At 66.7% G+C, this 86,970-nt stretch carries 71 protein-coding genes, 2 pseudogenes and 2 riboswitches; of the genes and pseudogenes, 43 read left to right on the top strand and 30 right to left on the bottom strand.

Translation table 11 applies throughout. From position 1 onward, the window contains the following. The first annotated feature begins 104 nt into the window (after positions 1–104). The gene (locus HWX22_RS24845) at positions 105–551 is read left to right on the top strand and encodes a DoxX family protein (protein ID WP_059701045.1); all 447 of its coding nucleotides are present in this window, start codon (positions 105–107) and stop codon (positions 549–551) included. A 132-nt stretch (positions 552–683) separates the two neighbouring features. On the opposite strand, the gene HWX22_RS24840 is transcribed toward HWX22_RS24845, so the two are convergent. The 3 genes from HWX22_RS24840 to HWX22_RS24830 all read right to left on the bottom strand — a co-directional run bounded on the left by HWX22_RS24840 (position 684) and on the right by HWX22_RS24830 (position 2,221). Continuing rightward, on the bottom strand, positions 684–1,088 hold the full coding sequence (locus HWX22_RS24840; protein WP_175910300.1) for a cupin domain-containing protein: 405 nt from the start codon (positions 1,086–1,088) through the stop codon (positions 684–686). 4 nt (positions 1,089–1,092) lie between these two features. Next, positions 1,093–1,572 carry a carboxymuconolactone decarboxylase family protein gene (locus HWX22_RS24835; protein ID WP_175910298.1) on the bottom strand — a complete coding sequence of 160 codons (480 nt, stop codon included), beginning with the start codon at positions 1,570–1,572 and terminating at the stop codon, positions 1,093–1,095. 148 nt (positions 1,573–1,720) lie between these two features. Continuing rightward, positions 1,721–2,221, bottom strand: a complete 501-nt coding sequence (locus HWX22_RS24830) for an Ohr family peroxiredoxin (protein ID WP_175910296.1) — start codon at positions 2,219–2,221, stop codon at positions 1,721–1,723. 454 nt (positions 2,222–2,675) lie between these two features. Here HWX22_RS24830 and HWX22_RS24825 point away from each other — a divergent pair, with 454 nt between their 5' ends. The 3 genes from HWX22_RS24825 (at position 2,676) to HWX22_RS24815 (ending at position 7,654) form a co-directional block, all read left to right on the top strand. Continuing rightward, the gene (locus tag HWX22_RS24825) at positions 2,676–4,643 is read left to right on the top strand and encodes an efflux transporter outer membrane subunit (protein WP_175910294.1); all 1,968 of its coding nucleotides are present in this window, start codon (positions 2,676–2,678) and stop codon (positions 4,641–4,643) included. 34 nt (positions 4,644–4,677) lie between these two features. Then, positions 4,678–5,994: an HlyD family efflux transporter periplasmic adaptor subunit gene (locus HWX22_RS24820; RefSeq protein WP_175910292.1), complete on the top strand. Its 1,317-nt coding sequence runs from the start codon at positions 4,678–4,680 to the stop codon at positions 5,992–5,994. 103 nt (positions 5,995–6,097) lie between these two features. Beyond that, a complete protein-coding gene (locus HWX22_RS24815) occupies positions 6,098–7,654 on the top strand; it encodes a DHA2 family efflux MFS transporter permease subunit (protein WP_175910290.1) in 1,557 nt (518 codons plus the stop codon). A gap of 621 nt (positions 7,655–8,275) precedes the next feature. Here HWX22_RS24815 and HWX22_RS24805 read toward each other — a convergent pair. The 5 genes from HWX22_RS24805 to HWX22_RS24785 all read right to left on the bottom strand — a co-directional run bounded on the left by HWX22_RS24805 (position 8,276) and on the right by HWX22_RS24785 (position 13,611). Beyond that, on the bottom strand, positions 8,276–9,280 hold the full coding sequence (locus HWX22_RS24805; protein ID WP_175910286.1) for a VTT domain-containing protein: 1,005 nt from the start codon (positions 9,278–9,280) through the stop codon (positions 8,276–8,278). Between the two features lie 175 nt (positions 9,281–9,455). Next, complete coding sequence (locus tag HWX22_RS24800; RefSeq protein ID WP_244135281.1) at positions 9,456–10,727, bottom strand: patatin-like phospholipase family protein; 1,272 nt, start codon at positions 10,725–10,727, stop codon at positions 9,456–9,458. Between the two features lie 10 nt (positions 10,728–10,737). Next, complete coding sequence (locus tag HWX22_RS24795) at positions 10,738–11,520, bottom strand: 3-hydroxybutyrate dehydrogenase (RefSeq protein ID WP_175916580.1); 783 nt, start codon at positions 11,518–11,520, stop codon at positions 10,738–10,740. Positions 11,521–11,535: 15 nt separating this feature from the next. Continuing rightward, positions 11,536–12,315 (bottom strand): acetoacetate decarboxylase, encoded by a 780-nt coding sequence (locus HWX22_RS24790; RefSeq protein WP_175916579.1) that lies wholly within the window; start codon positions 12,313–12,315, stop codon positions 11,536–11,538. A gap of 294 nt (positions 12,316–12,609) precedes the next feature. After that, positions 12,610–13,611, bottom strand: a complete 1,002-nt coding sequence (locus HWX22_RS24785) for a bestrophin family ion channel (protein WP_175910280.1) — start codon at positions 13,609–13,611, stop codon at positions 12,610–12,612. Between the two features lie 229 nt (positions 13,612–13,840). Between HWX22_RS24785 and HWX22_RS24780 the strand changes: the two genes are divergently transcribed. After that, positions 13,841–15,049 (top strand): NAD(P)/FAD-dependent oxidoreductase, encoded by a 1,209-nt coding sequence (locus HWX22_RS24780; RefSeq protein ID WP_175916578.1) that lies wholly within the window; start codon positions 13,841–13,843, stop codon positions 15,047–15,049. 96 nt (positions 15,050–15,145) lie between these two features. Here the strand turns inward: HWX22_RS24780 and HWX22_RS24775 are convergent, their stop codons facing one another. Next, complete coding sequence (locus HWX22_RS24775; RefSeq protein WP_175916577.1) at positions 15,146–15,646, bottom strand: Ohr family peroxiredoxin; 501 nt, start codon at positions 15,644–15,646, stop codon at positions 15,146–15,148. Between the two features lie 337 nt (positions 15,647–15,983). Continuing rightward, on the bottom strand, positions 15,984–17,504 hold the full coding sequence (locus HWX22_RS24770; protein ID WP_175910276.1) for a PLP-dependent aminotransferase family protein: 1,521 nt from the start codon (positions 17,502–17,504) through the stop codon (positions 15,984–15,986). A gap of 194 nt (positions 17,505–17,698) precedes the next feature. On the opposite strand from HWX22_RS24770, the gene HWX22_RS24765 reads away from it, so the two are divergent. Both HWX22_RS24765 and HWX22_RS24760 read left to right on the top strand, forming a co-directional pair. After that, positions 17,699–18,442: an SDR family oxidoreductase gene (locus tag HWX22_RS24765; protein WP_175910275.1), complete on the top strand. Its 744-nt coding sequence runs from the start codon at positions 17,699–17,701 to the stop codon at positions 18,440–18,442. Positions 18,443–18,526: 84 nt separating this feature from the next. Next, on the top strand, positions 18,527–19,573 hold the full coding sequence (locus HWX22_RS24760; RefSeq protein ID WP_175916576.1) for a LysR family transcriptional regulator: 1,047 nt from the start codon (positions 18,527–18,529) through the stop codon (positions 19,571–19,573). On the opposite strand, the gene HWX22_RS24755 is transcribed toward HWX22_RS24760, so the two are convergent. From HWX22_RS24755 to HWX22_RS24700, 12 genes are all read right to left on the bottom strand, one after another. After that, on the bottom strand, positions 19,518–20,453 hold the full coding sequence (locus tag HWX22_RS24755; RefSeq protein ID WP_244135280.1) for a LysR substrate-binding domain-containing protein: 936 nt from the start codon (positions 20,451–20,453) through the stop codon (positions 19,518–19,520). The genes HWX22_RS24760 and HWX22_RS24755 overlap by 56 nt on opposite strands. A 40-nt stretch (positions 20,454–20,493) precedes the next feature. After that, on the bottom strand, positions 20,494–21,219 hold the full coding sequence (locus HWX22_RS24750) for an amino acid ABC transporter ATP-binding protein (protein WP_175910273.1): 726 nt from the start codon (positions 21,217–21,219) through the stop codon (positions 20,494–20,496). Positions 21,220–21,259: 40 nt separating this feature from the next. Next, positions 21,260–21,916, bottom strand: coding sequence for an amino acid ABC transporter permease (locus HWX22_RS24745; protein WP_175910272.1), 657 nt, complete (start codon positions 21,914–21,916; stop codon positions 21,260–21,262). Beyond that, positions 21,913–22,677, bottom strand: coding sequence for an amino acid ABC transporter permease (locus tag HWX22_RS24740; protein ID WP_175910271.1), 765 nt, complete (start codon positions 22,675–22,677; stop codon positions 21,913–21,915). Before HWX22_RS24740 ends, HWX22_RS24745 begins: the two co-directional genes overlap by 4 nt. Positions 22,678–22,720: 43 nt before the next feature. Beyond that, positions 22,721–23,539 (bottom strand): transporter substrate-binding domain-containing protein, encoded by an 819-nt coding sequence (locus tag HWX22_RS24735; protein WP_175910270.1) that lies wholly within the window; start codon positions 23,537–23,539, stop codon positions 22,721–22,723. Between the two features lie 40 nt (positions 23,540–23,579). After that, positions 23,580–24,653, bottom strand: coding sequence for an ABC transporter ATP-binding protein (locus tag HWX22_RS24730; RefSeq protein ID WP_175910269.1), 1,074 nt, complete (start codon positions 24,651–24,653; stop codon positions 23,580–23,582). A 40-nt stretch (positions 24,654–24,693) separates the two neighbouring features. After that, positions 24,694–25,536 carry an ABC transporter permease gene (locus tag HWX22_RS24725; RefSeq protein WP_175910267.1) on the bottom strand — a complete coding sequence of 281 codons (843 nt, stop codon included), beginning with the start codon at positions 25,534–25,536 and terminating at the stop codon, positions 24,694–24,696. After that, positions 25,533–26,456 carry an ABC transporter permease gene (locus HWX22_RS24720; protein ID WP_175916575.1) on the bottom strand — a complete coding sequence of 308 codons (924 nt, stop codon included), beginning with the start codon at positions 26,454–26,456 and terminating at the stop codon, positions 25,533–25,535. Before HWX22_RS24720 ends, HWX22_RS24725 begins: the two co-directional genes overlap by 4 nt. Positions 26,457–26,460: 4 nt before the next feature. Next, positions 26,461–27,558, bottom strand: coding sequence for an extracellular solute-binding protein (locus tag HWX22_RS24715; protein ID WP_175916574.1), 1,098 nt, complete (start codon positions 27,556–27,558; stop codon positions 26,461–26,463). 149 nt (positions 27,559–27,707) lie between these two features. Further along, entirely contained in the window at positions 27,708–29,180 is a 1,473-nt protein-coding gene (locus tag HWX22_RS24710) for an aldehyde dehydrogenase family protein (protein WP_175910261.1), read from the bottom strand. Next, positions 29,177–30,871 carry a 5-guanidino-2-oxopentanoate decarboxylase gene (locus HWX22_RS24705; RefSeq protein ID WP_208456481.1) on the bottom strand — a complete coding sequence of 565 codons (1,695 nt, stop codon included), beginning with the start codon at positions 30,869–30,871 and terminating at the stop codon, positions 29,177–29,179. Before HWX22_RS24705 ends, HWX22_RS24710 begins: the two co-directional genes overlap by 4 nt. Positions 30,872–31,337: 466 nt before the next feature. Continuing rightward, entirely contained in the window at positions 31,338–32,369 is a 1,032-nt protein-coding gene (locus HWX22_RS24700; RefSeq protein ID WP_059817276.1) for an ABC transporter substrate-binding protein, read from the bottom strand. A gap of 136 nt (positions 32,370–32,505) precedes the next feature. After that, positions 32,506–32,627, bottom strand: a riboswitch (guanidine-I (ykkC/yxkD leader). Positions 32,628–33,059: 432 nt separating this feature from the next. Continuing rightward, a riboswitch (guanidine-I (ykkC/yxkD leader) is annotated at positions 33,060–33,193 on the top strand. Between the two features lie 57 nt (positions 33,194–33,250). Here HWX22_RS24700 and HWX22_RS24695 point away from each other — a divergent pair. The 8 genes from HWX22_RS24695 to HWX22_RS24660 all read left to right on the top strand — a co-directional run bounded on the left by HWX22_RS24695 (position 33,251) and on the right by HWX22_RS24660 (position 43,867). Next, positions 33,251–34,012 carry an urea amidolyase associated protein UAAP1 gene (locus HWX22_RS24695; protein WP_175910259.1) on the top strand — a complete coding sequence of 254 codons (762 nt, stop codon included), beginning with the start codon at positions 33,251–33,253 and terminating at the stop codon, positions 34,010–34,012. A gap of 10 nt (positions 34,013–34,022) precedes the next feature. Then, positions 34,023–34,679, top strand: coding sequence for an urea amidolyase associated protein UAAP2 (locus HWX22_RS24690; protein ID WP_059525762.1), 657 nt, complete (start codon positions 34,023–34,025; stop codon positions 34,677–34,679). Between the two features lie 37 nt (positions 34,680–34,716). Beyond that, positions 34,717–38,313 (top strand): urea carboxylase, encoded by a 3,597-nt coding sequence (uca, locus tag HWX22_RS24685; RefSeq protein ID WP_175916573.1) that lies wholly within the window; start codon positions 34,717–34,719, stop codon positions 38,311–38,313. After that, the gene (gene atzF / locus HWX22_RS24680; RefSeq protein WP_175910255.1) at positions 38,310–40,181 is read left to right on the top strand and encodes an allophanate hydrolase; all 1,872 of its coding nucleotides are present in this window, start codon (positions 38,310–38,312) and stop codon (positions 40,179–40,181) included. Before uca ends, atzF begins: the two co-directional genes overlap by 4 nt. A gap of 64 nt (positions 40,182–40,245) precedes the next feature. Next, positions 40,246–41,220 (top strand): ABC transporter permease, encoded by a 975-nt coding sequence (locus tag HWX22_RS24675; protein WP_175910253.1) that lies wholly within the window; start codon positions 40,246–40,248, stop codon positions 41,218–41,220. Positions 41,221–41,265: 45 nt separating this feature from the next. Next, positions 41,266–42,174, top strand: coding sequence for an ABC transporter ATP-binding protein (locus tag HWX22_RS24670; protein ID WP_175910251.1), 909 nt, complete (start codon positions 41,266–41,268; stop codon positions 42,172–42,174). Between the two features lie 606 nt (positions 42,175–42,780). After that, a complete protein-coding gene (locus HWX22_RS24665; RefSeq protein WP_059525772.1) occupies positions 42,781–43,284 on the top strand; it encodes an inclusion body family protein in 504 nt (167 codons plus the stop codon). Positions 43,285–43,348: 64 nt separating this feature from the next. Next, a complete protein-coding gene (locus HWX22_RS24660; RefSeq protein WP_175910249.1) occupies positions 43,349–43,867 on the top strand; it encodes an AidA/PixA family protein in 519 nt (172 codons plus the stop codon). 159 nt (positions 43,868–44,026) lie between these two features. Here HWX22_RS24660 and HWX22_RS24655 read toward each other — a convergent pair whose 3' ends face one another. Then, a complete protein-coding gene (locus HWX22_RS24655; protein WP_175910247.1) occupies positions 44,027–44,728 on the bottom strand; it encodes a FadR/GntR family transcriptional regulator in 702 nt (233 codons plus the stop codon). A gap of 378 nt (positions 44,729–45,106) precedes the next feature. Here HWX22_RS24655 and HWX22_RS24650 point away from each other — a divergent pair, with 378 nt between their 5' ends. The 16 genes from HWX22_RS24650 to HWX22_RS24575 all read left to right on the top strand — a co-directional run bounded on the left by HWX22_RS24650 (position 45,107) and on the right by HWX22_RS24575 (position 65,396). After that, the gene (locus HWX22_RS24650) at positions 45,107–46,129 is read left to right on the top strand and encodes a zinc-binding alcohol dehydrogenase family protein (RefSeq protein WP_175910245.1); all 1,023 of its coding nucleotides are present in this window, start codon (positions 45,107–45,109) and stop codon (positions 46,127–46,129) included. A 17-nt stretch (positions 46,130–46,146) separates the two neighbouring features. Continuing rightward, on the top strand, positions 46,147–47,259 hold the full coding sequence (locus HWX22_RS24645; protein WP_175910243.1) for a mannitol dehydrogenase family protein: 1,113 nt from the start codon (positions 46,147–46,149) through the stop codon (positions 47,257–47,259). A gap of 64 nt (positions 47,260–47,323) precedes the next feature. Further along, a complete protein-coding gene (locus HWX22_RS24640; protein WP_175916572.1) occupies positions 47,324–48,631 on the top strand; it encodes an enolase C-terminal domain-like protein in 1,308 nt (435 codons plus the stop codon). A 40-nt stretch (positions 48,632–48,671) separates the two neighbouring features. Then, complete coding sequence (locus HWX22_RS24635; protein WP_175916571.1) at positions 48,672–50,009, top strand: MFS transporter; 1,338 nt, start codon at positions 48,672–48,674, stop codon at positions 50,007–50,009. A gap of 71 nt (positions 50,010–50,080) precedes the next feature. Beyond that, a complete protein-coding gene (locus HWX22_RS24630; protein WP_175910237.1) occupies positions 50,081–51,622 on the top strand; it encodes an altronate dehydratase family protein in 1,542 nt (513 codons plus the stop codon). A gap of 295 nt (positions 51,623–51,917) precedes the next feature. After that, positions 51,918–52,778 (top strand): transporter substrate-binding domain-containing protein, encoded by an 861-nt coding sequence (locus HWX22_RS24625; RefSeq protein WP_175910316.1) that lies wholly within the window; start codon positions 51,918–51,920, stop codon positions 52,776–52,778. 92 nt (positions 52,779–52,870) lie between these two features. Further along, on the top strand, positions 52,871–53,593 hold the full coding sequence (locus HWX22_RS24620; protein ID WP_175910235.1) for an ABC transporter permease subunit: 723 nt from the start codon (positions 52,871–52,873) through the stop codon (positions 53,591–53,593). Positions 53,594–53,605: 12 nt separating this feature from the next. Then, a complete protein-coding gene (locus tag HWX22_RS24615) occupies positions 53,606–54,352 on the top strand; it encodes an ABC transporter permease subunit (RefSeq protein WP_175910233.1) in 747 nt (248 codons plus the stop codon). Positions 54,353–54,380: 28 nt separating this feature from the next. Continuing rightward, positions 54,381–55,172, top strand: a complete 792-nt coding sequence (locus HWX22_RS24610; protein WP_175910231.1) for an ATP-binding cassette domain-containing protein — start codon at positions 54,381–54,383, stop codon at positions 55,170–55,172. Positions 55,173–55,179: 7 nt separating this feature from the next. Further along, a complete protein-coding gene (gene hutH, locus HWX22_RS24605) occupies positions 55,180–56,673 on the top strand; it encodes a histidine ammonia-lyase (RefSeq protein WP_175910229.1) in 1,494 nt (497 codons plus the stop codon). A 50-nt stretch (positions 56,674–56,723) separates the two neighbouring features. Then, positions 56,724–57,479: a histidine utilization repressor gene (gene hutC, locus HWX22_RS24600; protein ID WP_059525795.1), complete on the top strand. Its 756-nt coding sequence runs from the start codon at positions 56,724–56,726 to the stop codon at positions 57,477–57,479. 128 nt (positions 57,480–57,607) lie between these two features. Beyond that, positions 57,608–61,063 (top strand): adenylate/guanylate cyclase domain-containing protein, encoded by a 3,456-nt coding sequence (locus tag HWX22_RS24595; protein WP_175910226.1) that lies wholly within the window; start codon positions 57,608–57,610, stop codon positions 61,061–61,063. A gap of 92 nt (positions 61,064–61,155) precedes the next feature. Continuing rightward, positions 61,156–62,205 (top strand): patatin-like phospholipase family protein, encoded by a 1,050-nt coding sequence (locus tag HWX22_RS24590; protein WP_059817219.1) that lies wholly within the window; start codon positions 61,156–61,158, stop codon positions 62,203–62,205. Between the two features lie 63 nt (positions 62,206–62,268). Beyond that, on the top strand, positions 62,269–62,889 hold the full coding sequence (locus tag HWX22_RS24585) for a hypothetical protein (RefSeq protein WP_244135279.1): 621 nt from the start codon (positions 62,269–62,271) through the stop codon (positions 62,887–62,889). 294 nt (positions 62,890–63,183) lie between these two features. After that, positions 63,184–63,903: a response regulator transcription factor gene (locus HWX22_RS24580; RefSeq protein WP_059525868.1), complete on the top strand. Its 720-nt coding sequence runs from the start codon at positions 63,184–63,186 to the stop codon at positions 63,901–63,903. Continuing rightward, entirely contained in the window at positions 63,903–65,396 is a 1,494-nt protein-coding gene (locus HWX22_RS24575; RefSeq protein WP_175910225.1) for a HAMP domain-containing sensor histidine kinase, read from the top strand. Before HWX22_RS24580 ends, HWX22_RS24575 begins: the two co-directional genes overlap by 1 nt. A gap of 120 nt (positions 65,397–65,516) precedes the next feature. Here the strand turns inward: HWX22_RS24575 and HWX22_RS24570 are convergent, their stop codons facing one another. Then, positions 65,517–66,431, bottom strand: a complete 915-nt coding sequence (locus tag HWX22_RS24570) for a LysR family transcriptional regulator (protein ID WP_175910223.1) — start codon at positions 66,429–66,431, stop codon at positions 65,517–65,519. Positions 66,432–66,558: 127 nt separating this feature from the next. On the opposite strand from HWX22_RS24570, the gene HWX22_RS24565 reads away from it, so the two are divergent. The 7 genes and pseudogenes from HWX22_RS24565 to HWX22_RS24535 all read left to right on the top strand — a co-directional run bounded on the left by HWX22_RS24565 (position 66,559) and on the right by HWX22_RS24535 (position 74,175). Continuing rightward, positions 66,559–67,545, top strand: coding sequence for a zinc-binding dehydrogenase (locus HWX22_RS24565; RefSeq protein ID WP_175910221.1), 987 nt, complete (start codon positions 66,559–66,561; stop codon positions 67,543–67,545). Positions 67,546–67,607: 62 nt separating this feature from the next. Then, positions 67,608–67,901: pseudogene (locus HWX22_RS32055) on the top strand (DoxX family protein); the annotation flags it as partial. Between the two features lie 210 nt (positions 67,902–68,111). Beyond that, complete coding sequence (locus HWX22_RS24555) at positions 68,112–68,726, top strand: nitroreductase family protein (protein ID WP_175910312.1); 615 nt, start codon at positions 68,112–68,114, stop codon at positions 68,724–68,726. 100 nt (positions 68,727–68,826) lie between these two features. Further along, positions 68,827–69,840 (top strand): alpha/beta hydrolase, encoded by a 1,014-nt coding sequence (locus HWX22_RS24550; RefSeq protein WP_244135278.1) that lies wholly within the window; start codon positions 68,827–68,829, stop codon positions 69,838–69,840. A gap of 102 nt (positions 69,841–69,942) precedes the next feature. Next, positions 69,943–70,884: a LysR family transcriptional regulator gene (locus tag HWX22_RS24545; RefSeq protein WP_175910219.1), complete on the top strand. Its 942-nt coding sequence runs from the start codon at positions 69,943–69,945 to the stop codon at positions 70,882–70,884. Between the two features lie 152 nt (positions 70,885–71,036). Further along, positions 71,037–72,698, top strand: coding sequence for a GMC oxidoreductase (locus HWX22_RS24540; RefSeq protein WP_175910217.1), 1,662 nt, complete (start codon positions 71,037–71,039; stop codon positions 72,696–72,698). 19 nt (positions 72,699–72,717) lie between these two features. Then, the gene (locus HWX22_RS24535) at positions 72,718–74,175 is read left to right on the top strand and encodes an aldehyde dehydrogenase family protein (protein ID WP_208456482.1); all 1,458 of its coding nucleotides are present in this window, start codon (positions 72,718–72,720) and stop codon (positions 74,173–74,175) included. Between the two features lie 197 nt (positions 74,176–74,372). On the opposite strand, the gene HWX22_RS24530 is transcribed toward HWX22_RS24535, so the two are convergent. Further along, complete coding sequence (locus HWX22_RS24530) at positions 74,373–75,473, bottom strand: AraC family transcriptional regulator (RefSeq protein WP_175910215.1); 1,101 nt, start codon at positions 75,471–75,473, stop codon at positions 74,373–74,375. Between the two features lie 320 nt (positions 75,474–75,793). On the opposite strand from HWX22_RS24530, the gene HWX22_RS24525 reads away from it, so the two are divergent. Together HWX22_RS24525 and HWX22_RS24520 are read left to right on the top strand one after the other, a co-directional pair. Further along, the gene (locus tag HWX22_RS24525) at positions 75,794–77,428 is read left to right on the top strand and encodes an AMP-binding protein (protein ID WP_175910213.1); all 1,635 of its coding nucleotides are present in this window, start codon (positions 75,794–75,796) and stop codon (positions 77,426–77,428) included. Beyond that, positions 77,428–78,588 carry an AraC family transcriptional regulator gene (locus tag HWX22_RS24520; protein WP_175910211.1) on the top strand — a complete coding sequence of 387 codons (1,161 nt, stop codon included), beginning with the start codon at positions 77,428–77,430 and terminating at the stop codon, positions 78,586–78,588. The genes HWX22_RS24525 and HWX22_RS24520 overlap by 1 nt, the downstream gene beginning before the upstream one ends. A 157-nt stretch (positions 78,589–78,745) precedes the next feature. On the opposite strand, the pseudogene HWX22_RS24515 reads toward HWX22_RS24520, so the two are convergent. The 5 genes and pseudogenes from HWX22_RS24515 to HWX22_RS24495 form a co-directional block, all read right to left on the bottom strand. Then, positions 78,746–79,006 (bottom strand): annotated as a pseudogene (locus HWX22_RS24515) (helix-turn-helix transcriptional regulator); the annotation flags it as partial. Positions 79,007–79,151: 145 nt separating this feature from the next. Next, positions 79,152–80,213 carry an NAD-dependent epimerase/dehydratase family protein gene (locus HWX22_RS24510; protein WP_175910209.1) on the bottom strand — a complete coding sequence of 354 codons (1,062 nt, stop codon included), beginning with the start codon at positions 80,211–80,213 and terminating at the stop codon, positions 79,152–79,154. A 270-nt stretch (positions 80,214–80,483) separates the two neighbouring features. Continuing rightward, the gene (gene pntB, locus HWX22_RS24505; RefSeq protein ID WP_175916570.1) at positions 80,484–81,899 is read right to left on the bottom strand and encodes a Re/Si-specific NAD(P)(+) transhydrogenase subunit beta; all 1,416 of its coding nucleotides are present in this window, start codon (positions 81,897–81,899) and stop codon (positions 80,484–80,486) included. A 13-nt stretch (positions 81,900–81,912) separates the two neighbouring features. Further along, positions 81,913–83,514 carry a Re/Si-specific NAD(P)(+) transhydrogenase subunit alpha gene (locus tag HWX22_RS24500; RefSeq protein WP_175910205.1) on the bottom strand — a complete coding sequence of 534 codons (1,602 nt, stop codon included), beginning with the start codon at positions 83,512–83,514 and terminating at the stop codon, positions 81,913–81,915. Positions 83,515–83,873: 359 nt separating this feature from the next. Then, on the bottom strand, positions 83,874–84,464 hold the full coding sequence (locus tag HWX22_RS24495) for a dimethylsulfonioproprionate lyase family protein (protein ID WP_175910203.1): 591 nt from the start codon (positions 84,462–84,464) through the stop codon (positions 83,874–83,876). A 54-nt stretch (positions 84,465–84,518) separates the two neighbouring features. Between HWX22_RS24495 and HWX22_RS24490 the strand changes: the two genes are divergently transcribed. From HWX22_RS24490 to HWX22_RS24480, 3 genes are all read left to right on the top strand, one after another. Continuing rightward, positions 84,519–84,917, top strand: a complete 399-nt coding sequence (locus tag HWX22_RS24490) for a hypothetical protein (protein WP_175910201.1) — start codon at positions 84,519–84,521, stop codon at positions 84,915–84,917. Then, positions 84,907–86,697: an acyl-CoA dehydrogenase gene (locus HWX22_RS24485; RefSeq protein ID WP_175910199.1), complete on the top strand. Its 1,791-nt coding sequence runs from the start codon at positions 84,907–84,909 to the stop codon at positions 86,695–86,697. Before HWX22_RS24490 ends, HWX22_RS24485 begins: the two co-directional genes overlap by 11 nt. Before the next feature lie 34 nt (positions 86,698–86,731). Continuing rightward, a partial coding sequence (locus HWX22_RS24480; protein WP_124469217.1) for an FAD-dependent oxidoreductase occupies positions 86,732–86,970 on the top strand: 239 nt, incomplete at its 3' end.

Below are 86,970 nucleotides of genomic sequence, written 5' to 3'. Positions count from 1 at the left end.
CGTGCACCAGCATGCGCATGCGAGCGCGTGGGGCAGCGCATTGCCGACGTCGGACGCGAAGGGCTTCTGGGGCGCGTTCGGCTGTTCGTGCTGGGCGGTCTGACATGTCGACGACAACCGGTCGGTACAGCCCCGGGTGGATCCGGGTTCTGCTTGCGCAGCCGTGGGTCGGTCCATTGGTACGACTTGCACTCGTCTCCGCGTTTCTGATCGGCGGGATCAACAAGGCGATGCATTTCGACGAAGCGGTGGCCGAGCAGGCGCATTTCGGCCTGCAGCCGGCCGCGCTGTGGGCTGCGCTGGCGGTTGTGGTCGAGATCGGCGGTTCGCTCTGCGTGGTGTTTCGCCGCTTCACGTGGCTCGGCGCCGGCAGCCTCGGCATGCTGACGCTCGTCGCGATGGTCGTGGCGAACGATTTCTGGAACCACACGGGCGCGGCGCATTTCATGGCGCTCAACAGCTTCTTCGAGCACCTTGGGCTGATTGCCGCGCTGGTTCTCGTCACGATGCTCGGCGACGCCCGACGTGCGGAAGGAGACGGTCGCGCCTGAACGCCAGCGCGGCATGACGCATCAGGAAGGTCGTTCGATCATGGCGCCCGTTCGCGGCGCCATGACTTTCACTGAAGATCGCGCTCGGTTTCGTCGTCGCCCGACCCGGTGACCGGCGCGACGACGGTCCTGCTATTTCACCGGCGTGAGGACGGGGGCGCCCTTGTTCTTGATCAGGAACACGACGAATTTTGCCGGCTTCGTGTTGCTGGCGTTTCGTCCGACCGTATGCACGTCTTCCGGGCCTTCGTGGAACGTGTCGCCGGCATGAAGCGTGACCGTCTTGCCGCCGTTCAGGCCCATCACGATGCTGCCGTCGAGCACATAGACGAATGCGTGTGCGTCGTGGCGATGGATGGGGTCGACGCTGCCGGGTGGATAATCCACGACGATCATCTCGACTTCCTTGCCCGGATACTCGGGCAACGATTCCGTCGTCAGTTGCGTGACCTTGGCTTGCGGTGCCGCGACGACCGGCTGAACGGGCGTCAGTAGCGACAGCGCAAGCGGTGCAAGTGCAAGCACGATGCGTTTCATGGCGTTACTCCAGGTTGGCCTTGTCGAGCCCGAACATCTTGTCGAACGAACCGGGCACGATGTGGAACGCGACGTTCAGCCGGTTCCAGCAGTTGATCGCGCCCACGAGGACGGTGAGATCCGACAGTTCCTGCTCGGAATAATGGGCCCGCACGCGCTCGTAGAGATCGTCCGGCACGCCATGCGACGAGAGATGCGTCAGCGCCTCGGTCCATTCGAGCGCGGCGCGCTCGCGCGGCGAAAACAGCGGCGACTCGCGCCAGATCGCGACGTGATGCACGCGCAGTTCGCGCTCGCCGTGGATCTTCGCCATCTTGATGTGCATGTCGACGCAAAACGCGCAGCCGTTGAGCTGCGACGCGCGAATCTCGACGAGCTCGCGGACCGGAACCTCGATCGCCGTCTTCTGAAGCAGCCCGTCGAGTTCGACGAGTTTCCTGGTCAGTTCCGGCGATTGCTGAAAATAATTGATACGTTGCGTCATGATCCGTTCTCCTGATTGGTGGAAGCTGCACGAGTGGTCGTGAGCATGGCGATGCATCGCACGACCTGCCTGGCAACCATCGTAATCGCGGGTCCCGCGGGCCGGTAGAACCAGGAACGTGCGCACTCTGTTGCCGCTTCGGCACCAATCACGCCGACACGGCGACGACACTGCACATTCCCTGCCGTGCCATCTTCGAATAAGGACACAGGCGCTCCGTGTCGCGGACGAGTCGCTCCGCGACCTGCCGGTCCACGCCCGGCATGCGGATGGTGACGGTGGCGGTCAGCGCATAGCCGCCATCGACCGGATCGCGACCGAACGCCACTTCGACGGCGACGGTCGCTTCCCGGATGTCGATCCGATCGCGTTGAGCGATCAGGCTCAACGCGCCGTGAAAGCACGCGGCGTAGCCGGCGGCGAGAAGCTGTTCGGGGTTGGTTCCGCCGCCCGGCCCGCCGAGTTCGGTCGGCAATCGCAGATCGAGGGCGAGACAGCCGTCATCGGATCGTGCGACGCCCGATGCGCGGCCATGACCGGACTGGCCCCCGGAAACGGTGACCGTGGTCGTGTAGAGCGCGGCGAATTCTTGTCCGCGGTATTTGTCGAGCAGTGTCAACGGCGGAGGTTGCAACCTCTCGTTCTCCATATGCCTCCCGGTTGCTTGTATTGATCGACGCGAGTGTTTCGAGCCCTGCGTATCGGGGCGGCGCGTCGTTTCCCGAAGCGAATCGGCGCAATGGTGCAGCGCTTGCCTGCAGGCCGTTCCCCACGACCGCCATCCGAACGATGGCCCCAGCGCTCTTGCATGCTAGGCAAAGACGGGTCGTTGGACCAGATCGGTCAGGGATGCATGGTGTTGCCCGCTTCGCACCAATGCGGCGAGAGCGGCGGGTGTCGCTCGCGTCGAGCGTTGCACGACCGCGGGTGCAGCCGATTGGTGCCGATGAGGAACGGGTCAGTGTTCCGATGCGGGTCTACCTGCGCATGAGTGCGGATCCTAGTATGACGGCACGGCAATGCGGGCCGATGTTCGGCTTGCGCATGCAGGCAACCCATCGGTGACGCGACATGCGGCACACCTACGCAATCGGAGGCTTGCGATGGACACTTTGGATATCGATTGGCCGACGCTTTCGCACGGACCGATTCGTACGGAACCCGGCATCGACGCAGGCGCGCATCTCGTCAGCGAGCGCGATGGCTACGTGCATCACGGCATCTACGTCGGAGACGGACTGGTTGTTCACTATGGCGGCTTCGATCGTTCCGCGAGGCGGTGTCCGGTGGAATGCATCCCGTTGCGTCGCTTCGCGGCGAACCACGGCATCCATGTTCAGGCGGAACCGGACGCCGTCTATACCGGAGTCGCTGTCGTCGAGCGGGCCTGGTCGCGCGTCGGCGAGGACCGCTATCGGCTTCTGACGAACAACTGCGAGCACTTCTGCAGCTGGTGCGTGTGCGGTGTCGGTCACAGCGAGCAGGTGCGCCGCGGTTTGCTGAATCCATGGATCGGCATCCGGACATTGATCGCGCTCGTGAAGGCACGCGCGACGACCATGCTTTCGATCGCGTGGCGGAATGCATCGCGCGCGTTCAGGGCCGGCGTGCCGGTGATCGTCGCATCGGCGTTGTCGGCGTGCGCGAACTACGCCGGCATTCACGGCGATGCGGCGATCACCGATCCGCAGCATTACGCGACGCAACAGAGCCTGCCGTCCGAGCAAGGACATTGGCCGACCGCCGACTGGGCCGATCAGTTCGGTGACGGGCAACTGAAGTCTCTGATCGACGAGGCGCTCGAGAGCAGCCCGACACTCGATCAGGCGCGTGCACGCGTGGCAGCCGCGCAGGCTTACAGCGAATCCGCGCGGGCGGGGACGATGCCGCGCGTCGACGCCAGCTACGCGCTCACGCGTCAGCAGTTTTCTGGAACAGCGCTCGTGCCGCCGCCGTATGGTGGGTCATGGCAGACGGAGAACCGCGGCATCCTGGGCGCTTCGTACGAGCTCGACCTCTGGGGCAAGAAACGCGAGGCACTGCGCGCGTCGGTGTCCGGCCTGCAGGCGAGCCGCGCCGACGCGGAAGCGGTCAGGTTGACGCTTACGACGGCGATCGCACGCACCTATAACGAACTTGCACGCCTGTTCCTGTTGCATGACATCGCGCAACGGGAGATCGCCCAACGCGAGCAGATCGATCGCATCGCCGCGGGCCGAATCGCGACCGGGCTCGATACGCAGGTCGAGCGGGAGACCGCGCGCGCGAATCTCGCGACGAGCCGTGCGTTGCTGAAATCGCTCGACGGCCGGATCCTCGCGGCGCGCTACCAGATTGCCGCGCTGCTCGGCGCGGGTCCCGATCGCGGCCTGGGGATCGGGCGCCCGACGCTCGGCACTGGAAACGAGGTACGCGTGCCCGACAATCTGCCTGCGGATCTCGTGAGCCGGCGCCCCGACATCGTGGCTGCCCGGTGGCGTGTCGATGCGCTCGTGCACGGCGTGAAGGAAGCGAAGGCCGAGTTCTATCCGGACATCAACCTGAGCGCCGCGATCGGACTCGATGCGTTCGGCTTCGGCCGTTTCCTGACGGCGGCGAGCCGTACCGCGTCGGTCGGACCGGCCATTCACCTGCCGATCTTCGACGCCGGTGCACTTCGTGCGCAACTGAAGGGGCGCTACGCGGACTTCGATCTCGCCGTCGCGACCTATAACCAGGCGCTCGTCACCGCGCTGAGCGAAGTCGCGACGCAAGTCGCCGACGTGCGTTCGACGGACGCAGAGCTGATCGATGCGCAGACGGCGCAGCAGGCCGCGCTGAAGGCGGCCGCGCTGGCGCTCGCGCAGTACAAGGCCGGTCTCACGAATCAACTGACGGTGTTGAACGCCGACATCAACGCACTTTCCGCCGATCAGAGCGTCGCGAATCTGCGCATGGATCGCCGCGATCGTCAGATTGCGCTCGCGTCCGCTTTGGGCGGCGGCTTCGTCGACACGTCATTCGCGGGCGCAGGCACATCGGCACATGCCGATGTGCGCGTAGCGGCCGTGCCTGCTGTCGCCGCGCGCTGAGCGGCGATCCATCGAATCTGCCTGGAGAATTGAAATGAGCGAAATCGATCCGCCGGTACGCAAGCCGGCCGACGCCTCCCGCGTGAATCGTGATACGTCGCCGTCGGGCGGCGACGATGTCGCAAGCGAAGGCGCGACGCGCCGCCGTCGGCTTCTGCTGGCGCTGCTCGGCGTGACGGTCGTGGCGGCGTCGGTTGCGTATGGCGCGTACTACCTGACGTTCGCGCGTTACCACGAATCAACCGACGACGCATACGTCAGCGGCAATCTCGTGCAGTTGACGCCGCAGGTGGCGGGTACCGTCGTCGCCGTGAACGCCGACGATACGCAGATCGTGAAGGCGGGCGATCCTGTCGTCACGCTCGACGCCGCCGACGCCAAAGTCGCGCTCGGCAACGCCGAGGCGGCGCTGGGCCAGACCGTGCGCCAAGTGAGCAGTCTCTACGTGAACGACGATCTGTATGCCGCGAACATCGCCCAGAAGCAGTCCGATCTCGTGCGTGCCCAGGACGACCTGCGTCGTCGCGCGGCCGTCGCCGATACGGGGGCCGTGTCGGCCGAGGACATCGCGCACGCACGCGACACCGTGGCGGCCGCGCGTGCCGCGCTCGACGCTGCCCGTCAACAGGCGGCAGCCAACCGCGCATTGACCGACCGCACGACGATCGATCAGCACCCGAACGTGCAGGCGGCCGCGTCGAAGGTGCGCGACGCTTATCTCGCATACGCGCGCAACGTGCTGCCCGCGCCCGTCACGGGTTACGTCGCGAAGCGTTCGGTTCAGGTCGGCCAGCGCGTGTCGCCCGGCACGCCGTTGATGGCGATCGTGCCGCTCGACGGCGTGTGGGTCGACGCGAACTACAAGGAAAGCCAGTTGCGCAACATGCGCATCGGTCAACCCGTCACGCTGACGGCCGATGTGTACGGCGGAAAGGTCAGGTATCACGGCCGCGTGGTCGGCTTCTCGGCGGGCACGGGCAGCGCATTCGCGAGCCTGCCCGCGCAGAACGCGACGGGCAACTGGATCAAGATCGTTCAGCGCCTGCCCGCGCGCATCCAGCTCGACCCGAAGGAACTCGACGCGCATCCGCTGCGTATCGGACTGTCGATGGACGTCGATGTGGATACGCGCGACGACACGGGCCCGCAGCTCGGCGCGGCGACGAACACGTCGTATCGCACGGACGTGTTTGCCGAATATGGCGCACAGGCGGATGCCGAGATCGAGAAGATCATCGCGCGCAACGTCGTGATCGGACGTGCGGGGGCGACGGCGCGTGTCGGCGAGCCGACGGCTTCCGCCACGCGTGATGCAAAGGACCCGCGCGACACGACGCGGCGCGCGAGTTGAACCGTCGGCCGGGATACGCATGGCAGTCGCGTTCCGGTCGATTCAATCATCCGACTGGCCGGAACGATGCGCCGGCGCGGTCGACCTTCGGAGTATGAGCAAAATGAATTCCTCGACTCAACCTGCGCCGCCGCCGCTCACGGGTGGAAAGCTGGTGCTGGCGACGCTTGCCGTCGCGCTCGCGACGTTCATGAACGTGCTCGATTCGTCGATTGCCAACGTGGCGATTCCGACCATCTCCGGAAACCTCGGCGTGTCCGTCGACGAAGGCACGTGGGTGATCACGCTGTTCTCGGCGGCCAATGCCGTTGCGATTCCGCTGACCGGATGGCTCACGCAGCGCGTCGGGCAGATCAGGTTGTTCGTGGCGGCGATCGTGCTGTTCGTTCTGTCGTCGTGGCTATGCGGCATCGCGCCGAACCTGCTCGTGTTGCTCGCCGCGCGCGTGTTGCAGGGCGCCGTCGCGGGGCCGCTGATTCCGCTTTCGCAGGCGATCCTGCTGGGCTCGTATCCGAAGGAGAAAAGCTCGACCGCGCTCGCGCTCTGGTCGATGACCGCGACGGTCGGCCCGATCGCCGGTCCCGCGCTCGGCGGCTGGATCACCGACAGCTACAGTTGGTCGTGGATCTTCTACATCAACATTCCGGTCGGCCTGTTCGCGGCCGGCGTGACGTGGATGATCTATCGCGACCGCGAGACGCAGGTGCGCAAGCTGCCCATCGACAAGGTCGGCCTGATGTCGCTGGTCGTATGGGTCGCGACGCTGCAGATCATGCTCGACAAAGGCAAGGATCTCGACTGGTTCAGCTCGCCCGTGATCTGCTCGCTCGCCGTGATCGCCGCCGTCAGCTTCGTGTTCTTCCTGATCTGGGAGCTCACCGAGCGGAACCCGATCGTCGACGTTCGCCTGTTCGCGGTGCGCAATTTCCGCGGCGGCACGATCGCGATCTCGGTCGCGTACGCGGTGTTCTTCTCGAACCTCGTGATCCTGCCGCAATGGATTCAGGGTTATCTCGGCTATCGATCGGTGGACGCCGGGCTCGTGACGGCACCGCTCGGGATCTTCGCCGTGCTGATGGCACCGTTGATGGCGAAGATCATGCCGAAGTCCGATGCGCGGGTGCTCGCGACGCTGGCCTTCGTCGGCTTTGCGGGCGTGTTCTTCATGCGCTCGCATTACACGACGGGCGTCGACCCGTATACGCTGGTGCTGCCGACCCTGCTACAAGGCATTCCGATGGCGCTCTTCTTCACGCCGCTGACCGCGATCATTCTGTCGGGCCTCGCGCCCGACCGGATTCCGGCGGCCGCCGGGCTGTCGAACTTCGTGCGCGTGTTCGCGGGCGGCGTCGGCACCTCGCTGATCGCGACGGGATGGAATGACCGGACGATCCTGCATCACGCGCGGCTCGCCGAGCAATCGAGCGTGAACAACCCCGCTTACACGAGTGCCGTCGCGCAGCTCCAGGCGACCCTCGGCGGCGGTGTCGACCAGGCTGCGGCGTTTTTCGAACGCACGCTGAATGCACAGGCCGCGATGCTCGCGCTGAACGACATCTTCTGGTTGTCGTCGATCATCTTCATCGTCATCATTCCGCTGGTCTGGCTCACCCGGCCGGGCAAGGGCGGGGGCGCCGGGATCGCGGCAGGCGGTCACTGAACGAGGCCGCCGGAATCGCGCGGCGACGATCGCTCGGTTGCCGCCGCACCGGGATGCGCCAAATCCGTGTGGATCAATGTCGGCATGGTGTCCGTCAAAATGATGGACACCATGCAGTCGCGTTCTGCGGATCGGTCGGGTCGTTGCAGGAAGCGGCCGTGCCTTGCGTCAAACGCTTCGTCAAACTGATCAAGCCGTTCGGGGCCAACCAGTGCCTCTATCGTCACGGAAATGCGTTTGATGGCGTACCAAGCCTGCCGACGTCGAACTTCCGTTACGCCGATCTCACTGACCGTGTCGGGGAAAGTGCCCGCCAGGCGCGCAGCGGCGGAACGGACGCTTTACCCGTTACATGAACGACAGCGCGTCATGCCCTCAGGTTCGAGACAAGTGATGCAGTCGGCGCATGGCGCAACTGTCGCCGAGTGCGTCGTGTCAGGTCCGCCGAGGATGTGACCGGGAAGAAGAGGAGCGAGGCGCGCGATGTCGATGTCCGGCACTCGCTGCGCGAGCCGATGGAGGCGTCATTGAGGTGTTGACCGTCGCAAATCGAATCGGCGGCCCGACAGGCCGCCGACGGTGCGATACCCCGCTGCCCGGGAATCCGGGCGCGCCACTGCGTCAATACGTGAAGGCTTTCCGTTCTTCCGGGCCGATCGCCGTGTCGTTCATCGCGACCATCGGCACCACGTCGAAGCCCGCGATGCGCCATGCATCGATACCGCCGGTGAGCGGCAACGCGAGCTTGACGCCGGACAGCCGCAGCTGCCTGGCCACCGACACGGCAGATGTTTCGTGCGGGCACGCGCAATAGATGACGAGTGTCCGGTTCGTGCCGTAACGTTCCATGATCTGGCGGGGCTTGCGTTCATCGCCGATCACCGCGCCCGGAATGACGAACGGATCGAGCATTCTTCGTTCGGCGGAACGGATATCGATCACGGCCGGTCGCGGATTGTTCGCGAGCAGCGCATGCAGTTCCGCGGCGCTGATCCGCGCTTTACCGAGTGCGCTTGCCAGCATGCGCCGGCGGCAATATCCGTACACGAAATACAGTGGCGGTGCGATGCCGATCACGATGAGCACATGCCAGCCGAGACGGGCGACGAGCGCGAAGAACGCGTCGATCTGCGACGCGAACAGCGTGCCGACGGCCAGTCCGATCGATGCCCACAGCGCGATGCCGACGCAATCGTGCAAGACAAAGGCGCGCAACCTGACGGCCATCGCGCCGCAAAGCGGAACGGCCACGAGCGACAGGCCGGGTACGAACCGCGCGACCACGAGCACGCGAACGCCCCAGCGGCCGAAAAAGCGCTCGGTCGTCCGAACGCACGCGTCGCGCGACGGCGTCAGTTTGCAGACGGTGTGAAGCGTGCGCTTGCCGTAGCGCTTTCCGCCCTGGTACCAGATCAGGTCGCCAAGCAGGCCGCCAACCACGGCGGCGGCCAGTATCGTCGAGAAATGCAGCAGCGCCGACGACGCGACATGGGTCACGAGCGCGATACCCGCGCCCACCGTGATCAAGGTCGGAATGGCAGGCAGCGGCAGGCCGAGCGACGACCCGAGCACGTTCAGGAATACGACCAACGTGCCGTACCGCGCGATCATTTCATGCGACATCATGGTGCTCTCCTTGAGACGAGCGCACGCGCGATCTCGACGATCGGTCATGGCTCCGACGGAAGCGGTCCTGCAAGCGCGGTACCGCGAGTCGGGAGCGGCACCGGCGGGGCGCCGGTCACGCGTCGCCGGCCCGCGGCCGACCGCCTGGCTCACCCGCGGCTGGCGTCGATACGGGTTACCCGACGACGGACGATTCCTTCTCCGGTGGCAGTGGTTCCACGGGAGAGGCATGCTTGCCGAGGCTGCCGGCTTCGTCGACGTCGTGCCGATAGCGGTGCACGTCCCGCGTGACGAAGCCGGTTTCCCGGCTCGGAATCTCGAACCACTCCGGGTGTCCGAACGAACGGCGAATGTCCTCGAGACCGCTCGCCCAATGCTCGCGCATCGTGTCCTTGCTGAACTCGTAGTCCTTGTAGTGCCCCTCGAACGCCTTGTTCTTGTAGATCAGGTGCACCACGTTCACGGCGCTGCCGTCCGCCGTCTTCTGCGCTTCCCGCAGCAGCGGGTGGGCAAGCCGCACGTGTTCGGGAATATGTTCGAGCAGCGCCTTGATCATCTGCGCATGCTTCTGGTTCTGCGACATGAACGCCGTGATCGCGCGCGTGCGGCTCGAATACTGAATGTCCTTGGTGCGTTCGCTGACATCGAGGAAGTCGCCCGGCAACTTGCCGCGCGAGCTCCACAGATCGAGCTGGAAGACGAGCGTGTCCTTGTGCTGGCTTTCGCGGATGATCTCGGTGAGCGGCGTATTGGAAACGAGGCCGCCGTCCCAGTAGAACTCGCCATCGATTTCGACGGCCGGAAAACCCGGCGGCAGCGCGCCGGACGCGATGAAATGTTCCGGCGCGAGGCGCATTTTCGTATTGTCGAAATAGACGAGATTGCCCGTTCGCACGTTGACCGCGCCGACGGATACGCGAATGTTCCCGTCGTTGATGCGGTCGAAATTGGCGTACCGCAGGAGCGTTTCGCGCAACGCCGACGTGTCGTAATAGCTGACCTGGTCGGGACGCTTCCCGCCGAACCCGGCGAAAGGCACGTGCATGCGCGGCGAGAAGAATCCCTCCTGGCCTTCCATCAGCGTGCGCGTGGCGGCCCATGCGCTCGACCACCGTCGCCCCACGTCGGCCAGCCCGGGCCATGCCGACATGCACGCGCCGACGTGAGCGAGCGGATCGCCCGGCTGACTGATGGTGTTCCAGAAGCCGCGGAGCGCGTCCGTGCGGTCCGCCGGCGCGTTGCCGGCGATGATCGCCGTATTCAGCGCACCGATCGATACGCCGGCGATCCGCGTCGGCTCCACGCCGACTTCGGCCATGCCTTCATATACGCCGGCCTGATATGAGCCGAGTGCACCGCCACCCTGCAGCACGAGCCCGATTTCGTCATACGCGGGCAGCTTGATGCGGTGGGGCTGCTTCAGCTTGTTACGCTGGCTCGAATACATGGTGCCCTCCTTATTGCATGAACCAGCCGTGGCTGACGACGATCGATTGTCCGGTGAGCGCGTTCGACTCGAAGCCGGCCAGGAACGCAACCGTGTGCGCGACATCGGCGGCCGACGTGAATTCGCCGTCGACGGTCTCCCGTAACATCACGTCCCTGACGACCTGCTGTTCGGAGATGCCCAGCGCCTTCGCCTGCTCGGGAATCTGCTTGTCGACCAGCGGCGTCCTGACGAAGCCCGGGCACACGACATTGGCGCGTACGCCGCGCGGCCCACCTTCCTTCGCGACGACGCGCGCAAGCCCGAGCAACCCGTGCTTCGCGGTCACGTAGGCGGACTTCAGCGGCGAGGCTTCGTGCGAATGCACCGAGCACATGTAGATCACCGTGCCGCCCTTGTTCGACGCGTACATGTGCCCGATGGCGGCACGCGTCGTCAGGAATGCCCCGTCCAGGTGAATGGCCAGCATCTTCTTCCAGTCGGAAAATGCGTAGTCCTCGATCCGGTTGACGATCTGGATGCCCGCGTTCGACACGAGCACGTCGATGCCGCCCAGCCGGTTCACCGTTTCGGCCATGCCGGCTTCGACGGCTTCCTCGCTGGTGACGTCCATCGCGATCGCCAATGCCTTGCCGCCGGCCGCGACGATATCGTCCGCAACCTTGCGGGCGGCCGCGAGGTTCAGATCGGCGATCACGACGGTCGCGCCGTCCGCCGCAAGCTTGCGTGCGCACAGGTCGCCGATACCGCTTGCCGCGCCCGTCACGAGCGCGATCTTGTCATTCAGTGCCATACGTCCTCCTGATGTTTACTGGTTGACCGCGAGCTTCAGCGACGCGGCGGGGGCGAGGTAGTCGTGGGCCACTTCGCCGATATCGAGCGTGAGATGCGCGATGACGTGGCGCGCGCCGATCACCTTGCGAACCGGCAGGTCGGCAACCGACGCGAGCGCATGCGGATGCAGTTCGAGCGCGGCGGGTCCCTCCCATGCGCCGATCACGTCGACATCGCGCAGGAAGAATCGCACCAGCTCGCAGATGCGCGCGGAGCCGTCGACGTGCGGAATGACCTTGAGCAGATAGTTGGGCGTGTCGGCGAGCTTGCGGCGCTCGGCTTCCGTGTCGAGTGCGCGGTACTTGTAACCCATCGTTCCTGTGGCGATGCGCTGCGTGCCGTAGTCGAGCGTGCCGAGCAGCGTGTCCTTGCCGTCGACGTAGAGCCGCGGCGACGCCAGTTTCTTGGGAAATCCCCAGATTTCCCGTCCGGCGGCGATCGGGCCTTCGTCGTCGAGGTACATCGCATGCGTGAAATTGGCGCGAGCGCCGTCCTCGTCCAGAACGGAGATCACCTGGCCGCTTTCGGTGTAGTCACCGAATCCCGACGAATCAGGCATCCGAATGAACTCGTAGTGGACGACGGCCTGGTCGACCGTCAGCGGTTCCGGGACGACGGCCCGGAGGGTGTCCATGTCCGTCTCGTACGAGATGATGAAGTACTCCCGATTGACGAAGCGGAAGGGCGGACGCGGATACGCCGGGTTGTGCACGGGCATCGTAAACGCTTTGTTGCGGATATCTTCTTCTGTCACGGATCGTTCCTCGGTTGGTGAGGTGCCGGGTCACACCATGGCAACAGCCCTGGCTGCGCGGCCAATGACGCGCGACGACGCAACGCGGCGCAGACGGCCGCGCGGGTCGCACGTTGCTCTTGCGGTGTCGTGTCCGTTTCCCGGAAGGGAGCGGACATGCATGCACGGCCACCGTCAGCGCCAAGCGTAGGTGATGTGCTCGTGCGGCAGTAGCGTCGCGAAGGACCTCATCATGTTGTCTCGGCGACAACAATCGACGAACGGAGGGTGGCGCGACAAGAGGCGCCTGACGCGTTACAACGCGATGATCGTGCGGCTCGACGGGTCGCGCGCGTGTTCTCCGAGCATCGCTTTCAGATCGCGTTCGATCGTGCTGCACAGCGTTGAAATGGGCACGTCGTTGGCGCCGCCTTCGAACGGGTTCTCGGTGCTTTCGCCAACCTGCTCGAGCGAGGTGTACATCCAGGAAACGGCGACGCTGCACGGCACGACCAGCCAGACCATGTTGCCGTGCATGAAACCGCTCACGCTGTCGTTCAACCGGTTGAATTCGTTCAGAAGGCCGAACGGAAGTGACAGGCAGAAGAACCGGACGAACAGGGCGCTGACGGTCGCGTACTGACGCGGGTAGGGAAAGTTCTTGAAGCGTTCCGATCTTGCCTGAAGATCGATGAAGTCGCCGACGGTCTTCTGAAGCTCCATGTAGAAGTTCGAATTCAGATGGCCGGCCATGTGAAGCGTCCTGAGCGAAGTGCCCTGCAGGCTCAGCACGAACGTCGCGATGCAAGGCGACGAGAGCGCCTGCTCCGTTTCGGTAGAGGAGAGGTACTTCGGCAACAATTCCCTGATGTCCTTTTCCCATTCCGGAACGCGATAGAACCGGCGGTACTCCGCGTTGTAGCGTTTGCTCGTGCTTTCCCAGACGCGCGGGCGACGCAGGTCATAGCGCAGCGCGGTCAGCCACGCCAGGTGGCGATCGACGAGTTTTCGGGCGATCTCGTCATCGGTGACGAAGTCGCGGGCGAGTTGGCCCCAGCGACGGCTCTTGCTCAGGATATCGGTCCAGATTTCCAGCGCGTCCATCGCGCGGTTGTAGGTTTGAACGTTCTTGAAGCCGACGATGAACGAGGTCGCGGTGCCGAGCAGAACCACGATCGTCAGGGGGATCGACAGCCACGTAACGGAGAAGAACTTGTACAGGACAACCGGAACCGAACCGAAAATAAGCAGCTCGTAAATTTTCCAGCGCGTCCAGATCAGGAACTCCGACAGTTTGTACGATTTCCCCATGTGCATTTTATTTGCCTCATCGTTGATTCAGGTGGGTGACGAAGACGGCGTTCGAGTCGCGTGCGATCGTTCGCCGACATCATGCCTGCGATCGATCCGTGCGGCGTGCGATGGATTGGTGCCGAAGCGGCAACATCGTGAGCACGACTGCGGATCTACTGCGCAATGCCGTGTCGACCTAGGATGAATTCGCGCGGCGAGTTGCCGCCATCGACATCAACCGAGGGCAATGATCATGTCGCAGAAGATCCTGATAGTGGGTGCCGGTTTCGCCGGCGTGTGGGGCGCGCTGGGTGCGGCGCGCGTGCTGGATGGTGCCGGCGTGACGGGCGGCGACGTTGAGATCACGTTGATCTCCCCGAAACCGGAACTGCAGATCCGGCCGCGGCTGTACGAAAGCGAGCCGCAGCGGATGGCCGCGCCGCTGTTGCCGCTGCTCGATGCGGTCGGCGTGAGGTTTCTCGAAGGCAGCGTCGAGGAGATTACCGTCCGCGAGAAGACGGTCAGTGTCGCGTGCGGCAACGGCCAGCGACGTCTGCTCGCGTATGACAGGCTGTTGTTGACGAGCGGCAGCAGGTTGAGCAAACCGCCGGTGCCGGGGCTCGCGGAACACGCGTTCTCGGTCGATCGCATCGAGGACGCCGTCGCGCTCGACGAACACTTCGCGGCGCTGGCGAAACTGCCGGAATCGCCGGCACGCAATACGGTCGCGGTAGTCGGCTGCGGCTTTACGGGCATCGAGGTCGCCACCGAGTTGCCGAAGCGCTTGCGCGATTGGTTCGGCCCGCAGACGACGGGGCGTGTCGTCGTGATCGGCGCGCAGGACGACATCGGTCCCGATCTCGGCCCCAATCCTCGACCGTATGTCGCCGAAGCCTTCGCGTCGCTGGGCGTCGAGGCCGTGCTCGGATCGCGCGTCGTGTCGGTCGCGGCCGACGGCGTTCGTACCGCGTCGGGCACGCACATCGAGGCCATGACCGTAATCTGGGCGGGCGGAATGCAGGCGAGCCCGCTGACGTCGCAGGTCTCCTCGCATCTGGACCCGCTCGGGCGCGTCGAAGTCGCACCGGATCTTCGCGTGGCGGAAGCGCCGCACGTATTCGTCGCGGGAGACGTGGCGCGCGCGCGCAGCGACGATGAAGGGCACTATGCGCTGATGTCGTGCCAGCACGCGATCGTGATGGGGCAATTCGGCGGGCACAACGTCGCGGCGGATCTGATCGGCGTGCCGACGCTGGAATATCGGCAGCCGTTCTATGCGACATGCGTCGACCTGGGCGACTGGGGTGCCGTGTACTCGGAAGGCTGGGATCGGCAGATCAAACTGACGCGTGCCGAAGGAAAGGCGCGCAAGCAGATGATCAACACGCAATGGATCTATCCGCCGGCACCGAATCGGACCGCGGCGCTGGCGGCCGGTAACCCGCAGGCATCGTTCGATTGACCGGTTGCCCCCGCGCGTATCGCGAGATGCGCGGCGGGGGGCGGCGCGCCGTTCCGGCAACGGACGACACGCTGCCGCGGCACGACGAGCGCCAGGTCAGTCGACGACGGTCACGATATTGACGGTGCCTTGCCGGGCCATCTTCGCGTACGGGCACAAGCGTTCCGCGGTTCGAACCATTTCTTCCGCGAGGTTTCGATCGACGCCCGGCATCCGTACCCGGACGTCGACGAGCAACGCATAGCCGCCATCCATGGGATCGCGGCCGAACGAAACCTGCACCTCCACAGTGGTGTCGGGCGTTTCCATATCGGCGCGTTTCTCGAGCAGATTGAGCGCGCCGTGGAAGCACGCGGCGAAGCCTGCCGCGAACAACTGCTCCGGATTGGTCCCGTTGCCGGGCCCGCCAAACTCGGTGGGCAGGCGCAAGTCGACGGCGAGATTTCCGTCATCCGAGCGGACCACGCCGGATGCGCGGCCATGGCCCGTCTCGCCGCCGGACACGGTGACGGTCGTGGTGTAAAGCGGTCGAAAATCCCGGCCTCGGTACCTGTCGAGGAGGGAAAGCGGCGGGGCTTGCAGCTTCTTGTCATCCATGATGCGTGCTCGAATTCAGCGACACGCTCCGACCCTCGGTCATTCGGGCGTCGAAACGTCTTGCGAAGGGGCTGGGCTGCGTATTCAGGGAATGACGGGCGCGGCGGATTGTCTGAGGAATGCGGCAATCTTCCGGTGCAGCCCGGTTCCCGGTTCGTCTACGGGAGAAAGACGCTTCCATGCTAGAGGCGCGCACAGGATGGCGGTACGGCCGTTCCGGGCGATTGTATGTTTCCCGTTGGACACCAATCCGGAACGTGCCGTGAATTTCAACGAGGCGCCCGGCGGCAGCGGTTGCCGGCACGCATGGTCGCACGCGATTGGTGCACGCCGCGCGTCAGCGGCCCAGGCACGCGCGCAGCGTTTGGGCGTGACGTTGTGCTTCGTCCGCGTCGGCGATGTTCGCGAACCCGATGATGAGGCCGCGCGGCGTTTGCTGCGTGTGGCTGTTCGTATACCAGATCGACAGCGGCAGGACCGCGAGCCCGGCTTCGCGGGCGCGCGCGGCGACGGCGACGTCGTCGACCGGCCCGTCGGGCCCCGCCGTGAACCGCACTGCGAACTGGATGCCGCCCGGCGGCAACTCGACGATCAGCCGCTCGCCGAATGCCTGCCGTAATGCGTGCACGATCAGCGTGCGGCGCTCGCCGTACAGCGTGCGCATGCGCTTCAGGTGCCGGGCGAAGTGGCCCTGCTCGATGAAATCGGCCAGGGCTGCCTGCAGGAGCGCCGGCGAGCCGGCGTTCATGCTGCAGGCCACGCGTTCGACGCGCTCCACCGCACGCTCCGGCACGACCGCGTACGCGAGCCGCAAGCCGGGATACATCGCCTTGCTGAAGGTACTGCAATAGATCACGTGATCGCGCCGGTCGAGACTCTTCAGCGCCTGCAGCGGGCGGCCCAGATAGCGGAACTCGCTGTCGTAGTCGTCCTCGACGATCCACCCCGACGTCTTTTCGGCCCAGTCCAGCAGGGCGACGCGGCGGGACAGCGACAGCGTATGCCCGAGCGGGCTCTGATGCGACGGCGTCACGAGCGCGAAGCGCGCGTGCGCGTCCAGTTGCAGGCCGCGCCCGACGTCGATTCCCTCGGCATCCACCGGCACCGGGACGAGCTGCACGCCGGTCTCGGACAGGAAGCTGCGTGCGAGCAGATAGCCGGGGTCCTCGAACCACACGCGATCGTTCGGACGCGCGAGGCTGCGCAGCACGAGTTCCAGCGTGGCGCGGTAGCCGCTGGTGATGAACACCTGTTCCGGCACGCAGGTGACGCCGCGCGACAGCCCCAGATAGGTGGCGATGTGCTCGCGCAGCGGCCGGTAACCGGCCGGATTCGGGTAGCCCAGCAGCGCGCGATCGCCGCTGCGCGCGCGGAGCGACACGAGGCGGTGCCAGACCTTGCGCGGAAAGGCGTCGAGGGCGGGGACCCCGGGCTGCAACGGGCGCGGCTCGCCGCTCATCGCGACGGCGATCGGTTGCGCGCGCCGTGGAAGCGGGTTGTCGCGCGACGTGCCCGGCGCTTGAAGCACGCCGGCGTTGTTCACGTGCGCTGCCGATTCATCGTCATGCGCGGGCGTTGCCCGCGGCAGCGATTTCGGCAGCGACGGCGAGACGAACGTGCCTGCCGCGCCGCGCATTTGCAGATATCCCTCGTCGACCAGGATCGTGTATGCCTGTTCGACGGTGCCGCGCGCCGTGTTCAGTTGCGTCGCCAGACCGCGCAGCGCCGGCACGCGATCGCCGGGACGCAGGTGGCCCGCGGCGATCGCGGTTCTGAACCGCTCGCAGATCTGCAGGTAGATCGGCAATTGATGCTGCCGGTCGATTTCGATGGTCAGTGTGGAGGGTTGCGCAGACATGAAGGCCTCGTGGGTGACGGAACAGGCACGGCATGGACCAGTCCGATCGACGATTCTTGGCACTGCTGGATAGGACATGATTCTTCCACAATTGCGCCACGCGATGCGACGGTCATCACCGCCTTTCACCGGATCCGGTACTCGTCATGTCCCCCTCGCATTCACATGAAATCCATTCGTCAGGAGATTTTGCGATGAAGATCGTTGTCATCGGCGGTTCGGGCCTGATCGGCTCGCGTGTCGTCACGCTGCTCGAGGAAGCGGGCCACCAGGCGCTGGCTGCATCGCCGCGCACGGGCGTCAATACCATCACGGGCGAGGGCTTGACCGACGCGTTGACGGACGCGGACGTCGTCGTGGACGTGGCGAACGCACCGTCATGGGAACCGCAGGCGGTGCTGGACTTCTTCCGCACATCGGCGCGTAATCTCGGCAAGGCCGAAGTGGCTGCAGGCGTGCGCCATCACGTCGCGCTGTCGATCGTCGGCTGCGACCGGATGCCGGAGAACGGCTATTTCGCGGCCAAGGTGGCGCAGGAGCAGGCGATCGAGGCGGCGGGCGTGCCGTACACGATCGTGCGCGCGACGCAATTCATGGAATTCATCGGCGGCATCGCGGATTTCGGCACCGAAGACGGCACCGTGCACATCGGCGACGGACTGTTCCAGCCGATCGCCGCAGAAGACGTGTCGGCACTCGTCGCGCAGGCCGCGCTCGCCGGGCCGCAGAACGGCACGATCGAGATCGCGGGCCCGGATCGTGCGCCGTTCGCGGAGATCGTCGCGCGCTACCTGAAGTCGGTCGGCGATACGCGCGCGGTGGTGACCGATCGCGACGCCCGTTACTACGGCGGCCGCGTCGAGGAAACGTCGCTGGTGCCGCTCGGGGCCGCGCGGCTCGGCCGCATCGGTCTCGACCAGTGGCTGGCAAGACGCTGATTCACGTTCGCATGTATGCGGTACGCCGGCGCAGGCCGGCGACGAATCAGTCCGTTTGAGCAGCATTGTCTGGGGGCAGCGGAAATGAATCATTCGGAACCATCGGAACACGACGCGCGTCGCGACCTGGCCAGTCGCGCCGATGCACTGTCGGCGAGCTTCGGCGCGAGCTATGCAGGCATCCTTGCATTCGTCGCCGTGGCGAGCGAGGGGAGTTTCACCAAGGCTGCGGAACTGCTCGGCGTCGGGCGGCCGGCCGTGAGCCGGAACGTCCAGAAGCTGGAGGCGCAGTTGAGCACGCGGCTGTTCCAGCGGACCACGCGCACGACCGAGCTGACGTGCGAGGGCCGGCGCTTCTTCGAGAATTGCCATCAGGGCGTGGCGCAGATCGTCGAAGCCATGAACGACATGCTGGAATTGCGGCAGGGGCCGCCGCGCGGCCTCATCCGCATCAGCTCGGCAGTGGGATTCGGCAGGAAGATCGTGGCGCCGCTCCTGGAAAAGTTCGCGCACGCGTATCCGGACATCATCATCGATCTGCTGCTCGACGACCGGCCCGTCGATCTGGTGTCCGAACGGATCGACGTGTCGTTCCGGAACGGACGCATCGAGGACTCCAGCATCATCGCCCGGCAATTGATTCCGATGCAGATGGCGCTGTGCGCGGCGCCGTCGTATGTGGCGAAGCACGGCCTTCCGCAGAGCGTCGACGACCTCGACAGGCACGAGTGCATCAATTTCCGGTTTGCGAGCGGGCGCCTGTTCGAATGGGAGTTCAACGTGGACGGCCGCGTGCAGAAGTACCTGCCGGCGTCGCGCCTCACCTTCAACGATGCGGATCTGGTGTTGCGTTCGGTGCTGAACGGATCGGGCATCGCGCAGTTGGCGGGCTACCAGATTCGCGACCATCTCGCGTCGAACGAACTCGTCGTCGCGCTGGCGAAGCATGTGCCGGAGGATCGCGGCCACTACATCTGCTATCTGAGCCGGCAGCACCTTCCGACGCGCATCCGGATCTTCGTCGACTTCATGACCGAGCAGATTCGCGCGCTCGATCTGAACTGCATGACGCGGTTCAATCCGGAAGTGCCGCTGTTGGCGTCGGCCGCGTCGCCGGGGCTGGCGGCTTGATGCAACGCCACGCGCGTTCGTCGGCGATCCAGTCGCCGAACAGCTGGATCTTCTGTTGTTGCTCGGTCCCGCCCGGATACACGAAGTAATAGCCCATCCCCGTCGGCAACGAGATGTCGAACGGCATCACGAGCCGGTGCGCCACCACGCTCTCGTCCACCAGCGTCCTGTCGCCGATCGCGATGCCGTAACCGTCGATCGCCGCGTGTGTCGCGAGATCCAGCGTCTCGAAGCTCAACCCGCGAGTCGAGTCGACGTACGGCGCGCCCGCATGGTCGAGCCACCGTTTCCAGTCGCGGTGATCGCGCGTCGGATGCAGCAGCGTATGACGGGCCAGGTCGTCGAGGCTCGCGATCGGCTGCCGGTCCAGCAGGCTCGGGGCACAGACCGGCGTGAGCCGCTCCTCGAACAACGGGATCGCGTGCATGTCGGGACCGGCGCCGGGGGCGTAGATCACCGCGGCGTCGAACGGTTCCATGCGGAAATCGACGTGATGCTCCCAGGTGGTCGTGATCTGCACCTGGAGTTCGGGATGCTCGGCCTGGAACCGCATGATTCGCGGCAGCATCCACTGCATCATGCAGGTCGGCACCTTCAGCGCGAGCTCGGTGCGCCTGCGCAAAAGGCGCATCGATACTTCCTCGATGCGCGCGAAACTCTCGCGTACCGTCGGCAACAGGAGTTCGCCCTCGGCCGTCAGCGTCAGCCCCTTGGGCGTGCGCTTGAACAGCGGAAACTGATAGAAGCTTTCGAGCGCGAGGATTTGCCGGCTTACGGCGCCCTGGGTCAGGCACAGGTGCCCGGCGGCGCGCGTGAAGCTGCCGTGACGGGCGACGACGTCGAAGACCTGCAGCGCATTGAGGGAGGGAAGTCGTTTCATCGGGAGAATCGGCGTGGAACGGGCGGCGACGCGGTATCGCTCAGTGCAGGATTTTCGCGAGGAAGTCCTTCGCGCGATCCGACTTCGGATTCGAGAAGAAATCGTCCTTGCGGTCGTCCTCGACGATCGCGCCCTTGTCCATGAAGATCACGCGATGGGCGACCTTCTTCGCGAAGCCCATTTCGTGCGTGACGACCATCATCGTCATGCCTTCCTGCGCGAGCTCGACCATCACGTCGAGCACTTCGTTGATCATTTCCGGATCGAGCGCGGACGTCGGTTCGTCGAACAGCATCGCGATCGGGTCCATCGACAGTGCGCGCGCGATCGCGACCCGCTGCTGCTGGCCGCCCGACAACTGGCCCGGAAACTTGTGCGCATGCGCCTTCAGGCCGACGCGATCGAGCAGCTTCATGCCCTTCTCGGTCGCATCGTCCTTGCCGCGGCCGAGTACCTTGATCTGCGCGAGCGTCAGGTTCTCGGTGATCGACAGATGCGGAAACAGCTCGAAATGCTGGAACACCATCCCGACCTTCGAGCGCAGCTTCGACAGGTTCGTCTTCCTGTCGCCGACCGACTGGTCGTTCACGAGGATTTCGCCCTGCTGGAACGGCTCGAGGCCGTTCACGGTCTTGATCAGCGTCGACTTGCCCGAGCCCGACGGGCCGCACACTACGACCACCTCGCCTTTCTTCACCTCGGTCGTGCAATCGGCGAGGACCTGAAACTGGCCGTACCACTTCGAAACGTTGCTGATGGAAATCATGAAAGTACCTGCATCGAATTGAGGCGCGCACGGCGCCGGTTCAGCGCGCCTTCGCGATGCGATGGCGCTGCTCGAGCGCGCGGGCATACCACGTCAGCGGGAAGCACATGGCGAAGTAGAGCAGCGCGACCATCGCGTAGATCGGAAACGGCTTGAATACCGCGTTGGTGATGATGTTGCCGGTCTTGGTCAGTTCGGTCAGCCCGATGATCGACGTGAGCGCGGTGCTCTTCACCGCCTGCACGAGGAAACCGACCGTCGGCGCAAGCGCGATCTTCCACGCCTGCGGCCACACCACGTAGCGCAGCCGCTGCACCCATGTCATGCCGAGGCTCGCCGCCGCGTGCCACTGGCCGTGCGGCACCGCGTCGACGCAGCCGCGCCAGATGTCGGCCAGATAGGCGCTTGCGTTCAGCGTCAGCACGACCGACGCAGCGACCCAGGGTGTCACGTCAATGCCGACGAGCGGCAATCCGAAGAAGCCGAGGAACAGTTGCATCAGCAACGGCGTGCCCTGAAACAGCTCGACGTACAGGATCACGAAGCGTCGCAGCGCCGGCATGGGCGAGATGCGCATCGCCAGAAGCGCGAACCCGGCGACGCTGCCGCCGCCGAACGTAATCAGCGACAGCAACACGGTCCAGCGCGCGGCGAGCAGCAGGTTCCATGCAATATCCTGGAAAGTGAATTCGATCATCGCGCACGTTCCGTCGGCAGGTGGGTATCAGGGGAGCGGGCGCGCCACGCGAGGCGGGCAACCCGGGTGCGGCGCGGCGCGGCGGCCGCGCCGTGCGGCGCGCGGCCGGAGAACAGCCGTCGGCCGACGCGATTGAGCAGCATGCGCAGCGCGATCGACAGCAGCAGATAGATCGCGGTCACGACGATGTAGATCTCGAACGCGCGGAAATTGCGCGACTGGATGAAGTTGGCCGCGTAGGTCAGGTCGGGCACCGAGATCTGCGACACCACAGCCGAACCGAGCATCACGATCAGTACCTGCCCGAGCAGCGCGGGGTACACGTTCGCGAGCGCCTGCGGCAGCACGACGTGGCCGAACACCTGCCGGCCGTGCAGCCCGAGCGCACGCGCGGCCTGCACTTGCCCGTGCGGCACCGATTCGATCCCGGCGCGCAGGATCTCGACCGCATAGGCGCCGAGGTTGATCGTCATCGCGAGCACGGCCGCCTGCGCTTCGTCGATGTGTACACCGATCCCGGGCAGCCCGAAGAAGATGAAGAACAACTGGACCAGGAACGGCGTATTGCGGATCAGCTCGACGTAGGACGCGACGAGCGCGCGCGCCCAGCGCGGGCCGGCGAGCGCGGCCCACGCGCCGGCGGTGCCGATCAGGCCGCCCAGCACGGTCGCGGCCGCGGTCAGGCCAAGCGTCACGCCGATGCCGCGCGCGAGCATGTCGGCGTAGAGGCCGAAATCGCTGAAGTCGAACACGTAAGTCATCGCGATGCCTTTGGTCGGGAATGCGGGGCGGAGGCGGTGCGCATCACAGATCGGTCGGCAGTGCCGCGTGCAGCCACTTCTGCGACAAGGTGTTCAGCGTGCCGTTCTTCTTCGCGCCGGCGATCGCGTCGTTGACCTTTTGCATCAGGCGCGGCTCGTTCTTGTTCAGGCCGACGTGGTCGGGCGAGCTGAACAGCGAGAACTTCTGTTCGGGATCGATCGACGGATGGCGCGCGATGATCGTCGCGCCGACGTCGTTGCCCACCACCAGCAGCTGCGCCTGTCCCGACAGGAACGCCGCGATCGCGCCGTTCGGATCGTCGAAGCGCTTGATCGTCGCGCTGGGCGGCGCGACCTTGCTGACGCTCAGGTCCTCCAGCGTGCCGCGCGCGACTGCGACCGATTTGCCGGCGAGATCGGCGTTGCCCTTCACGGCGAGCGACTTCGGGCCGAACACGGCGAGGTAGTACGGCGCATACGCGTTCGAGAAGTCGATGACCTTCGCGCGCTCCGGCGTCTGCCCGACCGACAGCAGCATGTCGGTCTTGCGGTCGGCGAGATATGCCATCCGGTTGTCGCCGGTGACCTGCACGAGTTCGACCTTCGCGTTGAGCGCCCGGCCGATCAGGTTCGCCATGTCAATGTCATAGCCTTGCGGCTTCATGTCGGGCCCGATCGAACCGAACGGCGGGTAGTCCTCGAACACGCCGATGCGGACGACGCCCGATTTCGCGATCGTGTCGAGCGCGTCGGCATGCGCGAGCGGCGCGAAGGCGGCCAGGCCGGTGGCGCAGGCGCAGAGGAGGGCGGTACGGGCGAGCAGGCGTCGCACGAGGCGGTTGGCTTGGGTCGATGCGTTCATGGTGAGATCCTTGTTGCTGCGCTGGGGAAGAAACGGAAAGTCAGGCGCCGCGAGCGGCGATCAGCTTGCATGCGTGTGCGGGCAGTTCGGCGGCAACCGGCATGCCGACGTGCAGGTCGGGTGTCTCGCGCGGCGTGGTCGCGGCCGTCAGCGTGAAGCCGCGGCAGTCGATCGTCGCTTCGATCGACGCGCCGACGTCGCGTACGAACGTGATCGTGCCGGCCAGCGTGTTCGGACCGCGCGGCGCTGTCGAGTCCGGGCGCACGCAGACGTCCTCGGGACGAATCAGCAGGCGCACGGCGTCGGTCGCGCGTGGCGGGTTCGGCGCGCGCTCGATCGCGAGCCGCTGCCCGCCCGGCAGGACGATCGCGTCGTCGCCGTCGCGCGCGACCGGCAGGATGTTGCCGAGGCCGATGAAGTCGGCGACGAATTCGTTGACCGGATCGCGATAGATGTCGAGCGGCCGACCGACCTGCTGGATCCGGCCTTTCTCCATCACGACGATCTCGTCGGCCATCGTCATCGCTTCGCGCTGGTCGTGCGTGACCATGATCGTCGTGATGCCGAGCCGTTGCTGGAGCAGCCGGATCTCGACCTGCATCGCCTCGCGCAGCTTCGCGTCGAGTGCCGACAACGGCTCGTCGAGCAGCAGCAGACGCGGCGACGATGCGATCGCGCGTGCAATCGCGACGCGCTGGCGCTGCCCGCCCGACAGCTGCGTGACGAGCCGGTCGGCCATGTGCGGAAGCTGGATCAGCTCCAGCAGCTCGGCGACGCGTTGCGCCTGCGCGGCCCTGGCCGTCTTGCGCAGCCGCAGCGGATACTCGATGTTCTGCGCGACCGTCATGTGCGGAAATAGCGCGAGCGACTGGAACACCATTCCGAAATCGCGCCGGTTGGCGGGCACGTGCGTGAGGTCGCGGCCGGCGAACGTCAGGGTGCCTGAAGTCGGCGTTTCGAGGCCGGCGATGATCCGCATCAGCGTGGTCTTGCCGCAGCCGGACGGGCCGAGAAAGCAGACGAGCTTGCCGTCGGGCACCGACAGGTCGACGTGATCGACCGCATACGCTTGCTGAAAGCGCTTGGTCACGTTCTGGAGGATGAGCTGGGTCATGTGGGTTCCTTGCACGGGCGAGGGCGGGGCCGCGCGCGCATCAAAGCGCGACGCCCTTGTCGCCGACGAGTTTTTCGAGCATCCAGATCAGCGCGAAGTCGATCGCGACCGTGAACACGGCGAAGCAGAACACGGTCGGGTCGAGCGACGACACGGTGCGGCTGTAGAGCCAGACCGGCAGCGTCATCGTGTCGATGCTGTACAGGAAGAACGTCACCGTGAATTCGTTGAACGACACGATGAACGCGAACAGCATCCCCGCGAGAATGCCGGGCCGCATCAGCGGCAGCACGACGTCGACGAGCGCGCGACGCGGGCTCGCGCCCATCACGCACGCGGCTTCCTCGAAGTCGGGGCCGATCGACGCAACCGAGGCGGCGCAGTTCTTCACGGTGAACGGCAGCGTCAGGATCACGTGCGCGACCACGAGCCGCGCGATGCCGAGCTCGACCGGCAGTGCGTTGAACACGATCAGCAGGGCGAGCCCGAGCATCACCAGCGGATAGACGATCGGCAACGCGACGAGCTGCTCGACGAGCGTCTTGCCGCGGAAGCGGCAGCGCGACAGCGCATACGCCGCGGGTACCGACACGGCGGTCGCGATCAGCATCGTCGCGACCGCGACGACGAGGCTCGTCGTCAACGCGGCGCCCATCGACTGCGCGCTGCCCGCATCGGACGACACGAACGTCTGCCATGCGGCGCGATACCAGTGCAGGCTGACATCGCGCGGCGGGAATTCGAGCGTGCCCGATGCGCCGAACGACATCGTGATCATCGTCAGGATGGGCAGCGCGGCGAGGAACAACACGAGCGTCGCGAGCGCACCGGTCGCGCGTCCGAGGCGGCCGGGCATAGGCGCGCGCAAGAGCAGGGTATTCATCGGTTGACCTCGCCGGCATGTTGCAGGGTGCGCACGAGGCGCTGGGAAACCGCCATCACGACGAGCGTCGCGGCCATCAGCACGACGCCCGATGCCGACGCGGCGGGCCAGTTGAGCAACGGCGCGACCTGGTCGTGTACGAGCACCGCGAGCATCGGCACGCGTCGACCGCCGAGCAGCAGCGGCACCGCGAATGCGCTGGCGTTGTACGCGAACACGAGCAGCGCGCCGGAGACGAGGCCGGGCATCGCGAGCGGCAACGTCACGTGCCGCAGCGTCTGCCAGCGGCTCGCACCGAGCGTCGCGGCGGCTTCGTCGTACGCGCGTGACACCGCGCGCAGCGCGCTCGACAGCGGCAGCACCGCGAGCGGGAACGCGGTCTGGATCAGCCCAAGCAGCACGCCGTGCTCGCGGTACAGCAGTTGGAGCGGCCGATCGAGCACGCCGGCGGCCAGCAGCGCGCGATTGATCAAGCCGGCCGGACCGAGCATCACGAGCCAGCCGTAGCCTTGCAGCAGCAGGTTCACGAGCAGCGGCAGCAAGACGCCGGCGAGCATCAGCCGACGCGCGAGCCGCGATTCGGTGCGCGCCATCGCGAGCGCGACCGGGATCGCGAGCAGCACCGCGCACACCATGCTCTGGAATGCGAGGCGCAGCGTGAGCCACAGCGACGTCGCGAAGTACGGGTCCGCGAGGTCGATGTAGTTCTGCAGCGTGAAGGTCCGCCATTCGTCGCCGGACACGCCGACGCTCATTCGCAACACCGTGAGCGTCGCGGCGGCGAGCACCGCGAGGAACGCGAGGATCGGCGCGAGCAGCAGCCAGGGCGGCACGCCGGGCAGCGCATGCCCGGCGTTCGACCCGGCATCGGCCGGTGCGGCGGCCGGCGCCGTATCGCGGGGGGAGGACAGGGAGGCCATGTCGTTACGCCGAGAAGAGGCCCGTGTAGCGCTTGATCCATGCCGGCTGGACGATCGCGAGCGCCTTGTCGTCGTGCAGCACGGCTTTCTCAGCGATCTGCTGCGGCGACGGCACGAACGCGCGGCTCTCCGCGGGAATCACGGCCTTCGCGTTCACGGGCCCGTTGAGCACGTCGGCCGCCATCCGGCCCTGCACGCCCGCATCGAGCGAATGGTTGATGAACGCGTGGATCAGGTCGAGGTCGCCCGGGTGCGCCTTCGGGATCACGGTGAACATCAGTTGCGTCGCGAAGCCTTCCTTCATCCCGTACGTCACGCCCATCTTGTAGTCGGGCTTGCGGATCTGGTCCGGGAAGAACGCGGGCGAATAGATGCCGCCGATGTCGAGCGAACCGGTGCGGAACAGGTCGGCGACCTGGTTCGGGTTTTCACCGAGGGTCATCACGCGATCCTTGAGCTGCGCGAGCTTCCTGAACCCCGGATCGATGTTCTGCTGCGAACCGCCCGCCAGCTTCGCGGCGATGATCGCGAGGTCGACCGCTTCGGCCCACTCCGGCGGCGGCAGGAACAGGCGGCCCGCATACTTTGGATCCCACAACGCCTCGTAGCTCGACGGCGCGCTCTTCACGGTCGCCGTGTTGTAGATCAATCCGTCCGACCACAGCAGGTAGCCGATGCCGAAGCCGTTCGCGCCCGTGCGGTACTGCGGCGCGACGTCCTTCAGGTTCGGCAGCCGGTTCAGGTCCGGCTTCGCGAGCAGGCCCGCGTCGGCGAGTCCGGCCGCGCCGACGCCCGCGAGCGTGATGACGTCGTAGGTCGGCCGCTCGCCGGCGGCCTTGACCTTTGCGACCATGCCCGACGTGCCGTCCGCGCGATCGGCGATCACGCGTGCGCCCGTCTGCTTGCTGAAGGTTTCCGCGATGTTGCGCAGCGCGGCCGCGCCGGTATCGTCGGACCAGGTGAGCAGGCGCAGCGTCTTGCCGGCGAAACGGTTCGATTGTGCATTCGCAGTACTGATGAATGGCATCGGAATGGCGGATGCGGCGAGTGCCGTGCCGAGGGTTTTGATCACCTGCCTTCTGCCCGCCTTGAAGTGTTGCATGGCCGTCTCCTGATGAACGATGTCGTGTGGTTCGATGCCGGTCGCCGAACTGCGGCGCGGGGTGTGGATGAACTGTAGGGAGGTCAAATTTCCGCAACAAACGAAATATCCGCATGCGCGGCATGACATAAACGCATGGGCCGGCGCCCTTAGCCGGCCGGCGTCATGACCTGCTTGATCTCCTGAAATGCGGCCAGCCCGAACGGGCCGAGCTCGCGCCCGAGGCTGCTGCGCTTGTAGCCGCCCCATGAGGTTTGCGGATAGATCAGTTGTGGCGTGTTGATCCAGACGACGCCCGCCTCGAGCGCGTTGGCGACCCGCCTGCCGCGCGCCGCATCGCGCGTGACGACGGTCGCGACGAGGCCGTATACGGTATCGTTGGCGGCCGCGATCGCGTCGTCCTCGGTGTCGAATGCGCGGACGCACAGCACCGGTCCGAAAATCTCGTCGCGCCATAGCGCGCAGTCGGCCGGCACGTCGGCGAACAGCGCGGGCCGGATGAAGTAGCCGGGGCCGGCGAGCGCGTCGCCGCCCGCAACGAGCCGCGCGCCGTCTGCACGGCCTTGTGCGATGTGGCGCTTCACGCGTTCGTATTGGGCGCGATTCGTCAGCGGGCCCATCTGTACGCCGGGCGCGAACGGGGGGCCGACCACGGTCGTCTCGATCCGTCGAGCGAGGCGTGCGATCAGGTCGTCGGCGAGCGGGGCGGCAACGAGCACGCGCGAGGTCGCCGAACACATTTGACCGGCGTTGAACAGCCCGCCGCCAGCGATCAGTTCGACCGCGTGATCGAGGTCGGCGTCGTCGAACACGACGATCGACGATTTGCCGCCGAGTTCGAGACCGACGCCCTTGATCGTGTCCGCGGCCGTCTTCATGACCTGCGTGCCGACCGCAGTGCTGCCGGTAAACGACACCTTCGCGACGAGCGGATGCGCGCACAGCGGGGCGCCGACGTCGTGGCCGGTGCCCGTCACGACGTTCAGCACGCCGGGCGGCAGGCCCGCTTCGGCAATGATCGCGGCGAGTTCGAGCTCTGGCAGTGGCGTGATCTCGGACGGCTTCAGCACGACGGTGCAGCCGGCGGCGAGCGCGGGCGCGAGCTTCCACGCGGTCGTCACCATCGGGAAATTCCACGGCACGATCAGCGCGGCGACGCCGGCCGGTTCGCGCCGGATCCATGCGCGATGGTCTCCGCCCGGCAGCGCGATCTCGGTTTCGCCGTCGGTGTCGAGGCGTTCCGCGAGGCCCGCGTAGTAGTCGAAGGTGGCGATCACGTCCGCGACGTCGATCTCGGCCTCGGCGAACGGCTTGCCGTTGTTGATCGACTGCAGTGTCGCGAGCCGTGTGCGGCGTGCATCGACGCCACGCGCGATCGCGCGGAGCAGGGCCGCGCGCGCGGCACCCGTCGTGCGTTTCCAGCCGGGAAACGCGCGCGATGCGGCCTGCACGGCACGCTCGACGTCGGCTTCGCCGCCCGCGCTGACGTCGGCGATGACCGCTTCCGTCGACGGGTCGACGACGGGCAGCGTCGCGCCGCTGAAGCTCGTGCGCCACGTACCGTCGATGAAGTGGCGCGTATGCAGCGGCGGATTGAACGCGAGATCCGGAATCGTGCTCATCGCTGCACCTGATCGAACCAGGTTGCCTCGTCGATTTCGATCACGGTCGGAATCGTGCGTGCCGTCGCGTCGCGCAGCGCTTCGGCCAGTGCGCCGGGTGTCGCGGCCGTGAGCGCCGCGCAGCCGAAGCCGCGTGCAAGTGCCTGGAAATCGGGCGTATACGGATCGACGCCCACCGGCGTGATGTCGCGCGCGACCATGTATTTGCGGATCTCGCCGTAGCCGCGGTTGTTCCAGACGATCACGATCACCGGCACACGGGCCTCGACCGCGCTCGCGAGTTCCGGCAGCGTGAACTGCAGGCCACCGTCGCCGATCAGGCACACGACCGGCTGCGCAGGCGCGGCGAGCTTCGCGCCGATCGCGGCGGGCAGCCCGTAGCCGAGCGTGCCGTAGCCGGTCGACGAGTTGAACCAACTGCGAGGCGCCGGCGCATCGTGCGTGAAATTGCCGACATAGACGGGGCTCGTCGAATCGCCGGCGATGATCGCGCCGGGCAGCGCCATGACGATGGTGTCGATCAGCAGCGCCTGGGCACGCGCGGCGTCGTCGTGGCCGGACGCGATCGCCGCGCGCACGGCGGCCACCCGCGACGCGCCCCAGCCGGGCTCGGGTGCCGGCGCCGGCCGTTCGTGCAGGCGGGTCGACAGCGCGCCGAGCGCAAGCCGCGCATCGCCGGCGATGGCGATTTCCGCGCGCGCATTGCGCATCAACTGTTGCGCGTCGATGTCGATGCGGATCAGCCGGCCGTCGATCGCGAAGCCGCCGTCGAACGTGACGTCGTAATCCGTTTCGCCGAGTTCGGTGCCGACGGCGAGCACCACGTCGGCGTCGCCGATCGCCGCGCGCGTGGCCGGCAGCGACTGCGTGGAGCCGATCAGCAACGGGTGGCCGGCCGGCAGCAGGCCCTTCGCGTTGATCGTCAGCGCGACGGGCGCGTGCAGGCGCTCGGCGAGTTCGCGCAGTTCCGCCGCGGCGTGGATCGCGCCGCCGCCGGCCAGTATCAGCGGCCGGCGGGCGTGCGCGAGCAGGTCGGCGGCTGCGGCAAGGGCGTTGGCGTCCGGAGCCGGGCGCGCGGGCAGCGCGAGCGGAGCGGCGGGCAACGCGGGCGCCGGCATCACGATCACGTCGAGCGGGATCTCGATATGCACGGGCCGCGGTCGCGCGCTTTCGAAAACCGCGAATGCGCGCGCGAGGACCTGCGGCAGGTCGGCCGCGTCGAGCAGCGTGTGCGAGAACGCGGTGAGCCCCGCGAACACGTCGCGCTGCGACGGCAGCTCGTGCAGGCGGCCGTCGCCGCTGCCGAGCTCGCGCCGCGCGTTGACGCTCGAGATCACCAGCATCGGAATCGAATCCGCGTAGGCCTGTGCCATCGCGGTCGCGATGTTGGTCATCCCCGGCCCGGTGATGATGAAGCAGACTCCCGGCCGGCCCGTGACGCGGGCATAGCCGTCGGCCATGAATCCGGCCCCCTGTTCGTGGCGCGGCGTCACGTGACGGATCGACGAGGCGGCAAGGCCGCGATACAGCTCGACGGTATGCACGCCGGGAATGCCGAACACGCATTCGACGCCTTGGCGTTCGAGCAGATCGACGAGCGCCTCGCCGCAGGTGCGGGGGCGGGCATGGAACGGTGCCGCCGTGGCCGCGCGGGCCTCGGCGATGCAGGAGACGGGGGCTGGATGGTTCATGGATCGTGGCGTGCCGATTGGGAGGGGGAGTGGCCCATACCGCAAGCAAGGGGCATGAAGCGGATTGTCGGTGTCGATCGGCGCTGCCAACAATCGATAAGTTCTCATGCGGCGCATGAGCGCCGTGCATGGCGGAGAGGTTGCTTGCCGCGGCCACGATCGGTATCGCGACGAACCGGTTCAATGGCACGGTTGCCGTATCGTTTCGCGCGGCGTGAAGCAGGAAGGTACATCGCAGGGGCGTCGACGTCGTCTCCGAGGACGTGCGCTCCCGCTGTCAGGACTGAATTCCGCTACCGCTTTTTTGCATCGCTCGCTTCGGTCGCTTCAATACGCGGACCCGATGCGAAGCCAGGCCCGCGTACCGCCGATTCGATCGGTCATGCGTCCGCGCGGATGTCCGGAGCGGCCGAACCGGACCCGCCACCGGCATGCCCGGCCCGGCCTGCAAGCGAGCCCGCGACGGTCAATGCAGCTCGCTGACGCGCGGATCGATATACGCGTCGACGTCCTGCGACTGTTTGTACACGGCGTTGCGCACGTTGAACGCATTCGCGTTGCGGGTCGATCCGTAGATCGAGTCGAGCCCGTCGCCCTTGCGGAACGCTTGCTTCGCGGCCGCCGCGTCGAGCAGGTGGGTGCCTTTCAGCAGCGGGAGATATTGCGCGGGCGTGAGGCCCACGCGCGCCGACATGATCTTCACCGCATCGGCCTGCGTCTTCGGGTCGTTGATGTACGCGACGCAGCGATACCAGACCTTGACCACCTTCGCCCAATCGGCCCGACGCGCGGCGAGGCTCGCCGGCGCGACCGTGATCGCATCGTAGATCAGCCCCGGCGCATCCGCCGACGTGAAGATCGCCCGTGCGCCGGGCGCGCGTTTCAACGCCTCGCCCGCATTCGGCTGCCATGCGGCCACCGCGGCGATGTCGTTCGACGAACCGAGCACCTGCGGCAGTTCGTTCGTCTTCGCATTCACGAGCGTGACGTCGCCGTCCTTGAGCCCGTGCTTCTGCAGCGCGGTTTCCAGCAGCAGGTGATCGACCAGGCCGAGTTCGACGCCGACTTTCTTGCCCTTCAGGCCTTCGACGGTGCGCAGCGGCGGCTTCGCGACGATCATGTCGTTGCCGGCCGAATAGTCGGTCAGCAGGATCATGACGTTCTTCGCGCCGGCCGCGCCGGTGACGAGCGCATCACCGTTGGTCGCCGCGACCGCGTCGAGCTTGCCGGCGGAAAACGCGTCGAGCGATGCCGAATAATCGAACCATTCGAAGTCGACGTCCACACCGGCTTCCTTGAACCAGCCCTTGTCGAGCGCGACCTGGAACGCGACCCAACCCGGCCAGTCGCTGTAGCCGATTTTCAGCGGCGCCGCCGCGTGCACGGCGGGCGCCGCCAGCAGCGCGGCGGCCGTGACGGCGGCGCTCAATGCGTGACGGATGGAACGGAAGGAACGGCGGGACGGCAGGCGGCGGAACGCCAGGGCGGGACGGGTCATCGTAGTTCTCCAGGAGACCGGGATCGGGATCGTCGATTCGGACCGTGCCTGTGCGCGGTCCGGCCGCGTGACCGGTTCCTGCGGATGCGGAACGAAAAGCGGCCACGGAGAGGCGCGACGGCCGTTGCCATCGCCAATCTCCCGGGCTTTTGTCCCGCCGTGTAGCGCGGGTGCATCCGATCTCGCGATCGGACGCACCCGCGCCGGGCTGCTCTCGGACCAGACGTTCGATGAACCGGAACCCTAGCACCCCTAAGATGCGACGCCGCCGCACCTCTCGGCGTCATGCCGAGCGAGAAGCGTGCCAATCACGCGCGGCAACGCGATTCAACGGCGACGAACGGTGCGCTGAAGTTCGATGAAGCGGGCGGAGAACAGCGCGCTCAATGCGCGCCGGAGCAGGTCGAGCTTGTTCATGACGAGTGGGGTATCGAGTGACGATGCATCCATTCAGCAATGCCCATGCCATCGCGGACCGCGCGGTGCACGCGTGCGCGACGCGCACTGCGCCGGTGCGCGATCGCGTGCGCATGGTGCGTCGCACGCCCGCCGCGAGGGCAAGCGGCCGCCGCCGATTCGTGCATGCCGTGCGTCATCGGGCCGTCGCGCCGCGTCGTGCGGTCGTTGCGCGGCGGCTGGCACGCAACTCGCTTTATCGACGCCCGAGAGGTGCGAAGCAATTTGCATCATCTTCAGGATCGCTAGGGTTCCGGTCGTGCGGCGTTCGTGCCGCGCGATGACTGGTCCGAGAGCAATCCGGTCTTGCCTTCGCCTCGATTCGAGGAAACGGCGAGGCTCCACGGAGGGATAAAAGCCCGGGAGGTCGCGATGTCGTTCGGTCGCCCTCTCACGCCTTTTGTCCAACCGACCACGGAGCCGCCATGTCGCCGAGCCCCCAAGCCGTCCCCGTCCTTGCTCCACCGACGCACGTCGCGTGGGAAACGCTGATCCCCGCAGGAACCCACTGGTCCGGCATCCTGCGCCGCGGCCTCGCGCTGCGCATCGTCGATGTCGACGGCGGCGCGAACCTGTCCGCCGTCTTTCATCGCCAGGAAGATCCGCTCGAACGCTACAACATGGCCGACACGCTGAAGGCGCAGCACACCGCGCACCTCACGCGCGGCCACGCGCTGTATACGGACATGGGGCGCGTGATCGCGTCGATCACGGCCGACACGCTCGGCTGGCACGACCCGCTCGGCGGCGTCGGCGATGCGCGGTTGTTCGCGCACAAGTACGGCACGACCTCGTACCAGGCCGATCGCAACGCGATGATCCGCAACGGCCGCGACAGCCTCGTGCTCGAGCTCGCGAAATACGGACTGTCGGCGCGCGATCTCGCCGCGAACGTCAACTTCTTCAGCCGGCTCGACACGCGCGACGACGGCACGCTCGATTTCGTCGCCGGCCATTCGCCGGCCGGCAGCGCGCTCGACCTGCGCTTCGAGATGAACACGCTCGCGGCGTTCTCGACCGCGCCGCATCCGCTCGATCCGCGTGCGGACTATGCGCCGAAGCCCGTGAAGCTGATCGCTTATCGCGCGTATCCGGCGGACGGCGCCGCGCCCGAGGATGACCCGTGCCGCCGCGCCTGCGCGGAGAACGTGCGCGGCTTCGCCAACACCGACCGCCTGTTCGCGTAAGGAGCCCGTCATGCCGATCATCGAAAGCCGTCTCGACCCGCGCGACGCGATTCACGACACCACGCTGAAAGCGGGCGAACCGTGGCTGCACGACCTGAAACGCGGACAGGTTTTCCGCATCCTCGACCTGGAAGGCAACCAGGCGGTCGACACGTTGTTCTACCGGTCCGACGACATCGAGGAGCGCTACAGCGCGCAGGACACGATTCGCGCGCAGCGCAACCTGTACCTGAGCGCGGGCAGCGTGCTGCTGTCCAGCCGGGGCAACCCGATGGTGACCATCGTCGCCGATACCTGCGGCCGCCACGACACGCTCGGCGGCGCATGCGCGGCCGAAAGCAACACCGTGCGCTATGCGCTCGACAAGCGTTACATGCACAACTGCCGCGACAGTTTCCTCAACGCGATCGCGCACTGCACGTGCGGCGCGGGCACGCGGCTCGGCAAGCGCGACCTCGTCGGCAACGTCAACTTCTTCATGAACGTGCCCGTCACGCCGCTCGGCGGGCTCACCTTCGAGGACGGCATTTCCGCGCCCGGCAAGTATGTCGAGATGCGCGCGGAGATGGACGTCACCGTGCTGATCTCGAACTGCCCGCAACTCAACAACCCGTGCAACGGCTACAACCCGACGCCCGTGCGCCTCACGATCTGGGAGGCTGAATGAACCACGCTCACGCTCACGATCGTTCGCGGGAGGCAACATGAGATTCGCCAAGGTCCTCGTCGCGAACCGCGGCGAAATCGCGTGCCGCGTGATCCGCACGCTCAAGCGGCTCGGCATCGCGTCGGTCGCGATTTATTCGGACGCCGATCGAGACGCGCGTCACGTGGCGCTTGCCGATGAGGCAGTGCGTGTCGGGCCCGCGCCGGCGGCCGACAGCTACCTGAACGTCGCGGCGATCCTCGCCGCCGCGCGCGCGACCGGCGCGCAGGCCGTGCATCCCGGCTACGGCTTCCTGTCCGAGCATGCCGGGTTCGCCGATGCATGCGAGGCGGCGGGCCTGCGCTTCATCGGGCCGAGCGGCGATCACATGCGCGCGTTCGGCCTGAAGCACACCGCACGCGCGCTCGCCGCCGCGCACGGTGTCGCGCTGCTGCCGGGCACGGGGCTGCTCGACGACGTGGCGACGGCGCTCGCCGAAGCCGACGCAATCGGGTATCCCGTGATGCTGAAAAGCACCGCCGGTGGCGGCGGGATCGGCATGTCGCTCTGCCGCGATGCCGCGCAGCTCGAGGCGGCCTTCGACTCCGTCGTGCGGCTCGGCAACGCGAACTTCGCGCATGCGGGCGTCTATCTCGAGAAGTTCGTCGAACACGCGCGGCACATCGAAGTGCAGATCTTCGGCGACGGCCGGGGCGGCGCGATCGCGCTCGGCGAACGCGATTGCTCCGTGCAGCGCCGCAACCAGAAAGTGATCGAGGAAACGCCCGCGCCGGATCTGACCGGCGCCGAGCGCGACGCGCTGCACGCGAACGCGGTGCGGCTCGCCCGCGCGGTCGGCTACGCGTCGGCCGGCACCGTCGAATTCGTGTTCGACGCGAACGCGCGGCAGTTCTATTTCCTTGAGGTGAATACGCGGCTGCAGGTCGAACATTGCGTGACCGAAGCGGTGACGGGCGTCGATCTCGTCGAATGGATGATCCTGCAGGCCGAAGGCGATCTGCCGCCGCTCGACACGCTGGCCGTCGCGCCGCGCGGCGCGAGCATCCAGGTGCGGCTCTATGCGGAGGATCCGCACAAGCAGTTCCAGCCGAGCGCGGGGCTGCTCACGCACGTCGCGTTTCCGGACGACGTGCGTGTCGACGGCTGGATCGAAGCGGGCACCGAGATCAGCGCGCATTACGATCCGCTGCTCGCGAAGCTGATCGTGCGCGGCGATACGCGGCGCGACGCGCTGGCCGCATTGCAGGCCGCGCTCGCGCGTACCGAGCTGTACGGAATCGAGACCAATCTCGACTACCTGCGCGCCGTCGTCGGCTCGGACACGTTCGCGCGCGGCGCGCCGACGACGGCATTCCTGTCGCGCTTCGCGTTCGCGCCGCACACGATCGACGTGCTCGACGGCGGCGTGCAGACCACCGTGCAGCAGGCCCCCGGGCGCGTCGGCTACTGGAGCGTCGGCGTGCCGCCGTCCGGGCCGATGGACGATCGCGCGTTCGATCTCGCGAACGCGCTGCTCGGCAACGCGCGTGACGCGGCGGGGCTCGAATTCACGATGGTCGGCGCGACGCTGCGCTTCAACACGGCGACGCTGTTCGTGCTCGGCGGCGCGCCGCTCGCGGCCACGCTCGACGGCGAGCCCGCGCCGTTCTGGCAGGTGCTGCGCGCGCGGCCCGGCGCGGTGCTGAAGCTCGGCGGCGTGACCGGCGCGGGCGTGCGCGCCTGCCTCGCGGTGAAGGGCGGGCTGCAGGTGCCCGACTATCTCGGCAGCAAGGCGACCTTCACGCTCGGCCAGTTCGGCGGCCACGCGGGGCGCGCGCTGCGCAAGGGCGACGTGCTGCATCTGCACGCGGACGCGGGGCGCGGCGACGCGGGCGCGACGCTGGCCGCGGCCGACGTTCCCGCGCTCACGCATGCATGGACGCTCGGCGTGCTCGACGGGCCGCACGGCGCGCCGGATTTCTTCACGCCCGACGACATCGCGATGCTCTACGGCACGCAGTGGACGGTCCATTACAACTCCAGCCGCACCGGCGTGCGGCTGATCGGCCCGAAGCCGCAATGGGCGCGCGTGGACGGCGGCGAGGCCGGCCTGCATCCGTCGAACATCCACGACAACGCGTATGCGATCGGTGCGGTCGATTTCACCGGCGACATGCCGGTGATTCTTGGCCCGGACGGGCCGAGCCTCGGCGGCTTCGTGTGCCCGGTGACGGTCGTGCGCGACGAGTTGTGGAAGCTCGGGCAGTTGCGCCCGGGCGACACCGTGCAGTTCGTTCGCGCCCGCGTGTCGCTCGCGCCCGCGCCCGCGGTCGCCGCGATCGCGCCTGTGGCACCCGCAGGCGCGCCGGACGATTGCGTGCTGCATCGCGACCCGTCGGCCGGCGGCGGCATCGGCGTGGTGTACCGGCGCTCGGGCGATCGCAACGTGCTGGTCGAATACGGGCCGCTCGTGCTCGATCTCAACCTGCGTTTTCGCGTGCACGCGCTGATGTGCTGGCTCGACGCGCACCGGCTGCCCGGCATGCTCGACCTGACGCCGGGAATTCGCTCGCTGCAGGTGCAGTTCGACGCGCGGACGCTGCCGCTTGCCACGCTGCTCGCGCATCTGCAGGCCGCCGAGCGCGAACTGCCGGACGTGGCCGACATGCGCGTGCCGAACCGCATCGTGCATCTGCCGCTGTCGTGGGACGACCCGTCGACGCGCGTCGCGATCGAGCGCTACATGCAGTCGGTGCGGCCCGATGCGCCGTGGTGCCCGAGCAATATCGAGTTCATCCGGCGCATCAACGGCCTGGCGCGCATCGACGACGTCAGGCGCATCGTGTTCGACGCGCGCTATCTGGTGATGGGGCTCGGCGACGTCTACCTCGGTGCGCCGGTCGCGACGCCGATCGATCCGCGGCATCGGCTGGTGACCACGAAATACAACCCCGCGCGCACCTGGACGCCGGAGAACGCGGTCGGCATCGGCGGCGCGTATCTGTGCGTGTACGGGATGGAAGGGCCGGGCGGCTACCAGTTCGTCGGCCGGACCGTGCAGATGTGGAACCGCCACCGCACCACGCGCGAATTCGAGGCCGGCAAGCCCTGGCTGCTGCGCTTCTTCGACGAGATCCGCTTTTACGAAGTCAGCGAGGCGGAGCTGACCGCGCTGCGCGCGGATTTCGTCGTGGGCCGCGCGTCGCTGAGGATCGAGGAATCCGTGTTCGATCTGGGCGCATACAACCGCTTCCTGCGCGACGAGGCGGATTCGATCGCGACGTTCAAGGCCGCGCAGCAAACCGCGTTCGAAGCCGAGCGTGAGCGATGGCGGGCGGCCGGGCACGCGGAATACGTCGGCGACGCGGAGCAGGGCGACGCGCAGGCGGCGCGGGCAGCGGGCGTGCTCGACGACACGCAGCGGGCGATCGCCGCGGACGTGTCGGGCAGCGTGTGGAAGGTGCTGGTCGAGGCCGGCGAGCGCGTGACCGAAGGGCAGGTCGTCGCGATCGTCGAGTCGATGAAGATGGAGGTGGCGGTGACGGCAACGGAAGACGGCACGATCGAGACGATCGATTGCGCGCCGGGCGCGGCGGTGGTGGCCGGCCAGCGGCTGATGGTGATGAAGGCGGGCGCCGCCGAGGAGGTCGCATGAGCACGACGGAACGTTCCATCCTGCCCGGGCTGCGCTCGATTGCCGCGCTGCGCGCGCGCTACGCGGCGGGCGACCTGACGCCGCATGCGCTCGTCGACGCGATCGCCGCGCATTTCGACGCCGGCGATCCGCATCGTGCGTGGATCCGCCCGCTGACGCGCGCGGAGATGACGCGGTATGCCGACGCGCTCGCCGGGCGCGACGTCGCGTCGTTGCCGCTTTACGGCGTGCCGTTCGCGATCAAGGACAACATCGATCTCGCCGGCATACCGACGACGGCGGCCTGCCCGGCTTATGCATACACGCCGGCGCGCAGCGCGCCCGTGGTCGAGCGGCTGATCGCAGCCGGTGCGATTCCGATCGGCAAGACCAATCTCGACCAGTTCGCGACCGGGCTGTCGGGGCAGCGCTCGCCTTACGGCGCGTGCCGCAACGCGCTCGATTCGCGCTATGCGTCAGGCGGATCGAGTTCCGGGTCGGCGGTGGCGGTCGCGCTCGGCGTCGCGACGTTCTCGCTCGGGACCGACACGGCCGGTTCCGGGCGCGTGCCGGCCGCGTTCCATGGCCTCGTCGGGCTCAAGCCGACTCGCGGTGTGGTGAGTACGCTCGGCGTCGTGCCGGCCTGCCGGTCGCTCGATTGCGTGTCGGTGTTCGCGCACTCGTCGGCCGATGCGCGGGCGGTGTTCGACGCCGCGCATGGCGTGACCGACGGCGATCCTTACGGGCGCGCATGGCAGCCGCCGGCGGGCGCGGGCGGACTGCGCGCGCATCCGGTGCGGCCGCTCGCGCAGGTGCGCTTCGGCGCGCCGCGTGCCGATCAGCTCGAATTCTTCGGCGACGAATCGTACCGTGCCGCATGGGGCGCGGCGCTCGAACGCCTGCGCGCGACCGGCGCGGCAGTCGTCGAGATCGATTTCAGCCCGTTCCTGGCGGCCGCGCGGTTGCTGTACGACGGCCCGTGGGTTGCCGAGCGGCTCGCCGCGATCGGCGCATTCGCCGCGCGGGAACCCGATGCGCTGCATCCGGTGATTCGCGAAATCGTCGGCGGCGCGTCGCGCTTCAGCGCGGCCGATGCGTTCGCGGCATTCGATCGGCTCGCGACGCTGCGCGCCGAGGCGGCGCGCGCGTGGGGCGGGCTCGACGCGATCGTGATGCCGACCTCGGCGACGACCGCAACCGTCGACGCGCTCGAAGCCGATCCGATCGGCGTCAACTCGCGCTTCGGCTACTACACGAATTTTGTCAACCTGCTCGACCTGTCGGCGATCGCCGTGCCGGCCGGCACGTGCGACAGCGGGCGTCACGCGGGGTTGCCGTTCGGGATCACGTTCGTCGGCCGTGCGCACGACGATGCGCGGCTGCTCGATCTCGCCCAGGCGTGGGCCGATGGCACGGTCGCTGCCGGCGATGGCGGGTCGCTCGCACTGGCGGCCCCCGCGCCCGACGTGTCGTCCGCTGTCGTGCGCGTGGCCGTCGTCGGCGCGCATCTGCGCGGCGAGCCGTTGAACGGGCAGCTCACGCAGCGGGGCGCGCGGTTCGTCGCCGCGACGACGACGGCCGCCGCCTATCGCCTCTACGCGCTGTCCGCGGCCGCCTGCGGCGGCGTCGCCAAGCCGGGCCTCGTGCGCGTGCCGGACGGTGGCGCGCCGATCGCGGTCGAGATCTGGGAGATGCCCGTCGACGCGTACGGCAGCTTCATCGCCGGGATTGCGGCGCCGCTCGGCATCGGCACGCTGACGCTCGCGGACGGCTCGCAGGTGCAAGGCTTCCTGTGTGAAAGCGCGGCGCTCGTCGATGCGCAGGACATCACGCGCTTCGGCGGCTGGCGGGCTTACCTCGCACAGGCCGCCAGCGGCGCATTGCAATGAACGCCCGGTCGCGCGTTGCTCCGGCATGCGCGCGACCGGCACCTGAAACGATACGGAGATTCCCATGTCAACGACCCGCAACACGACCGGCTGGCTCGCCGTGCGCCGCGAGCTGACGGCTCGCGGCAAATGGACGCTCGGCCTGGCGTCCTTCCTGCTGCCGTTCGCCGTCTGGTGCCTGATCAGCTATGTGCCGTTCGTCTGGCATCCGCAAATGCGCATCACGAATCCGGGAAGCGTCGACTATTTCCAGACCGGCATGCAGATCGACCGCGACGTGTTCGACGACGAGCTTGCGCATGCGCGCGCGACGCACGCGGCCGTGCCCGAGGGCGTGCGCGCGAACCCGGTGTACCTGCCTGCACCGCACGCGGTGCTGCGCGCGTTCTACACGGCGTTCACGACGCCGCCCGCATCGCGCGACGGCGTGTGGCTGCACGAGAGCCTGTGGCACAGCATCCGGATCATCTTCTGGGGCTTCGTGATCTCGTCCGCGATCGGCGTGCCGCTCGGCATCGTCTGCGGCACCTTCAGCGCGCTCGCGCGGCTGCAGGAGCCGTTCCTGGAGTTCTTCCGCTACCTGCCGGCGCCGGCGTTCGGCGCGCTGATGGTCGCGATCCTCGGCATCTACGACGCGCCGAAGGTCGCGATCATCGTGATCGGCACGCTGTTCCAGCAGGTGCTGATCGTCGCGAACACGACGCGCAAGCTCGAATACGGGCTGTTCGAGGCCGCGATGACGCTCGGCACGAGGAAGCTTCAGCTGCTCACGCACGTCGTGATTCCGGGCGTGCTGCCGGACCTGTATCGCGACCAGCGGATCCTGCTCGGCTGGGCGTGGACTTACCTGATCGTCGCCGAACTCGTCGGCACGAGCTCGGGCATCACGTGGTACATCAGCCAGCAGGCGCGCTACCAGCATTTCGACAACGTATACGCGGCAATCCTGATGATCGGGATCATCGGTCTCGGCACCGACATCGCGCTCGGACTGCTCGGCCGCAAGCTGTTTCCGTGGGATCGCACGCTGAAGGCGTGACGCCCGTTGACGCGCATCCATCGACCGATTTCCGTAGAGGGCATCATGCAGAATCCGCAAGCCGTTCCCGATTACCTGATTCAATCCGACGCGGTGCGCGAGCGCTTCGCGCGGCTCAAGGACCGCGACGTGATTCTCGACGTGCGGCATGTCGGCAAGCGTTTCGCGACGCCGCAGGGCGAGTGCGTCGCGCTCGACGACATCAGTTTCCGTACCCACCGGCGCGAGTTCGTGTGCGTGATCGGCCCGTCCGGCTGCGGCAAGTCGACGCTGATTCGCATCCTGGCCGGGCTCGAGGCGCAGACGAGCGGCGAGGTGTTGCTGGACGGCAAGCCCGTGCAGGGGCCGGGCGCCGATCGCGGGATGGTGTTCCAGGGCTACACGCTGTTTCCGTGGCTCACCGTGAAGAAGAACGTGATGTTCGGCCTCCGAATGAATGGCAGCAGCGGCAGCGAAGCCGAGCGCGAGGCGCTGCAATGGCTCGATCTGGTCGGGCTGACGCGTTTCGCCGACGTGTATCCGCATCAGTTGTCGGGCGGCATGAAGCAGCGCGTGGCGATCGCCCGCGCGCTCGCGAACCGTCCGCGCATCCTGTTGATGGACGAGCCGTTCGGCGCGCTCGACGCGCAGACGCGTGCGCGGATGCAGACACACCTGCTCGACATCTGGCGCAATATCGACGTGACGATCCTGTTCATCACGCACGATCTCGACGAGGCGATCTTCCTGGCGGACCGGATTCTCGTGCTGAAGGCGAACCCGGGCGGCGTGCAGGAACTGATCGAGGTGCCGGTGGCGCGGCCGCGGGATTATTCGCAGGTCAATACGCCCGAATTCGTCGCGACGAAGGCGCGGCTCGAAGCGCTGATCCATCCGAAGGAGGAGGTGGCGGACGACGAAGGCGTGAAGCCGCACATGATCCGGATGACGGACGTTTCGGACAATGTCGAGTAGCGGGAGCGCCGGGCATGCATATGTGCCCGTGATGACGTACGGATCGAGATCGAGTGCGAACTTATAGCGTCAGCGGTCTCGGTCCGGATTTTCCATTAATCGAGCCGGGTGGCGTGCGGGGTGAAATAATGCCGTTAAAAGTGCGTTTAAATAATGTCGGGATTATGGGCTGGTCGCGTGAGTCTTTTTGTTTCGATTTGGTATGAGGTGTAAAGGTTAATTTACACAATTACGCATCGAGGTAATGGATTCGTGTCGGAGACGGTGGCGTTAATAAAAAATGCTAATAAAATGGTCGAACATTTCACGTTCCCGCGAATCCTTGAGGGGCGTGCTCATGGTGCGTTGATTTATCCTTGGTGAGAATGATGCGGAATACAGGATCAATCATTGGTATTGTTTTGGTAAGCTGGGGATTTTATAAAAAATAATCGAGAACTGTCATCGTTTACAGGTTCATTGGATTAACTGAGCGGTGTAAATTTAAATCGCGGGACAACTTGATGTTTCAAGGTTTCGTGACGAATCTATCACCCGATCGGTGATTGAAGGTCGTATGAAACAGTCCGCGCACCGGCCGCCCCATTTACCTGAACGGGAGTTCCTATGTCACGCGTTACCGATGTGCTCGTCTCGATCGATACCGAAACGATTCTCCAGAAATATCCGAATCCCAGCCGGGATCCGAAAAACCCGACGCTGATTGACTGGAAGCACGTGTACATGGTCACGAACCAGGACAACGTCGTCTCCGGGCAGGCGGGCGGCGAACTCGACCTGAGAGCCCAGGTCGGCGACCTGATCCGTTGGCGCGAAACGAGCCTGTCCCTGGGTTTCGAGAAGCAGGTGGTCTTCTACGGCTTCATCGCCAACCAGGGCAAGGACCTGATTTCGACGCCGACGCCGCGCAAGGCCACCGCATCGGTCCCGATTCCGAATCCGAGCTCGCCGTCGACGCCGACCTGCCAGAAGGTGGACAACTACTACTGGTCGTCGGAAACGCTGTCGGAAGGCCGCGTCACCTATCACTTCTACTTCCAGATCATCGACCGCAACTGCCAGTCGCTGGGTTGCTATCAGTGGGATCCGTTCATCTCGATCCACAACTGATCTCGGCAGGCGGGCGGCCGCACGGCGGTCGTCCGCGTCATATTCCCGTTCCGGAGGACGTGCCATGTCTGGTCTTCGTTGCGATGTGCTCGCGATCGTCGATGCCGTCACGCTGCTGTCGACCTATCCCGATGCGAGCCGGAACGCCGATACGCCGACGGTGATCGACGGCCGGCACATCTACGTGGTGAGCCCCGGCGACGCCGGGCCGCTCGGCCGCAACGACAGCCGGCTCTTTGCCGGCCTGTCGCCTGGCGACCAGCTCCGCCTGCGCGAAACGGCGCTGGCGCTGCGTGCCGAAGCGAGCGTGCTGTTCATCCGGTTCGCATTGAAGGACGCGGGCATCGTCGCGCCGATCGAACCGGAGGTGCGCGACGCCGCGACGCCGGTGCCGTCCGACGACGACCTGCTCCATCCACAGTGTCGGCCGATGCCGGATCACTACTGGCGCAGCGACGTGCTGGCCGCGGGCGCCACCACGTGCACGGCCGATTTCGCCGTGCTGGACCGCGATGGTGCCGTGTCCGGCTATTTTCGCTGGGAGACGTCGATAGAGATCGACAAGGGCGGGGCGGATTCGTAGCAGTCCGATTTCAGGCCGTCGTCGGGCCGCGACGGCAACGTCAACCTGGCACCCCGATACCGGCGTCCCGGCGATTTTCCGCGCGAATGCCGCGTTCAAGCAGGACACCGAACCGTTTGGCGCGCGGGCCGCACGCGTTTCATGGACGGCCCGCCCGAATCAGTTTCGCTCCTGTTCCAGCCAGCGTCGTTGCGATGCGTAAAGATGCGTGCGCATGGCCGCCTGGGCCATCAGTACCTCGCCGTTTTCCAGCGCGTGAAGAATGGACTCGTGTTCGTCGAACGCCTTTGCCCATGTCTGCCTGCTTTCGGTGCGCGCGCTGACGCGCGACGAGATCGGACTGTGGCGTCCGTCGAACAGCTCGCCCACCAGCCTGACCAGCACCGAATTGCCGGTCATCGCTGCAATCGCGACGTGAAATTCGCGATCGTGCTGCAGCGGGGATCGGCCTTCCGCGATGGCGGACCGCATCGCCTCGACCGCGCGGCGCACCGGCGCCAGCCGTTCGGGCGTCGCATGTGCGCATGCGAGTTCGACGACGCTGCCTTCCAGCGCGGCGCGGGCGCTCGTCAGTTCGATCGGATTTTCGCCCAGCGGTGTCACCGCGGTATGCGACGCCTTCGCGGGAGGGCAAACGAATACGCCGGAGCCCATCCGGACTTCGACGATGCCCTCGATCTCCAGCGCAATGAGCGCCTCGCGAACCGACGGGCGTGATACGCCCAGCTGCTGAGCCAGATCCCGTTCGGGCGGCAGGCGTTCTCCGTCGGCGAACCGCCCCTCTTCGATGAGCGAACGAATCTGGTCGGCGATGCGCTGATACAGGCGGCGTGTATCCACCTGTTTGAACTGGTCCAGCAATGCTCCCCCTTGCCGCGTTCCGCGGATGTCTGTTCCGAAGCGATCAGTCTACTGCACTTTGAATGGCCTGACCAATTTGTGAGGCGTCGATGGCGTCGCCCGACGTCGTAAGAAGCTGGGCGGGTAAATTGGCCTTACCAAGCGTCGAGTCCTTCAGGATGTCTGTCGATTCCGCATGATGTTCAATAACGAAGAGGCAAGGCAGAGGTATTCGAACCACACGATACGCGCGTGCCACCATGCCTTCTAGGGATTTTCCTTAATATCTCGGTGATTGGCTTGACCAATAGTGGCCAGACCAATAGCCTGTGTGTGGTCAGGCCAATTTGGCAATGGCATGCGCCGTACCATCCTGTTTCATCCATTACCGAGATACCGATGAGAACCGTCATTTGTGAAGAACCCGGCCGTCTGGTCGTTGCCGAGCGCCCGGTGCCGGCCGCAGGCCCCGACGATGTCCTGATCCGCGTGAAGCGGGTCGGCGTATGCGGTACCGACATGCACATCTTCACCGGCAACCAGCCATACCTCGCCTATCCCAGGGTGATGGGGCACGAGCTGGCCGGTGTCGTCGAGACGGCGCCGGCGGGCGCGCGCGTCAAGGCCGGCGATCAGGTCTACGTGATGCCGTATCTGTCGTGCGGGACGTGTGTCGCGTGCCGTGCGGGCAAGACCAATTGCTGCACCCGGATCCAGGTGCTGGGCGTGCACGCCGACGGCGGCATGGTCGAATACCTCGCCGTGCCGCAGGCCTTCGTGTTCGCGGCCGACGGCGTCACGCTCGACCAGGCCGCGATGATCGAATTCCTCGCGATCGGCGCGCACGCGGTTGCGCGGGCCGAGGTCCGGTCCGGGCAACGCGTGCTGGTCGTCGGCGCGGGGCCGATCGGCATGGCCGCGCTGATCTTCGCCACGCTGCGCGGCGCGCGGGTCAGTGTGCTCGACGGCCGCGCGGACCGGCTGGCGGTTTGCGCGACGGCGCTGGGCGCGTACGCCACCGTGCCGCTTGACACGAGCGGGGCGGGCGCCGACGTCGAGCGCCTCGCGGCGCTGACCGGCGGCGAATTCTTCGACGTCGTGTTCGATGCCACCGGCAATCTCGCGGCGATGGAGCGCGGCCTGGACTTCGTCGCGCACGGCGGCAAGTACGTGCTGATTTCGCTCGTGAAGGGCCGCATTTCGTTCTCCGATCCGGAATTCCACAAGCGCGAGACGACACTGCTCGCGAGCCGCAACGCGACGCCGGCCGATTTCGAAACGGTGCTCGACGCAATGCGTGCGGGGCGGGTGCCGACCGACGCGCTGAAGACGCACGCGCTGACGCTCGCGGACCTGCCCGACCGGTTCGCGGAACTCCTCGAACCGGACGCCGGCGTGATCAAGGCACTCGTCGAATGCTGAACGCGGAGCGCGAACCGATGGGCAATCCGGTCCTGCAGTTCGGCACCAGCCGCTTCCTCCAGGCGCACGTCGACCTGTTCGTGTCGGAAGCGCTGGCCGCCGGCCGCGCGCTCGGCGCGATCACGGTGGTGCAGACGACGTCGAGCGCGGAAAGCCGCGCGCGCATCGATGCGTTGCGCGCGAGCGGGCGCTACCCGGTGCGGATTCGCGGCCGGCGGCACGGCGAGACGATCGATCGCGAGGTCGAGTGCACGGCGATCACGGAAGCGTTGCATGCGGCGGACGACTGGACGAGGTTGCGCGAGCGCGTCGCAGGCGAGGTCCGGACCATCGTGTCCAACACCGGCGACAGCGGCTATGCGCTGTTCGGCGACGACGGGGCCGAGCTTCTGGCCGGCCACCGCGCGCCGCGCGGTTTCGCGGCGAAGCTCGCGGTGCTGTTGCACGAGCGGTTCCGCGCGGGCGGGGCGGCCGTCACGCTGCTGCCGTGCGAACTCGTCGCGCGCAATGGCGACACGCTGCGCGACCTGGTCATCGCCGTCGCGCGGGGCTGGCGCGCGGACGCGGCGTTCGTCGATTACCTGATCGACGGCTGCGTGTGGGTCAACTCGCTCGTCGACCGGATCGTGTCGGAGCCGATTCACCCGGTCGGCGCGATCGCCGAACCGTATGCGTTGTGGGCGGTGCGGCGCACGGCGGGGATGACGCTGCCGTGCGAGCACCCGGACATCGTCGTGACCGACGATCTCGAACGCTACGAGCGCCTGAAGCTGCTGCTGCTCAATCTCGGGCATACGGTGCTCGCGGAGCAATGGCGCACGCGCGGCGGCGCGCCTGACATGACGGTTGGCGCGGCGATGGACGATCCCGCGTACCGCACGCCGCTCGAGGAGGTGTGGAGCGACGAGGTGATGCCGGTGTTCGATGCGCTCGGCGAGCGCGACGCGGCGCTGGCCTACCTCGATGAGGTGCGCGACCGCTTCCTGAACCCGTTCCTTGCGCACCGGCTGGCCGATATCGCGGGCAATCACGACATGAAGAAGACACGGCGTCTGCGCCCGGTGGTCGACATGGCGCGCGCGCTGAAGCTGCCGGTCGCGCAGCCGTACCTGATCGCGGCGCTCGGGTGAGCGGGCGTGCGGGCCGGCACCCGGCGAAGTGAAATCAAATGAAATGGAATGGAGACACGCAACGATGACGACACGCATTATCGATGTGCAGGTACGTGACATTCGCTTTCCGACGTCCAGGAGCATGGACGGCTCGGATGCAATGAACGGCAACTCCGACTATTCGGCGACCTACGTGACGCTCGTCACCGATGCTGGCGACGGTCTTCGCGGGCACGGGCTGACGTTTACGATCGGTCGCGGCAACGAGCTGTGCGTCGAGGCGGCGCACGCGCTCGCGAAGCTGTTCGTGATCGGCCGGTCGCTCGACGAGATCACGGCCGATTTCGGCGCGTACTGGCACGAAATGGTCGCGGGCGATTGCCAGTTGCGCTGGGTCGGCCCGGAGAAGGGCGTCGTGCATCTTGCGACGGCCGCGCTGATCAACGCGATCTGGGATCTCTGGGCGAAGACGGCGCGCAAGCCGGTCTGGAAATTCCTGGTCGACATGCCGCCCGAGCAACTCGTGAACTGCATCGACTTCACGTACATCGACGACGTGCTGACGCGCGACGAGGCCGTCGCGATGCTGCGCCGGGCCGCGCCGGGCAAGGCGCAGCGCGAGCGGGAGATGCGTGAGCACGGCTTTCCCGGATACACGACCGCGGCCGGCTGGCTGGGTTATTCCGAGGAGAAGATGCGCGCGCTCGCACGCGCCGCGGTGGCGGACGGATGGACCCACCTGAAGCAGAAGGTCGGCGCGGATCTCGAACAGGACGTGCGGCGTGCACGCATTCTGCGCGAAGAACTCGGCTGGGAGCGCAAGCTGATGATGGACGCGAACCAGAACTGGGGCGTCGACGAGGCGGTCGCGAACATGCGGGTGCTCGCGCGGTTCGATCCGTGGTGGATCGAGGAGCCCACCAGCCCGGACGACATTCTCGGTCATGCGGCGATCCGGCAGCGGATCGGGCCGATCGGTGTCGCGACCGGCGAGCATGCGCACAACCGCGTGATGTTCAAGCAGTTCTTCCAGGCCGGCGCGCTCGATTTCTGCCAGCTCGATCCCGCGCGGCTCGGCGGGCTCAACGAAGTGCTCGCCGTTGTGCTGATGGCCGCGAAGTTCGGCGTGCCGGTGTGTCCGCACGGCGGCGGTGTCGGCCTGTGCCAGTACTCGCAGAACATCGTGATGTTCGACTACATCGCAGTGTCGGGCTCGCTGGAGCGGCGCGTGCTCGAATACGTCGACCATCTTCACGAGCATTTCGAGGCGCCGATCGTGATTCGCCGCGGGCGCTACATGCCGCAGGAGGCGCCGGGTTACGGCGTCACGATGAAGCCGGCTTCGCTCGATGCATTCGCGTACCCGGACGGGCCCGAATGGCGAGCGTAATCGAACAGGCATCACGATAAGAACCGAACCGGAGACAACGATGAATCACGATCCGCAGCAATCGCAGCACCTTGCCACGGCGGTCAGGAAGGCCGCCATCCGGCTCCTGCCGTTCCTCACGCTGATGTACGCGCTGGCCTTCATCGATCGCGCGAACGTCGGCTTCGCGAAGCTCGCCTATCAGGCCGACACGGGCTTGAGCGATGCGGCATTCGCATTCGGCGCCGGCATTTTCTTCATCGGTTATGCATTGTTCGAAGTGCCGAGCAACCTCATCATGAATCGCATCGGCGCACGCGTGTGGATGAGCCGGATCATGGTGACGTGGGGGCTCGTCTCGGCGTCGATGATGTTCGCGCATACGCCGACGCAGTTCTATACGATCCGCTTCCTGCTCGGCGCGGCGGAGGCCGGATTCTTTCCCGGGATCATCCTGTATCTGACCTACTGGTTTCCCGCGAAGGGGCGCGCCCGCGCGCTCGGATTGTTCTACTTCGGCGTGCCCATCGCGATGCTGATCGGCAATCCGCTGTCGGGCTTCCTGCTGCAGATGCATGACATGTTCGGTCTGCGGAACTGGCAATGGATGTATCTGGTCGAGGGGCTGATGGCGACCGTGGTCGGCGTGATCGCGTTCTTCTACCTGACGAGCCGGCCGAAAGACGCGCGCTGGCTGACCGACGACGAGAAGCGCGCATTGTGCGACACGCTCGACGCGGAAGAGCGCGCGAAATCGCGACACCTGTCCGCGACGGTGTTCGGCGTGCTGAAGGACCGTTGCGTGCTGACCTTCATTGCCGCGTACTTCTGCATCCAGATCGGCAATGCGCCGCTCGCGTTCTACCTGCCGTCGAAATTCGCCGCGACGATGGGCACCCAGATCGATGGAAAAATCGGATTGCTGCTGATGATTCCGTGGCTGTGCACGATTGCGGCGATGATCGTCGCGACGCGCTTCGCGGATCGTCACGACAACCATCTGCAGGTCGCGACCGGCATGCTGACGGTCGGGATTCTCGCGTTCGCATCGATATCCGTGATCAACACGCCGGTGCTGGCGCTGCTCGCCTTCTGCATCGCGATCCCGGGGCTGGTCGCGTGCCAGCCGGTGTTCTGGTGCCTGCCGACGCGCTATCTCGGCGGGACGGGCGCCGCGAGCGGCATTGCGTTCATCGTGTCGATCGGCAATCTCGGCGGCTTCGTGTCGCCGCAGATCAAGGCGTTCGCGGATGCGGCGTCGCACGATTCGCGCACCGGCTTCGTGGTGGTGGCCGCGTTGTGTTTCGTCAGCGTGCTGCTACTGCGCTCGCTGCGCGGCATGGGGCACGCGGGCGCGGAAAGCGCGCCGGGCGGCGCGCGGGCCGGCTCGCATCGCTGAAGCGTTCGCCGGCGCGCCGCAAGGCGGCTTGCCGGCGCCGATCAACCCATCTTCAATCCAGGATCACTGTCATGTCCTTTTCCGTCACCGGGCCGGTCGCGATCCGCCTGCATCCGAACGACGACGTTGTGATCGCGACGCGGCAGCTCGTGTCCGGCGACCTGATCGCGTCCGAGTCGCTCGCTGTGTCCGGGCTGATTCCGCCGGGTCACAAGGTCGCCGTGCGCGACATCGCGAAGGGCGAGCCGGTCAGGCGCTACAACCAGATCATCGGCGTCGCGCGCGAGACGATCGCGCGCGGTCAGCATGTGCACGTGCACAACCTCGGCATGGCCGAGTTCGCGCGCGAGCACGCGTTCGGCGCCGCCGCGAGTCCGACGCGTCTCGACGACACGCCGGCGACGTTCATGGGCATTCGCCGCGACGACGGACGGATCGCGACGCGCAATTACATCGGCATACTGACGAGTGTAAATTGCTCCGCCACGGTGGCGCGTGCGATCGCCGATCATTTCCGGCGAGAGGTGAACCCGGGCGCGCTGGCCGACTATCCGGACATCGACGGCGTGATCGCGCTCACACACGGGCTCGGCTGCGGGATCGATTCGCGGGGAGACGGAATCGCGATCCTTCGGCGCACGCTGGCGGGCTACGCCGCGCATCCGAATTTCCACTCGGTGCTGTTCATCGGCCTCGGTTGCGAGACCAACCAGATCGGCGACGTGCTGCGCGAAGGCGGGCATGCGGATGCCGCGCGCCTGCGCCACTTCACGATCCAGGAGAGCGGCGGCACGCGCAGGACGATCGAGCGCGGCATCGCGATGGTCACGGACATGCTCGCGGACGCGAACCGCGCGGTGCGGGTCGCGATGCCGGCGGCGCATCTCGTGGTGGGGCTGCAGTGCGGCGGCTCGGACGGCTACTCGGGCATCTCGGCGAATCCCGCGCTGGGGGCGGCCGTCGACCGGCTGGTGCGGCAGGGCGGCACGGCGATCCTTTCCGAGACGCCCGAAATCTACGGCGCCGAGCATCTGCTCACCCGGCGTGCCGTCAGCCGCGACGTCGGCGAAAAGCTGCTCGCGCGCATCGCGTGGTGGGAAGCCTATTGCGCACGTCACGGCGCGGCGCTGGACAACAATCCGTCGGCCGGCAACAAGGCGGGCGGGCTCACGACGATCCTCGAGAAATCGCTCGGCGCGATCGCGAAGGCCGGCACCACGAATCTCGTCGACGTATACGAATACGCGCAGCGTATCGATGCGCGCGGCCTCGTTTTCATGGATTCTCCAGGCTACGACCCGATGTCGGCGACGGGGCAGGTCGCGTCGGGCGCGAACCTGATCTGCTTCACGACGGGGCGGGGTTCGGCGTACGGCTGTGCGCCGGCGCCGTCGTTGAAACTTGCGACGAATACCGCGCTGTGGATGCGTCAGGAAGACGATATCGATATCAATTGCGGCGGCGTGATCGACGGCACGTCGAGTGTCGACCAGCTTGGCGCCACGATCTTCCAGCGCATGCTCGACTGCGCGTCCGGTAATCGCTCGAAAAGCGAATTGCACGGCTACGGCCAGAACGAATTCGTGCCCTGGCAGGTTGGCGTGGTCACCTAGCCGCGTGTTTGCCCGCTGCGGCGGGGGTTCCCTCTTCATGTGCCGTGCGATCGAATTCAGGATTTGTCTAGTCATCCTGCCGATTGGATCGTCCGGCATGCACCAACTGCGTGCCTGAATTCCCCGCAACGAGGCACGCCAGAGCCCCTAAATTAGGGGATTTCCCGCGTTTTCACGGTTTTTTTTGATCGCTGCTTGTCTCGCTGTTTTTCTTCTTGCGTGCTTGTATAGACAAATTCCTGAGGCGGCTTGCTGCACCGAAGGGATGACGCACTTCAACGCAAGGAGAACTCTCGTGAACGGCAAGCGCATCAAGTGGGCAATCAGGACGATCGGCGTCATCGCGGCAGCAGCGGCAACGCTCGCCGCACCGGTGCAGGCAAAGGAATGGAAGACGGTGACGGTCGCGCTCGAAGGCGGCTACGCACCGTGGAACCTCACGCTGCCGGGCGGCAAGCTGGGCGGTTTCGAACCGGAGCTGCTCGCCAACGTGTGCGAGCGGATCAAGGTGCAGTGCAACATGGTCGCGCAGGACTGGGACGGGATGATTCCCGGCCTTCAGGCCGGCAAGTTCGACATCCTGATGGATGCGATTTCCATCACGCCGGAGCGCGAAAAGATCCTGTTGTTCTCGCGTCCGTACGCGGCGACGCCCGCGACGTTCGCCGTCACCGATACCAAGATCCTGCCGAAGGCCGCGCCTGGCGCGCCGATGGTGAAGCTGACGGGTGACGCGAACGCCGACAAGTCCACCGTCGATGCGCTGCGCAAGCAGCTGAAGGGCAAGACGATCGGTATCCAGTCGGGCACCGTCTATACGAAGTTCATCAACGACAGCTTCAAGGACATCGCGTCGATTCGCGTGTACAAGACCTCGCCCGAGCGCGATCTCGACCTCGTCGCCGGGCGCATCGACGCGTCGTTCGACGACGTCACGTACTACGCGGCGAACAACACGAAGAAGGACAACGCGTCGATCGTGCTCGCGGGGCCGAAGCTCGGCGGGCCGATCTGGGGGCCGGGCGAAGGTCTCGCGTTCCGCAAGCAGGATGCCGATCTGAAGACGAAGTTCGACACGGCGATCGGCGCGGCGCTCGCGGACGGCACGGTGAAGAAGCTGGCCGACAAGTGGTTCAAGACCGACGTCACGCCGTAAGCGCGCATTCGGCTGCCGCCGCGTGAGCGATTCGAACGACGCGCGGCGGCACGCATCCTGCAGATTGACTCAACGCTTGCCGGGAGGCACGCATGGCGATTCTTGAAATGCTCGGCTTCGGAACCGAAGGCTGGGGCGGTGTGCTGCTGCTCGCCGCGCTGATGACGGTCGCGCTGACGCTCGCCGCGCTCGCGGTCGGCGCCGTGATCGGCGCGGCGATCGCGGCGGCGAAGCTGTCCCGCCACCGCAGCGCTCGCCTGCTCGGCGACCTGTACACAACGGTGTTTCGCGGCGTGCCGGAACTGCTCGTCATCTATCTGTTCTACTTCGGCGGCTCGACGCTCGTCACGGCCGTCGGCCAGTGGTTCGGCGCGGAAGGTTTCATCGGCGTGCCGCCGTTCGTGATCGGCGCGCTCGCGGTCGGGATGATCTCGGGCGCCTATCAGGCCGAGGTGTATCGCGCGGCGGTGCTCGCGGTGTCGAAGGGCGAGCTCGAGGCGGCGCGCGCGATCGGCATGCCGAGCAGCATGGTGCTGCGCCGCATCCTGATTCCGCAGGTGCTGCGCTTCGCGCTGCCCGGCATCGGCAACGTGTGGCAACTGAGCCTCAAGGATTCGGCGCTGATCTCCGTCACCGGCCTCGCCGAGCTGCTGCGCACGAGCCAGATCGCCGCCAATTCGACTCACCAGTACTTCGTGTTCTTCGTTGCGGGCGGTGCGCTGTATCTGCTGATGACGGGCTTGTCGAACCGCGTGTTCAACCGGGCGGAAGCGATCGTCGGCCGGTCGTTCCGCCGCAATTTCGCGCGCAACTGACGGAGAACGTGCATGTCCATCGATTTCGACTTTCTCTTCGATACGCTGCGCCAGCTGCTCGCGGCCGTGCCGACCACGCTCGGCCTGTTCTTCGCGTCGCTTGTGCTCGGCGGCCTGCTGTCGCTCGTGATCGTCACGATGCGCGTGTCGCCGCACTGGCTGCCGAACCGCTTCGCGCGTGGCTACATCCTCGTGTTTCGCGGCTCGCCGCTGCTGATCCAGATGTTCCTCGTGTATTACGGGCTCGGCCAGTTCGGCGTGATCCGCGAAAGCTTCATGTGGCCGCTGCTGCGCGAGCCGTACGTGTGCGCGGTGCTGTCGCTCGCGCTGTGTACTGCAGGCTACACGGCCGAAATCCTGCGCGGCGGTTTGATGGCCGTGCCGGTCGGGCAGATCGAGGCCGGTTATTCGATCGGGCTGTCGGGCTTCGCGCTGCTGCGGCGCGTGATCGGCCCGATCGCGCTGCGCCAGTGCCTGCCCGCGTACTCGACCGAGGCCGTGCTGCTCGTCAAGTCGACCGCACTGGCCAGCCTCGTCACGGTATGGGAAGTGACGGGTGTCGCGCAGCAGATCATTCAGCAAACCTATCGGACGACCGAGGTCTTCGCCTGCGCTGCCGTCATCTATCTGACCCTGAACTTCATCGTCGTACGCCTGCTCGGCGCGCTCGAATGGCGACTCTCCGGGCACCTGCGCGCGCCCAAGCCGTCCGGCGCGTCCGTCGCGGCGACGCGCAATCCTCGGCGCGTCGCATCCTGAGCGTCCCCATCCTTTCCAGGAGAATCCGATGAACACCGCTGCTCCCGTCGCGCTGTCGGTCAAGAACATCCACAAGTCGTTCGGCGATCATCATGTGCTGAAAGGCATTTCGCTCGACGCGCACGAGGGTGACGTCATCTCGATCCTCGGCGCGAGCGGGTCGGGCAAGAGCACGTTCCTGCGCTGCCTGAACCTGCTCGAGACACCTGACGACGGCTCCGTCGCGCTCGGCGGGGAAACGCTCGCGATGAAGCGCGCGCGCGACGGCAAGCTGCATCCGAGCGACCGGCGCCAGGTCGACCGGATCCGCTCCCAGCTCGGCATGGTCTTCCAGAACTTCAACCTGTGGTCGCACATGACGGTGCTCGACAACCTCGTCGAAGGGCCGCTGCGCGTGCAAAAGCGCAGCCGCGCGGAAGCGGTCGAGGAGGCAGAGGCGCTGCTGGCGCGCGTCGGCCTCGCCGACAAGCGCGGCTACTATCCGGCGCACCTGTCGGGCGGTCAGCAGCAGCGCGTCGCGATCGCTCGCGCGCTCGCGATGCATCCGAAGGTGATGCTGTTCGACGAACCGACGTCCGCGCTCGATCCGGAGCTGGTCGGCGAAGTGCTGCGTGTGATGCGTTCGCTCGCGGAGGAAGGGCGAACCATGCTGGTCGTCACGCATGAAATGGGCTTCGCACGTCACGTATCGAATCGCGTGATGTTCCTGCATCAGGGCGAAGTCGACTCGGACGGCACGCCCGACGATCTGTTCGGCGGCCAGTGCTCCGAGCGTTTCCGGCAATTCGTGTCGAGCCATCACGACCGCACATCGAACTGAGGCTGCCATGACCGTATTCCGTGCGGCACGGCCGCTCGACTGGCGACAGGTTGCGGCAGTGGCGGCAGGCGAGCCGCTTGCGCTGACCGATGACGCACGCGCGCGTGTCGTCGCAGCACGCGAACTCGTCGACGAGATCGTCGCGCGCGGGATTCGCGCATACGGCGTCAATACTGGCGTGGGCGCGCTGTGCGACGTGATCGTGTCGCCGGCGCAGCAGAGCACGCTGTCGCGCAACATCCTGATGAGCCATGCGGTCGGGGTCGGCATGCCGCTCGGCGCGGCCGAAACGCGCGCGATCATCGCGGCCGCGATCAACAACTTCGCGCACGGGCATTCGGGCGTGCATGCCGATGTCGTCGAACAGCTCGTCGCGCTGCTCGAGCACGATTGCCTGCCGGAGGTGCCGGCGCACGGCTCGGTCGGTTATCTGACCCACATGGCGCACGTCGCGCTCGTCTGCATCGGGCACGGCCATGCACGCCATCGCGGCGAGCGCATTCGCGGCGACGAGGCGCTGCGGCGCGTCGGCCGCAAACCGCTCGTGCTCGGCGCGAAGGAGGGGCTGAGCCTGGTCAACGGCACGCCGTGCGTGACGGGGCTCGCCGCGCTCGCGCTCGCCCGCGCGGAACGGCTGCTCGACTGGGCCGACTGGATCGCGGCGACGAGCTTCGAGAATCTCGGCGGACAGCTCGCGGCATTCGATCCGACCTCGCTCGCGCTGCGGATTTCGCCCGGCATCGGGCACGTCGGCGCGCGCTTGCGGACGATGCTTGCCGACAGCGCGATGCTTGCAGCGGCGAGCGGCCGGCATACGCAGGATCCGCTCAGCCTGCGCACGATTCCGCACGTGCATGGCGCGGCCCGCGACGTGTTCGCGGTGACGGCGGAAGTCGTCGATCGCGAGCTTGCGTCCGTCACCGACAATCCGATCGTTGCCGGAACGCGCGACGCGCCGGCCGTTCATTCGCAGGCGCATGCCGTCGGCGCGGGTATCGCGCTGGCGATGGACAGCCTCGCGGCCGCGATGGCGCAAGTGGCGGCTATCGCCGAGCGGCGGCTGGATCGTCTCGTCAATCCGCTCGTGAGCGGGCTGCCGGCGTTTCTCGCGGCGCCGGGCGGCACGTGTTCGGGGTTCATGATCGCGCAGTACACGGCGGTCGCGCTGGTCGCGCAGAACCAGCGACTCGCGGCGCCGGCGAGCCTCGACGGCGGCATCACGTCCGGGCTGCAGGAGGATCACCTGTGTCATGCGACGCCGGCCGCGCTGAAGGCGCTCGACATCATCGAGAATGCGACGCGCGTGCTCGCGATCGAGCTGCTTGCCGCCGCGCAGGCATACGATCTGCAGGCGAACGGAGCGGCGCCCGCCTCGTCGACCGATGCGCTGTGGCGATATGTGCGCGAACGCGTGCCGGCCTACCACGACGACCGGCCGCTGGCGGACGACATCGCGATCGCCGCCGGCATCGTCGCGGGCGAACCGCCGTCGCTGCGGTAGCGTCGGGCGGCGACTGGCGGATCATCCAACATTCATTCGGTCGAGGGCGCATGAACGAAACGGAACGACAACCTTCCGCACGACCGGCGAGGGCATTGGGCGATGCCGTGCCGGCGCGCGCATTGCCGGCCTATCAACAGATCAAGCGCTACGTCGTCGAGCGGATCGCGAAGGGCGACTGGAAACCCGGCGGCGCGATCCCGACCGAGGCTGAACTGGTCAAGGAATTCGGCGTGGCCCGGATGACCGTGTCGCGCGCGCTGCGGGAACTGACGGCCGAACGCGTGCTGACCCGCATCCAGGGTGCGGGCACCTTCGTCGAGCGCCGGCATTACGAATCGACGGTGCTGGAAATCCGCAACATCGCGGACGAGATTGCCGAACGCGGTCATCGGCACAGCGCGCGCGTGCTGCTGATCGAGCGCAGCGTCGACCCGGACGCGATCGAGGCGCTCGGGCTGCGGTCCGGGCCCGTGTTTCATTCACGCATCGTGCATTTCGAGGAAGACGAGCCGATCCAGTTCGAGGATCGCTACGTCAATCCGGCCTTGTTTCCCGCCTATCTGGAGCAGGATTTCACGCTCGAGACGCCGAACCACTACATGGTGCGACTGGCGCCGATCCAGCACGCGGAGTTCCGGATCTATGCAGAGAAACCCAATGCGCAGGTGCGTCGGCATCTCGTGATGGAAATCGGCGAGCCGTGTCTTGTGTTGAGGCGCCGCACGTGGGTCGGCGAGCACGTCGCCACGTCGGTCAGGCTGTGGCATCCGGCGTCGCGGTTTCATCTGGCGGGGAAGATGTAGGGATGTAAAGGCTGTCTGGCCATTCGTTCTTCCCCTGTCGGCACGCACGAACACGCTTGCCGCCCTGATTCTCCGCAGAGAGTGGCGCATAATGTTTTGAGGTCGACCCTTGGCTGGAAGAGGGTTTTATGCGCTGCACCATTTGCGGGTCCGAGAATCCTCCCGGTGCGAGGTTCTGCCAGGAATGTCAGGCCGCGCTGTCCCGCACGTGTCCGCAATGCGGGCATGAGGCAGCGCCGGCGGCCCGCTTCTGCAGCAATTGCGGAGCGTCGCTGGCACCGCCCGCCGCCGCGCCGTCGTTTGCCCGACCGTCGGTCCGGGAACCGCCGGTCACCCCGATTCATTACACGCCCGATCATCTTGCCGAGCGGATCCGGGCCGAACACGCCGCCATGGAAGCGCGCGGCGAGCCCGCCGGCGAGCGCAAGACCGTTACCGCGCTGTTCGCCGACATGGCCGGGTCGACCGCATTGATTCACGATCTCGATCCCGAAGTGGCGCATCGCCTGATCGTGCCCGTGGTCGAGCTGATGATGGAAGCGGTCCACTATTACGAGGGGTACGTCGCGAAATCGCTCGGCGACGGCATCCTCGCGCTGTTCGGCGCACCGATCGCCCACGAAGACCATGCGCAGCGCGCGCTGTTCGCCGCATTGCGCATGCAGCAGGCGATGCGGCAGCATGGCGACCGCATTCGTTTGCAGGAAGGCATTCCTCTGCAGATTCGCGTCGGCGTTCATACGGGCGAGGTCGTCGTCCGTTCCATCCGCACCGTCGACCTGCACACCGAATACGATCCGCTCGGGCATACGATCCACATCGCGTCGCGGATCGAGGGCATCGCCGCGCCCACATCGATTCTCGTCAGCGAGTCTACCCACAAGCTCGCCGAAGGCTATTTCGAGTTCAAGGCGCTGGGCGCGACACAACTCAAGGGAATTCCCGCGCCGCTATGCGTCTACGAGGTGCTCGGCCTGGGTGCGTTGCGCACGCGCCTGCAACTGGCGGCACATCGCGGTCTCGCACGGTTCGTCGGTCGCGAGACGGAAATGGAGCATCTGAACCGCGCGCTGGAGGCAATGAGGAGCGGGCATGGGCGCGTCGTCGGCGTCGTCGGGGAGGCGGGTGTCGGGAAGTCTCGTCTTTTCCACGAGTTCAAGGAGCGCTCGCGACGTGGCGCGCTGGTGCTGGAGACATTCTCGGTCTCGCACGGCAAGGCGTTTCCCAATCTGCCACTCATCGAACTCCTGAAGAACTATTTCCAGATCACGACGCAGGACGACGAGCGGCGTTGCCGGGAAAAGGTCATCGGCAAGGCGCTCGCGCTCGAGCGCAGTTTCGAAGACCTCGTGCCCTACGTCCTCTATCTGCTGGGAATCGGCGAGGGCGGGTCGGTACTCGTCGACATGGATCCGCAGATCCGGCGCGACCGCACCTTCGACGCGATCAGGCAGCTTCTCGTGCGAGAGAGCCAGAATCAGCCGGTCCATTTGCTGTTCGAGGATCTGCAATGGCTGGACCGCGAAACGGAAGCGTTCCTCACCTACCTGATCGACCACGTGCCGGACGCACGCATCCTGCTTCTCGTGAACTACCGGCCCGAGTATCGGCCCGAATGGGCCGGCGCGGATCATTGCAGCAGGATCCGGCTCGAACCGCTTGGCCCGTCCGATGCGCAAGGACTGCTGACGGTTCTGCTCGGCGAGGATCGCACGCTCGTGCCGCTCAAGCAGCTCATTCTGGAGAAGACGGAGGGCAACCCGTTCTTCATGGAGGAAGTGGTCCAGACGCTTGTGGAAGAGAAATCGCTGCTCGGCGATGCCGGGCGTTATCACATCGTCGAGACCCCGGCGACGCTGCATATTCCCACCACCGTGCAGGGCGTGCTGGCTGCCCGGATCGATCGCCTCCCCATCGAGGAAAAGGAACTGCTGCAGGCGCTCGCGGTGATTGGTCACGAGTTCCCGTTCAGTCTGATCCGGCGAATCTGCGGTGAGGAGCCGGCGCGCGACGACGAACTTCGTCGTCAGCTCGCCCACCTGGAGGCAGCGGAGTTCATCTACGAGCGCCCCGCGTTTCCCGAAGTCAATTACTCGTTCAAACACGCGCTGACCCAGGAGGTGGCCGGGCGCTCGTTGCTGACGGAGCGGCGCACCACGCTGCACGAGCGCACCGCGCAGGCGATCGAGACGCTGTTCCCGACACGCATCGCCGATTACTGCAGCGAGCTTGCGCACCACTACGGTCAGAGCGGGAACATTCCCAAGGCTGTCGAATACCTGCATCGCGCGGCGCAGCAGGCGCTGCGCCATGCCGCCCATCACGATGCGATGAATCACCTGGGAGCGGCGCTTGCGTTGCTGAAGGGTCTGCCGGATACACCCATGCGTGCGCATTGGGAACTGACTTTGCTGCTTTCCCTCGGGCCGGTCCTGATGGACGTGCGCGGGTATGGTGCGACGGAGGTGGGCGCGACCTATACGCGCGCGCTCGAGTTGTGCGATCGCACGGGCGAGGCATCGCAGCGCTTTGCGACACAGCTGGGATTGCGGATGTACCACGTGGTGCGCGGAGAGTACGCACTCGCGACCGATCTCGGCAAGCAGATGCTCGTAACCGCAAGGGATGCGAACGATCCAGGCTTCCTCATCGAGGCGCACAGCGCACTGGGCTCGTGCTTCTTTCTGCAGGGTGATTTCGGCACGGCTCGCGCACACTTGGAACAGGCCCTTGCGATCTACGATCCGGAGCAGCATCAGGCGCATGTGTTCGCACACGGCGTGGATCCCGGTATCCGGGCGCTCAGTTTCCTTGTGCTGACCTTGTGGATTCAGGGGTATCCCGACCAGGCGCTCAAGCGCAGCGTCGAAGCACTTGCGCTCGCACGGAGCCTTTCTTATGGGCCGTCGCTGGCGTTCAGTCTGACCTACACGGCGCACTTGCATCAACTGAGGCGGGAGCCGATGCTTGCCGCCGAGCGCGCGGAAGCGGTCATTGCCGTATCGACCGAGCACGGATTGCCGTACTGGCTCGCGTGGGGGACGCTTTTGCGAGGCTGGTCGATGAGCGCGCAAGGTGACATCCAGGACGGCATCGAGCAGATGCGGCTGGGTCTCGACGCGCAGCGGGCAGCGGGCGGCGAAGATCAGCGGCCTTATTGTCTCGCGTTGCTCGCCGACAGTTGCTGGCGCGCGGGTGACGAGCGGGCCGCCCTGGACATGCTGGAAGAGGCAACGACGATCGTCGAGCACTCCGGCGAGCATTGCTACGAGGCGGAGCTGTACCGGCTCAAGGGAATTTATCTGGCCGGCACGGCGAGCGAGGAGCGGGCTGCCGCCGCACGCGATGACGAAGCGGTTGACTGTTTTCATCGGGCGATCGCGCGAGCGCGCGGGCAGGGTGCCAGAGCACTGGAATTGCGAGCAGCGTCGGATCTGGCGCGGTTGTTGCAACGGCAGGGGAAGACCGTGGAGGCAAGGCAGGCGCTGGCCGACGTGTACGCCAGTTTCACGGAAGGCTTCGACACGCGCGACCTGCGAGAGGCGAAAGCGCTGCTGGATGCACTGGACGCGCGCACAGGATGAACGGACCGGCGGCGCACGACGACCTATCGCGTGACGACGCACCGTCCATGACTTGCCATTGTTCCGTATAGCGAAGAACCAAGGAGGCGGGCATGACGATCACGCACACACGACGCCGCAACGATCTGCCGCGCAAGCAGATCGCGCTGGCCTTGCAGGGGGGCGGGATGCACGGTGCCTTCACCTGGGGCGTGCTTGACCGGCTTCTCGAGGACGGCAGGCTCGAAATCGAGGGTGTCAGTGCAACCAGCGCCGGCGCGATGAACGCCGCCGTACTCGCGTACGGGCTGCAACAAGGCGGCGAAGACGGTGCGCGTCAGGCGCTGCACGACTTCTGGCAGGCGGTCGCGCGATCGGCGGAGCACTACAACCCGCTGCGCTGGGTGCCTTGGCTCAAGGGCACGCACAGCTTCGGGCTCGATCACTCGCCGCTCTATGCGTTCGCCGACATGATGCTGCGCGTCTTTTCGCCCTATCAGTTCAATCCGAACAACCTGAATCCGCTGCGCGAAGTGCTCGAAAGCCACGTCGATTTCGGCGCGCTGCGCAAGCACTGTCCGATCCGGTTGTTCCTGTGCGCGACCAACGTCGAGACGGGGAAGATACGCCTCTTCACGGGCGAGGATGTGAGTGCCGACGCGGTGCTGGCATCAGCATGCGTGCCGACACTGTTCCAGGCGGTCTCGGTCGATGGCGAGTATTACTGGGACGGCGGCTACATGGGCAATCCGGCCATCTATCCGCTCATCTACAACTGCGCGACGCGCGACGTCGTGATCGTGCACATCAATCCGCTCGTGCGACGCGGCGTGCCGATCACGGCCGCGGAAATCCTCAACCGCATCAGCGAGATCAGTTTCAACTCGTCGCTGATGCGCGAGATGCGAGCGATCGCGTTCGTCACCGACCTGATCCAGCAGGGCACGATCGATCGCGGCGAGATGAAGGAAATGCTGATCCATTCGATTCGCGCCGACGACGCGATGTGCGCGTTGAGCGTATCGAGCAAGTACAACGCCGATTGGGCATTTCTCAGCGAACTGCACGATCACGGGCGGCGCGAAGCCGATGCATGGCTCGCGCATCACTACGGAAACATCGGGCAGCGGTCGAGCATCGACATCCGCAGGGAATTTCTCTGAACGCATCGCGGTAATGTCGGCATGGGGCGATCACGTGCAGCCGCCCCGGCCCAAGGAGCGAACGTGAGCCGGATGCAGGAGCGGTTCGTCGCGTTGTGGTCGTGCAGCGGCGGGGCACATGCCGAGGATGTCTATCGGATGCTCGCGCGATGCTATACGGAGCCGGCGCGCCATTACCATACGCTCGTGCATGTCCGGCGATGCTTGCGCCAACTCGACCTCGCACGCGAGTCGATTCCCGAACCGGACGCCGTTGAACTCGCGCTGTGGTTCCATGACGTGATCTTCGTGCCCGGCGCGAAGGACAACGAGCAGAACAGCGCGGACTGGTTCCAGCGCCGGGCGGCGGGGCGAATCCGCGCGTGCGACCAAATTGGCGCGATGATTCTCGCGACGACCCACTCGGGTATTGCCGCGGGGCTGGATACCCGTTTCGTCTGCGACATCGACCTGGCCGTGCTCGGCGCTTCCCGCGGCCAGTTTCGCGAAGACGGCCGGCGTCTGCGGGCAGAGCGTCCCGATCTTGACGACAGGGCCTACGACCTTCATGAGCGGGCCATTCTGCGCGGGCTGCTCGTGCGTCCGCGCATCTATCTGACGGACTTCTTCTACACACGTTGCGAAAGGCAGGCGCGCAGGAACCTGAACTGGCGGCTGGGCTTGCCGGTTCCGGAATCGGGATGACGGACTGCCGAGCCGACGTGACGATCGATCCAGGCGATGCTCGAGCCTGGGCGAGCGGCGCCTGGATTTTCGGGGACGGAATGGAACGTCGTGCCGGTATTACCCCCTCCGCCCGCTCGCGAGCCAAACTTAAACGATTTGTGACCCCTCCCCGACGCAAAATTTTGCACAATGGCGGCAGCGCGGCATTGCTGCCGCGATTCGCTCCCGGACCCGCCCTCCCGCCCGGGGGCGACCGGAACGAACCTGCGAAACCAACCCGAGAGCCATAACGACGTGCCGCCGCCGACCGCCATGGACCACCCCAAACGCATCCTGATCGTCGAGGACGATGCCGACATCGCCGACGTGCTGAGCCTCCACCTGCGCGACGAGCGCTACGAAGTGGTCCACAGCGCGGACGGCACGGAAGGGCTGCGCCTGCTCGAACAGGGCAACTGGGACGCGCTGATTCTCGACCTGATGCTGCCCGGCGTCGACGGCCTGGAAATCTGCCGGCGCGCGCGCGCGATGGCGCGCTACACGCCGATCATCATCACGAGCGCCCGCTCGAGCGAGGTGCACCGGATTCTGGGCCTCGAGCTCGGCGCCGACGACTACCTCGCGAAGCCGTTCTCGGTGCTCGAACTCGTCGCGCGGGTGAAGGCGTTGCTGCGGCGCGTCGATGCGCTCGCGCGCGATTCGCGGATCGACGCGGGCACGCTCGACGTGGCCGGGCTGTCGATTGACCCGATCGCGCGCGAAGCTGCCGTCGACGGCGCGCGCATCGACCTCACGCCGCGCGAGTTCGACCTGCTGTATTTCTTCGCGCGGCATCCGGGCAAGGTGTTCTCGCGGATGGACCTGCTCAATGCCGTGTGGGGCTACCAGCATGAAGGCTACGAACATACGGTGAACACCCACATCAACCGGTTGCGCGCGAAGATCGAGGCCGATCCGGCCGAACCCGTGCGCATCCTCACCGTATGGGGACGCGGCTACAAGCTCGCCGCGCCGGATCAGCGGGACGCGTGATGAAGCTGACCCTCACCCAGCGGCTGTCGCTCGTGTTCTCGATCCTGCTGCTCGCGTGCTCGGGCGCGTCGGCGTGGCTGCAGATCCGCGCGAACGACATGCGCGAGAAGGAAGTCGTGCAGGGCTTGTCGCGCGATCTCGCCGCGCATATCGCGGGCAGCACACCGCTGATGGACGCGAACGGGCTGCGTCCGGACGCCGTGCGCACGTTGTTCGGCCAACTGATGGGCGTGAACCCGAGCGTCGAGGTGTACCTGCTCGACAACGCGGGGCGCATCCAGGGCGACGACGCGCCGCCGGGCCACGTGAAGCGCGACCGCGTCGATCTCGCGCCGGTGCAGCGCTTCATCGCGGGCGAGCCGCTGCCGATCCTCGGCGACGATCCGCGCAGCCCCGACGCGCGCAAGGTGTTCAGCGCCGCGCCGCTGCAGCGTGCGGGACAGCCGCCGTCCGGCTACATCTACGTGGTGCTGCTCGGCGAAGCGCACGACCGGCTGGCCGCGCGCGTCGACGCCGGCAACGTGCTGCGCACGACGCTGTGGTCGATGGCGGTCGTCGCGCTGCTCGGCCTGCTCGCCGGCCTGACGGCGTTCAGTTTCATCACGCGCCCGCTGCGCCGGCTGACCGATGCGATGCGCCGCTTCGACGCGAACGCCGCACCCGACACGCAGCCGCCGGTGCCGCATTCGCCGCCCGGGCGACGCGGCGACGACATCGCGGTGCTCGAATCCGCATTCGCGCAGATGGCCGACCGGATCGGCGACCAGTGGCGCGCGCTGACGCGTCAGGACCAGCAGCGGCGCGAATTGATCACGAACATCTCGCACGACCTGCGCACGCCGCTGACCTCGCTGCATGGCTATCTCGAAACACTGTCGCTGAAGTCCGACGCGCTCGCGGAGTCCGAGCGCCGCCGCTACCTGTCGATCGCGCTCGCGCAGAGCACGAAGGTCGGCCGGCTCGCGCAGGCGCTGTTCGAACTCGCGCGGCTCGAATCGGGCGGCGTGCAGGCCGAGCGCGAGCCGTTCTCGCTCGTCGATCTCGTGCAGGACGTATTCGAGAAGTTCGAACTCGCCGCGCAGTCGCGCGGCGTCACGCTGCATGCGCGCATCCCGCCGCGCGTGCCGGTCGTGTCGGCCGATCTCGGGATGATCGAGCGCGTGCTGACCAACCTGCTCGACAACGCATTGCGGCACACGCCGCAGCATGGCGAAGTCGAAGTGGCGCTGACGCCCCAGGACGACCGCGTGGTGGTGACCGTGTCGGATACCGGCGAAGGGATTCCGCCGGCGCGGCGAGAAGGGCTGTTCCAGCGGCCGCAGCGGCCGATGAGCGGCGGTGCGACGACGCGCGGCGGGCTCGGGCTGCTGATCGTGCACCGGATGCTGGCGCTCAACGGCAGTGGGATCCGGCTCGTCGACCGGGACGGGCGCGGCGCGGTGTTCGAGTTCGCGCTGGCGATCGCGCAGCCGGCGGTCGGCGAAGCGCGCTGAAACCGACCGGCGCCGTCGTCGCGATTTCCGCCGATCGGCATGCTTGGAATGGCGGACGGTCGACGCTGGCCCATCGGCCGTCCACGGCGGTTGGCGCCGCGTGCGGCGTGGCCGGAGGCGCTACGTATCGATGCCCGGGCCGGTCTGACCGATCGTACAGACGCGTTTGAGCCACGCGACTTGTGACTGGCAGAACTCGAGATAGGCGCGAACGATGGCCGACGGATGCCGATGCGACGGATACAGCAGGTTCACCTGTTGTTCGGGCAGCGGGCAGGCGGCAAGCACGACGGCGAGCCGGCGCTGCCGAACGGGCTCCGCGGCCAGGAACGGCGGAAGCTCTGTGACGACTTCGCCCGCAATTGCGCGGCTGCGCAGGAACGCGTAGTCGTTGGTCGACAGGACCGCGTTGGGCTCGAAGGTCCGTTCGCCCAGGCGCCAGCCGCGGCCGGCATCGGCAACCGGACTCCATACCGCGCACGGGAACCGGTGCAGGTCGTCAGGCGTTTGCGGCACCCCCAACGTATCGAGCAGGAGCGGACTGGCCACCAGGACGTGGCGATAGGTCAGCAACTGGCGCGCGACCATGGCTTCATGCGCGATCGCGCCGACGCGCAGCGCGACATCGATGCCGTCTTCTATCAGATCCACGCGCCGTTCGGTAGCATAGGCGTGCAGCTGGATATCCGGATAGCGCTTCCGGAAAGCCGATAACAGTGTCCACCACACGTCGAACCCGGGCGGCAGCGAAATGCGCAGCCGTCCCTTCAGCCTGGCCTGATCGCTGACCACGGCCTGTTCGCCTTCAGCGAGCATCTCGACGCCTCGGCTCGCATGTTCGTAAAGCCGGGTGCCGGCTTCGGTCGGCTTGGTGCCGCGCGCGGTGCGCTCCAGCAACTGGACCCGGAGCTGCTGTTCGAGCGCGCGAATGCGGCGGCTGACCGTCGGCAACGGTATCGCCAGTCGCGTCGCCGCACCGGAAAGGCTGCCAGTCTGCACGACGCTCACAAATATCCGCACATCGTTGAGATCCAATTCAGCCTACCAAAAATGAAAGTGTTGATTTCATTTTACCCAGTTCCAATGCGCATATCGATAACCCAGAATGTGGCCGGATTGATGGTTCAAAGGCGCCCGAAACGGTCGCCTGTCTGGAGAGTGCATGAAAGCCTATGTGATCGAACGCTTCGGCAGCCCTGACGTGCTGCAGTTGCAGGACATTCCGCCGCGGGAACCCGACGGCGGCGAAGTTCGGATTCGCGTGCGCGCATTCGGGCTCAACCGTGCGGAGACGTATCTCCGGGCGGGGACGCTCGGGCCGAACGACCAGGCGGGCCGCGTGCCAGGTATCGAAGCCGTCGGCGAAGTGCTCGACGATCCTTCGGGGCAGTTCCGCACCGGGCAGGCCGTCGCGACCGCGATGGGCGGATTGCAGTTCACGCGCCCGGGTAGCTACGCGGAGCAGGTGACCGTGAATCGGAGCAACGTGATCGCCATGGACGGCACCGGGCTTTCGTGGGCGGAGCTGGCCGCCATCCCGCAAGCGTATGTCACGGCCGTCGGCGTGCTCGACAGGATGCTGGCGATCCGGGGCGGCCAGACGCTGCTGGTCCGCGGCGGCACGTCCTCGGTCGGCTTGGCGGCCGTCGCGTATGCGAAATATCGCGGCGTCACCGTGATCGCGACGAGCCGGGCGGCCCTGCACCTGCAACGGATGCGCGAGGTCGGCGCCGATCTCGCGCTCGTCGACAACGGGCATATCGAGGCAGCCGTCAAGGCCGCGGTGCCGTCCGGCGTCGACGCCGTGTTCGAAGCGGTCGGCGCCGACACGCTGCGGGACTCCGTCGGCGCGTTGCGCCCGTTCGGCGCCGCCTGCGTCGTCGGCGTGCACGGAGGCGCCGAACTCGAACCGTTCCACTTGATGCGCGATCTGCCGAACTGCGTGCGGCTTGGCTTCTTCTCGTCCGGCGTGTTCGGCACGACGGCGATGCCGGCGACGGACGTCCCGCTGCCCGAGATCGCTCGCGCGACGGCCGAAGGGCATATGCCGTCGTTGCGCGCGCATACGTTCGATTTCGACGAAATCCGTCGCGCTCACTGCCTGATGGAAAGCAATCGCGCGCTGGGCAAGATCGTCGTGACCGTTTGACGGTCGTCGTGCATCGACCTCGTGGCCGTCCCCAACCTGAACCAAAAACATAGGATTCCAATATGAATGAGAAAGTCCCGTCCGATCATCCGCTGTCCGTGGCAGGCATCGCACGGTTCCAGCCGGCCGCGATGCTGGCCGCGCGGATTCTCCTCGCGCTGATCTTCCTGCTCTCGGGCTTGTCGAAGCTCGCCGCGCCCGACGCGATCCGCGGCTACATGGAGGCCAATCACGTACCGGGCATCCTGTTCGTGCCGACGGTGCTCTTCGAGATCGGCACTGGCGTGCTGATCGTCGTCGGCTACCGCGTGCGCATCGTGGCGGCACTGCTTGCCGGCTTCTGCTTCGTCACCGGCGCGTTGTTTCACACCCGGTTCGCGGACCAGACGCAGATGGTCATGTTCCTCAAGAACGTGTCGATGGCCGGCGGCTTCCTGCTGCTGGCGAGCGTCGGCGCCGGCCGTTTCAGCCTGGACGCAAGGCGGGCGCGATCGGGCGATCGTGTCGTCGTCCGCGATGACGTCCATCCCGTTGTCATCCCCCCGAAAGAAGAAAGGAGTGTGCAAGTGTCAAACATGTCTGAAGTGATCAAGTCGCGCATCTCGGCGAACCGGTATGACACCAGCCGCAAGTTGTCGGACGAACAGATCGGCAATCTGATCGAGCTCGCCACGCGTGCGCCGTCCGCATTCAATCTGCAGAACTGGAAGTTCGTCGCCGTGCGCAGCGACGACGCGAAGGCGCGCCTGCTGCCGCTCGCGTTCGGGCAGCAGAAGGTCGCGGACGCCGCCGTGACGTTCATCGTATGCGGTACGCTCGATCCGCACCTGACGCTCGCCGATGCGCTCCGGCCGACGCTGGATGCGGGAATCATCGACGAGGGGCTGTACAAGGGCTGGATTGGTGCCGCGCAAAACATGTATCGTGACAACTACGTGTTCCAGCGCGACGAAGCCATTCGCTCGGGGTCGCTGGCTGCGATGACGCTGATGCTGGCCGCCGAGGGTCTGGGACTCGCATCCGGTCCGATGATCGGTTTCGATCCGCAAGGCGTCGCGACCGCGTTCGGTCTCGCTCAGAGCGATGTCCCCGTGATGTTGGTCACGGTCGGCTATCCGGCATCGGGCAACTGGCCGCAGAAGCCGCGCAAGCCGGTATCGGACGTTCTGTCGTTCGCGTGACGAATGCGCCCGGGCGGCGCAAGGCGCGCCGCTCGTGCGACCGCGATCCGTCCGTAGTGAAACGAAGTGCGGGAACAGGCCTCGGGCCAGGAGAGAACGTATGTTTTCATGGAAGCTGTCGAGCCGGCCGTGTTTCGGCCTGATCCCGACGCGTCATGTCGTCGAGCCGGGCGCCCTCGCGGCTCGTCCGATCACCGAAGCGATGGCCGCGTTCGCGAAGGAGATGCGCACGTCCTATCGCGCGATGATTCCGTCGGCCGGGGTGCCTGACGCGGTGAGCGAGGTACGCTCCATCGACGTGCCGGCCGAGCACCCCGCCCGGAACGTTCCGGTACGCATCTACAAGCCGGCCGGCGCGCGCGGCGAGGAAGCGTTCCCGATCGTTCTGTTCGTGCACGGCGGCGGCTTCGTGTCCGGCGACCTCGACACGCACGACGTGCTCGTGCGTGCGATCGCCGGTCGCGCGCAGGCGATCGTCATGTCCGTCGACTATCGGCTGGCCCCCGAATTCCCGTTCCCCGCGGGGCTCGAGGACGTCTACGCGGTGCTGCAATGGGCCGCCGGCCACGCCGCGGCGTTCGGCGGCGATCCGGCGACAATCGTCGTTTGCGGCGACAGTGCCGGCGCGACCCTGTCGGCGGCCACCGCGATGCTCGCTCGCGATCGCAACGGCCCCGCGCTCATCGCGCAATGGCTGATGTATCCGTCGGTGAGCATGAGGACGGACACGCCGTCGTGGGCCGAACTGGGCGCCACGTACTTCCCTACCCGGGAAGTGATGCGCAACGTGCTCGCCAGCTACGTGCCGCCTGGAACGAGCCCGTATGCGCCGCTGCTGTCGCTGCTCGAGGGCAATCATGCGAACCTGCCGCCCGCGCTGATTCAGGTCGGCCAGCTCGATCCGCTGCGCGACGAAAACGTCGCTTACGCAAACCGCCTGAACGAAGCCGGCACGAGCGCGTCCGTCGCCGTCTACGAAGGGCAGGCGCACGGCTTCGTCCAGTTCTTCAAGGACAAGGCGAACCATGCGCTGGGCGAGCGTGCGCTGGACGAAGGCATTCGGTTTCTTCGGGAGCGCACCGCAGCCGGCGCGACCGGGGTGCGTGGCACATGATCCGCCTGTCGGCGCAATGACCGGCCCGGCCCGGCACGACGCGCGAGCGATCGCGCGGGGCCGGGCCGGTCGATCGCCGATCCGGCGCGCCTGCTCTGGAACATGAACAAATTCTCCGACATGAGCACCTTCGTGGCCGTGGTCGAAGCGGGCAGCTTTTCCGAGGCCGCCCGGCGCCTCGGCACGACCAAGTCCATCGTCAGCCAGCGTGTCCAGCAGCTCGAGAAGCGGCTCGGCTGCGCATTGCTGAAACGTGGGCGCCAGCTTCAGCTGACCGAGCCCGGCCACGGCTTCTTCGAGCAGTCCAGGCAACTTATCAAGGATCTCGAACGAATCGAGGAGGAAGTCCAGGAAGCCGGTGCGAGCCTGCACGGAACGTTGAGGATGGCAGTGCCGGCCGCATTCGTCACGCACCGGCTTGCGCCGCTGCTCGCAAGGTTCGCGGCGAAATACCCGGCGCTCTGCGTCGACATCGAGGCGGAGGACCGGCTGTCCAATCTGCAGGACGGTCATTTCGACGTCGCGATACGCATCGGCAAGCTGGCCGATTCGAACCTCGTCGCGCGCACGCTCACCGCGAATCACCATCTGATCTGCGCCAGCCCCGCCTATCTCGCGCGGCGCGGCGTGCCGGCACACCCCGGCGACCTGCTGGAGCACGATGGACTGATCTATCTGAACCGCGAGCCCAACGGCATGTGGAGCCTGCCGCTCGACGGCGCGCGCCAGTCGTTCAGGATCCGCATCCGGATGCGGACCGATTCGGGACATCAATTGCTGGCGGGCGCGCTGGCCGGCCTCGGCCTCGCGATCCTCCCGACCTTCCTCGCCGCGGATGCGCTCGTCGCCGGCGAACTCGTCCCGGTGCTGTCCGACTACACGCCGCCGGGCGGGCAGATTTCCGCGCTCTACAGAAAGACGATCCGCACGCCTCCGAAGGTCCAGGCGCTGATCCAGTTCCTGACCGACGAAATCGGACAGCCGGCGAGCTGGGATGCCGCGCTGATCGAGCACGGCATCCTGCCGCGCACCACGCGCACGTAGCGACGACTCGCGCGCGCTTGCGGCGCGGATCACGATCGCCGCCGGGCCTGTCGTTCGGAAAAAACGAACGCCGGGTTCGCCTGCCGCCGGCTATGCGGGCGCCGCCGCCGTTCGTAATCTGGTCGCGACTTTCCTCCACGTGACCTGCGATCATGAACGACGATACCCCGCAATACCCAGCACGCCGCACGATGCTCGCGCAGACCCTCGCTCACTCGGCGGCGCTCGCCGTCGGCTCGCTGCTGGGCGGCGAAGCGATCGCGGCGCCCGCCGCCGACACGCAGTCCGACGCGTCGCCACAACGGCGTGCCGGAAACGGCAAGCGCACGATCGACGTATTGATCGTCGGCGGCGGCTCGGCGGGCGCCGTGATGGCCGCGCGCCTGAGCGAAAGGGCGAGCCGCAACGTGCTGCTGCTCGAGGCCGGCCACAACTACGCCGCATGGGACTACCCGCACGTGATCGCGAGCAGCGACATCGTCGGCGGCGACCCCGGTCACGAGTGGGGCTACCGCACGCAAGCCGGCTACATCGATCATCCGATCCGGGCGCTGCGCGGCAAGGTGCTGGGCGGCAGCTCCGCGATCAACGGCGCGGTGGCGATCCGCGCGCGCGAGCAGGACCTGAAGAACTGGAATCTGCCCGGCTGGTCGTATGCGGACATGCTGCCGTCGTTCCGGCGGCTCGAAAGCCGCGATAGCGGCAGCGCGGCACTGCATGGTCACGCCGGCCCGCTGTCCGTGCGTCAACTGACCCGCGAGGACATCACGCCGATGCAGCGCGCGTTCGTCGACGCGACGGTCGCGAACGGGTACCGTGTCATCGACGATTTCGACGGCCCGGACGCGGACGGTGTCGGCCCGTATGCGATGAATATTGTCAACGGCGTGCGCGTCAACACGGGCATCGCGTATCTGACCAACGACGTGCGTGCGCGCAAGAACCTGCAGATTCGCGGCGGCGCGCTGGTCGACCGTGTGCTTTTCGACCGCGACCGGGCAATCGGCGTCAAGCTCGCGAACGGCGAGGAAATCCACGCGAACGAAGTGATCCTGAGCGCGGGCAGCTATGGCAGCGCCGCGATTCTGCTGCGATCCGGCGTCGGGCCGGGGGCGGATCTGCGCGCGCTGTCGATCCCCGAGATCGCGAACCTGCCGGTCGGGCAGCGCCTGAAGGATCACCCGTTCTACTACAACGCCTATGCGGCGCGCCCCGACCGGATCGGCGACCCATCGCCGGTGATCGGCGCATTTCTGTGGACGCACAGCGCGTCCGCGCAAAACGGCGACCTCGACCTGCACGTCACGGCGACCCACCTGTTTCCGCACGACCAGAGTCCGACCAAGGTCGGGTTCGTGCTCGCGGTTGCGTTGACGCGACCGTTGTCGGTCGGCAGCCTGAAGCTCGCGAGCCGCAAGCCCGACGACGCGCCCGTCATCGACCTGAATTTTCTCGCCGAACAGCAGGATCGCACGCGCCTGCTCGACGGCATCCGGCTCGCGCGACGCATCGGCCGCACCGCGCCGCTGTCGGACCTCGTTCATTCCGAGCTGAATCCCGGCCCCGGCGCGGCGACGGACGAGCAGATCCTTGCGTCCGTCAAATCGACCGTCGACACCTACCACCACCCGACGTCGACCGCGCCGATGGGCGCAGCCGGCGATCCGCACGCAGTCGTCGACCTCGATGGCCGCGTGCACGGCGTACGCAACCTGCGCGTCGTCGACGCGTCGATTTTCCCGGATGCGATTTCCGTCGCCACCAACATCACCACGATCGCGGCCGCCGAGCACATCGCGCATCGATACGCCTGAACCCGAACCGGAGCACCAGATGACCATCACTTCTCATGCATTGCATTGGATCGACGGCGAATGGGTCGATTCGCCCGCGCATCGCGATTCGTTCGATCCGGCAACCGGCACCGTGATTGGCCGCTACGCCGACGGCGGCGAAGCCGAAGCGCACGCGGCCGTCGCCGCTGCGTCGCGCGCGTTCGATCGCACGTGCTGGAAACACGATGCGGCGCTGCGCGCGAAAGTGCTCGAGGAACTCGCGCTTGCGTTCGAACGGCACACCGATGCGCTGATCGACCAGCTGTCGCTCGAAAACGGCAAGATCAAGCCCGAAGCGCGCTTCGAAGTCGAGATGGTACCGTCGAAGCTGCGCTACTACGCGGCGCTCGCGCGCGCCGAGCGTGCGCACGGCGGCACGCCGCGCCCGGACGTCGTGTCGCTCGTGTTGCGCGAGCCCATGGGCGTGGCCGGCATCATCGTGCCGTGGAATTCGCCGGTCGTGCTGATGGTGCGCTCGCTCGCGCCCGCGCTCGCGGCCGGCGCGACCGCCGTCGTCAAGATGCCGGGGCAGACCGCGCAAACCAACGCGCTCGTCGCCAGCGTGATGTCCGAAGCGCCGTCGCTGCCGCGCGGGATCGTCAACGTGTTCAGCGAATCCGGTGCGGACGGCGCGAAATACCTGGTCGCGTCTCCGGACGTGCCCGTCATCAGCTTCACGGGTTCGACGGCGACCGGCCGTGCGATCTCGGCCGCCGGTGCGTCGCGCCTGAAGCGCTTCGGCCTCGAACTCGGCGGCAAGACACCGCACGTCGTGTTTGACGATGTCGATCTGGACGCCGCGCTGCCCGTCTTTGAAAAATCGCTGACCGTGTTCGCCGGGCAGTTCTGCATGACGGGTTCGCGCCTGCTCGTGCAGCGCAACGTCGCGGACGCGGTGCGCACGCGTCTGATCGCGCGTCTGGAGACGGTGCGCGTGGGGCCGGCGGCGGACCCGCGCAGCGACATGGGGCCGCTTATCGACCAAGCGAATGTCGCGCGCGTCGACCGTACCGTCGAGCAGGCGATCGCGGCGGGCGCGAAAGTGCTGCTGCGGGGCGGCCCCGCGACCGACGGCGAACTCGCGCGAGGCGCGTTCTATCGCCCGACGCTGCTCGAAGTCGACGACCCGAAGCTCGACATCGTGCAGCAGGAGACGTTCGGTCCGGTCATGACGGTGCAGGTATTCGATACGGAAGACGAAGCGATTGCGCTGGCCAACGACAGCGAATACGGCCTTGCCGCCGCGGTGTGGACGCGCGACGGACAGCGTTCGATGCGCGTTGCGCGCGCGCTGCAGGCCGGCACGGTCTGGATCAACGACTGGGCGAAGGTCTACGACGAATTCGAGGAAGGCGGCTACCGCCAGTCCGGTCTCGGACGTCTCAACGGTGCCGCGGCCATCGACGACTTCATCGAATACAAGCACATCACGCTCAGCACGGGGGTGTCGCGATGAACGGCAGATCGTTCTCGAGGAACACCTGACGACGGAGCCAACAACGCGCAGTGGAACGCATCCGACGAAGCCGCGCGAAACGGACAGACCTATATGAAGGACGCCGATGCCCCGCATCATCGATGCGGACGCGGCACACGCCTATGCACGGCGAGGTCGCGCTGGAGCGGCGCTACGCGCTCGCTTGTGCGTAGCGTCTACCCGCCGCGCTTGCGCCGCACGTCGCTCGGCGTCGTGCCGGTCCAGCGCTTGAACGCGTGGCGGAATCCCACCGCGTCGCTGAAGCCGAGCGTCAGCGCGATGTCTTCGGTGCTGAGCGTGGTGGTGCTCAGGTAGTCGATCGCGAGCGCCTTGCGCACGCTCGTGAGCAACTCGCTGTACGACGTGCCTTCGGCGTCGAGCTTGCGGCGCAGCGTGCGCGACGTCATGCACAGGATGTCGGCGATCGCGTCGATGTCCGGGAATTGTCCGGGCGTGCGCGTGAGTTCCTGGTAAACGCGCCGCGTGACGCCGGCCTGGCTGCGCAATTCGTCGAGCAGGCGCGCGCAGTGCGACGACACCTGCGCGGCGGTGATCGGGTTCGCGAGCTGCGGCGCGCGCGTGAGCCACGCGGCCGGGTAGCTCAACACATGGTGCGGCTGGTCGAACGCGATCGGACACTCGAGCGCATCGGACAGCAGCGCCGCATGCGGCGGTCGTGGCTGCGCGAACTGCGCGCGGGCCGGCACGCACCACGCGCCCATCACGTCCTTGATGATCGTCACGTGCAGCGCGAATTGCATGTCGATCAGGAAGCGGTAGAGGGGCAGGTCCGGCTCGGGCAGCGCGGCTTCGTGCGGATCCGGGAACAGCCACGACGCGGTGTCGCCCTGTTCGACCCAGCGGATCGCGAGCATCCCGTTCGCGAGCTGGTGATATTTGACTGCCGAATCGAACGCATGCGCGAGCGATTCCGAACACAGCATCGCGTAGCCGTACATTCCGTAGCTCGACGCATGCAGCCGGCGGCCGACGCGCACGCCGAGATCGGTGCCGTCATAGCGGCCGATCGCGTTGCGCGCGGCGGTCAGGAACTGCAGTTGCGACGTGAGCGTAAACGGGTCGGCGACGGCGTCCGGCGACAGGCCGGTGCCGTCGAGCACGGCGGCCGGGTCGAGGCCGAGTTCCTGGGCGACGCCGACGAGCACGGCCAGCTTGGCGGGCGAGAAGCGCTTCTCGCGCAACGCGTGAGCGAGCGGGGCGTCCGGCAGCGGGGCGGCGCCGGCGGCCGTTGGGGTCAAGAGCGCACTGCGCGGCATGACTGGTTCTGCGTCCGATTCGATATCGTTCCGGGTTCGCGATTTTGCGCCGGAATGCGCGGGCACGCCATAGGGTTCACCCTGATTCGCACGGGCTTGCACGGCCCGACAACGGCAAACCGACGCGCGAGCGCAAGCCGCGGCTGGCGGCGCGCCGCGCGCCCGCGTGTCCGTTTCGATCATCTTTTCGACCGCCCGGATCATTTTCAAAGCACCGTTGGCGGGCGATATTCGCCGCTCAGGCGACGGCCCATGCGCATCCGGTGCGCGGGCCGCCGTGCGAACGGCGCTGCCTGGCGCCGTCCCCCGAGGAGCAGGACATGACGAAGAGACACTGGATCGGGTCGTACGCATCGATCCCCGCCGAGATCGATGCCGATCGCCATCCTTCCGTAACCGCGCTGCTGGACGAAGCGATGCGCCGCTTTGCCGATCGCCCCGCGTTCCGTGCATTCGGCAGCACGCTGACCTACGCCGACGTCGACCGCCTGTCGGCCGCGCTCGCCGCATACCTGCAGCAGGTCGTGGGCGTGCGCAAGGGCGACCGCGTGGCCGTGATGCTGCCCAACGTGCTCGCGTTTCCGGTTGTGTTCGTCGCGGTCGCGCGGATCGGCGCGATCCAGGTCAACGTGAACCCGTTCTACACCGCGCACGAGCTCGAGCATCAGCTCAACGACGCGGGTGTCGAAGTGGCGGTGGTGTGCGGCGGATCGATGGGCACGTTCGCCGACGTGGTCGGCAAGACGCGCATGCGAACCGTGCTGAGCGTCGGGCGCGGCGATCTTGGCGCCGTCGATGCGCCGGCCGGCGCGTGCGACGCGCTGCCGCCCGGCTCGATTCCGCTCGCGGACGCGATCGCCGCCGGCGAATCGCTCGCCTTCGAGCCGGTCGCGCTCGGCGGCGCCGATCTGCTGCTGCTGCAGTACACGGGAGGCACGACCGGGCTGTCGAAGGGTGCCGCGCTGTCGCACCGCAACCTCGTCGCGAACATCGAGCAGTTCGCGGCGATCGTGCCCGCCGCGCGTGAGCCGGGCGAGGAGGTCGTCGTCACGGCGATCCCGCTGTATCACATCTTCGCGCTGACGGTGAACTTCCTGTCCTACTTCGCGATCGGCGCGGAGAACTGGCTCGTCGCGAACCCGCGCGACATGGACGGCTTCATCGACGTGCTGAAGGCCGCGCGACCGTCCGTGTTCGTCGGCGTCAACACGCTGTATGCGGGACTCGCGGGCCATCCGCGGCTGAAGGAAGTGGACTGGTCGCGGCTGAAGCTGTCGGCAGGCGGCGGCGCGGCGGTGATCGAGGTGATCTCCGCGCGCTGGAAGGCGGTGACGGGCAACTTCATCCGCGAAGGGTACGGGCTGTCGGAAACGTCGCCGGTTGTCACGTTCAACCCGCAGTCGATCGATGCGTTCACCGGCACGACGGGCCTGCCGCTGCCGTCGACCGACGTGAAGCTGCTGGACGACCAGGATCGCGAGGTCGGGATCGGCGAAGCGGGCGAGATCTGCGTGCAAGGCCCGCAGGTGATGGGTGGCTACTGGCGCAAGCCGGACGCGAATGCAGCTGCGTTCACCGCGGACGGCTACTTCCGCACCGGCGACATCGGCGTGTTCGACGCGGCCGGCTTCCTGAAGATCGTCGACCGCAAGAAGGACATGATCATCGTGTCCGGCTTCAACGTGTACCCGAACGAGGTGGAAGCCGCCGCCACGTCGCTGGCGGGCGTGGCCGAATGCGCGTGCATCGGCGTGCCGGACGAGCGCACGGGCGAGGCGGTCAAGCTGTTCGTGGTGCTTGCGCCGGATGCGGCCGTCACCGAAGCGGAGATCGTCGCGCACTGCCGCGCGAACCTCGTGGCCTACAAGGTGCCGAAGCTGATCCGCCTGGTCGATCGGCTGCCGAAGTCGACGGTCGGCAAGATCCTGCGCCGGGAACTCAGCCGCGCCGACTGATGGCGCCGAAGCGCCGCGCGCCCGACGGCGCGCGGGCCGGCACGCCGAAAGCCCCGAAAGCCCGGTCCGGGCCGCTCAAGTACAATGCGAGCGGTTCGACCGACGGGGACGCGATGACCGGCTCAGATTCACCTTCCGCCCAGCCCGGGCGTGCGCTGCCGTCGCCGAGCGCGACGGTGCCGATCTCGCTCGTCAACGGGTTCCTGGCGAGTGCGGGCGCGCAGCGCGACGTGGTCGAGCGCTACCTGCGCGGGGCCGGCATTCCGCTCGAGTTGCTCGGCGAGCCGCATGCGCGCGTGACGGAAGAGCAGTTCTCGACGCTGTACCGCACGCTCGCGATCGACCTCGACGACGAGATGCCCGGCATCTTCTCGCGCCCGCTGCGCGGCGGCACGCTGAAGTACCTGTGCCTGAGCCTGCTCGATGCGCGCAACCTCGAAACGGCGCTGCATCGTTTCGGCCAGTTCTTCCATATCCTGCTCGACGACTTCTTCGTCGAATCGAAGCGCGACGGTCTGGTCGCGCAGGTGCTGCTGCGGCCGAACCCGGTCGTCGGCCCGATCGGCGCGCTCGGCCAGGAATTGATGCTCAAGCTCGTGCACGGTGTGTGTTCCTGGCTGATCGGGCAGAAGATCCCGTTGCTGAAGATCGAGTTCGCGTGCCCGCGTCCGCGCCATGCGGTCGAGCATCTGTACTTCTTCACCGGCTCCGTGCAGTTCGACTGCGAACGCACGTTGATGCGCTTCAGCGCCGACTACCTCGACGCGCCGATCCGGCAAAGCAAGCGCAACCTGCGCAAGTTCCTCGCGCGCGCGCCCGGCGACTGGATCTTCGAATCGTTCAGCGAACAGCTCGTATGCCATCGCGTGCGGCAATACCTGTCGGCGGCGCTGCCCGACCTGCCGGTGATCGACCAGGCGGCGGAGCATCTGCATTGTTCGGTGCGCACGCTGAGCCGCCACCTGGCCTCGGAAGGCACGACGTTCCAGGCCCTCAAGGATGAACTGCGGCGCGACATCGCGATCCAGCGGCTCACCGATACGCTCGACACGATCGCGGCGATCGGCGCCGATATCGGCTTCGACGATCCGAGCGCGTTCCATCGCGCGTTCCGCCACTGGACGGGCAGCACGCCGGGGACTTACCGGCGGCGCGCGTAGCGCGCCGCGCGGTGCATTCGAACCCGTTCCCATAATCGGCATCCTTCGTGCGCTCCAATGGACGGCTCCCGTCGTCACGCGGCCCTGCGCTTCCTATCGGGCGCACGTCGTCGTCGTGTCGACACGACCCTCGATGCACGGCCCGCGAACGCGCGGCATCGGGCGTCATGCCGGTCCACTCGTTGAACGCGCGGAAGAACGAATTCGGATCCTGATAGCCGAGCAGGAACGCGATCTGGTTGTAGGGCAGGTCGGAGTGATCGAGGTAATGCCGTGCGAGCCGCTCGCGCACTTCCGCGAGGATCGCCTTGAAGCGGGTGCCTTCGTCGCCAAGTCGCCGCTGCAGCGTGCGCGTGCTGATCGCGAGCGTGCGCGCGACATCGTCGACCGTGCCGACGCCGCCGGGAACCAGCCCCACATGCGGAGATACTCGGCGGTCGTCAGCTCGCGCTTCGCACGCGTGAAGAAATCGGCGGGCAACCGTGCGCGTCGCAGCAACGCGTCGAAGCGCACGCCGAGGTCGACCAGCGCGACCTGCAAGCCCGGTGAAATCACGAAGCGGTTCATCGCTTCAGTTGTCCGGTATCGATCAGCTGCTGAAAGAAGTCGTTCATCGACTCGGCGAGCGGACGGTAGCGTATCCCGAGTTCGTTGCGGCTGCGACTATTGTCGGCGCGCCACGGCAGCCCGACGTTGCGCGCGACGACGCGGCGCGTCACGCTCTTGTTCGCCAGCGGACCGACCAGCCAGACAAGCCACTTCGGCAGGGTGCGCCGCGGAATCGGATAGTCGGCACCGTACCGTTCGAGCAGCGTCGCAGCCATCGCCGGCAGGCTTGTGTTGTGACCCGACACGATGTAGCGGCCGTTCGCGTCGGGCAGGAATGCGGCCCGCACGTGCGCGTCGGCGACCTCCCGGACATCGACCGCGCCCATGCCGAGGTCGGGCACGCCCATTTTCATCGTGCCGTTGCCCATCTGCCGTACGATCTCGAAGCTTTCCGAGGTCGCGTACGGATTGATGCCCGGCCCGATGACGAGCGACGGATTGATGGTCACGAGATCCCAGCGCTGCTGCGCGCGGGCGATCTGCCACGCCTCGCGTTCGGCCACCGTCTTCGAATACGAGTACGGCTGGTGCGCGAGCGACGAACTGGTATTCCAGATCGCCTCGGTGAACACGCCGTTCGGCGTCGCGTCGAGATCGGCGTTGTCGCCGTAGATCGCGGCGCAGCTGCTGGTCAGCACGACGCGCCGGACCGACGGCGTGCGGTTCACCGTCTCGAGCACGTTGCGCGTGCCGAGCAGCGCCGGATCGACCAGTTCTTTCTGAGGATCACGAACGGTGACGGTGAACGGTGACGCGGTATGGAACACGATCCCGCACCCGGCCATGGCTTCCGCATACGATCCCGGTTCAAGCAGGTCGGCGCGGAAATAGCGGATCGTGCCGGGCTTGCCGGCCGCGATCCGCTGCAGATGCTCGAGCTTGCCCGGGTCGTCGGGATTGCGGACGGCCGCATGCACCGTCAGGCCGGCTTCGAGCAACCGTTGCACGAGCCAGCCCGCGACGTAGCCGGTCGCACCGGTCACCATCACCGGCAGGTCGGTATCGATATTGATCATCATGGGTTCCGTTACGGAAGATGGTGAACATGATGCCGCTTTTTCGTCGCCGGGTAACTCGCAATGCGCGCCGATCGCCATGCAATGTGCGCCAGGCATGCGTCGTCGGGCGAGGGTGGTACGGCGGACTACGGAAGGGGGAGAAGGTGCCAAGGGAGGCGGGAGGGATGTCGGGCAGGGACGATGCGTTCGGTCCCGACATCCTCAGGGCAGGTCAAGGCCACGCAGCGCCGGAGCGGCGTGCTGCCCGCTCCGCGCGCGTGGCCGTACTCAGGCTTTCAGTGCACCGAAGATTTCATTGAGCATCGACTTCGCATCGCCGAACAACATGCGGTTGTTGTCCTTGTAGAACAGCGGATTCTCGACGCCCGCATAGCCCGAAGCCATGCTGCGCTTCATCACGATCGACGTCTTCGCCTTCCACACTTCCAGCACCGGCATGCCGGCGATCGGGCTCGACGGGTCGTCCTGCGCCGCCGGGTTCACGATGTCGTTCGCGCCGATCACCATCGACACGTCGGCCTCGGGGAAGTCGCCGTTGATCTCGTCCATTTCCAGCACGATGTCGTACGGCACCTTCGCTTCGGCCAGCAGCACGTTCATGTGCCCCGGCATGCGGCCCGCGACCGGGTGGATCGCGAAACGCACGTCGACGCCCTTTTCGCGCAGCAGCTTCGTCAGTTCGAACACCGTGTGCTGGGCCTGTGCGACGGCCATCCCATAGCCGGGTACGATGATCACGCGCTTCGCCTCGCGCAGCAGCTCGGCCGTCTCCGCCGCGCTCACCGCGACCGCCTCGCCGGCCGGCTGTGCCGCGCCGCCGCCGGCTGCCGCCGGTGCGCCCGCGCCGCTGCCGAAGCCGCCTGCGATCACGCTGATGAAGTTGCGGTTCATCGCGCGGCACATGATGTACGACAGGATCGCACCGGACGAGCCCACCAGCGCGCCGATCACGATCAGCAGGTCGTTGCCGAGCATGAAGCCGGTGGCCGCCGCGGCCCACCCCGAATAGCTGTTGAGCATCGACACCACGACCGGCATGTCCGCGCCGCCGATCGCCATCACCATGTGCACGCCGAACAGCAGCGAGATCACCGTCATCACGGCGAGCGGCAGCATGCCGTCCTGGATCGTTTCCGCGTGCAGGAACGCGCGGCCGTAGTAGATCACGATCAGCAGCGCGGCGAGGTTCATCCAGTGCCGTGCCGGCAGCAGCAGCGGCTTGCCGCCGATCTTGCCCGACAGCTTTCCGAACGCGATGATCGAGCCCGCGAAGGTCACCGCACCGATCAGGATGCCGACATAAATCTCGACCTCGTGGATCGCTTTCTCGGCACCGGTGAACTGCAGCGACGTGTCGATGTAGCTCGCGAAACCGACCAGGCAGGCCGCGAAGCCGACCAGGCTGTGCATCAGCGCGACCAGTTCCGGCATCTGCGTCATCTGCACTTTCTTCGCGGCGTACAGGCCGATCGCGCCGCCGACGACCAGCGCGGCGATCACGTACGGAATGCCCGCGGCCGACACGCGCGGGCCGGCGACGGTGGCCAGCACGGCGATCAGCATGCCGATCATGCCGAGCAGGTTGCCGCGGCGCGCGGTTTCAGGGTTGGCGAGGCCGCCGAGGCTGAGGATGAACAGGATCGCGGCGCCGATATAGGAGACGGTAGTCAGGTTTGCAGTCATTGTTGTCGTCCCCTTATTTGCGGAACATCGCCAGCATGCGCCGCGTGACCGCGAAGCCGCCGAACATGTTGACGGCCGTGAGCGTGAGCGCGCCCACTGCCAGGCCCAGGATCAGCCCGGACGGACGGTCGCCGGCGTTGGCCAGCTCGCCCAGCGGCGGCGCGACCTGCACGAGCGCGCCGATCGCGATGATCGACGAGATCGCGTTGGTCACGCTCATCAGCGGCGTGTGCAGCGACGGCGTGACGTTCCAGATCACCATGTAGCCGACGAAGCACGCGAGCACGAACACAGTGAAGTGCGTCAGGAAGCTGGACGGCGCGAACTGGCCGACCAGCAGGAACCCCAGCGCGCCGATCGCGAACACGATCGCGAGCGCCTTGGCCGACATCGGCTCGCCGCTGTGGCCGTGGCCTTTCGACTTCGCCGGCGCGGCCGCCGCGGGTGCGGCTGCCGGGGGCTTGGGCGCGACGGCCGCCTGCTTGATCGGCGGCGGCGGCCAGGTGACGTTGCCTTCCTTGATCACGGTGAGGCCGCGGATCGCATCGTCGTCGAAGTCGACGTTGATCGTGCCGTCCTTGGCCTTGCACAGCTCCTCGATCACGCGCAGCAGGTTCGTTGCATACAGCGTGGACGACTGCCGCGACAGGCGCGATGCGAGATCGGTATAGCCGACGATCGTCACGCCATGGCGCACGACCGCCTCGCCGGGCACCGTGAGCTCGCAGTTGCCGCCTTGCTCGGCGGCCATGTCGACGATCACGCTGCCGGGCTTCATCGACTGCACCATCTCGGCGGTGATGAGCTTCGGCGCCGGCTTGCCGGGGATCAGCGCGGTGGTGATGATGATGTCGGCGTCCTTCGCCTGCTGCGCGTACATCGCGCGCTGCGCCTGCTGGAAGCCTTCGCTCATCACCTTCGCGTAGCCGCCGCCGCCCGAGCCTTCCTCTTCGTAGTCGACCTTGACGAACTCGCCGCCCAGCGACTTGACCTGGTCGGCCACCTCGGCGCGCGTGTCGTTCGCGCGCACGATCGCGCCGAGACTCGCGGCCGTGCCGATCGCGGCCAGACCGGCGACACCGGCGCCGGCGATGAATACCTTGGCCGGCGGGATCTTGCCGGCTGCCGTGACCTGGCCGTTCAGGAAGCGGCCGAACGCATGCGCGGCCTCGATCACCGCGCGATAGCCACTGATGCCGGCCATCGACGTGAGCGCGTCCATCTTCTGCGCGCGCGACAGCGTGCGCGGCAGCGAATCGATCGCCAGCACCGTGGCGCGCTTCGCGGCCAGTTGCTGCATCAGCTCGGGGTTCTGCGCGGGCCACACGAAGCCGATCAGCGTGCCGCCCTCGCGCATCAGCGCGACTTCGTCGGCGCTCGGCGGGCGGACCTTGAACACGATGTCGCTGCCGGACCAGAGCTCGGCGGCGCTGGCGGCGATGCTCGCACCTGCCGCGCGGTACGCGTCGTCGTCAAAGTTCGCGCCGGCCCCGGCGCCGCTTTGGACGGCCACCGTAAAACCCAGCTTGATCAGTTTCTCGACCACTTCGGGGACGGTCGCAACGCGCCGTTCCTGAGTGGCTGTCTCCAGAGGAATCCCAATCTGTAATGTCATAGTGTTGAAAGATGGGTGATAGATCGGTGGTGGCCATCGCGAAGCGCGCGGGCCGGTGCGTCAAGGTACCAGAATCATGTGCGTGTTTAGTGGCGCGTGCGAGGGTCTGCGTCAAGAATAGAACGACCGTTCGCTGAATGTCGATAGAGTATGCCGCATAACGACGGGGCTATCGAGGGCACAAATGCGTCGAACGCGTCTTCCGATGTTCTGTTGCGTTTTATCCACGCGCGGGCGATATCGCATGGACTTCCCATAACCGGCTTCCTGCGCGGGTTCCCATGGCCGGCTCCCCATTGGCGATTCCGACCGACCGGTAGGGCAGTGGCTCGCTACGTGTCGCAGGCGCATCCGTCAGATCAATTCAGCAGACACCATATCGCGAGGAACGGCGCGTTGCCGGACCGCATTGCATGCAGTGCGCCAGGCGCATTGTGGATGCCGCCGCCGATCCCGGGATCGAACCACGCGCCGTTTTGTTGCCGGAATTCACCGGCGGTCATGAGCACGTACGCTTCCTCCGGTGCGTGACCGTGATCCGGATATCTGACGTCGGGCATCATCAACGAGAAGCCGAGCTGGATGTCGTCGCGGCTTTCCGCGCCGCCGGGCCCGCAGATCATCCCGTTCACGTGCCCGTCGACGTAGTTCGGGCTGCCGTCCTTGCCCGACGTGCGACGCGACCATCCGATCACGGGTTCGAGCGACTTGATCAGCCGTGCGACAGTGGCGAACGTCGGGCTCACGCGCGCGACCGACTCGAGCGCCGGGTCGAGCCATTCGCATGCGGGGTATTGCACCGCGAGCCGCGTTCCGTTGTCCGACGGGGTCTGCAGCCGTGCGAACACTTGCGGCGCGAATGCGCGCGCGGCGGGTGGAAGCTTGTCCGACTCGAACAGATCGCCGGCGACCCGGACGAAATCCGCGATGTCTTTCGGGCGTTCACTCATCCTGGTCTCTGCTCCCGTGCTCGCTTGGCCTGATGAGAAAGTCTACGCAGAAACATGCCGCCCCGGACAGCGAAAAAGGACAGACGATTTGGCACCGGCCGCCATGCGCGCGCCGCGACTTCCGTCCGGCCGGAGGCACCTTCGGCGACTTTCCGTCATCAACCCACGGTCTTCGGCTTCGCCGGCCAGCCCGTCCGGCTGGCACGCCGATTGCGCGTCGCTTGTGCCGAAATCGGCATCCGAACCCGCCGCCCGGACGCCCGTTTCCGCCATCGCCTCGCACATCGCGTGGCCGGTTTTGTCACCATGTGGGCCGGATATGACAATGGAAAACCGCCGGCGCGGCATTACGATGGGCCACGACGTCGCCTGGCGCTGGCCGGTTTTGCCGCAGCCGCCCGGGCCGCGCGCCTCATTCACCGCCTGATTTGGAACATCGACCATGAGCTATAACGCCCCTGTCAAGGACATGCTGTTCGTGCTGAAGGAACTCGCGGGCATCGACACCGTCGCGCAGTTGCCCGGCTTCGAGGAAGCCGGCTACGACACCGCGCAGGCCGTGCTCGACGAATCCGCGAAATTCTGCGGTGAAGTGCTGGCGCCGCTGAACGTCGAGGGCGACCGCAACCCGAGCAGCTGGAAGGACGGTGTCGTGACGGCGACGCCCGGCTTCGGCGCCGCGTTCCGCCAGTTCGTCGAAGGCGGCTGGCAAGGCTTGCAGCATCCGGCCGAATACGACGGCCAGGGGCTGCCGAAGCTGATCGCAACGCCGTGCATCGAGATGCTGAACGCGTCGAACCTGTCGTTCGCGCTGTGCCCGCTGCTCACCGACGGCGCGATCGAGGCGCTGCTGACGGCCGGCACCGACGAACAGAAGCAGCGTTATGTACCGAAGCTGATCTCGGGCGAATGGACCGGCACGATGAACTTGACCGAACCGCAGGCCGGCTCCGACCTGGCGCTGGTGCGCTCGCGCGCCGAGCCGCAGGGCGACGGCACGTACAAGGTATTCGGCACCAAGATCTTCATCACGTGGGGCGAGCACGACATGGCGGACAACATCGTCCACCTGGTGTTGGCGCGCACGCCGAACGCGCCGGAAGGCGTCAAGGGTATTTCGCTGTTCATCGTGCCGAAGTTCCTGGTCAACGAAGACGGCTCGCTCGGCGCGCGCAACGACGTGCACTGCGTGTCGATCGAGCACAAGCTCGGGATCAAGGCGAGCCCGACGGCGGTGCTGCAGTATGGCGACCACGGCGGCGCGATCGGCTACCTGGTCGGCGAGGAGAATCGCGGTCTCGAATACATGTTCATCATGATGAACGCCGCGCGCTTTGGCGTCGGGATGCAGGGGATCGGCGTGGCCGACCGCGCATACCAGAAGGCCGCGGCATTCGCGAAGGAGCGTGTGCAGAGCCGCCCGGTCGACGGGTCGGCCAGGCAGTCGGTGACGATCATTCATCATCCGGACGTGCGCCGCATGCTCGGCACGATGCGTGCGCTGACCGAGGGCGCACGGACGCTCGCGTATGTCGCAGCGGCGCACAGCGACATTGCCCACCGCCATTCGGACGAGGCGACACGCACGCGTCATCAGGCAATCTACGAATATCTGGTGCCGGTCGTGAAGGGCTGGAGCACGGAGATGGTGAACGACGTGGCGAGCCTCGGCGTGCAGGTGCACGGCGGGATGGGCTTCATCGAGGAAACCGGCGCCGCGCAGTACTACCGCGATGCGCGGATTCTCGCGATCTACGAAGGCACGACCGCGATCCAGGCGAACGACCTGGTCGGCCGCAAGACGATGCGCGACGGCGGTGCGGTGGCGAAGGCGCTGATCGCGGAGATCGGCGACACCGTCGCGGCGCTCGGCAAGGTGGACGGTGCGGCGGCCGCGTCGATGAAGGCGCAGCTCGAGAAGGGCGCTCGCTCGCTGTCGACGGTGGTGGACTACGTGGTCGCGAACGTGAAGCAGGACCCGAACGCGGTGTTCGCGGGCAGCGTGCCGTACCTGAAGCTGGCGGGCGTGGTGCTGTGCGGATGGCAGATGGCGCGCGCGCTGCTGGCGGCGCACGCGAATCGCGCGAGCGACACGGCGTTCTTCGATGCGAAGATCGCGATCGCACAATGCTTTGCGGAACACGTCCTCGTGCAGGCAGGCGGGCTCGAAGCGTCGATCGTCGGCGCGAAGGGCAACGAGAGCGTGCTCGCGTTGACGGAAGACCAGTTCTGACCGTAACGGTCGGGGCGCAGGAGGAGACAGGATTTTGACCACACAGGACTTGCTCGCGCAATACGGCCCGCGCGAATCGATGGAATACGACGTCGTGATCGTCGGCGGCGGCCCCGCCGGGCTGTCGGCGGCGATCCGGCTCAAGCAGCTGGCCGCCGAGAAAGGCACCGAGATCGGCGTGTGCGTGCTCGAGAAGGGTTCCGAGATCGGCGCGCACATCCTGTCGGGCGCGGTGATGGACCCGCGCGCGATCACCGAACTGTTCCCCGACTG

It is taken from the genome of Burkholderia sp. BCC1638 (genome assembly GCF_902833195.1).
Taxonomy (GTDB): domain Bacteria; phylum Pseudomonadota; class Gammaproteobacteria; order Burkholderiales; family Burkholderiaceae; genus Burkholderia; species Burkholderia diffusa.
This window is presented reverse-complemented; position numbering and strand designations above follow the sequence as displayed.

What these genes read in the sequence shown, in the direction of transcription:
- HWX22_RS24500 (WP_175910205.1), bottom strand. Translation starts at nt 83,514, where the DNA reads ATGACATTACAGATTGGGATTCCTCTGGAGACAGCCACTCAGGAACGG.
- hutH (WP_175910229.1), top strand. Translation starts at nt 55,180, where the DNA reads ATGACCGTATTCCGTGCGGCACGGCCGCTCGACTGGCGACAGGTTGCG.
- HWX22_RS24745 (WP_175910272.1), bottom strand. Translation starts at nt 21,916, where the DNA reads ATGATCGAATTCACTTTCCAGGATATTGCATGGAACCTGCTGCTCGCC.
- HWX22_RS24770 (WP_175910276.1), bottom strand. Translation starts at nt 17,504, where the DNA reads ATGTCTGCGCAACCCTCCACACTGACCATCGAAATCGACCGGCAGCAT.
- HWX22_RS24520 (WP_175910211.1), top strand. Translation starts at nt 77,428, where the DNA reads ATGGCGCCGAAGCGCCGCGCGCCCGACGGCGCGCGGGCCGGCACGCCG.
- HWX22_RS24580 (WP_059525868.1), top strand. Translation starts at nt 63,184, where the DNA reads ATGGACCACCCCAAACGCATCCTGATCGTCGAGGACGATGCCGACATC.
- HWX22_RS24760 (WP_175916576.1), top strand. Translation starts at nt 18,527, where the DNA reads ATGAATCATTCGGAACCATCGGAACACGACGCGCGTCGCGACCTGGCC.
- HWX22_RS24620 (WP_175910235.1), top strand. Translation starts at nt 52,871, where the DNA reads ATGGCGATTCTTGAAATGCTCGGCTTCGGAACCGAAGGCTGGGGCGGT.
- HWX22_RS24640 (WP_175916572.1), top strand. Translation starts at nt 47,324, where the DNA reads ATGACGACACGCATTATCGATGTGCAGGTACGTGACATTCGCTTTCCG.
- HWX22_RS24710 (WP_175910261.1), bottom strand. Translation starts at nt 29,180, where the DNA reads ATGAGCACGATTCCGGATCTCGCGTTCAATCCGCCGCTGCATACGCGC.
- HWX22_RS24725 (WP_175910267.1), bottom strand. Translation starts at nt 25,536, where the DNA reads ATGAATACCCTGCTCTTGCGCGCGCCTATGCCCGGCCGCCTCGGACGC.
- HWX22_RS24615 (WP_175910233.1), top strand. Translation starts at nt 53,606, where the DNA reads ATGTCCATCGATTTCGACTTTCTCTTCGATACGCTGCGCCAGCTGCTC.
- HWX22_RS24755 (WP_244135280.1), bottom strand. Translation starts at nt 20,453, where the DNA reads ATGAAACGACTTCCCTCCCTCAATGCGCTGCAGGTCTTCGACGTCGTC.
- HWX22_RS24575 (WP_175910225.1), top strand. Translation starts at nt 63,903, where the DNA reads ATGAAGCTGACCCTCACCCAGCGGCTGTCGCTCGTGTTCTCGATCCTG.
- HWX22_RS24490 (WP_175910201.1), top strand. Translation starts at nt 84,519, where the DNA reads ATGCCGCCCCGGACAGCGAAAAAGGACAGACGATTTGGCACCGGCCGC.
- HWX22_RS24735 (WP_175910270.1), bottom strand. Translation starts at nt 23,539, where the DNA reads ATGAACGCATCGACCCAAGCCAACCGCCTCGTGCGACGCCTGCTCGCC.
- HWX22_RS24815 (WP_175910290.1), top strand. Translation starts at nt 6,098, where the DNA reads ATGAATTCCTCGACTCAACCTGCGCCGCCGCCGCTCACGGGTGGAAAG.
- HWX22_RS24765 (WP_175910275.1), top strand. Translation starts at nt 17,699, where the DNA reads ATGAAGATCGTTGTCATCGGCGGTTCGGGCCTGATCGGCTCGCGTGTC.
- HWX22_RS24785 (WP_175910280.1), bottom strand. Translation starts at nt 13,611, where the DNA reads ATGCACATGGGGAAATCGTACAAACTGTCGGAGTTCCTGATCTGGACG.
- HWX22_RS24670 (WP_175910251.1), top strand. Translation starts at nt 41,266, where the DNA reads ATGCAGAATCCGCAAGCCGTTCCCGATTACCTGATTCAATCCGACGCG.
- HWX22_RS24845 (WP_059701045.1), top strand. Translation starts at nt 105, where the DNA reads ATGTCGACGACAACCGGTCGGTACAGCCCCGGGTGGATCCGGGTTCTG.
- HWX22_RS24715 (WP_175916574.1), bottom strand. Translation starts at nt 27,558, where the DNA reads ATGCAACACTTCAAGGCGGGCAGAAGGCAGGTGATCAAAACCCTCGGC.
- HWX22_RS24740 (WP_175910271.1), bottom strand. Translation starts at nt 22,677, where the DNA reads ATGACTTACGTGTTCGACTTCAGCGATTTCGGCCTCTACGCCGACATG.
- HWX22_RS24540 (WP_175910217.1), top strand. Translation starts at nt 71,037, where the DNA reads ATGAACGACGATACCCCGCAATACCCAGCACGCCGCACGATGCTCGCG.
- HWX22_RS24610 (WP_175910231.1), top strand. Translation starts at nt 54,381, where the DNA reads ATGAACACCGCTGCTCCCGTCGCGCTGTCGGTCAAGAACATCCACAAG.
- HWX22_RS24565 (WP_175910221.1), top strand. Translation starts at nt 66,559, where the DNA reads ATGAAAGCCTATGTGATCGAACGCTTCGGCAGCCCTGACGTGCTGCAG.
- HWX22_RS24795 (WP_175916580.1), bottom strand. Translation starts at nt 11,520, where the DNA reads ATGGCACTGAATGACAAGATCGCGCTCGTGACGGGCGCGGCAAGCGGT.
- HWX22_RS24830 (WP_175910296.1), bottom strand. Translation starts at nt 2,221, where the DNA reads ATGGAGAACGAGAGGTTGCAACCTCCGCCGTTGACACTGCTCGACAAA.
- HWX22_RS24535 (WP_208456482.1), top strand. Translation starts at nt 72,718, where the DNA reads ATGACCATCACTTCTCATGCATTGCATTGGATCGACGGCGAATGGGTC.
- HWX22_RS24700 (WP_059817276.1), bottom strand. Translation starts at nt 32,369, where the DNA reads ATGACCCGTCCCGCCCTGGCGTTCCGCCGCCTGCCGTCCCGCCGTTCC.
- HWX22_RS24550 (WP_244135278.1), top strand. Translation starts at nt 68,827, where the DNA reads ATGTTTTCATGGAAGCTGTCGAGCCGGCCGTGTTTCGGCCTGATCCCG.
- HWX22_RS24720 (WP_175916575.1), bottom strand. Translation starts at nt 26,456, where the DNA reads ATGGCCTCCCTGTCCTCCCCCCGCGATACGGCGCCGGCCGCCGCACCG.
- HWX22_RS24660 (WP_175910249.1), top strand. Translation starts at nt 43,349, where the DNA reads ATGTCTGGTCTTCGTTGCGATGTGCTCGCGATCGTCGATGCCGTCACG.
- HWX22_RS24835 (WP_175910298.1), bottom strand. Translation starts at nt 1,572, where the DNA reads ATGACGCAACGTATCAATTATTTTCAGCAATCGCCGGAACTGACCAGG.
- pntB (WP_175916570.1), bottom strand. Translation starts at nt 81,899, where the DNA reads ATGACTGCAAACCTGACTACCGTCTCCTATATCGGCGCCGCGATCCTG.
- HWX22_RS24530 (WP_175910215.1), bottom strand. Translation starts at nt 75,473, where the DNA reads ATGCCGCGCAGTGCGCTCTTGACCCCAACGGCCGCCGGCGCCGCCCCG.
- HWX22_RS24675 (WP_175910253.1), top strand. Translation starts at nt 40,246, where the DNA reads ATGTCAACGACCCGCAACACGACCGGCTGGCTCGCCGTGCGCCGCGAG.
- HWX22_RS24840 (WP_175910300.1), bottom strand. Translation starts at nt 1,088, where the DNA reads ATGAAACGCATCGTGCTTGCACTTGCACCGCTTGCGCTGTCGCTACTG.
- HWX22_RS24800 (WP_244135281.1), bottom strand. Translation starts at nt 10,727, where the DNA reads ATGTATTCGAGCCAGCGTAACAAGCTGAAGCAGCCCCACCGCATCAAG.
- HWX22_RS24705 (WP_208456481.1), bottom strand. Translation starts at nt 30,871, where the DNA reads ATGAACCATCCAGCCCCCGTCTCCTGCATCGCCGAGGCCCGCGCGGCC.
- HWX22_RS24650 (WP_175910245.1), top strand. Translation starts at nt 45,107, where the DNA reads ATGAGAACCGTCATTTGTGAAGAACCCGGCCGTCTGGTCGTTGCCGAG.
- HWX22_RS24665 (WP_059525772.1), top strand. Translation starts at nt 42,781, where the DNA reads ATGTCACGCGTTACCGATGTGCTCGTCTCGATCGATACCGAAACGATT.
- HWX22_RS24545 (WP_175910219.1), top strand. Translation starts at nt 69,943, where the DNA reads ATGAACAAATTCTCCGACATGAGCACCTTCGTGGCCGTGGTCGAAGCG.
- HWX22_RS24775 (WP_175916577.1), bottom strand. Translation starts at nt 15,646, where the DNA reads ATGGATGACAAGAAGCTGCAAGCCCCGCCGCTTTCCCTCCTCGACAGG.
- HWX22_RS24595 (WP_175910226.1), top strand. Translation starts at nt 57,608, where the DNA reads ATGCGCTGCACCATTTGCGGGTCCGAGAATCCTCCCGGTGCGAGGTTC.
- HWX22_RS24590 (WP_059817219.1), top strand. Translation starts at nt 61,156, where the DNA reads ATGACGATCACGCACACACGACGCCGCAACGATCTGCCGCGCAAGCAG.
- HWX22_RS24780 (WP_175916578.1), top strand. Translation starts at nt 13,841, where the DNA reads ATGTCGCAGAAGATCCTGATAGTGGGTGCCGGTTTCGCCGGCGTGTGG.
- HWX22_RS24750 (WP_175910273.1), bottom strand. Translation starts at nt 21,219, where the DNA reads ATGATTTCCATCAGCAACGTTTCGAAGTGGTACGGCCAGTTTCAGGTC.
- HWX22_RS24495 (WP_175910203.1), bottom strand. Translation starts at nt 84,464, where the DNA reads ATGAGTGAACGCCCGAAAGACATCGCGGATTTCGTCCGGGTCGCCGGC.
- HWX22_RS24730 (WP_175910269.1), bottom strand. Translation starts at nt 24,653, where the DNA reads ATGACCCAGCTCATCCTCCAGAACGTGACCAAGCGCTTTCAGCAAGCG.
- atzF (WP_175910255.1), top strand. Translation starts at nt 38,310, where the DNA reads ATGAGCACGACGGAACGTTCCATCCTGCCCGGGCTGCGCTCGATTGCC.
- HWX22_RS24635 (WP_175916571.1), top strand. Translation starts at nt 48,672, where the DNA reads ATGAATCACGATCCGCAGCAATCGCAGCACCTTGCCACGGCGGTCAGG.
- HWX22_RS24805 (WP_175910286.1), bottom strand. Translation starts at nt 9,280, where the DNA reads ATGATGTCGCATGAAATGATCGCGCGGTACGGCACGTTGGTCGTATTC.
- HWX22_RS24820 (WP_175910292.1), top strand. Translation starts at nt 4,678, where the DNA reads ATGAGCGAAATCGATCCGCCGGTACGCAAGCCGGCCGACGCCTCCCGC.
- HWX22_RS24485 (WP_175910199.1), top strand. Translation starts at nt 84,907, where the DNA reads ATGAGCTATAACGCCCCTGTCAAGGACATGCTGTTCGTGCTGAAGGAA.
- hutC (WP_059525795.1), top strand. Translation starts at nt 56,724, where the DNA reads ATGAACGAAACGGAACGACAACCTTCCGCACGACCGGCGAGGGCATTG.
- uca (WP_175916573.1), top strand. Translation starts at nt 34,717, where the DNA reads ATGAGATTCGCCAAGGTCCTCGTCGCGAACCGCGGCGAAATCGCGTGC.
- HWX22_RS24690 (WP_059525762.1), top strand. Translation starts at nt 34,023, where the DNA reads ATGCCGATCATCGAAAGCCGTCTCGACCCGCGCGACGCGATTCACGAC.
- HWX22_RS24525 (WP_175910213.1), top strand. Translation starts at nt 75,794, where the DNA reads ATGACGAAGAGACACTGGATCGGGTCGTACGCATCGATCCCCGCCGAG.
- HWX22_RS24630 (WP_175910237.1), top strand. Translation starts at nt 50,081, where the DNA reads ATGTCCTTTTCCGTCACCGGGCCGGTCGCGATCCGCCTGCATCCGAAC.
- HWX22_RS24510 (WP_175910209.1), bottom strand. Translation starts at nt 80,213, where the DNA reads ATGATCAATATCGATACCGACCTGCCGGTGATGGTGACCGGTGCGACC.
- HWX22_RS24695 (WP_175910259.1), top strand. Translation starts at nt 33,251, where the DNA reads ATGTCGCCGAGCCCCCAAGCCGTCCCCGTCCTTGCTCCACCGACGCAC.
- HWX22_RS24825 (WP_175910294.1), top strand. Translation starts at nt 2,676, where the DNA reads ATGGACACTTTGGATATCGATTGGCCGACGCTTTCGCACGGACCGATT.
- HWX22_RS24645 (WP_175910243.1), top strand. Translation starts at nt 46,147, where the DNA reads ATGGGCAATCCGGTCCTGCAGTTCGGCACCAGCCGCTTCCTCCAGGCG.